Origin of the sequence: Streptomyces sp. NRRL B-24484 (assembly GCF_000717715.1) — a bacterium.
Classification (GTDB): domain Bacteria; phylum Actinomycetota; class Actinomycetes; order Streptomycetales; family Streptomycetaceae; genus Kitasatospora.
This window is the reverse complement of sequence record NZ_JOAI01000010.1, coordinates 53,602-166,495: the sequence shown is the minus strand read 5'-3', so window position 1 is coordinate 166,495 and position 112,894 is coordinate 53,602. Positions and strand designations below refer to the sequence as shown.

Here is a 112,894-nt window from a genome sequence, read left to right as displayed (position 1 = left end):
GAGGAGCAGCTCGCCCGGGTCGAGCGGGAGCACGTCGCGGCGGGCGTGGTGCAGGTGGCCGACCGGACGGCGGTGGCCCGGGCCGACCTGCTGCAGACGATGCCGGGCTGGTTCGAGTACGGGCTCGGCGCGCACCGCACGGTCGACGGGCGGGAGCGCCGGATGCGCGACCCGCGCGCGTACACGGAACTGCTGTGCGACCTGCACGCCGTGGGGACGCCGCGGCAGTGCGCGGACCGGCTGCTGGCGACCGCCGAGCGCACCGGGATCCGCCGTTTCGCGCTGCTCGCCGAGGGCTCCGGCGACCGTGCGGCGACCCTGCACAACATCGAGCGGCTGGGCTCGGAGGTCCTCCCCGAGCTCGGCTGACGGCCGCGGGTGCCGGGACGGCCGACGGGGCCGGCCGGAGTGGTCCCGGCCGGCCCCGTCGGCCGGTGTCAGCAGTCGCGCAGCTCGGGCGACTGGTTGAGCAGCTGGGCCCGGACGGACGTGAAGCGCGCGTAGCGCTCCTCGTTCGACTCGGACGGGGCGAAGACCGCCACCCGGTGGCAGTTCTGGAACGCCAACCGCACGCCGAAGTGCCGCTGGAGGGCGCCCCGGATCGCGTCGCTGGCCATCGCGCGCAGCAGCTGGCCGCGGGCCTGCTCGCTGGGCGGCGGGACGTGGTTGTCGGCGAAGTCGGTGCCGTCGACCTTCGTCTGGGCGACCAGCGAGCTGATCAGCTCCCAGGCGTACGGGAGGGATGTACGGACGCAGTCGACGAACTCCCTCTCGTCGACCTCGCCTCTCTCGGCCTTCTCGAGCAGGGCCGGTGAGACGTCGAGCGACATTGGGTTCTCCTCTCGCGGTCCACCCGGGCGCGGCCCGCCGGGGTGGTCTTGCGGTTGGTGCGGTCGTACACAGTGGTGCGGTCCGGCCGGGCCCGTACGCGCGAACCGGCCCGATTCCCCGCCGACCTGACGGCCGGTCGGGGTGACGGGGGTCGGTCCGCGCCCGGGGAGCCCGGCGCGGGCGCCGCGGGAGCGGTGGTGACGGTGGGCGGGTGGCATCCGGGCGCACCCCTGTCGCGCGGGCGTGCGCCGGCGCGACAGCGTGCGGTCGCGCAGGACGACGGACGCTCACACCAGGGTGACAGGCGATTGCTCAGTGCGACGAGCTAATGCGTCGAATACCACCGGAATCGGTGCCGCAGCGGCCAGATTGGCCGGATCGTGTCGCAGCGTTCATCGCGAGTCTCCATCCCCGTGGGTCGGCCCCGGCCGGGCGGCGCCGGACGGAGGCCGCGTGCACGGCGTGTGACCGTGCGGACACCATGGTTCGCCGGACGCGCGAATTCTTCACCCCGTCGTCGCGGAATCGCATCAACTGGCCCCGGTGGGCTAGCGTGGTCGACCGTGCGTCTCGTAATTGCCCGCTGCTCCGTCGACTATGCCGGACGGCTCTCCGCCCACCTCCCGTCCGCCACCCGCCTCATCCTGGTGAAGGCCGACGGGAGCGTCAGCATCCACGCCGACGACCGCGCCTACAAGCCGCTCAACTGGATGTCGCCGCCCTGCACGCTCAAGGAGGCGGACGGCACCTGGACGGTGGTCAACAAGGCCGGCGAAAAGCTGATCATCACGTTGGAGGAGGTGCTCCACGACTCCTCGCACGACCTGGGCGTCGACCCGGGTCTGGTGAAGGACGGCGTCGAGGCGCACCTGCAGGAACTGCTCGCGGACCGCATGGAGGTCCTCGGCTCCGGCTGGTCGCTGATCCGCCGCGAGTACCCGACCGCGATCGGCCCGGTGGACATCCTCTGTCGCGACGCCGACGGCGCCACGGTCGCCGTGGAGATCAAGCGCCGCGGTGAGATCGACGGCGTCGAGCAGCTCACCCGCTACCTCGAACTCCTCAACCGGGACCCGCTGCTGGCCCCGGTGAAGGGCGTCTTCGCCGCCCAGGAGATCAAGCCGCAGGCCCGCGTCCTCGCCACCGACCGCGGCATCGGCTGCGTGGTGCTGGACTACGACGAGCTGCGCGGCATCGACGACGACAAGCTGAAGCTGTTCTAGGCCGCCCGGCCCCGCCGACGGCCCGGCGCTAGCCCGCCGATGCCGAACCGGTGTCGGTGGGCGTCGGGCTCGTCGTGGGGGTCACGGTCGGCGACGCGCTGCTCGCCGACGGCGAGGCCGAGGTGCTGGTGCCGGTGCTGGGCGTCCTGCTGGTCTGTCCCGGGGCGGGTGCGGTGGTCTTCGTCGCGGTCGGCTTCCGGGTGCCGGTGGCGCTCGCGGAGGCGGAGGCCGACTCGGAGGCCGAGGTCGAGGCCGATGCCGAGGGGCTCTCGGACGGGCTGTCGCTCGGCGAGGGCGTCGGGGAGCCGGAGACGGCGGCGGGCAGGTCGTCCCCGGTGGAGCTGTCGTCCACCGAAGTGCCCGGCGAGGTGCGGTTGGTGCCGGCGGATTCGTCGCCGCCGGTGTTGAGCCCGATCGCGGCGCCCAGCACGCCCAGCGCCATCACGGCCGCTGCGGCGGCGATCGCGGCCCGCTTGGCGTCCGACCCCTTCTTGGCCGTGGCGAGCCGCCAAGGGGCCTTGGCGATGGCCCTGATGACGGGTCGTCGGCCGACGCCGGGCAGTTCCTCACCGGAAGGCAGCTGCCGGGTCTCCGACTTCAGCAGGTCCAGCATCCGCCGCCCGGCGGCCCCGGAGTTCGGGTCGCCGAACGCGGCCCGCAGCGCGACCGCGGACTCCAGTTCGGCGAGCGCCCGCTGGTCCGAGTGCAGGCACAGCGCGAGCACCCCGAGCTCGTGGTGGAACCAGGCCTCCTCGGCGGTGGCCCGCAGCACCCGGGCGGCCTCCAGCCCGAGCTTGAGGACGCGCTCCCAGGCACCCCAGCGCAGGGACAGCGCCAGGGCCGGGGCGGCCGCACGGGCGAGCCGCAGCACGGCCTCCGGGCGGTCGGCGGCCCGGTCGGCGAGCAGCGCGCCGACGAGGACCTCCGCCTCGGCGGAGATCTGCTCGGTGGTGACCGAGGCGTGGCCCACCCACCAGGAGAAGTGCTCGGCGGCGCCGTAGGCGACCGTGCCGGGTTCGAAGCGTCCGGCGAGGAGTTCCTGGACGCCGGTGGTGAGCCGGTGGTGGCCGCCGACGGACACCGCGAGGCCGGCGTCGACGAGTTCGCGCAGGGCGCTCTCGCCGAGCCCGACGTCGATCAGCGCCGGCAGGTGCGGGGCGGTCGGGCACTCGCCGCCGAAGGCCAGCGCCAGGCGCAGGACGTCCTGCGCGGACTCGCTGAGCCCCTCGGCCAGCCGGACGGCCGGCGCGGCGCTCTCCGCGACCGTCGGCAGCGGGACGGTGCGCCGCAACTCGCCTTCCAGGACTGCCGGGTCGTCCGGTTCGGCGATCTCCTTGACCATGCCGAAGACGTTGTTGCGGTCCTCCTGCGCGGCGACCAGGGTGTCCACCGAGAGGTCGCGCTGGCGGAGCAGGGCGGCGGCCTGGACGAAGCGCAGCGGCAGGCCCTCGGACTCGAACCACAGGTCGACCGCCCAGGCCCGCTCGGTCTCGTCGAGCTGACGGCCCGCCAGGCGGCCGGCCAGCGTCAGGCAGGCGGACTTGGAGAGGCCCGCGACGGGGTGGTCCTCCATCCGCAGGCCGGGCGCCAGCAGGGGGCTGCCGGGCGGCGCGGCGACGAGGAAGGCGCAGTCCGGGGCGGCGTCGAGGAGTTCGGCGAGCTCCTCGTCGTCGACGTCCAGGTCGTCGATCACGACGACGGCGCCGACCTGGGAGAGCAGGGACGCCAGGTCGCGGCGGTCGGGCCGGTAGCCGGGGGCGTGGTGGGTCGCGGCGAACAGGTCCTGCAGCAGGTCGGCGCCGGTGCGGCGGTGGCCGCTGAGCCGGACGACACCGTCCGGGGCGATGCCGGCCGCGCCGTCGGCGACGGCGGCGAGCAGGGTGCTGCGGCCCGAGCCGGCCTGGCCGACGAGGCGGACGGAGCGGCCCTCGGAGACGGCCGCGACGAGCCGGGCGATGTCGCCCTCGCGGTCGAGCAGCGGCAGGTCCGCGGCGGCGCTGCCCATCGCCAGCGGGCCGACGGCGGGGCTGGGGCCGAGTTCGGGCCGGTCCTGGCGGCGGTCGCGGACGCGGCGCGGCTCGGGACGCCAGCCGTCGGGGCAGGGGCGTGCCTCGGAGCCGTCCGGGCCGCCGATCGCCAGCAGCAGGTCCCCGGAGACGACCTCTCCGGTGCGGGGGCGAACGCCTTCCTGCCCGAAGTCACCGGTCGGCTGTCCCACGTTCGTGCTCCGCCCCATGGTCGGCCGCCGGGCTGGTGCCGGCGGCGTCGAACCGGCCGCGCACCTGCTCCAGGCCCGCGCGACCGTGCTTGTGAGCGCAGACTTTTCCACACTCGCCGCGCGCAGCACAGACCGGTACCCCGAAGTAACGTTTCGGGTGGTGGTGCAGGGGGCGCCGGGGCGGTCGGGGCCGGGCCGCGGGATCAGGCGGTCGGCAGGATCAGCGGTGCGCCGGGGAGGCTGCCGAGGGCGGGCAGCGAGGTGCCGTAGGCGTCGGGGACGGTGCCCTCCACGGCGAGGATGCGGTGCAGCCGGGTGGCGACGAGCAGGCGCTGCAGCTGGGCGGGGACGTGCCGCAGGACGAGGCGGCGGCCGATCCGGCCGGCCCGCCGGTGGGTGCCCATGATGACGCCGAGGCCGGTGGCGTCCCAGAACTCCAGCCGGCCGAGGTCCAGCACGAGGTCGCCCTGGCCGCCGTCGACGGCGGCGTGCAGGACGGCCCGGGCGTCGGCGGCGCTGCGCACGTCGAGCCGGCCCTCGATGGCCAGGCCGCTGTGGTCGCCGGTGATGCGCACGCTCTCCTCCTCCGCTCGCCGTTCGGGTGTTCCGGGGCCCGGGCCGGTCGGGCGTCGTGACGCCGCGCACCGGGGGCCGCGCCGGTCTCCCCCTCGTCTGAGTCTGACGGTCAACCAACTCCGCAGGTTTCTCCCCTTCGGCGGAGTCCGAGGCAACTTCACCCGTCCGAGGGAATATACGCAGGAACTCCCCAGACCTACGCTCGATTACCGCCCAAATCACCCGTCTGCGGCAGCATCGTGAGCAAACTCACCCGCGCGGGTGCGCCGTTGTGAGGGCCGGGTCACACGGGCGGCGCCGACGGCCCCGCCGCGCGGCCCGGCCGGCGTCCTCAGTCCTCGTAGGGGTAGAAGCCGCGGCCGCTCTTCCGGCCGAGATCGCCCGCGGTGACCATGCGGGCCATCACCTCCGGGGCCGCGAACTTCTCGTCCTGGGTCTCGGCGTAGATGTTCCGCGCCGCGTTCACCAGGATGTCGACGCCGGTCAGGTCGGCCGTCTGCAGTGGGCCCATCGGGTGGCCGAAGCCGAGCCGGCAGGCCGTGTCGATGTCCTCCGCGCTGGCCACTCCGGACTCGTACAGCCGGGCGGCCTCGACGACCAGGGCGGTGATCAGGCGGGTGGTGATGAACCCGGCGACGTCGCGGTTGACCACCACGACCTCCTTGCCGACGCCCTCGGCGTAGGCGCGCGCGGCGGCCAGCGTCGCGTCACCGGTCTTGTAGCCGCGGACGAGCTCGACCAGCCGCATCAGCGGCACCGGCGAGAAGAAGTGGACGCCGACGACGCTCTCCGGGCGGGCGGTGGCGGCGGCGATCCGGGTGATCGGGATGGCCGAGGTGTTGGTGGCGAGGACGGCACCGTCCTTGGCGATCTTGTCGAGTTCGCGGAACACGCCCTCCTTGACGTCCAGCCGCTCGAAGACCGCCTCGACGACGATGTCCGCATCGCCCGCCGCATCGAGGTCCGTGGTGGTGGTGATCCGGCCGAGCGCCGCCTCCGCCTCCTCGGCCGTCATCCGGCCTTTGCCCACGAACTTCTCGTACGAGGCCCGAATGCCGTCGAGGCCCCGCTGCAGCGCGGCCTCGGTGACGTCCCGCAGCACCACCGGGTGCCCGGCCTGCGCCGAGACCTGGGCGATGCCTGCGCCCATCAGGCCGGCGCCGATGACGGCGATCCGCTGGGCGGGTGCGTTGCTCATGGCAGGGTCTCCCGGATGCTGGTGGGCGCCCGTCGCCGGCAGTGGCCGGTGGACGCCGGGCGTGGCGCGGTCAGGGCGGGGTCCCTCCCCCGGAGCCGCGCCGCTCACGGGCCGTGACTCTAATGCCCTCGGGCGCCGAACGGTGAGAATGTGGAGTGTGATCTGTACCCGACGGCTGAAGGGTTTGGCGCGATGACCGCGGTGCCCCCGCTGCTGGCCCTCCTGATCGGCCTGGGGTTGACCGGCGTGCTGGTGCTGCTGCTCCGCTGGACGTACGGACACGGGCGCTCCCTGGTGGCCCGCCGGCCGCACGCCGGCAACCCGGACGAGTACGGGCTGCTGGTCAGCGTCGCCGCGCCGGCCGATCCGGACGAGGCCCTGCGGATGTCGGCGCTGCTCACCGCCGAGGGGGTGCGGCACACCCTGGTGGAGACGAGCGCGGGCCCGCGGCTCATGGTGTGGCCGGACGACTCCGCAAAAGCCCGGCAGGCGCTCGACCGGCGCTGACGGACCGTCACGGAGCCTCGGCGCCGCCCCCGGGGCCGGGGCCCGGCCGGGGCCGCTCCGGCGGCATGATGCCCAGCTCCTGGGCCAGCACGGCGGCCTGCACCCGGCTGCGCAGGGCGAGCTTGGCGAGGATCCGGCTGACGTGCGTCTTGGTGGTGCCCTCGGCCGTGCCGAGGAGTTCGGCGATCTGGGCGTTGGACAGCCCGGCGCCCAGGCAGGCCAGCACCTCGCGCTCGCGGCCGGTCAGCTCGGCGACGGCGGCCCGGGCCTGCGCGGTGTCCTGGCGGCCGGGCCGCGCGAAGGCCGAGAGCAGCCGCCGGGTCACCGAGGGCGCCAGCATGCCGTCGCCGCGGGCGACCGTCCGGATGCCCTCGACGAGGCCGTCGGCGTCGACGTCCTTGAGCAGGAAGCCGGCCGCGCCCGCCCGCAGCGCGCCGTAGACGTAGTCGTCGAGGTCGAAGGTGGTCAGCACCAGCACCTGGGCGGCGTCCGCGGCGACGACCCGACGGGTGGCCTCCACGCCGTCCAGCCGCGGCATCTGAATGTCCATCAGCACCACGTCGGGCCGCAGCTCCACCGCCAGCCGGACGGCCGCCTCGCCGTCCGCGGCCTCGCCGACCACCTCGATGTCCGGCTCCGCGCGCAGGATCATCACCAGTGCGGCCCGCACCGCCGCCTGGTCCTCCGCGACCAGCACCCTGACGGTCATCCGTCGGCCCCCTTCGTCTCGCGCGGCAGCACCGCCCGCACCCGCCAGCGGCCGCCCCGCGGCCCCGCCTCGAAGTCGCCGCCCAGCAGCTCGGCGCGCTCCCCCATCCCGACCAGCCCCGCCCCGGCGCCGAGCAGCGCCCGGCCGGCGGCGTCCTCACGGTACGGACTGTCGACGGCGATCACCACGTCCGCGGCCCGGTAGTCCACCCGCAGCCGGACGGTGCCCGGGGCAGCGTGCTTGACCGCGTTGGTCAGCGACTCCTGGACGATCCGGTACGCGGCGAGCTCCAGCGGCACCGGCAGCTCGCCCGGCTCCCCCGACGCCGCCGCCTCGAAGGCGAGGCCCGCGTCCTGCCCGGCCGCCCGGGCCCGGTCCAGCAGCGCGTCCAGGGCGGCGAGCCGCGGTGCGGCATACGACTCCGCGCCGCTCCCGCCGACCGCCGGCGGCCCCGCCGGGGCGTCCCGCCGCAGCAGGCCGATCATGCGGCGCATCTCGGCCAGCCCCTGGACGCCGTTCTCCCGGATCACGGCCAGCGCGGCGACCACCGGGTCGTCCGCCGGGCGGTCCTGCCGGCGGGCGGCGGACTGCGCGCCCGTGGCGTGGATGGCGATCGCCGACAGGTGGTTGGCCACGACGTCGTGCAGCTCGCGGGCCATCCGGGCGCGCTCGGCCGAGACCGCGGCCCGGCGGTCCAGCTCTGCGAGCAGCGCGGTCTGCTCGGCGCGCAGCCGCTCAGCCTCGGCGCGGTCCTGGTGCCGGCGGACCAGCTCGGCCGTCCAGACCGGGGCGATGAAGACCAGCCCGCAGAAGCCGGCCACCAGCAGGGCGTCCGGCACCTCGGCGTACAGCGCGGTGAGCCCGGACAGCACCAGCGTGGTGGCCCCGCCGGTCAGGTGCAGCACCTTCGCCATCCGCGGCGGGCCGTACAGCACCGCCGCGTACAGCAGGTCGGTGTACATCACCAGGGTGGCGAGCAACGAGCCGGTGGCGAGGCCCGCCGCGAGGACCAGGCCGCCGAGCGAGGCCGTCCAGATCGGCCGGGTGCGCCGGAACAGCTCCAGGACGGCCATCGCGAGCAGCGGCAGCGCCGCCGCCCAGCGCGGCACGGTGGCGCTGTGGTCGTAGGCGCCGAACGCGATCAGCACCAGGCCGCCGAGCAGGCCGGCCAGGGCGATGAGCGCGTCGTGCCGGCGCGGGGAGAGGGTCACGGCACCATCCCACCATCCGCCGCGGGCACCCGTGCCGACCTGCGGGAGGAACCTGCCGTACATCGAAGGTCTCACCGGGGATCACCCGCCGCGACGACGCGCGGGCGCCGCGTGCGCGACAGGCTGGACGGCATGGTTCCCCTGATCGTCGCCGGCGAGATCGGCTTCTGGGTGGTGCTGGCCGTGGCGCTCGCGGTCCGGTACGGGTTGCGGCTGCGCCGCACGGGCGCCGTCCTGCTGGCGCTGCTGCCGGTGGTGGACCTGCTGATCCTCGCGGCCACCGTCGCGGACCTGCGGGGCGGCGCGGTCGCCGACTGGACGCACGGGCTGGCCGCGAGCTACGTCGGCTTCTCGGTCGCCTACGGCCACTACCTGGTGCGGTGGGCCGACGGCCATGCCGCCCACCGGCTCTCCGGCGCACCGCGTCCGGCCGGGCCGCCGAAGTACGGCCCGGCGCGGGCCGCCCACGAGTGGCGGATGTTCCTCCGCACCCTGGTGGCCTCGGCCCTGACGGTCGTCCTGATCGCCGCCGTCCAGTGGTTGGTCGGCGACGCGGCCCGCACGGCGGGCCTGGACTCCTGGTACCCGCGGATGGCACTGGTGGTCGGCATCAACCTGGTGATCGCCGCCAGCTACACCGTCTTCCCCAAGCACGAGCCCGGAACGGCCGCGGACCGCCGGCCGTGAAGCGGGCGACGCCGCGCCCTACCGGTTCTCACCCGGCACCCAGAGCACGTCGCCGATCTCCTTGTTGGCCGTGCGGGCCAGGATGAAGAGCAGGTCCGACAGCCGGTTGAGGTACTTCGCGGTGAGCGGGTTGACGGTGTCGCCGTGCACCTCGATCGCCGTCCAGGTCGACCGCTCGGCCCGCCGCACCACGGTGCAGGCCAGGTGCAGGTGGGCCGCACCCGCGGTGCCGCCGGGCAGGATGAAGCTGCGGAGCTTCTCCAGTGCGCCCAGGTAGTGGTCGCAGTCGCCCTCCAGCCGGTCGATGTACCCCTGCTCGACCCGCAGCGGCGGGTACTCGGGGTTCTCCACGACCGGGGTGGCGAGGTCGGCGCCGACGTCGAAGAGGTCGTTCTGGATCCGCGTCAGCACCGCGGACACGTCGGCCGGCAACCCGCCGACCGCCAGGGCCACACCGATCGCGGCGTTGGCCTCGTTGGTGTCGGCGTACGCGATCAGCCGCGGGTCGGTCTTGGTCGTGCGGCTCATGTCGCCGAGGGCGGTCGTGCCGTCGTCGCCGGTGCGGGTGTAGATGCGCGTCAGGTTCACCATGGCCGCAGCCTAGCGCCGACGCGGAGCCTGTGTTAGGCGGTGTTAACCAGCCCACACGGGCCGGGCGAAGGACCGGACAACATTGGCCCACCCCTTGAGAGGGCCGTCGCTACGCGACGTTGACCCGCTGCCCGGGCGGGGCCGCCTCCAGCCAGGCCAGGAAGCCGGTGAGGGCGTCCTCGCTCATGGCGAGCTCCAGCGGGGCGCCGTCGTGCAGGCAGCGCAGCACCACCGAGCCGGAGAGCAGCGCCATCTCCTCCTGGCCCTCCGGATAGCGCCGGCCGAGGACCTCGATCTCGGTGCGCGGCAGGACGCGCCGCGGCCGCGGGGCGTACGAGAAGACCCGGAACCACTCGATCGAGTCGCCGCTGTACCGCCCGATACCGAAAACCCACCCCTTGCCGTCGGTCGTGTGGACCGGGGCCGAGGTGGGTTGGCCGTTCTCGTCGAGGTCGGGCTGCGTCGAGGCGTCGGCAGGCATTTTGAGCCGGAGACTGCAGTCGAACGTGCCGCCTACTCGCTGGATCACGCGGCGTCGTACCGCGAACACCATCAGTCCGATCACGGCGAAGGCGACGATCGCCGCGCACACCACAAGGGCGAGGACCATGCTCACCGACCTCCTCGCTCCTGCGTTCCCCGTGACGGCCGTGTCACCGGCCGCCCTGTCCTACCAACTGATACGACAGTCCCGGGGTCACGCTTCCGCGTCCCCGGGACCGTCGGTCGACCCCGCTGTCAGGGTCGGATGCTCAGGCGTGGGCCTTGAGACCGCGCGCCGCCACCAGGCGGACCTCGGCGCGACGCTCGGCGTGAGCGTCAAGCTCCGCCTGTGCGCCCTCCAGCGCGCGCTGGGCACGGGCGATGTCGATCTCGTCCGCCAGCTCGGCCACCTCGGCGAGGATGGAGAGCTTGTTGTCGGCGAAGGAGATGAAACCGCCGTGCACCGCGGCGAGGACGGTCCCGCCGTCGGTGGTGCGGATGGTGACCGGACCGCTCTCCAGCACGCTCAGCACCGGGGTGTGACCGGGCATGATGCCGGTGTCACCGGAGGCCGTACGGGCGACGACGATGGTGGCCGCACCGGACCACACCTTGCGGTCGGCTGCGACCAGCTCGACGTGCAGCTCAGCCAACGTGGGCTCCTAGGCTCTTGAAACCGTCGATTACTCGATGGTTTCGGTAAGAATAACGGGCCCGCACCCCTGTCATGAAACCAGGGACACGGAGATGACCGGGATCACAGCCGCTGTGTGCCGTGAGGGGTGGCCCCCGGGAGACGGGGACCACCCCTCACAGTCACTCGGCCATCACGTCGGCCTGATTACTTCTTCGCCAGCTCGGCAGCGTTCTTCTCGAGGTCCTCGATGCCACCGCACATGAAGAAGGCCTGCTCCGGGACGGAGTCGTACTTGCCGTCCGCGATCGCGTTGAAGGCCTCGATGGTCTCCGACAGCGGCACGGTCGAGCCGTCGACGCCGGTGAACTGCTTCGCCACGTAGGTGTTCTGCGAGAGGAAGCGCTCGATGCGGCGGGCGCGGTGGACGGTGATCTTGTCCTCCTCGCTCAGCTCGTCGATGCCGAGGATCGCGATGATGTCCTGGAGGTCCTTGTACTTCTGCAGGATGCCCTTGACGCGGATGGCCGTGTCGTAGTGGTCCTGCGCGATGTAGCGCGGGTCCAGGATGCGGGACGTCGAGTCCAGCGGGTCGACCGCCGGGTAGATGCCCTTCTCCGAGATCGGGCGCGACAGAACGGTGGTCGCGTCCAGGTGGGCGAAGGTGGTCGCCGGCGCCGGGTCGGTCAGGTCGTCCGCGGGGACGTAGATCGCCTGCATCGAGGTGATCGAGTGACCGCGGGTCGAGGTGATGCGCTCCTGCAGGAGGCCCATCTCGTCGGCCAGGTTCGGCTGGTAGCCCACCGCGGAGGGCATGCGGCCGAGCAGGGTCGACACCTCGGAACCGGCCTGGGTGAACCGGAAGATGTTGTCGATGAAGAGGAGCACGTCCTGCTTCTCGACGTCGCGGAAGTACTCCGCCATGGTCAGGGCGGACAGCGCGACGCGCAGGCGGGTGCCCGGCGGCTCGTCCATCTGGCCGAAGACCAGCGCGGTCTTGTCCAGAACGCCCGAGTCCACCATCTCGTGGATCAGGTCGTTGCCCTCACGGGTGCGCTCGCCGACACCGGCGAACACCGACACACCACCGAAGTTCTCGGCGACGCGGTAGATCATCTCCTGGATCAGAACGGTCTTGCCGACACCGGCACCACCGAACAGACCGATCTTGCCACCCGTGACGTACGGGGTGAGCAGGTCGATGACCTTGATGCCGGTCTCGAACATCTCGGTCTTCGACTCGAGGTCGGAGAAGTTCGGGGCCTTGCGGTGGATCGGCCACTTGACCTCGACCTGGGCCTCGAACTCCGCCTTGTCGACGTTCAGCACCTCACCGAGGGCGTTGAACACCTTGCCCTTGGTGATCTGGCCGACGGGGACGGAGATCGCCGCACCGGTGTCGGACACCTGGGCGCCGCGGACGAGACCGTCGGTCGGCTGCATCGAGATGCCGCGGACCAGGCCGTCGCCGAGGTGCTGGGCGACCTCGAGGGTCAGGGTCTTCTTGCCCGTGCCGTCGGGGTTGTCCACCTCGACGTGCAGGGCGTTGAACATGTCCGGAATCGCGTCGACGGGGAACTCCACGTCGACGACCGGGCCGATGACCCGGGCGACGCGGCCCGTGGCCAGTCCGGCGCCCGTCGGCTCAACAGTGGTGGTCATACTCATTCGCTCCCGCGGCTAGCGTCGGCGAGGGCGTTGGCGCCACCGACGATCTCGCTGATTTCCTGGGTGATCTCGGCCTGTCGGGCCGAGTTGGCAAGCCGCGTGAGCGACTTGATGAGCTCTCCCGCGTTGTCGGTCGCGCTCTTCATCGCGCGCCGACGGGCGGCGTGCTCGGAGGCGGCCGACTGCAGCAGCGCGTTGTAGATCCGGCTCTCGACGTACCGCGGCAGCAGCGCGTCGAGGACGCCCTCCGCCGACGGCTCGAAGTCGTACAGCGGGAAGATCTCGTTCTTGGCCTTGGACTCGTCGCTGAGCTCGACCTCGTCCAGCTTCAGCGGCAGCAGCCGGGCGTCGACCGCCGTCTGCGTCAGCATCGACTCGAACTTCGTCGAGACCAGGTGGATCTCGTCCACGCCGCCGGTCTCCGCGGTGAACGCCTCGATGAGGTCGCCCGCCACGGTCTTGGCGTCGCCGTAGGTCGGCTTGTCGGAGAAGCCCGTCCACGATCCCGCGACCTGGAGGTTGCGGAAGTTGTAGTACGAGACGCCCTTGCGACCGACGATGTAGGTCACCACGTCCTTGCCCTCGTCGCGGAGCCTCGCGCTGAGCGCGATCGCCTGCTTGATGGCGTTGGTCGAGTAGCCGCCGGCCAGGCCGCGGTCCGCCGTGATCAGCAGGACGGCAGCCTTGGTGGCCTGCGGGTTCTCGGTGGTGAGCGGGTGCTTGGCGTTGGACCGGGTGGCCACCGCCGTCACCGCCCGGGTGAGCTCATCGGCGTACGGAGTGGAGGCGGCCACCGCGCGCTGCGCCTTGACGATGCGCGACGCGGAGATCATCTCCATCGCCTTGGTGATCTTCTTCGTCGCGGTGACAGAGCGGATCCGGCGCTTGTAGACCCGAAGCTGTGCTCCCATTGGGTCGTTACGTCCTTTCCCTCGTTACCGGACTCAGGCCTGCTCGGACAGGAGCTTGCCGTCAGCCGTGGTGAAACCCTGCTTGAAGCCCTCGATCGCGCTGGTCAGCGCGTCGATGGTGCCGTCCTCGAGCTTCTGGGTCTCGACGATGCCGGCGAGGATGCCCTTGTGCTCCAGGCGCAGGTGGTCCAGGAACTCGCGCTCGAAGCGGCGGATCTCGGCGACCGGGACGTCGTCCAGCTTGCCGGTGGTGCCGGCCCAGATGGAGACGACCTGCTCCTCGACCGGGAACGGCTGGTACTGGCCCTGCTTCAGCAGCTCGACCATGCGCGCACCGCGCTCCAGCTGGGCCTTGGAGGCCGGGTCCAGGTCGGAACCGAAGGCGGCGAACGCCTCCAGCTCGCGGTACTGGGCCAGGTCCAGGCGCAGACGGCCGGCGACCGACTTCATGGCCTTGATCTGGGCGGAGCCACCGACGCGGGAGACCGAGATGCCGACGTTCACGGCCGGGCGGATGCCGGCGTTGAACAGGTCGGACTCCAGGAAGCACTGGCCGTCGGTGATGGAGATGACGTTGGTCGGAATGTACGCCGAGACGTCGTTGGCCTTGGTCTCGATGATCGGCAGACCGGTCATCGAGCCGGCACCCAGCTCGTCGGAGAGCTTCGCGCAGCGCTCCAGCAGGCGGGAGTGCAGGTAGAAGACGTCACCCGGGTAGGCCTCGCGGCCCGGCGGGCGGCGCAGCAGCAGGGAAACGGAGCGGTAGGCCTCGGCCTGCTTCGACAGGTCGTCGAAGATGATCAGGACGTGCTTGCCGTCGTACATCCACTCCTGGCCGATGGCGGAGCCGGTGTACGGGGCGAGGTACTTGAAGCCGGCCGGGTCGGAGGCGGGAGCGGCCACGATCGTGGTGTACTCCAGCGCGCCGGCCTCCTCCAGGGCGCCGCGGACGGACGCGATGGTGGAGCCCTTCTGGCCGACGGCGACGTAGATGCAGCGGACCTGCTTCTTCGGGTCGCCGGAGCGCCAGTTGTCGCGCTGGTTGATGATCGTGTCGATCGCGACCGCGGTCTTGCCGGTCTGGCGGTCGCCGATGATCAGCTGGCGCTGGCCGCGGCCGATCGGGGTCATCGCGTCGATGGCCTTGATGCCGGTCTGCATCGGCTCGTGGACCGACTTGCGGACCATGACGCCGGGGGCCTGCAGCTCCAGGGCGCGGCGGCCGGTGGAGGCGATCTCGCCCAGGCCGTCGATCGGGTTGCCCAGCGGGTCCACGACGCGGCCGAGGTAGCCCTCGCCGACCGGGACGGAGAGGACCTCGCCGGTGCGCTGCACCGTCTGGCCCTCCTCGATGCCCGAGAACTCACCGAGGACGACGACACCGATCTCGCGGGTGTCGAGGTTCAGCGCGAGGCCGAGGGTGCCGTCCTCGAACTTCAGCAGCTCGTTGGCCATGACCGAGGGGAGACCCTCGACCTTGGCGATACCGTCCATCGCCTCGGTGACCGTGCCGACCTCTTCACGCGAGGCGGCGTCCGGCTGGTACGACTGGACAAAGTCGGCCAGCGCGTCCCGGATCTCCTCCGGACGGATCGTAAGCTCCGCCATCAGGCTTCCCTGCTCTCCTAGTTTGCGATCCTCGGCCCGCCATTGAGGGCCGCAAGTGCTCGACTCTCGGCCGGGTCGGGGTGAACCGGCCGTACGTTTTGCCGGTCCACTCGGTGTGAACCGACGCCCGACCGAGGGTCGGATGATGCTCTGTGTTCCGTCAGCCTTCGAGGCCCTGGCGAGCGCCTTCGAGGCGGCTCGCCACCGTGCCGTCGATGACCTCGTCGCCGATCTGCACCTTCACGCCGCCGGCGACCGCGGGGTCGACGTCGATGTTCAGGTGGACCTGCTTGCCGTACAGGCCGGCGAGGGCCGCGGCGAGCCGCTCCTTCTGCCGATCCGACAGCGGCACGGCGCTGGTGACCAGGGCCACCACGCGGCCACGACGGGCGGCAGCGAGCTTGGAGTAGGACTCGAGGCCCTGTTCCAGGCTACGACCACGCGGTGCGGTGACCAGGGAGACGACCAGGCGGACGGTGCCCGCGTTGGCGCGGCCGCCGAGCAGCTTCTTGACCAGGGCCGCCTTGGCGGCGGCACCGGCCTTCGGCTCGGTGAGCGCGGCGCGCAGATCGTGCGAGCCGGCGACGACCCGGCCGAACCGGAACAGCTCGTCCTCGACGTCGTCCAGGGCGCCGGCCTTGTCGGCGGCGACGACCTCGGCGTACGCCGAGAGCTCCTCCACCGCGTCGACCAGGTCACGCGCACCGGACCAGCGGGACCGGACGAGACCGGAGACCAGGTCGACGGTCTCGCCGGAGACCTGGCCCGACAGCAGCGTGCCGACGAACTGGGCCTTGTCCTGGCCCGACCGCGAGGGGTCGGTCAGCACGCGGCGCAGCGAGACCTCGCGGTCCAGCAGGGCCGTGACGGCGGTGAGCTCCTCGGCGAGCCTGGCCGCGTCCACCGAGGTGTTGTCGGTCAGGCTCTCGAGGTTCTCCCGGCCGGCGGCCAGGGCCTCGCGGCTGGCGCCGATCACTTGGCACCCGCCGAGGCGGCGGCCTTGGCCTCGAGCTCGTCGAGGAACCGGTCGATCACACCGCTCTGCCGGGCGTGGTCCTCGAGGGACTCACCCACGATGCGGGAGGCCAGCTGGGAGGCCAGCGAGCCCACGTCCTGGCGCAGGGCGGCAGTCGCCTGCTTCTTGTCGGCCTCGATCTGGGCGTGGCCGGCGGCGACGATGGACTCGCGCTGGCGCTGGCCCTCCTCGCGCATCTCGGCGACCAGGGCAGCGCCCTGCTCACGGGCGTGCTCGGTGATCCGGGCGGCCTCGTGACGCGCCTCGGCGAGCTCGGCACGGTACTGCTCCAGCAGGGCCTGGGCCTCGGCCTGCGCAACCTGCGCGCGCTCCATGCCGCCCTCGATGGCATCCCGGCGCTCCGACAGCACCTTCTCGATGCTGGGGAGGAGCTTCTTGCCGAGGAAGCCGAAGACGATGAAGAAGCAGAGCAGGCCGATGATGATCTCGGGCCACGCGGGGAGGAGAGGGTTCATCTTCTCCTCGGCCGCGATGTGAGCCGCGATGCTCATATCTGGACCTTCCTCGAATGGGTCTGCGGCAGGGGAATTACTTACCGGTGCCGTAGACGAACGGCATGACGATGCCGATGAGCGCCAGCGCCTCGGTCAGCGCGAAGCCGATGAACATGTTGGAACGGATGAGGCCGGCGGCCTCGGGCTGGCGGGCCATGGCCTGGACGCCGTTACCGAAGATCAGACCGACACCGATGCCGGGGCCGATCGCAGCGAGACCGTAACCGACGGAAGCGATGGAACCGACGACCTCAGCGAGCTGTGCCATTTCAGCTTGTCCTTTGCGGGGATGTGAACCGGTGGTGGTTGGCCACCGGACGTTTCTGGGTGAGCAGCCCGGGGGCTGCGTGGCTCAGTGCGCCTCTTCGAGGGCACCGGCGATGTAGCTGCTGGCGAGCATCACGAAGATGTAGGCCTGCAGGAACTGCACCAGCAGCTCGAACGCGGTCAGACCGACGGCCACGATGAACGAGGTGGTGCCGTAGAGCGCGCCGATGCTCGGGCTGAGCAGGTACCAGGAGGCGACCGAGAACACGACGATCAGCAGGTGGCCGGCGAACATGTTCGCGAAGGCTCGAACCGCGAGCGTGAAGGGCCGCACGAAGATGTTCGAGATGAACTCGATCGGGACCAGGATGAACATGACCCAGCCGGGGATGCCCGAGGGCCAGCAGAGGTTCTTCAGACCGCCGACGAAGCCGTGCTTCTTGAAGGTCAGGGTCATGTAGGTGACCCACACGATCGCCGCGAGGCCCACCGGGTAGGCGATCCTCGACATCACCGGGAACTGGGCGAACGGGATGATGGACATGATGTTCATCACCCACACGAAGAAGAACATCGAGACCAGCATCGGGACGTACTTCTCGCCCTTTTTGCCGATCGTCTCCAGCACGATGCTTCGCTTGACGAAGTCGTACCCGATCTCGCCGACCAGCTGGAGCTTCCCGGGGACCAGCTTCGGCTTGGCGAACGAGGCCCAGAAGAACGCCACCACCAGCAGGGCGCAGATGATGGACAGAAGCATGGGCTTGGTGAAGTCCACGCTGCCGATGGAGAAGATCGGCTTGAAGTCGAACTCGTTCAGGCCCGGAGCCGGGAAGCCGCAACCGGAGAACAGGTGGCACCCGGCCTCAGAGGCGAGCTGGACGTCAGCACCCACCACAGACTCCTTCGTCATGACGCATGGTTACGGCAACCTCGGTGTGTCGGCGCGGCCCTCGGCCACGGAGCGGCACTGGAACTTGTTGGATTTCTCGCGGACCCTGCGCGGCGCGTATCCCTGCCGCGGGATCTTCGAAGACTTCATGGAGTCGGGGGGCGATCCGTCCGATCATCGGAGCGATCTGGCCGCATCCCGTACTCCGCCGTCGGGACGGACGATAGCAGCCCGTCAGGAGGGCATAAACACCGCCCCCCGCGCGAGGGGGACAGCCCGCCCCCGTCACGGTTGACGCCCGGATTTCGGCTTGTCGTCGCGGGGTTCGGGCTCCACGTAGTAGATCTTGGCCTTCATCGCGCCGCGCACCTGGAAGCCCGTCCAGATCAGGGCACAGCCGAGCAGCGTGAAGCCGAACACCTTGGTGTCGAAGAGGGTGGTGTTCTTGAACACCGCCAGGACGACCGCGACCAGCAGGATCTGCGTCGTGTAGACGAGCAGCGCAGCTGCCATGAGGATCTGCGGGTTGTTCCTGGTGAGCCGGTCGAGCGCGACCTGGCCGAAGCTGAAGAACGCCATCACAAGGAGGACGGCGGCAAGAGCGCCGATCAACCCCTTGGTCCCCACGACTGCGGTGGCGATCACAGCGGCAATCAGGCCGGCGACCGCAGTGGGGATTGCGGCGCCGCGGATGATCCGGGCGTCGTGGGACGGCATGTCGGCAGCTCCGGCGGCATGTCGGCAACGGGGGACTGGCATATGGGTGTGCGCGCGGCGGGGGACGCCGCACCGGGAACCACAGCCGCAGGCCGGCCGCTCGACGGCGAGCCGCTCCAGAAGACCGACCGGGGTGGGAAGTGCTCCACCTGTCAGGTCTTTCGGCGTGTTCTCGGTACTCGTGAACGGTATCACAAACTATTTGATGAGAGCTTTACCATGAACGTGTGGTACCTGTCACACCGATGGCCCAAGGGTGCCGCCGTACGGGTGAGGGCTGTTGACGGCCGGTCAGACGCGGCGGCGGGCGTGTCGCGGACGCCCCGGGAGGGCGCCCCGGACCGCTCCGGGGCGCGCGTTCAGCCCTTCGCGCGGCTGCGCTGTCCGACCGCGGTGGCGCCGCTGCCGATCCGGCTCAGCAGCGCCTTGTCCTTGGCGGAGAGCTCGGCCATCGCGGGCGTCCCGGCGGGTGCCGCGGCGTCGTCCGCCTCGGCGGTGAGGGCCTCCACGGCGGTCGCGGCGTCGGCCGCGGTCTCCTCGGTCCGCGCCTTGCGGTAGCGGGGCGGCACGACGGCCTGCACGGCCCGCGGCGCGTGTGGGCGGAAGCGCGGCATCAGCAGGACGACCAGGCCGACCAGGCAGAGCCCGGCGAAGGCCAGCACCACCGTGCGGCCGGTGTTGGCGACCGAGAAGGCGACCGTGCCGAAGGCGATCAGCGCGGCCCAGAAGTACATGATCAGCACCGCACGGCTGTGCGAGTGGCCGACCTGCAGCAGACGGTGGTGCAGGTGCTGCTTGTCGGCGGCGAACGGCGACTTGCCGGCCCAGGTGCGGCGGACCACGGCGAGCAGCAGGTCGGCCAGCGGCAGCGCGATGACGGTCAGCGGCAGCAGCAGCGGGATGTAGATCGGCACCAGGGTGTGCACGGTGGCGGTCTGCGAACCGGTCTGCGCGGTGATCAGGTCGGGGTCGACGCGGCCGGTGATGGAGATCGCGGCCACGGCCAGCATCAGGCCGAGCATCATCGAGCCGGAGTCGCCCATGAAGATCCGGGCCGGGTGCAGGTTGTGCGGCAGGAAGCCCAGGCACATGCCGATCAGCACGGCGGTGAACAGCACGGCGGGGGCGGCGTCGTTGACCCCGTAGCCGATCCAGAGCCGGTACGAGTACAGGAAGAACGCCATCGCGGCGATGCAGACCATGCCGGCCGCCAGGCCGTCCAGGCCGTCGATGAAGTTCACCGCGTTGACCATGACGACGACCAGCACCACCGAGATGATCATGCCCTGGGTCGGGGTGACGGCGACCGGGCCGACGCCGGGCACCGGGATCGAGATGACCGTCACGCCCTGCCAGACCATGACACCGGCGGCGATCATCTGACCGCCCAGCTTCACCAGCGCGTCCACGCCCCACTTGTCGTCCAGGACACCGAGGACGAACATGATCCCGGCGCCGGAGAGCAGCGCCCGGACGTCCGCGCTCTGGATGAACAGCCGCCCGATGTTGGTCAGTTGGGAGGCCACCAGCAGGCCGGCGCAGAGCCCGCCGAACATCGCGATGCCGCCGAGCCGCGGGGTGGGCTCGCGGTGCACGTCGCGCGCCCGGACGGCCGGCATCGCCCCGGCCGCGATCGCGAACTTCCGCACCGGGCTGACCAGCAGGTACGTCACCGCTGCGGTGACGAAGAGCACCAGGAGATACTCACGCACCACTGGCCTCCTGCATCACGGTCCGACGGATGAGTACGGAGCGTACTCCCGGGATGGTTCGGGGTTCGAGGTGCGTCGCCACGGTCACACCTTATTGAGTCGGACGAGCGGGACGTGCACCGCGGTTCTCCCCGGCCTCCCCCGGGGTGCGCCGGACACCCCGGAACGGCCGCCGGGCGGCCCGGGAACCGCCTGGTCAGGGCCCCGCGGCCGGCTCAGCGGCACCCGGAGAAGGTCCGTGCGATGTCGCGCACCCGCCCGGAGATCCGGGCCTGCGGGCCGCCGCGCAGCAGCTCGCCGATCAGGCCGCCGACCTCGGCGAGCTCGACCGGCCCCATGCCCTGGGCGGCCGCGGCGCCGGTGCCCAGCCGGATCCCGGAGGCCTCCGCGGCCGGCGCCGGGTCGAACGGCAGCGCGCACTTGCCGAGCATCAGCCCGGCCGCGGCGCAGCGGCGCTCCGCCTCGATGCCGGTGAGGCCGAGCGGGCTGACGTCGGCGGTGACCAGGTGGGTGTCGGTGCCCCCGGTCATCGGCCGGACGCCGTGCTCGGCGAGGGCCCCCGCGAGGGCCTGGGCCCCGTCGACGGCCCGGCGGGCGTACCGGGCGAAGTCCTCGCCGGCGGCCTCGGCGAGCGCCACGGCCTTGCCGGCGACCTCGTTCATCGCGGCGCCGCCCTGGGTGAACGGGAAGACCGCCCGGTCGATCCGGTCGGCGAGTTCCACGGTGGACAGCAGCAGGCCGCCGCGCGGGCCGCGGAGCAGCTTGTGGGTGGCGGCGACGGTGACGTCCGCGTACGGCACCGGGGAGGGCGCCAGGCCCGCCGCGACGAGCCCGGTGGTCTGGGCGGCGGAGGCGATCAGGTAGGCGTCGACCTCGTCCGCGACGGCCCGGAAGGCGGCCCAGTCGACGTGCCGGGGGTAGGAGATGCCGCCGGCGACGATCGCCTTGGGGCGGTGCCGGTGCGCGAGTTCGCGGACCTGTTCCAGGTCGATCCGGCCGTCCTCCTCGCGGACGCCGTAGCCGACGAAGTCGAACCACCGGCCGGAGAAGTTGGCGCGCGAGCCGCAGCTGAGGTGGCCGCCGTGCTCCAGGGACATCGCGAGCACCGTGTCGCCCGGCCGCAGCATCGCCGCGTACGCCGCGAGCATCGCCGAAGTCGCCGACCGCGGCTGGACGTTGGCGTGCGGGGCGGCGAACAGCTGGCGGGCCCGGTCGACCGCCAGCAGTTCGGCGGTGTCGGCCAGCGCGCAGCCGGTGTGGTGGCGCCGGCCGGGGTAGCCCTCGGCGTACTTGTCGATCAGCGGGCCGCCGAGCGCGGCCAGCACGGCGGGGCTGGTGATGTTCTCGCCCGCCAGCAGCTGCAGGCTCTCCGCCCGCCGTTCGGCCTCCGCGGTGAGCAGGTCGGCCAGCAGCGGGTCGGCCCGGCGGAGCGCCTCCGCGGGCTCCCAGCGCGCCCCGGTGGCGGGAGCGTCGGTCTCGGTCGGGCCGTGCACGGTGGGGGTGACGGACATGGCGCAGCTCCCGGAAGCGGCGGGTGGGTCCCTCCAGCGTAGGTCGGGGCCGACCCGGTGGCCCGCCCGTACACGGCCGCGTTGCGCCGTCGGGGACGCCCGCGGGCGGCTCGCGGCCGAGGGCCCGCCGGCCGCCGTCGACGGCCCGACACGTCCTGGGCACTCCGCCTGCACGGTTTCTCCACCCGATCCCCCGCAATCCCCCTTGCCGGCGGGTCCGAACGGCGGATCGGGGGGCGCCGGGCGGGGCGCGCCGGGCGGGGCGCGATCCGGCGCGGGCGGCCGGCCCGGGCGGTCAGTCGCGCCCGTGGACCCCCGTCAGGGCGGTGACGACCGGGTCGAGGGCGTCGAATATCTCCTCGCCGCAGTTGCGGAACATGCCGATCGGCGCGCCGTACGGGTCGTCCACCTCGTCCGACTCCGGGGAGGCGGCGAGCAGCCAGCCGCGCAGCGCGGCGGCGGCCCGCACCAGTGCGCGCGCCCGCTCCGGCAGCTGGGCGCCGCCGCGGGGCTCGGGCAGGGTGACCGGGTCGATCCGCCGCACCAGCCGGGTGAACTCCTTCAGGGTGAAGGTGCGCAGCCCGGCCGCGTGGCCCATGGATATCACCTGGGCGCGGTGGTCGAGCGTGGCGGTGAGCACCAGGTCGGCGTCGATGACGTGTTCGTCCAGCAGCTCCCGGCCGGCGAAGCCGGCGCTGTCAACGCCGTACTCGCCGAGCACGGTGGCGGCGTGCGCCTCCATCGGGGCGCCCTCGTGGCCCCACGTCCCGGCGCTCTCGACCACGAAGCGGTGCGAGGCGGCGCCGAGCCGGGCGGCCAGCTCGTGGCGGGTGAGCCGCTCGGCGATCGGCGAGCGGCACACGTTCCCGGTGCAGACGAAGAGGATGCGGAAGGTGTCGACCGGTCGTGGCGCGGCCGTCCGGTACGGGACGGCCGCGAACCGGGCCGGGCCGGGGCCCGCGGCGTACAGGGACGCAGCGGTCAACTGCCGGCCTCCAGGTCCGGGACGACCTCCCTCAGCTGCTCGACGCTGATCGCGCCCGCCCGCAGCACGACGGGGGTCTTGCCGGTGACGTCGACGATGGTGGAGGCCGTCGCGTGGTCCGCGCGGCCGCCGTCCAGGTAGACGGAGATGGCGTCGCCGAGCTGGCCCTGGGCCTCGTCGCAGGTCGCGGGCGAGGGGCCGCCGGTCTTGTTGGCGCTGGAGACGGCGAGCGGGCCGGTGGTGTTGAGCAGCTCCAGGGCGACGGGGTGCAGCGGCATCCGGACGGCGACCGTGCCGCGGGTCTCGCCGAGGTCCCAGCGCAGCGAGGGCTGGTGGCGGGCGACGAGGGTCAGGCCGCCGGGCCAGAACGCGTCGACGAGCTCCCAGGCCTGCTCGGAGAAGTCGGTGACCAGGCCGTGCAGGGTGGTCGGCGAGCCGACGAGCACCGGGGAGGGCATGTTGCGGCCGCGGCCCTTGGCGTCGAGCAGGGCGCCCACCGCCTCCGGGGAGAACGCGTCGGCGCCCACGCCGTACAGGGTGTCCGTCGGCAGGACGACGAGCTCGCCGCGGCGGATCGCCGAAGCTGCCTCGCGCAGCCCGGTGGCGCGGTCCCCGGTATCGGCACAGTCGTAGCGGCGGCTCATCGGTGCGGTCCCCTTCCGAAGTTCACGGCGAAGTCACGAAGTCACAGGGCGGCGCGGCGGGCGGTGGTGAAGCGCGGCCGGCCGTTGAGGTCGCGGTGGTCGGCGGCGTCCGTCCACCCGCCCTCCTCGTTGAAGATCCAGGGCACGTGGCCGCCCTGGGTGTCGGCGTGCTCGACGACCACCGCACCGCCGGGGCGCAGCAGCCGGGCGGCGACCCGCTGGATGCCGCGGATGGTGTCGAGGCCGTCCTCGCCGGAGAACAGCGACATCTGCGGGTCGTGGTCGCGGGCCTCGGGCGCGACGTACTCCCACTCGGTGAGCGGGATGTACGGCGGGTTGCTGATGACCAGGTCGAACCGGCCGTCCCAGGAACGGTCGTCCTCGAAGGCGCGGGTGGCGTCGCCCTCGTGCAGGTGGACCCGGGCCCGGTCGGGGCTGGTCGCGATGTTGCGCCGGGTGTAGGCGAGGGCGCCCTCGTCCAGCTCGAAGGCGTGCACGGTGGAGCGCGGCAGCTCCTGGGCGAGGGCGAGCGCGATGGCGCCCGAGCCGGTGCACAGGTCGACCACGAGGGGCTCGGCGACGTCCATGTCGCGGACGGCGTCTATGGCCCACTCGACGACGGTCTCGGTCTCCGGCCGCGGCACGAAGACGCCCGGGCCGACCTCCAGCTCCAGGTAGCGGAAGAAGGCGCGCCCGGTGATGTGCTGCAGCGGTTCGCGGGCCTCGCGGCGGGAGATCGCCTCCCAGTAGCGGGCGTCGAAGTCGGCGTCGGGCACGGTGTGCAGCTGGCTCCGCTTGACGCCGTGGACGTGCGCGGCGAGCTCCTCGGCGTCGAAGCGCGGCGACGGCACGCCGGCCGCGGCCAACCGCTGGGTGGCCTGCGCCACCTCGGCGAGCAGCAGGTTCATCCGACCACACCTCTGACTTCTCGGGCCCCGGGCCCGGTTCTCAGTTCTCCTGGGCGGCGGCCAGCTTGGCCGCAGCGTCGGCGTCCACGCAGGACTGGATGACCGCGTTCAGGTCGCCGTCCAGCACCTGGTCCAGGTTGTAGGACTTGAAGCCGGTGCGGTGGTCGGAGATGCGGTTCTCCGGGAAGTTGTAGGTCCGGATGCGCTCGGAGCGGTCGACGGTGCGGACCTGGCTGCGGCGGGCGTCGGAGGCCTCCCGCTCCGCCTCCTCCTGGGCCGCCGCCAGCAGGCGCGAGCGCAGGATGCGCATCGCCTGCTCCTTGTTCTGCAGCTGGCTCTTCTCGTTCTGGCAGGAGGCCACGATACCGGTCGGCAGGTGGGTGATCCGGACGGCCGAGTCGGTGGTGTTGACGGACTGGCCGCCGGGGCCGGACGAGCGGTAGACGTCGATCCGCAGGTCGTTGGCGTGGACCTCGACCTCGACCTCCTCGGCCTCCGGGGTGACGAGCACGCCGGCGGCGGAGGTGTGGATGCGGCCCTGCGACTCGGTGGCCGGGACGCGCTGCACGCGGTGCACGCCGCCCTCGTACTTCAGCCGGGCCCAGACGCCCTGGCCGGGCTCGGTGCTGCCACGGGTCTTCACGGCGACGGAGACGTCCTTGTAACCGCCGAGGTCGGACTCGTTGGAGTCGATGATCTCGGTCTTCCAGCCGACCCGCTCCGCGAAGCGCAGGTACATCCGCAGCAGGTCGCCGGCGAAGAGCGCGGACTCCTCGCCGCCCTCGCCCGCCTTGACCTCCAGGATGACGTCCTTGTCGTCATTGGGGTCGCGCGGGACGAGCAGCAGCCGCAGCTCCTCGGTCAGCTCGTCGCGGCGGGCCTCCGCAACCTTCGCCTCGGCGAGGAAGTCGGGGTCCTCGGCGGCGAGCTCGCGGGCGGCCTCGATGTCCTCGCCGGTCTGCCGCCAGGCGCGGTAGGTGCGGGTGATCGGGGTCAGCTCCGCGTAGCGCTTGGCGAGCTTGCGGGCGTTCGCCTGGTCGGCGTGCACCGAGGGATCGGCCAGCCTCTTCTCGAGGTCGGCGTGCTCGACGAGGAGCTCTTCGACTGCCTCGAACATGGCGTGGGCCTACTTCCCGTGGGTGCCGGTGGGACGAGATGGGTGCTCCGGGCGCCGGACGGCGGCGCGGAGCGGGGAGATGCGAACGGCGCCGGCCCGGCGCCCCCGCGGATCCGCGGGGGCGCCGAGACCGGCGCCGTGGAAGCGCTAGGCCTTGCCGCCGCTGAGCTTCTTGCCGAAGCGGGCCTCGAAGCGGGCCACGCGGCCACCGGTGTCCATGATCTTCTGCTTGCCGGTGTAGAACGGGTGGCACGCCGAGCAGACCTCGGCGCGGATCTCGCCGCTGGTCTCGGTCGAGCGGGTGGTGAACTCGTTACCGCAGGTGCAGGTCACCTTGGTCACGACGTACTCGGGGTGAACGTTGGCCTTCAAGGGTCTCTCCTAGGTTTCGGGAGGGCACCGGGTCGGCGGCAGGCAGCCGCGCGTGAACCGGGACCGACGGACCAGTGTGCCAGCACCGGCCGCCTCTTCCCAAACCGAGGCGCGGCCCGGGCTATTCCCGGCCCGCCGCGCCGACCGGGCTGCGGGTCGCGGCGCCCGGGGTGCGGGGAGAGGCGCCCGGGGTGCGGGGAGAGGCGCCCGTGGAGGGGCTGGGCGTGCTGTCGGCGGGGTTGGACGGCTGGATGCTCACCACCGACTGCGGGACGGCGCCGTCGGCCTGCAGGGCGGCCCACAGCTGGGCGGCCTGGGGGCTGCGCGGGACGACCCGGTTCGGGTCGCTCGGGGCGCTCACCACCGGCAGCGTCACCATGGTCATCTCGTCCGGCCCGATGCCCTTGAGGGTGTTGGCGAGGCCGACCAGTGCGCTGACCGAGGCGAGCTCCGAGTCGGTGGTCATCGACTTGGTGAGCTTGTCGGCGATCGACCACAGGTGCGCCGGGTTGGACGTGAGTCCGAGCGCACCGATCTGCTTCATGATCGACTTCACCATCTGCTGCTGGAGTTCGATCCGGCCGAGGTCGCTGCCGTTGCCGACGCCGTGCCGGGTGCGGACGAAGGCCAGCGCCTGGGTGCCGCTGAGGTGGTGGTCGCCGGCCGCCAGGTGCAGCCCACTGTCCTGGTCGGAGATGTCGACGGTGGTGGTGACGTCGACCCCGCCGATGGCGTCGATCAGGCCCGCGAAGCCGGCGAAGTCCACCTCGACGAAGTGGTCCATCCGCATCCCGGTCAGCTGCTCGGTGGTCTTCACCGCGCAGGCCGGTCCGCCGACCTCGTACGCGGAGTTGAACATCGCGCTGCGCAGGGCCGGGGTGGCGGTGCCGTCCGGAGCCGTGCAGGCCGGGCGGGCGACCAGGGTGTCGCGCGGAATGCTGATCACCGAGGCGACGGAGTGCTCGCGGTTGACGTGGACGACCATCGCGGTGTCCGAACGGGCGGTGTCACCGACCGCGCCACCGGCCAGCGAGTGGTTGGCGCCGGCCCGGGAGTCCGAGCCGAGCAGCAGGATGTTGAAGGCACCACCCACCGATGCGGGGGGTCGGCCCGGGCCGAGCTGGGTGTCGATGTCGACGCTGCGGATGTTGCCGTTCAGCTTCCAGTACGCGTAGCCGGCCGCACCCGCACCCACCAGCAGCAGCCCGATCACGGTGAACACCGCGATGCGCAGCACCTTGCGGCGTCTGCTCCGGGGCTCTCGCCGATCGGACATCCCTTCCCCTTTCTGCTCGAACGGGGCTTTTCGAGCATAAGGGAATCCGGCCTCCGCCGATCGGCGGAGGCCGGAGGGCCGTACGGGGCCCGCGGCGCCGGCCGCGGGGAGCGGTGCCCAAAGGGCGAGGCCCCCACCGCGGATGCGGTGCGGGGCCTCGCCCTGCGGAACGGGCCGCGTCAGTCGCCGGAACCGGGGGTGGTCTTGGCGATCTGCATCAGGAACTCGGCGTTGCTCTTGGTCTGCTTCATCTTGTCCAGGAGCAGCTCGATGGCCTGCTGCGAGTCGAGCGCGTGCAGCACCCGGCGGAGCTTCCAGGTGACCGCCAGCTCCTCCTTGCCCAGCAGGATCTCCTCCTTGCGGGTGGAGGACGCGTCGACGTCCACCGCCGGGAAGATCCGCTTGTCGGAGAGCTTGCGGTCGAGCTTGAGCTCCATGTTGCCGGTGCCCTTGAACTCCTCGAAGACCACCTCGTCGGCGCGGGAGCCGGTCTCCACCAGGGCGGTGGCGAGGATGGTCAGCGAGCCGCCGTTCTCGATGTTGCGCGCGGCGCCGAAGAACTTCTTCGGCGGGTAGAGCGCGGTCGAGTCGACACCACCGGACAGGATGCGGCCGGAGGCCGGCGCGGCCAGGTTGTAGGCGCGGCCGAGGCGGGTGATCGAGTCGAGCAGGATCACCACGTCGTGGCCCAGCTCCACCAGGCGCTTGGCACGCTCGATGGCGAGCTCGGCGACGGTGGTGTGGTCCTCGGCCGGGCGGTCGAAGGTCGAGGAGATGACCTCGCCCTTCACCGACCGCTGCATGTCGGTGACCTCTTCCGGACGCTCGTCGACGAGGACGACCATCAGGTGGCACTCGGGGTTGTTGTGGGTGATCGCGTTGGCGATCGCCTGCATGATCATCGTCTTGCCGGTCTTCGGCGGGGCGACGATCAGACCGCGCTGGCCCTTGCCGATCGGCGACACGAGGTCGATGATCCGGGTCGTCAGCACGCCCGGGTCGGTCTCCAGGCGCAGCCGCTCCTGCGGGTACAGCGGGGTCAGCTTGCCGAACTCGGGGCGGCTGCGGGCGCCGTCCGGGTCCGTGCCGTTGACCGAGTCGAGGCGGACCATCGCGTTGAACTTCTCGCGGCGCTCGCCGTCGCGGGGCTGGCGCACCGCACCGGTGATGGCGTCGCCCTTGCGCAGGCCGTGCTTGCGCACCTGGGCGAGCGAGACGTAGACGTCGTTCTGGCCCGGCAGGTAGCCGGAGGTCCGGACGAACGCGTAGTTGTCGAGGATGTCGAGGATGCCCGCGACCGGGATGAGGACGTCGTCCTCGCCGATCTGCGGCTCGGGGGTGCTGCCCTCGAAGCCCTCGCGGCGGCCGCGGCCCCGGCGGTCGCGGTAGCGTCCGCGGCGGCCGCGGCGGCCGTCGCCGAACTCGTCGTCGTCGTAGCCGCCGGCCTGCTGCCCGGCGGGCTGGCCCTGGCGGCCGGCCTGGGTGTCCTGCTGCTGGGTGCCGGTCTGCTGCTGGCCCTGGGCGGGCTGGCGCTCCGCCCGGTCGCGGTCGCGGCGGTTGCGGCGGTCGCGGCGGGACTCGCGGGACTCGCTGTCCTGGCCCTCGGCCGCCTCGGGACGCTCGCCGCCCTCGCGGCGGTCGCGCCGGTCACGGCGGTCGCGGCGCTCGGTACGGGTCTCGCCCTCGGCGGGACGCTGCTCGGCGGTGCGGGTCTCCGCCTTGGCCTCGGCGACCACGGTGCCGGCCGACTCGGCGGCGGCCTCGGCGGTCGGGGCGCCGGCCGCGGAGGTGGCACGGCGGCGGGTGCGCTCGGTGCGGGCCGGCGCGGTCTCGGCGGCGGCCTGGACCGGGATCTCGATCTGGGCCTGCGGCTGCTCCGCGGGGGCGGCGGCAGCGGCGGCGGCAGCACGGGTGCGGCGGGCCGGCTTCTCCTCGGCGGCCGGGGCGGCGGCGGGCGCCTCCTCGGCGGGAGCGGCGGCCTTGGTGGCGGTGCGCTTGGCGGCCGGAGCGGGCGCGGCGGCGCCGGCGAGCAGCGGGTCGCCGCCGCTCTTCTCCTTGATGGCCTCGATGAGCTGGCTCTTGCGCATCCGTCCGGTACCGCTGATACCGAGGCCCGTGGCGAGCTTCTGGAGCTCGGCGAGGACCAGGCCGTCGAGGCCTGCGGCGGCGCTGCGACGGCGCCTGGCCGGGGCCGCGGGGGCGGCGGCTGCGTCCGACGCGTCGGCGTCCGGGCGCGCGCCCATCAGATCGGTGGTGTCGCTCACTAAGGGTCCTTCCCTGGAGCGGACGTCGGCCTGTCTGGCTCGGCGACCGGTTGTGCTGTCCTGACCAACGCCGAATCACGCTGGTCCGAGGCGGTCGTCCCCCCGAAAGGACCAGCCGATCGGGTGGACGCTGCGAAAAGTGCGGTGCACTGTGGTGCGAAGTGGCGCGGTGGGCCGGTCTCGTGCCGGCCTCGCTGCCTGTTTTTGGTTCCCGGGCCCCCGTCGCGCGGCAGCACCTCGGGCTCCGCCCGCCCGTACCTCAGTGCGGAGGCCGCGGGTGGGAGTCAGGTGCCGTCACGGCTTCGGGATGCGCCTCAGTCGCGCAGGCAGGCTGCGTACGCGCTGTGGTGGGCTCCCGGAAAATCGTGGTCCCGTCCTTCCGGACCCTGCAGGTGCGGACGGTGCCAGCCTGAAGGGGCGGGATCGGGACGTGGCGCACCGAACCCCGGAGGGTGTCTGGTGCAGCAATGAGGTTAACACTACCGACCCCCTGACACATTCCCCAGCCCTGTAGTTGTCAATCGTTTCCGTTCCCGCGGGTGTGGCCGCGTTCGGTGTCGGCTCAGACGTCGAGCGGCAGGACGCACGCACCGGCACGGTCCAACTCCAGCCGGTGGGCGGCGAACTCGGGCCCGGCGAGGCCGAGCACCTTCTCCGCGGAGGCTTCGTCGGTGAGCGCCAGCACGGTGGGGCCCGCACCGGAGATCACGGCCGGCACGCCGTGCGCGCGCAGGGCGGCCACCAGGGCGGCGCTGTCGGGCATCGCGGAGGCGCGGTAGTCCTGGTGGAGGCGGTCCTCGGTGGCGGTGAGCAACAGCTCGGGACGGCGGGTGAGCGCCTCGACGAGCAGGGCGGCGCGGCCGGCGTTGACGGCGGCGTCGGCCAGCGGGACGGTCTTGGGCAGCAGGCCGCGGGCGGTCTCGGTGAGCACCTCGGTGGCGGGCACGAAGACCACGGGGACGACCTGGTCGGACGGGTCGAGCACGATGGTGCGGGCGCCGTCCTCGGCCGTCCACGCGACGGTGAAGTTGCCGCGCAGGCAGGCGGCCACGTTGTCCGGGTGGCCCTCCAGCTCGGAGGCGAGGGCGAGCAGGGCGTCGTCGTCGAGCGCGTGCGCCCCGCCGATGGTGACGGCACGGGCGGCGACGATGCCGGCGCAGATGGCGGCGGAGGACGAGCCGAGGCCGCGGCCGTGCGGTATGCGGTTGGCGCAGACCACCTCCAGGCCGCGGGGCTGGCCGCCGAGGCGGTCGAAGGCGGCCCGCATGGAGCGGACGACCAGGTGGCGCTCGTCGCGGGGCAGGCTGTCGCTGCCCTCGCCGGCGATGTCGACCGAGAGGCCGGAGTCGGCGACGCGGACGACGATGTCGTCGTAGAGACCCAGGGCGAGTCCGAAGGCGTCGAAACCGGGGCCGAGGTTGGCGCTGGTCGCGGGGACCCGGACCCGGACGGCGGCGGCACGGAACGCAGGACCGGCCATGCGGTGGACTCTCCTGGGGAGTGAGGGCTGCCCGATGGGGGTGGGGCCAGCGGTGGTACGGCGGCGGGGCCCTGGACACCAGGGACCCGGCAGTGCGGGAATGTGCGCGCCGTGCGCGCCCCGACGGAACCAGCCTATCGAAGACAGGTTCCACAGCGGTACACCCTGCTCGGCACCGATCTTCCGTGTTGCCGTTCGTGGCCGGAAACGATGCGGAATTGAGCGGGGAAATCCGTGCGGAATCAACACGTACGTGTCATTGCCGGACGGCCGCGGGCCGACCCCCGAAAGGGTCGGCCCGGGGCGCGTGCCGGCTGAGCCGCCGTCAGTCGAGCAGTCCGAGGCGGTGCGCGGCGGCCTCGGCGTCGACCGGGACGATCTCCGGGCGCTGCGGGGCGCCGGCCACCGCCCAGTCCGGGTCCTTGAGGCCGTTGCCGGTGACGGTGCAGACGATCCGCTGACCCGGATCGACCAGGCCCGCCTCGGCCTTGGCCAGCAGGCCGGCCACGCCGGAGGCCGAGGAGGGCTCCACGAAGACGCCCTCCTGGGAGGCCAACAGCCGGTAGGCGGAAAGGATCTGACGGTCCGTCACCTTGTCGATGAGGCCGCCGGACTCGTCGCGCGCGGCGATCGCGTGCTCCCACGAGGCCGGGTTGCCGATCCGGATCGCGGTGGCGATGGTCTGCGGCGAGCGGACGGGGGCGCCGTCGACGATCGGGGCCGAACCGGCCGCCTGGAAGCCCCACATGCGCGGGGTGCGGGTGGCCAGGCCGTCCGCGGCGTACTCCCGGTAGCCCTTCCAGTAGGCGGTGATGTTGCCCGCGTTGCCGACCGGCAGGACGTGGACGTCGGGGGCGTCGCCGAGCATGTCGACGATCTCGAAGGCGGCGGTCTTCTGGCCCTCGATGCGCACCGGGTTCACCGAATTCACCAGCGCGACCGGGTACTTCTCGGACAACTCGCGGGCGAGCGTGAGGCAGTCGTCGAAGTTGCCGTCCACCTGCAGGATCTGCGCGCCGTGGATGATGGCCTGGCCCATCTTGCCGAGGGCGATCTTGCCCTGCGGGACGAGCACCGCCGGCACCATGCCGGCCCGCACCGCGTAGGCGGCGGCGGAGGCCGAGGTGTTGCCGGTGGAGGCGCAGATGACGGCCTGGGCGCCGTCCTCCTTGGCCTTGGAGATGGCCATCGTCATGCCGCGGTCCTTGAAGGACCCGGTGGGGTTGGCGCCCTCGACCTTGAGGTACACGTCGCAGCCGGTGCGCTCGGAGAGCACCCGGGCGGGGACGAGCGGCGTGCCGCCCTCCAGCAGGGTCACCACGGGCGTCGCCGCGGTGACCGGAAGCCGGTCGCGGTACTCCTCGATCAGGCCGCGCCACTGGTGGGTGCGGGCGCCGCTCACTCTGCTCTCGGCGATGGCGTTCATGTCGATTACTCCCCTTCGACCCGCATGATGCTGGCCACGTCGCGCACGCTGTCCAGCGCGCGGAGCTTGTCGACCGTCGCCGACAGCGCGGCGTCGGTGGCGCGGTGGGTGACCACGACGAGCGAGGCGTCGCCGTCGCGGCCCTGCTGGCGCACGGTGTCGATGGAGACGCCGTGCTCGGCGAAGACGGACGCCACCTGGGCGAGCACGCCCGCGCGGTCGTCGACGTCCAGGCTCACGTGGTAGCGGGTGACGACCTCGTCCATCGGCTTGGCCGGCAGCCTGGTGTACACCGAGTCGCCCGGGCCTGTGGCGCCGGCCAGCTTGTTGCGGCAGACCGCGACCAGGTCGCCGAGGACGGCGGAGGCGGTGGGCGAACCGCCGGCGCCCGGGCCGTAGAACATCAGCCGGCCGGCCGCCTCGGACTCCACGAACACCGCGTTGTAGGCCTCGCGGACGGAGGCCAGCGGGTGCGACAGCGGGATCATCGCCGGGTGGACGCGGGCGGTCACCGACTCGCCGTCGGCGGAGCGCTCGCAGATCGCCAGCAGCTTGACCACGCAGCCCATCTGCTTCGCCGAGGCGATGTCCGCGGCGGTCACCTCGGTGATGCCCTCGCGGTAGACCTCGGCGGCGGTGACCCGGGTGTGGAAGGCGATGCCGGCCAGGATCGCGGCCTTGGCGGCGGCGTCGAAGCCCTCGACGTCGGCGGTCGGGTCGGCCTCGGCGTAGCCCAGGGCGGTGGCCTCCTCCAGCGCCTCGGAGTACCCGGCGCCGGTGGTGTCCATCTTGTCGAGGATGAAGTTGGTGGTGCCGTTGACGATGCCCAGCACCCGGTTGACCTTGTCGCCGGCCAGCGACTCGCGCAGCGGGCGGATCAGCGGGATCGCACCGGCCACCGCGGCCTCGTAGTACAGGTCGACACCGGCCGCGGCGGCCTTCTCGTGCAGCTCCGCGCCGTCCTGGGCGAGCAGCGCCTTGTTGGCGGAGACCACCGAGGCGCCGTTGGCGAAGGCCGACAGGATGTGCTGTTTGGACGGCTCGATGCCGCCGACCACCTCGACCACCACGTCGATGTCGCCGCGGTTGACCAGGGCCTCCGCGTCGGTGGTGATCAGGTGCTCGGGCACCCCGGGGCGCGGGCGGCCGGCCCGGCGCACGGCGATCCCGGCGAGTTCGACCGGTGCGCCGATCCGCGCGGCGAGGTCGTCGGCCGTCGTCGTCATGATGCGCGCCACCTCGGAGCCCACCACACCACAGCCCAGCAACGCCACCTTCAGCGGGCGCGTACGCATCATCCGACTCCGCTCTGCATTCTCGGTCTCCGCCGGGCAATTCACGGTGCCCGACGATATTCGGTCTCTACCAGTCTCCGGGACTTTCCGCACGGATCTACGGCCGGTCCATGATCTGAGACAAGGATTTCGTCAGCCGATATCCAGACGCAGGAGATCCTCCTCCGTCTCGCGCCTGACGATCACCCGGGCCGCTCCGTCCCGGACGGCGACCACGGGGGGCTTGAGGGCGTGGTTGTAGTTGCTGGCCATCGACCGGCAGTACGCACCGGTGGCCGGCACCGCGATCAGGTCCCCGGCGGCCAGGTCGGCCGGCAGGAAGGCGTCGCGGACCACGATGTCGCCGGACTCGCAGTGCTTGCCCACCACGCGGACCAGCATCGGCTCGGCGTCGCTGGTGCGGGAGACCAGCGCGACGGAGTACTCGGCGTCGTACAGCGCGGTGCGGATGTTGTCCGACATGCCGCCGTCCACGCTGACGTAGGTGCGCAGGCCGTCCAGCGGCTTCACCGTGCCGACCTCGTACAGGGTGAAGGCGGTCGGGCCGACGATCGCGCGGCCCGGCTCCACCGAGAGCCGCGGTGCGGCCAGGTTCGCGGCGGAGCACTCGCGGCGGACGATCTCCGCCAGCGAGGCGGCGATCTCGGCGGGCTCCCGCGGGTCGTCGTCGCTGGTGTAGGCGATGCCGAGGCCGCCGCCGAGGTCGATCTCGGGCAGTTCGAGGCCGTGCTCGTCGCGGATCTCGGCCAGCAGGCCGACCACCCGGCGGGCCGCCACCTCGAAGCCCGCCGTGTCGAAGATCTGCGAGCCGATGTGCGAGTGGATGCCGCGCAGCTCCAGGGCCTGCGGGTGGGCGAGCACCCGGCGGACGGCCTCGGCCGCGGCGCCGCCGTTCAGCGACAGGCCGAACTTCTGGTCCTCGTGCGCGGTGGCGATGAACTCGTGGGTGTGCGCCTCGACGCCGACCGTGATCCGGATCAGCACCTTCTGGCGGACGCCCTGCCGCTCGGCGACCGCCGCCAGCCGCTCGATCTCGTCGTACGAGTCGACGACGACGTGGCCGACCCCGGCCTTCACCGCCTGCTCCAGCTCGTGCACCGACTTGTTGTTGCCGTGCAGCGCGAGGCGCTCCCCCGGCATTCCGGCGGCCAGCGCCACCGCCAGCTCGCCGCCGCTGCAGACGTCGAGGTTCAGGCCCTCCTCGTGCAGCCAGCGGACGACCGCCTTCGAGAGGAAGGCCTTGCCGGCGTAGTAGACGTCCGCGTCCGCGCCGAAGGCGTCCCGCCAGGCGCGGGCCCGGGCCCGGAAGTCCGCCTCGTCCATCAGGTAGGCGGGGGTGCCGAACTCGGCCGCCAGCGCCTTCACGTCGAGGCCGCCGACGGTCACCACGCCGTCGTCGTTGCGGGCGACGGTCCTCGACCACACCTTCGGGTCGAGCGCGTTCGGGTCGCTCGGCGGGGCGAGGTAGTGGCCCTCGGGCAGCACGTCGCCGTGGCGGGGGCCTGCGGGGTGGGCGGAGCGGCTCATCTGTGGCTACTTCCTTGGCTTATGGCGAGGGGCGGCGCACGGTCTCCTTCGACCGTCCGCCGCCCCCGTCGTGCGCATGGGGGTCGTGCTTACATCCGCTCGGGGGCGGAGACGCCGAGCAGCGTCAGGCCGTTGGCGAGCACCGTTCGCGTCGCCTCGACCAGCCAGAGGCGCGCACGGTGCGTGTCCGTGAGCTCCTCGTCGCCCTTCGGCAGGAACATGCAGTTCTCGTACAGGCGGTGGTATTTGCCCGCAAGGTCCTCCAGGTAGCGCGCGACCCGGTGGGGCTCGCGCAGCTCGCCGGCCGTGGCGATGACGCGCGGGAACTCGCCCAGCGCGCCGAGCATGTCGCTCTCCCACTGGGTGGCGAGCAGCTCCGGCTTGAAGTCCTCGGCCGCACCCTTGTCGACGCCGAGCTCGGCGGCCTTGCGCGCGACGCCGCACATCCGGGTGTGCGCGTACTGCACGTAGAAGACCGGGTTCTCGTTCGACTGGCTGGTGACCAGGTCGATGTCGATGGTGATGGTGGAGTCGGTGGAGGAACGCGCCAGCATGTACCGCGCCGCGTCCACGCCGATCCAGTCGACGACGTCGTCGATGGTGATGATGTTGCCGGCGCGCTTGGAGAGGCGGACCTCCTGGCCGTCGCGCAGCATCTTCACGAACTGGCCGATGCGGACCTCGATGTTGCGGTCCATGTCGTCGCCGGCGCAGGCCGCGATGGCCTTGAGCCGGTTGACGTAGCCGTGGTGGTCGGCGCCGAGCATGTAGACCGAGACCTCGGAGCCGCGGTCCCGCTTGCTCAGGTAGTAGGCGGCGTCGGCGGCGAAGTAGGTGGTCTCGCCGTCGGCCTTGATCAGGACGCGGTCCTTGTCGTCGCCGAAGTCCGTGGTGCGCAGCCAGATGGCGCCGTCCCGGTCGAAGACGTGGCCCTGCTCGCGCAGCCGGTCGATGGCCTGCTCGACGGCGCCCGAGTCGTGCAGCGACTTCTCCGAGAACCAGGTGTCGAAGTGCACCCCGAACTCTTCCATCGACCGCGTGATCTCGGCGACCATGAGCTTCAGGCCCTCGGTCCGGAAGACCTGGAGCTGCTCGTCCTCGGACAGGTCGAGCACGCCGGGCACGCCGTCGGTGATCGCCTTGGCGATGTCCGCGATGTACTCGCCGACGTAGCCGTCCTCCGGGACGGGCTTGCCGTTGGCGACCGCCTGCAGCGACCGCGCGAACTTGGTGATCTGCACGCCGGCGTCGTTGAGGTAGTACTCGGTGGTGACGTCGGCACCGGTGGCGCGCAGGACGCGGGCCAGCGAGTCGCCGACGGCCGCCCAGCGGACGCCGCCGATGTGGATCGGGCCGGTCGGGTTGGCCGACACGAACTCCAGGTTGATGGTCAGGCCCTTGAGGGCCTCGTTCCGGCCGTACGCCTGGCCGGCCTCGACCACCGTGCGGGCCAGCAGGCCCTGGGCGGCGGCGTCGAGGGTGATGTTCAGGAAGCCCGGACCGGCGATGTCGACCTTCGCGACGCCGGTGGTCTCTCGCAGGCGGGCGGCCAGCAGTTCCGCAACGGCTCGCGGCGGCATGCCTGCCGGCTTCGCGAGCTGGAGGGCCACGTTGGTGGCGTAGTCACCGTGGTCCCTGTTCTTGGGCCGCTCGACCGTCACGTGCTCGGGCACGGCGACGGCCAGCTCGCCCGCCTCGACGGCGGCGCTCACTGCGGCCTGGACTGCCTGGGAAAGCTCTGCGGGTGTCACGACGCCAAGCGTAGGCGAGACGGGGTGCCCGTCCGCCACTCGGTTTGCCGGTTGAGACGCGTTGCACCAGGGAGCGGGACCGTCAAGGGCGATCTGTTCGCCGAGAGCGGAATGCCGCGGAGTGTTCGGGGCGCTCGCCGCCGAAAGCGTAACCGGACGGGCCGTCGCCGCCGACCGCGCCGCCGGGGCCCTGCTGCAGCAGCCGGCGCACCAGGGCGACCAGGTCCGCCGGGTCGAAGGGCTTGGCCAGATAGCCGTCCACGCCGACGGACTCGCCGCGGTCGAGGTCGGCGGGGGTGCAGGCGCTGACGATCGCGATGGGCAGCGCCCGGGTCTCGGCGGAGGCGCGCAGTCGGGCGGCGGTCTTCAGGCCGTCGAGCCGCGGCATCACCACGTCCAGCGTCACCACGTCGGGGCGCACCCGGCGGACGACCTCCAGGCACTCGGCGCCGTCGGCGGCGGTGACCACCTCGAAGCCCTCCAGCTCGAGGTTCACTCTGATCAGCTGGCGGATCACCTCGCTGTCGTCCACCACGAGGACCCGCCCGGACGTTCCCGGCACATCACCGAGGGTAGCCGCGCGCCCACCCCCGCGTCCGGCCTTTCCCCACTTCCACCCCCTCAGGTACGGCCGCGCCGCCCCGCGAAACCCGTGCACGGATCACCCGTCGGGCCTGGTAGTGTTCTCCACGTCGCAGCAAGCGACGGCCGAGAGGCCCCCGTAGCTCAGGGGATAGAGCACCGCCCTCCGGAGGCGGGTGCGTAGGTTCGAATCCTACCGGGGGCACTTCCCAGCAAGTGCACGTGCAAGGCCCGGGTCCACAGGACCTGGGCCTTCGTCGTGTTCCGGGCCGGACGGGAACCCCGGACTGAGTGCCCGTCAGGCCCTCGGGCAGACTCGGCCGTACACCGTGGTTCGGACGGCGGAGGGGGCGGCATGCGGTACGCGGACGGGCCCGTGGCACGGGGCGAGGTCGAGGTGGGGGCGGCTCCGGCACGGGTCTGGGAGCTGGTGACCGACATCGGGCTGCCGGCCCGGCTCAGCCCCGAGCTGCACCGGGTGGGGTGGCTCGGCGGGGCAGGGGAACCCGCACTGGGGGCGCGCTTCGAGGGCTTCAACCGGCATCCGGTGGCGGGCGACTGGCGGACGGTCTCGCAGATCGTCGAGTTCGACGCCGAGCGGGTCTTCGGCTGGGCCGTCCTGGACGCGGACGGCCGGTACGGCGAGGCCGCGGACGACCCCGCGGACCGGATGGCCACCTGGCGGTTCGAGCTGGCGCCGGAGGGTGACGGCACCCGGCTGCGGCACTCCGTTCGGATCGGGCCCGGCCGCTCCGGGATCAGCCCCTGGATCGACCGGATGCCGGAGCGGGAGGAGCAGTTGGTGGCCGGGCGGCTCGACGAACTGCGCACCGGCATCGAGGCCACCCTGGCCGGGGTCAAGGCCCTCGCCGAGGGCGCCGCCGACCGTCCGTAGCCCGGGCGGGCACCGGCCGGCCGCTGCGACCGGGTCGCACCGCACCCGCGGTCAGGCCGGCCGGGCGCGGTGGACGCGGTGCTTGACCAGCAGGGTGAGGGCGAGGACCTCGGCGGCGCCGCAGAGGACGGCGGCCCAGGCCGGCAGCAGCAGGGCGCCGGGCACCAGCAGGACGGCCGTCAGCACCAGGCAGGGGCCGTACCAGCCGAGGACCGCGCGGGTCGGCTCGCCGTAGCGCAGGGCGATCGCCGCGTTGGTCGTGTAGAAGCCCAGCACGCCTGCGCAGAGCGCCCAGTCGGCGCCGGACGGCAGGGGGTGCGAGGGTTCGGCGACGGCGGTGCCGAGGGCGGCGGCGAGCAGGGTGACCGCGGCGACCAGGAAGTACGGCAGGTACATCACGGTGTCGCGGATGATCCGGTGGGCCTTTCCGGCCTGGGCGCGGCCGAGGCCGCGTGCGGCGACGGTCGTGCCCCAGACGAAGAAGACCGCTGCGAGTTCGGCGACCAGCAGGAAGGCGGCGAGGGCGGCCGCGCCGGAGGCCGCGGTGAGGTGGTCGGCGAAGGTCGCGACGACGGTGAAGACGCTCTCGCCGAGGACGATCACCACGAACAGGGTGATCCGCTCGACCAGGTGCTCGATCGACAGCCGGGCGTAGAGGACGGTGCCGTACTCGCTGCGGATCGCCAGCAGGGCGATCTCCAGGGCGATGGCGATCCCCCAGAGGGCGAACCGCCAGCCGTCCGGGAGGACGGCGGAGACCGCCCACAGCGCGGCCGGGACGAGGCAGTAGGCCACCGGGCGCCAGAGCGGCAGCGCGGTCTCCCGGCGCAGGGCGGGCCGCAGCCACACCAGGAAGCAGACCACCCGCACCCAGGCGGCGCCGAGGGCGTAGAGCCAGGCGTGGCCGCCGAGCCCCTCGGGTGCGGCGGCGGCCATCACGCCGAGACCGGGCATGGCGGCGATCAGCATGGGCTGGCTGAGCGCGCGGTCGATGTCCCGGCCGGAGACGTTGACGGTGGCCATCAGGTTGACCCAGGCCCACCAGGCCGGGAAGAAGAGCACCAGGAACCTGCCGAACTCGGCGCCGCCCGGGTCGCCGTGCAGTCCGCGGGCGAGGATGGCCACGGTCACCACGAAGACCAGGTCGAAGAAGAGCTCGAACCAGTCCGCCCGGCGTTCCTCGGGCGCGGCTTCGGCGGGCGCGCTGTCGGCGGCGGTCACGGTGTGCGGCACCTCCCGTTGTCCCGGTGCCGGGAGTGTACGGGGCAACCGGCGCACGCAAGCGAGAACGCGCCCCCGGCGCGCGCGGGGTGGGGGCGAATGCCCCGGATCAGCGGAGGACGTCACTCTCCGGGGTGATTCCGGCGGGCACGCCGATCTCGTAGACCAGCCGGCTGCGCTCGGCGGCGAGGACGATGTCGGCGGTCTCCACGGGGAGGCCGCCGGCCCAGTGGGTGCGCTCGATGGAGAGCACGGTGGAGCCCAGCGCCACGCCCAGCGGGCCGGACTCGGCCTCCAGCACCGGGCGGGCGGTGACGTCCTCGGTGACCCGGGTGACGGTCAGGCCGATCCCGGCCATCCGTTCGACCACGCCGAGCCCGGCCAGCGGGCCGTACTCGGGCCGGGCGGCGACGGTGCCGCCGGTCAGGGCGAGCGGCTCCCAGCTGGTGGACAGCTGGGCGGGCCGGTCGGCGGCGAGGAAGACGTACTGGGTCTGCATGATCGGGTCGCCCTCGGCGATCCGCAGCCGGAGCGCGAGCGCGCCGGTCGCCCAGGTCTTCTGGGAGTCGTGCGTCCAGTGCGGGACGCCGCCGGGGCCGGGGTCGCGGCCCGCGCCGGCGAAGGGGCTGCCGGCCGCGTCGTAGCGTCCGCGGGGGATCCGGGCGGGCGCCGGGCGGCGGCGGACGTAGGTGCCGGAGCCGGGCCGGCCCTCGGTCAGGCCCTCGGAGTTGAGCACCCGCAGCGCCTGCCGGACGGGCTGCTCGGAGAGTCCGTGCTGGCGGCAGAGGTCGGCGATGCTCGGCATCCGCGCGCCGGGCTGGTGCTCGCCGGAGAGGATCCGCGAGCGCAGCACGTCGGCCAGTCGCAGATAGGCCGGTCGCCCCAACTCGCCCACGTCAACCCCCGTCTCACGGAATGTCGGATCAGCTTGACAACGCCGTACCCGAGCTTTCAAGCTCGCATTCGAGGTTGACGATGCGTGGTCGGCCGACTGCGGAGTGTCCGTCGGAGGGGTGCAGCAGCATGATGTGGATCGCCCGGTTCCCCGGTGTGCCCGAGTCCGTGCGAGCGGCGCGGCGGATGGTCCGCGACGCGCTCGAACCCTCGGCGCGGGCCGAGGACGCGGTGCTGGTCGTCTCCGAGCTGGTGACCAACGCGGTGATGCACAGCCGCTCCGGGGCGGGCGGCGCCCTGTGGGTGGAGGTCCGCCGCCGGCGCGGGGCCGTCCGCGTCTCGGTCACCGACGAGGGAACGGCGGACGACCGCCCGGCGCACCGGCCGCCGGTCGACGCGGGCGACTTCGGGCGGGGCCTGCGGATCGTCGACGCGCTGGCGGAGCACTGGGGGGCGGTCGGCGAGGCCGACGGGCGGCGCACCGTCTGGGCCGAACTGGCACCGGCCCGCCGGGATCCCTCCGGGCCGCAGGGCGCCGGGGCCGCCGACGGGGTCGTGGAGGCCGCCGCGGCACCGGCAGCCGTTCCGGTCGCTGCCGTTCCGGTCGCTGCCGTTCCGGTCGCTGCCGTTCCGGTCGCCGCCGTACCGGTCGCCGCGCTCCCGCCCGGTCCGCCGCCGCGCTGCCGGCTGTGCGGCACGGCGCTGCCGCCGCCTCAGGGCGCCGCGGTCACCGCCTGGCGGTAGAGGGTGGTCATGGTGTGGTCGAAGTACGAGCTGTAGGAGGTGTCGTCGGTGTCGCCGCCCTCCTGGTAGCCGCCGATGACGCCGATGACCTCACCGGTGCGGGTGCTGATCCAGGGCCCGCCGCTGGTGCCGCCGGGGTAGCCGGGGCAGTCGATGCGGCGCTGGGTGGCGGACTGCCGGGTGGTGGTGTCGGTGCACATCAGCGGCGCCTCGGCGCGGGCCGGGTAGCCGTAGAGGCGGACCTGCGAGGTGAAGGCGTCGTCCAGTCCGAGGGCGTTGCCGCCGACGACGTCCTCGATCCGGTGGCCGTCGGAGGCCGGGGCGACCCGGAGGATCGCGTAGTCGGTGTCCTCGTCGCGGTCCTGCGTCCAGCTGTCGGGGGCGTAGATCGCGGTGACCTTCCAGCTGCCGTACGGGGCGCTGCCGTCGCGGTAGGCGGGGACGAAGCTCAGGCCGTCGGTGCTGCCGACGCAGTGGGCGGCGGTGAGGACGAGGTCGCGGGTCGGGCTCTGCAGCACGCTGGCGGAGCAGAAGTGGTGGCCGGGCCCGACGTCTCCGCTGAACAGCGCGCCGACCCGGGCGGCCGAGGGGTCGGCGGGGGCGGTGCCGGTGGTGCCGAGGACGGGGGCGGCGTCGAGGACGGCCGTGACGGCGGGCGAGGCGGTGGCGGGCGAGCTGCCGAGGACGTGGGCGGCTGCGAGCAGTCCCGCCGTGGCGAGGGCCGCCGCCGGGGTGGCGAGCAGCGGCCGGAGCCGGGGGCGGGACGTGCGGGGGCTGCTCATCGGCGAACTCCTCCTGGCCGGGGGTGTCGGCTCCACTCTGGGCCGCCGGGCTGTGAACCGGGTGATCCGAAGGTGGGAAAGCGGTGAGAGATCCGTACACGATCGCGCCCCGGCCCCGGAGGAGTCCAGGGCCGGGGCGGCGTGTCGCCCGGGCCGGGGTGCGCCGTCAGTGCGGTTCGGCGGCGGGGCGGGCCGTGCTCGGGGCCGGTTCGGCCGCGGCGCGGGCCTCGTCGGGCGAGGGCCTGTGGTCGATCATCAGGAAGGCGATGACCGCGGCGACCAGCAGGATGCCCATGGCGACGGTGGTGGCGATCGCGTAGCCGTGCACCTGGCCCTGTTTGAGGATGTTCGGATCGGCCGCGTTGCGGGTGGCCAGCCAGGTCGCGGTGGCGCTGGCGGCGATGGTGTTGAGCAGCGCGACGCCGATCGAGCCGCCGACCTGCTGGGCGCTGTTGATGATGGCCGAGGCCGCGCCGGTCTCGTTCGGCGCGACGCCGAGGGTCGCCAGGCTCAGCGAGGGCATGAAGACCAGGCCCATGCCGAAGCCGAGCAGGATTTCGGCGGGCAGCACCATGGTCGCGTAGGGGCTGTCGACCTTCATCTGGGTCAGCCAGGCCATGCCGCCCGCGCCGAGCAGCAGGCCGGGGACGACGAGCGCCCGCGAGGGCACCCGGGTCATCAGGTTGGCCGCGATGCCGGTCGCGCTGATGATGATGGCCGCGGTCATCGGCAGGAAGGAGACGCCCGCCATGACCGGCGAGAAGCCCTTGACCACCTGCATGTAGTAGGTGAGGAAGAGGAACAGGCCGAACATGCCGATCACGGCCAGGCCGACGGCGATGGCGCCGCCGCCGCGGTTGCGGTCGGAGACGATGTGCAGCGGCAGCAGCGGGTGGTCGGTGCGGCGTTCGAAGAGGACGAAGACGAAGAGCAGCGCGACGCCGATGCACAGCGAGGACAGCACCAGCCAGTCGCCCCAGCCGCGGGAGACGGCCTCGGAGGTGCCGAACACGATCAGCAGCAGGCCGCCGCAGCCCAGGACGGCGCCGGGCAGGTCGAGCTTGACGCGGTGTCCCTTGGCGACGTGGTCGCGCTTGAGCAGCGCGGATGCGGCGAGGGCGGCGCCGATGGCGATCGGGATGTTGACGAACAGGCACCAGCGCCAGTTCAGGTACTCGGTGAGCAGGCCGCCCATGATCAGGCCGATCGCGGCGCCGCCGCCGGCGAGGGCACCGAAGATGCCGAAGGCGGTGGCGCGTTCCTTCGCGTCGGTGAAGGTGGTGGAGAGCAGCGACAGCGCGGAGGGTGCGAGGAGTGCGCCGAAGGCGCCCTGCAGGGCGCGTGCGCCGAAGAGCATCCAGGGTTCGGTGGCGAATCCGCCGATGGCGGAGGCCAGGGCGAAGCCCAGCAGGCCGATCAGGAAGGTGCGTTTGCGGCCGAAGAGGTCGCCGATCCGGCCGCCGAGGAGCAGCAGGCCGCCGAAGGCCAGGGTGTAGGCCGTGATGACCCACTGTCTGTTGCCGTCGGATATGCCCAGGTCCTTCTGGGCGGAGGGCAGGGCGATGTTCACGATCGTCGCGTCGAGGACGATCATCAGCTGGGCGATGGCGATGACTGCCAGGGCCCACCAGCGGCGGGGGTCGACCGCCTGCTCGTCCTGTGCGTGCTGGAGGGACACCGTGGGCCGCCTTCCGGAGGGGATGGTGGGAAGGGCGCACGCAGCGCTCCTCCCAGGGAATCTCTCGGGATGGCGAGGGGCAAGGTTTTTTGTCAGTAAATGTCTGAATTAGGACTAAAGTCCTAAACATCTCACCGCCCTCCGGCCGGTCCCCCGGCCGATCTGCGGTCGGTCTGCGGTCGGTCTGCGGTCGGTCTGCGGTCGGTCTGCGGTCGGTCTGCGGTCGGTCTGCGGCACGGTGACGGGTCGCACCGGCCCGCCGCGGCGGCGGACCGGGCCGGTGCGACCCCGGGCGCGGGGATCCGGCCGGCGGCGGTCAGAGCGCGGACAGCTCCGCGACCAGGTCGTCGAGGCCGAGCGAGCCCTGCGACAGCGCGGCCATGTGCCAGGCCTTGAGGTCGAACTCCTCGCCGCGGGCCTCGGCGGCGGCCCGGGCGGCGGCGCGGCCGGTCAGCCAGGCGCGCTCGCCCAGCTTGTAGCCGATCGCCTGGCCGGGCATGCCGAGGTAGCGGACGAGCTCGCTGTCCAGGAAATCGGCGGACAGGCCGCAGTACCGGCCGAAGAACTCCCGGGCGTCGTCGGGCAGCATCGCCTCGCCCGCCTTGAACGGGGAGTCCGCGGGGAAGTCCAGGCCGGCGTGCATGCCGATGTCGACGATGACCCGCAGCACGCGCATCATCTGCGCGTTGAGGTAGCCGAGCCGGTGGCCGGGGTCGGTGAGGTAGCCGAGCTCGTCCATCAGGCGCTCCGCGTACAGCGCCCAGCCCTCCAGGTTGGCGCTGACGCTGCCGAGGGTGACCTGGTAGGTCGAGAGCCGGTCGGCGAGGTGGGTCCACTGGGCGAGCTGCAGGTGGTGGCCGGGGACGCCCTCGTGGTACCAGGTCGAGACGAGGTCCCAGACCGGGAAGGACTCGCGGCCGAGGGTGGGCAGCCAGGTGCGGCCGGGGCGGGAGAAGTCGAGCGAGGGCTGGGTGTAGTAGGGCGCGGCGGCACTGCCGACCGGGGCGATCCGTGACTCGACCTTGAGCAGCGGCTCCGCGAGGTCGAAGTGGGTGCCCTGGAGGTCGGCGATGGCGCCGTCCATCAGGCCCTGGAGGTAGTCGCGGGCGTTCTCCTCGCCCTTGATCGCCGGGCCGTCGGTCTCCAGCCAGTGCATCGCCTCCATGGGGGTGGCGCCGGGCAGCACCTTCTCGGCCTCGGCGCGCATCTGGGCGTCCAGGTCGTGGAACTGCTCCCAGGCCCAGGCGTAGGCCTCGTCGAGGTCGAGGGCGGCGCCCGTCCAGTAGCGGACCCACCGGGTGTAGCGCTCGCGGCCGACGGTGTCCGGGGTGTCGGCGGCGGCCGGGCCGTAGACGTCGCGCAGCCAGTCGCGCAGCGCGGCGAGCGCGTCGGAGGCGGCGACGGCGGTGGCGGTCAGGCCCTCGCGCAGCGACTCGGGGGCGTCCTGCACGAACGCGCCGAACCAGCCGCCGGGGGCGTCGCCCTCCAGCCACTCGCCGATCTGGCCGACCACGGTGGTGACCTGGTGGGGGCCGGACAGCAGGCCGCGGTCGATCCCCTCGGCGAGGGTGGCGCGGTACTGGTCGAGCGCGGCCGGGACGCGGGCGAGGCGGCGGCCGATCAGCTCCCACTCCTGGTCGGTGCCGGTCGGCATGAGGGTGAAGACCTCGCGCACGTCGTGCACCGGCGAGCCGAGGTTGCGCACCGCGCGGTACTCCTCACCCGCTTCGTGCAGGTCGAGTTCGGCGGTGAGTCGCTCGCGGAGCAGGCGGGCACAGCGCCGCTCCGCCTCGTCGCCGGCCGCACCGGCGGCCTCGGCGGCGTCGAGTTCGGCGAGGGTGGTGCGGGCGAGATCGGCGAGCGCCGCGCGGCCGGCCGGTGAGAGGTCGGTGATGCGGTCGTCGTCCGGGTTGAGGCCGAGGTACACCGCGGTCAGCGGGTCGAGGTCGGCGAGGGCGTGGACGTAGGCGTCGGCGATACGGCGCGGGGTGGGGCCGTCGACAGCGGGGGTGATCGGTTCTTGGACCATTCGGCCATCCTGTCGCAGCATCCGGCGATTTCAAGACCCTTTCGGTGCGGGCTCGCACGATTGACGGAGGGTCTGCCGGGCCCGGTGCGGAGGGGTGTCACCGGGTGTGCGCGGGTCTGCGCCGAGGGTGTCCGGTGCGGGGCCGCGGGCCGGTCCGGCCCCGCACCGCACCGCATCGGCCCGGCCCGGCCCCGGTACGGCATCGGCCGGGCATCGATGCGGCACCGGGGCGGCGAGGTGCGGAAACGGGCGGTGCGGGCGCTCCCCCACGGCGGGTCGAAGCCCTAGGCTGGCGGCCATGGCAGCCAGATCAGCGACTCCGCCCGACGCTCCCGCCGACGAGCCGGCGGAGGAGCGGCCGCGCCGGGCCTCGTACCGCCGGCTGTCGGTCGAGCAGCGCCGGGAGCAGCTGATCGCGGTGGCGCTGGAGCTGTTCAGCTCGCGGCCGCCGGAGGAGGTCGGCCTGGACGACGTGGCGCAGGCGGCGGGCGCCTCGCGCCCGCTGGTCTACCGCTACTTCGCGGGCGGCAAGCAGCAGTTGTACGAGGCGGCGCTGCGCAGCGCCGCCGAGGAGCTGAGCCGCCGGTTCACGGTGAGCGGCCCCGGTTCGCCGACCGAGCAGCTGTCGGGCGTGCTGGACGCCTACTTCGACTTCGTGGCGGAGCACGCGGCGGGCTACGGCGCGCTGCTGCGCGGCGGTTCGGTGGTGGAGACGGCGCGGACCTCGGCGATCGTCGACGAGGTCCGGCGGGTGGCGCTGCGGCGGACGCTGCGGTACCTGGGGGTGCGGACGGCCGGGCCGCGGCTGACCCTGCTGGTGCGGTCCTGGATCTCCGTGGTGGAGGCGTCCGCGCTGAGCTGGCTGGACGAGGGCCGGCAGATCCCGAAGGAGTCGCTGCGGGACTGGCTGGTGGACGAGTTCGTCGCGATGAGCGCCGCCACGGCGGCGCACGACCGGCAGGCGGCCCGGATGCTGGCCGGGGTGCTGGCGCTGGAGCCCCCGGACGGGCCCGCGGCCGCGCTGGTGGCGCGGCTGCGGGCGCTCCTGCCGGAGCAGTCGGACGACCCGGACCGGGGCAGGACCTGAGGCGTACGGATGCCTCCCGGGGGCACCCGGGGGGTGCCTCCGGCGGTGGCCCGCCGAAGGTGGTTCCTAGGCGTTCGCCAGGAGTTGGCGCTGGCGGCCGAGGCTGCCGACTTCGAGTTCGACGACGTCGCCGGGCCGCAGGAACGACGCGCCGGGGTGGCCGAGGGTGACGCCGGCCGGGGTGCCGGTGACGACGACGTCGCCGGGCTCCAGCACCATGAAGCGGCTGAGGTAGCGGAGGGTCTCCAGCACCGGGAAGATCATGTCGGCGGTGCTGCCGTCCTGCCGGAGGGCGCCGTTGACCCAGAGTCTGAGCGGGAGCCGCTGCGGGTCGCCGACCTCGTCGGCGGTGACCAGCCAGGGCCCGAGCGGGGTGAAGGTCTCGGCGGACTTGCCCTTGTCCCACTGGCCGCCGCGTTCGTGCTGGAAGGCGCGTTCGGTGACGTCGTTGGCGGTGGTGTAGCCCGCGACGACGGCCGCCGCCTCGGCGTCGCTCTCCAGGTAGCGGGCGGTGCGGCCGATCACCACGGCGAGTTCGGCCTCGTAGTCGGTCTTCTCGGAGCCGCGCGGGATGAGCACGGTGTCGTTGGGGCCCACGACGGTGTTGCTGGGCTTGAGGAAGACGACCGGTTCGGCGGGGATCGCGGCGCCGGCCTCGGCCGCGTGGTCGCGGTAGTTGAGGCCGATGCCGACCACCTTGCCGGGGCGGGCCACCGGGGCGCCGATCCGCAGGCCGTCGAGGTCGATCCGGGGCAGCGCCCCGGCGGCGGCCTCGGCGGCCAGGGCGGCGGCGGCCGCCCGGTCGAGGCCGGCGAGGAAGGCGCCGTCGATGTCGCGGGTGCGTCCGGAGAGGTCGTACGCGCTGCCGTCGGGGCCGAGGACCGCGGGGCGCTCGGCGCCCGCGGGGCCGACTCGGAGGAGCTTCACTGGCCGTCACCACCTGGTTCGTCGCATGTCGACGGGAGTCCACACACCTCGCCGCCCTATGCATCCGAGGTATATCAACGGCTCTGACCTGCGAACCAGTGGGTGCCCTTCGGCGAATTCCTATCAATTCACACAATCGCGGGAGGGTCGGAATCGGCCGCCCGTACGGTTGACAACCGCCGCCCGACCGGGGACCGCCGGGTCGACGGCCGACCCCGGGCAGCGCCGGTCAGGTCTCCCGTGCCGGCCGGTACTCCTCCTCCGGCACGCCGAAGGTCCAGGCGACCCCGGCGCGGGCGGTGCGGGTCGACGGCGGGACGCGCAGCCAGTAGGTGCGGAAGGTGCCGTCCGGCTCGGCCGTGGAGTTGACCACCTCGACCATCACCACCGGCTCGTCGTCCGGCAGGACGATCCGCCAGAGCACGCCGGTCTCGTCGCGGTGCAGCGGCTCGGCGCCGGACTCGGCGAGGTAGCGGTCGTAGCCGTAGTGCTCCAGCATCACCCGGCGCAGCTCGGCGTTCTCCTCCGCGCGGATCGACTCCGGGGTGAGGCCGCCGAGGCCGTCCAGGAAGTCCGCGGGCACCGGCATGCCGCGCCAGGCGTGCAGGGCGGTGCCGTCCGCCCAGGCGAGGGCCGGGCCGTCGGCCCGGTCGAGCCGGCCGGCCTCGTCCCGGTGCAGTTCGGTGGGCCGCTCGGCGATCAGCACGACCTGCTCGTACGGCCACCACCAGCCGGTCCGCCGGGCGGCGTCGGCGAGCGGGGCGAGCGCGGGCCCGTCGAGTTCGCCGGCGGCGTCGAAGGCGGCCAGCCAGGGTGCGTCGTGCTGGCCGAGGACGGCGTCGAGCAGTGCGACCCGGACGGCCGCGCGGGCGGCGCGGGCCCGGCTGCGGACCTCGGTGTCGTCGTCCGGACCGGCCTCCGGGGCGAGGCCGTCCAGGACGGCGCCGCGGATCCGGCCGGCCAGTGCCTGGTTCTGCGTCCACAGCTCGCCGCCGGTGAGCGCCCACAGCTCGGCCCAGCCGGGAGCGCCGAGCCGGGCGTGCACCCGGGCGCGGGCCTGCTCCCAGGGACGGGTGCGGACCTCCTCGCGGACACCGGCCGCGCCCTCGGCGCGCAGTGCGAGCGCGGCCCGGACGGCGGCGAGCGGGGAGTCGAACCAGCGCACCTCGGCGGGCTCGGGCAGGCCTGCGGCACGGTACGCGGCGCGCACCGCCCGCTCGGTGGCGGCGCGGTCCGCCGCTCCGGTGGCCGCCGCGGCGGCGCGCCAGCGGGCGGTCGCCCCGGCGGGGGCGCTCTGCTCCAGGGTGTCGGTCATCGTGCTCGTCCTTCCTCGTCCCGTCCGTGCTCGCTCCGTGCCGGGGCCGGTGCCCGGCACGCGCTCAGTCCGCCACGACGCGTACCGCGCCGGGCACGTACTCGCGCTGCCGCACCACCCGGTACCAGCCCTTGGGCAGCGGGATCGCGGCGTGCTCCTCGTGCACCACCCGGCCGCCCTCGGGCAGGTGCAGCCAGGCGGTGCCGAACGGGCCGGCCTCCCGCCGCAGCGTGCCCGGTCCGACCACCGCGTGGGCGTGCCCGGTGACCTCGCCGAGCGCCAGCACCAGCCGGCCGCGGGCGTCCCGCGGCAGCGCCGGCAGGTCGGCCACCACGCGCGGCACCGCGTCCTCCTCCACCGGCACGATCAGCACGTCACCCTGGCGGTACATGTGGCACTCCCCGGCTCCGGGCCGACGGGGTGCCGGCCGCAACGGGGGGAAAGCTAGGGCCCGGCTCTGACAGCGCGTCGGCGGGCGGCCCCTCGCGCCGGGGTGTCGGCCGCGCCTGGTAGACAGAACCCGGCCGACCGGACGTTCCCAGGAGCAGCGCATGGCGATCAGCAAGCACATCGAGGAGTTCGGCGGGCTGCCCGTCGTGGACGTCCTGGCCGCCCTGGAGGACGGCCGCGAGCTGCCCGCCGCCGACGCCGCCGCCTGGCGGATCGCCCTGGAGTACGACGACGCGAGGACCTTCGCCGAGGCCTGGCAGCGCTTCCTCGGCGCCGTCGACACCGGGCGGGTCACCACCGTCGTGATCGGCAACTGGTCGCAGGAGGAGCCGGAGCAGCTCGCCGGTCCGCTCGCCGAGATCACCGGTGCCGCCGGCCGGCTGCCCGCGCTGCGCGCCCTGTTCGTCGGTGACATCACCTTCGAGGAGTGCGAGATCTCCTGGCTGCAGATGTGCGACATCACCCCGCTGTTCGAGGCCTTCCCCCGGTTGGAGGAGCTGGTCGTGCGCGGCGCCGGCGAGGACTGGGAGGGCAACGGCGGGCTGGAGCTCACCCCGCTGCGGCACGAGCACCTGCGCCGGCTGCGGTTCGAGGCCGGCGGCCTGCCCGGCAGCGTCGTGCGGTCCGTCGCGGCCTGTGACTTCCCCGTGCTGGAGAGCCTGGAGCTGTGGCTCGGCGTCGACAACTACGGCGGCGACTGGACGCTGGACGACCTCGCGCCCTTCCTCGCCGGCACCCGGCTGCCCGCGCTGCGCCGGCTCGGCCTGCAGAACACCACGCAGCAGGACGAGGTCTGCGCCCGCGTCGCGCAGGCCCCCGTGGTGGCCCGTCTGGAGCACCTCGCGCTCTCCATGGGCGCGCTCACCGACGAGGGGGCCGCCGCCCTGCTGGAGGGCCAGCCGCTCACCCACCTCGCCTCGCTCGACCTGCACCACCACTACCTCACCGAGGAGATGCAGCAGCGGCTGCGCCAGGCGCTGCCGGGCGTGGCGGTCGACCTCTCCGACGCCCAGAAGTGGGACGACAACTGGCGCTACGTCGCCGTCTCCGAGTGACCGGGACAGTCTGGAGCCACCGATGACCGACACCTTCCACGGCCTGCCCGTGCACCAGCTGCTCACCTCCCTCGACCGCGGCGAGGAGCTGCCCGCCGCCGACGCGGCCGCCTGGCGGATCAGCCTCGGCTACCGGTACGGCGGCAAGACGGAGTTCGCGGAGGCCTGGCAGCGCTTCCTGGACGCCGTCGACACCACGCAGGTGCGCGCCCTCGTCGTCGGCGCCTGGTGGGCCGGCGACTACGACGGCCTGGACGGGCCGCTCGCCGAGATCACCGCCGCCGCCGACCGGCTGCCCGCCCTGGAGGCGCTCTTCCTCGGCGACGTCGGCTACGAGGAGTGTGAGATCTCCTGGCTGGAGATGTGCGACATCACGCCGGTGTTCGAGGCCCTCCCCCGACTGGAGGAACTGGTCGTGCGCGGCGGCAACGGCCTGCGGCTGCGCCCCGTCCGCCACGAGCGGCTCAGCTCGGTCCGCTTCGAGTCCGGCGGCCTGCCGGCCCGGGTGGTCCGCGCCCTCGGCGAGTGCGAGTTCCCCGCGCTGGCGGAGCTCGACCTGTGGCTCGGCGTCGACGAGTACGGCGGCGACCACACCCTGGAGGACATGGCGGCGCTGCTCACCGCCACCCGGCTGCCCGCGCTGCGCCGGCTCGGCCTGCAGAACAGCGAGTACCAGGACGACATCGCCGCAGCCGTCGCGCAGGCCCCGGTCGTGGCGCGGCTGGAGCACCTCGCCCTCGGCATGGGCGTGCTGACGGACGAGGGCGCCGCCGCCCTGCTGGAGGGCCAGCCGCTCACCCACCTCGCCTCGCTCGACCTGCACCACCACTACCTCTCCGAGGAGATGCAGCAGCGGGTCGCCGAGGCGCTGGCCGGCGTCGACGTCGACCTGTCCGAGGCGGAGGACGAGGAGGACGAGGAGGACCGCTACGTGGCGGTCTCCGAGTAGCCGATGACCGACCGGCTCACCGTCCTCGGCAACCCGGGCCACCGCCGCGTCCTGCTGTTCGCGGCGGCGGCGCGGGCCGCCGGGCTGCCCGAGCCCGCCGTGCTGCCGTGGCTGGACGTGCTGCGCGGCGGGTACACGTTGCCGCCCGGCACCGTGCTGCGGATCGACTCCCCCGGCGAGGACGCGGCGGTCGACGCGCTGCTGCGCGGGCCGGTGCTCGGCGCCGGGTACGCGCCGACCCGGGTCGAGGGCGGCGCCGCCTGGTACGCCGGGGTGTGCGCGGCGCTGCACGGCCTCGCCGCGCGGCCCGGCGTGCGGCTGCTCGGCGACCCGGCGGAGATCGCGGTGATGTTCGACAAGCGGTCCGCGCACCGGCGGCTCGCGGCGGCCGGCGTGCCGGTGCCGCCCGCGCTCGACGGGCCGCCGCCGCAGGGCTGGGCGGAGCTGACGGAACGGCTGTCGGCGGCCCGGATGCGCCGGGTGTTCCTGAAACCGGTGCACGGCTCCTCGGCCTCCGGCGTGGTGGCCCTGGAGTTCGGGCCGCGCGGCCAGGTGCAGGCCACCACCTCCGCCGAGCTCGCCCCGGACGGCCTGCACAACTCGCTGCGGGTGCGCCGCTACCGCACCCCGGCGGAGGTCGCCGCCCTGGTCGACGCGCTCGCCCCGGACGGCCTGCACGTCGAGCAGTGGGTGCCGAAGGCCTCCCAGGGCGGCCGCTCGGCCGACCTGCGGGTGGTCGTGGTCGCCGGCCGGGCCACCCACGCGGTGGTGCGCACCAGCACCCGCCCGATGACCAACCTGCACCTGGGCGGTGCCCGCGGCGACCTGGCGCTCGCCCGGGAGACCGCCGGCCCGGCCTGGCCCCGGCTGCTGGAGACGGCGGAGCGGGCCGCGGCCTGCTTCCCGAACTCCCCCATGGTCGGCGTGGACGTGCTGCCGACCGCCGGCTGGCGGGGCGCCGTGGTCGGCGAGGTGAACGCCTTCGGCGACCTGCTGCCCGGCCTCACCGGCCTGCCCGGCGGTCCCGCCGAGGGCCTGGACACCTACGGCACCCAGATCGCCGCCCTGCTGCACACCGGCCCCCACCGGGGGCCCGCTCGCACCACCCGGACGGAACCACCCCGATGAACCATCAGATGCCCGACATGAACGAGGTGATCGGCAGCCACGACCTGCTGCTGGTCACCCTGGACACGCTGCGCCTGGACGTCGCGCAGGAGCTGGCCGCGGCCGGCCGCATCCCGCACCTGGCGGCGCGCCTGCCCGGCGGGCGCTGGGAGGAGCGGCACACCCCGGGCAGCTTCACCTACGCGGCGCACCAGGCGATGCTGGCCGGATTCCTGCCGACCCCGGCGAGTCCGGACGGCCCGCACCCCCGGCTGTTCGCGGCCCGCTTCGCCGGCTCGGAGACGACCGAACCGCGCACCTGGGTCTTCGACACCCCCGACCTGCCCTCGGCGCTGGCCGGCGCCGGGTACCGGACGGTCTGCATCGGCGGGGTCGGCTTCTTCAACAAGCAGGGCCCGCTGGGCTCGGTGCTGCCGGGGCTGTTCCAGGAGTCGTACTGGGCACCGGAGATGGGCGTGCCCTCGCCCACCTCCTTCGAGGCGCAGGTCGCCCGCGCCGAGCAGGTCTGCGCCGAACAGCCGGACGGGCAGCCGCTGTTCCTCTTCGTCAACGTCTCCGCGCTGCACCAGCCGAACTGGTTCCACCTGCCCGGCGCGACCCGCGGGCACGGCGACACCCGGGAGAGCCACGCCGCCGCGCTGGAGTACGTGGACGCGCACATCGGCCGGCTGTTCGCGGCGATGGGCCGGCGCCGGCCCTGCTTCGCGATCGTCTGCTCCGACCACGGCACCTGCTACGGCGAGGACGGCTACACCGGCCACCGGCTGGGCCACCCGGTGGTCTGGACGGTCCCGTACGCGCACTTCGTGCTGAACGCCACCGAGGAGACCGTCCGATGAGCACCGCACCGGCCGCGGCCGACTCCCCGTACCGGGCGTACGTCTACGCCTACCCGCACAAGACCGCGTACCGGCCGCTGCCGGGGCGTCCGGCGCTGCGCGACCTCTGGGCGGGCGAGCCGCAGCACGCGCTCTCGCTCTACGTGCACGTGCCGTTCTGCGAGGTGCGCTGCGGCTTCTGCAACCTGTTCACCCGGATCGGCAGCCCCGAGGGGCTGACCACCGCCTACCTGGACGCGCTGGAGCGGCAGGCGTCGGCGGTGCGGGAGGCGCTGGACGCGGACGCCCGGTTCGCGCTCGCGGCCTTCGGCGGCGGCACGCCGACCTACCTGACCGCGGCCGAGCTGGAGCGGCTCTGCGACATCGCCGAGCAGCGGATGGGCGCCGACCTGCGGGCCGTCCCGCTCTCGGTGGAGGCCTCCCCCGACACCGCGACGGCCGACCGGCTCGCCGTCCTCGCCGAGCGCGGCACCACCCGGCTCAGCCTCGGCGTGCAGTCCTTCCTCGACGAGGAGGCCCGCTCGGCCGTCCGCCCGCAGAAGCGCGCGGCGGTGGAGGCGGCGCTCGGCCGCGTCCGGGCGGCGGGCATCCCGGTGCTCAACATCGACCTGATCTACGGCATCGACGGCCAGACCGAGAAGAGCTGGCTCGCCTCCCTGGACGCCGCGCTCGCCTGGCAGCCGGAGGAGCTGTACCTCTACCCGCTGTACGTGCGGCCGCTCACCGGCCTCGGCCGGCGCACCGCCGACGGCCCCGCACCCGAGTGGGACGCCCAGCGGCTCGCGCTCTACCGGGCCGGCCGGGACCACCTGCTGGCGTCCGGCTACGAGCAGGTGTCGATGCGGATGTTCCGCCGGACGGGCGCCGCCACCGCGAGTGCCGGCGAGTACGCCTGCCAGACCGACGGCATGGTCGGCCTCGGCTGCGGCGCCCGGTCGTACACCTCGTCCCTGCACTACTCCTTCGACTACGCGGTGGACGCCCGCGAGGTGCGCGGCATCATCGACGACTACGTCGCCGCCGGGGACTTCGGCCGGGCCGAGGTCGGCCGGGCGATGGACGCCGACGAGTCGCGCCGCCGCCACCTGCTGCAGTCGCTGCTGCAGGCCGACGGGCTCGAACTCGCCTCCTACCGGCGTCGGTTCGGATCCCTCCCGGCCGAGGACTTCGCCGCCGAACTGACCGCCTTCGAGGTCCGCGGCTGGCTCGCCGAGGCCCCCGGGCGGCTGGTGCTCTCCCCCGAGGGCCTGGCGCACTCGGACGCCGTCGGGCCGATGCTGTTCTCGCCCGCGGTGCAGGCCGCGATGGACGCGTACGAGGCGAAGTGACCGTCGACCTGGGGATGCCGGGCCCGTACCCGGCGCAGACCCCGATGGACCTCACCCTGCTCTACCGCGGCCCGCTGGCCTCCTGCGACTACGACTGCCCGTACTGCCCGTTCGCCAAGCGGCGGGACAGCCCGGGGCAGCTGCGGGCGGACCGCGCCGCGCTGGAGCGGTTCACCGACTGGGCCACCGCGCAGACCGGCGACACCCTCTCCCTGCTGTTCACCCCGTGGGGCGAGGGCCTGGTCCGCTCCTGGTACCGGCGGGCGCTCGTCGACCTCTCGCACCTGCCGCACGTGCGGCGGGTGGCGGTCCAGACCAACCTCAGCTGCCGCACCGACTGGCTCGCCGGGGCCGACCTCGACACCCTGGCCCTGTGGATCACCTACCACCCGGGGCAGGTCGACCGCGGACGCTTCCTGGCGAAGCTCCGGGAGCTGGCCGCGCTGGGCGTGCGGCACAGCGTCGGCATCGTCGGCGAGCCGGAACACCTCGATGCCGCACGGGAGTTGCGGGCAGATCTGCCCGCCTCGACCTACCTGTGGGTGAACGCCGCGGACGGCCGGAGCTACACCGACGAGCAGGCCGCCGCCTGGGCGGCCGTCGACCCGCTGTTCGGCTGGAGCCGGGACCCGCACCCGAGCGGCGGCCGCCCCTGCCGCACCGGCGAGTCGGTGGTCTCGGTGGACGGCGACGGCACGGTGCGGCGCTGCCACTTCGTCCGCCCGCCGCTCGGCAACCTCTACGACGGCTCCTACCGGGCCGGGTTGCTGCCCCGGCCGTGCCCGCTGCCGGTCTGCGACTGCCACATCGGCTACGTCCACATGACCGACCTGCCGCTGTACGACGTCTTCGCCGGCGGTGTCCTGGAGCGCGTCCCGCACGGCTGGTGACCCGCGCTGCGCGGCGCGGGTCACCCCCGGTCAGGCCGGGCCGAGCATCAGCTGGGTGGCCTGCTCCGCCGTCATCTCCTCCGGCACGGCGGCCAGCCGGGCCGCCAGGCTGCGGTGGCCGGTGGCCCGCTCCAGCTCGGTGAGGAAGGCGTCCGCCTCCTGGTCGGACGCGAAGTCCCAGACCAGCAGCCGGTGCACCATCGCGACCGCCGCGACCGGCGGCAGCCCGCCGCCGCCCGCCGCCCGCCGCCACTGCGGCACCAGCCGGCCGAGCGAGCAACGGGCCTCGCCGACCAGCGGGTGGGCCGGGCCGAGGTGGTGCTGCACCACCGGGATCAGCTCCAGCAGCATGCCGAAGGCCGACACCAGGTCACCGGTGAGCGCCACGGCGTGCGCCAGCCGGGCCTGCGAGGCCAGCGCCCGGGCGTCGTACGGGCCGAGCGTCTGCACCAGCGCCGGCTGCACCTCGCGCAGCAGGTGCACGGCGCCGAACGGATCCCCGGCCTCGCCCAGCGCCCGGGCCTGCTCCAACCGGACCTCCAGGGTGTCCGGGTCGCCCGGCCCGAGCGCCTGCGCGGCGTCGGCCGCGACCTGGCCGAGCAGGTGGACGGCGCCCCCGGCGTCGCCCGCGGCGCACCGCAGGCCGCCGAGCCGCCGCCAGGCGGCGAGGGAGTCACGGTCGTAGCGGCCGAGCAGCGAGGTCATCTCGCGGGCCACCGACTCCAGCAGGTGGACGGCCGCGTCCGGGGTGGGCGCCTCGTCGGCCCGGTCCCGCAGCCGCACCAGCAACTCCCGCACGGCGGGCGGGGCTTCGGGGCCGGCGGGCGCAGCTCCGTGCGGAGCGGCCGGGGTCGAGGTCGGAGCCGGGATCGGGGTCGCCGCCGGGGCCGGTGCCGGGATCGGGGCCGGGGCCGGGATCGGGGCCGCGGCGACCGGGCCGGCCGGCACCGGAGAGGGCCCGAAGCCCGGCAGACCCGCAGGCTGGGCCGGAACGCCGAGCGGGCCCGCGGGCACGGGCGGCGCGGGCGGCGCGGGCTGTGCAGGAGGTGCCGGCTGCGCGGGCGGGAATCCGGCGGACGGCTGGACCGGCGGGGCACCCGCCGCCGACGGCCCGAAGCCCTGCGGCACGGCCGCCGGAGCCGGGGCGGGCGTCGGCGGAGGTGCGGGGGCCGGCGAGGGAGTCGGGGCGGGGGTCGGCGCTCCCGCGGCACCGGTCTTGGCCAGTCGGATCCCCGTCGGCGCCGCCGGGGCGGGCAGCACGTAGTCCTGCGCGGCCTCCTCGGCGGCCGGGGCGACATCGGCAGCAGCGGCGGCAGGCGCAGCCAGCGCCCAGCCGTCCGCCGGCAGGGCGTCCCCTGGCACGGCGCCCGCAGGAACGGCGCCCGCGGGTGCGGCGCCCGCGGGCTCGGCGTCGGCGGTCCCGGCGGCCTGCGGCGGGACGGCGGGGGCGGTCGGCTCGGGCACCGGGCCGAAGCGGTCGGCGGGCTCCTCGATGGGCGGCATCCTCGGTCCTCGTTCGCTGCGGGTCGTCGACGGTGGACGGGCGCCATCCTCCCATCGACCGGGACCGTCCGGGTCCGCCGGAAGGTCCCGGTGCGAGGATGGAGGCGGGCCGCGGCGACGATGCCGCTGCCCGGGTGGAGGAGGACCCGTCATGGCCAAGCAGGCCCCGCAGAGCGATCCGGTGCAGGACGCGCCGCAGATTTCCGCGCCGAAGCACGCGGCGGCCGGCGTCCCGGCCGTGCTGCACAGCCTGAGGATGGCCGGCGAGCAGATGAGCGCCCGCCGCACGCTGGCCGTGCTGAGCAAGGTGAACCAGCCCGACGGCTTCGACTGCCCGGGCTGCGCCTGGCCCGAGCCGGGCAGGACGCACACCGCGGAGTTCTGCGAGAACGGCGCCAAGGCCGTCGCCGAGGAGGCCACCGAGCGCCGGATCACCGCCGAGTTCTTCGCCGCGCACCCGGTGTCGGAGCTCGCGGGGCGATCCGGGTACTGGCTGGGCCAGCAGGGCCGGCTGACCGGGCCGATGCTGCTCGACGAGGGCTCCGACCGGTACGTGCCGGTCTCCTGGGAGCGGGCCTTCGACATCGTGGCGGAGGAGCTGCGCGCCCTGGACACCCCGGACGGCGCCGCCTTCTACACCTCCGGCCGCACCAGCAACGAGGCGGCGTTCGCGTACCAGCTGTTCGCCCGCCGGCTCGGCACCAACAACCTGCCGGACTGCTCCAACATGTGCCACGAGTCGTCCGGTTCGGCACTGACCGAGACGCTCGGCGTGGGCAAGGGCAGCGTCTCGCTGAAGGACCTGTACCAGGCCGACCTGATCATCGTGGCCGGCCAGAACCCGGGCACCAACCACCCGCGGATGCTGTCCGCGCTGGAGCGGGCGAAGCGGGCCGGGGCGACGGTCGTCTCGGTCAACCCGCTGCCGGAGGCCGGCCTGGAGCGGTTCAAGAACCCGCAGAACGCCCGCGGTCTGGCCGCGAACGGCACCAAGCTGACCGACCTCTTCCTGCAGATCCGGCTCGGCGGCGACCTGGCGCTGTTCCGGGCGCTCAACCAGCTGGTGCTGGCCGCCGAGGGCGGCACGGACGAGGCGTTCATCGCCGAACACTGCCACGGCTTCGAGGAGTTCGCCGCCGAGGCGAAGTCCACCGACCGCGCCGAGGTGCTGGCCGCGACCGGTCTGCCGTGGGAGCAGATCGAGGAGCTGGCCCGTCTGGTGCTGGCCTCGAAGAAGATCATCGTGTGCTGGGCGATGGGCCTGACCCAGCACCGGCACGCCGTGGCGACGATCCGCGAGGTCGTCAACTTCCTGCTGCTGCGCGGCAACGTGGGCCGGCCGGGGGCGGGCGTGTGCCCGGTGCGCGGGCACAGCAACGTGCAGGGCGACCGGACGATGGGCATCTTCGAGCGGCCGAGCGCGGCCTTCCTGGACGCGCTCGGCCGGGAGTTCGACTTCGAGCCGCCGCGCGAGCACGGCCTGGACTCGGTGGACACCATCCGGGCGATGCGCGACGGCCGGGTGAAGGTGTTCTTCGCCATGGGCGGCAACTTCGTCGCCGCGACCCCGGACACCGAGGTCACCGAGGCCGCGATGCGCCGCTGCCGGCTCACCGTGCACGTCTCCACCAAGCTCAACCGCTCGCACGTGGTGACGGGCGCCCGGGCCCTGATCCTGCCGACGCTCGGCCGCACCGACCGCGACTGGACGGAGGCCGGGGCGCAGTTCGTCTCGGTCGAGGACTCGATGGGCATGGTGCACTCCTCGCGCGGCGGGCTGCGGCCGCCGTCCGACGGCCTGCTCTCCGAGGTGGCGATCGTCTGCCGGCTCGCCCGGGCCGCGCTCGGCCCCGGGGACCCGACCCCGTGGGAGGAGTTCGCGGTCTCGTACGACGCCGTGCGCGACCGGATCTCCCGGGTGGTGCCCGGCTTCGAGGACTTCAACGAGAAGGTGCGCCGCCCCGGCGGCTTCGCGCTGCCGCACGGGCCGCGCGACAGCCGGACCTTCCCGACCGCGACGGGGAGGGCCAACTTCACGGTCAACCCGCTCACCGCGCCCGAGGTGCCCGAGGGCCGGCTGCTGCTGCAGACGCTGCGCTCGCACGACCAGTACAACACCACGATCTACGGCCTGGACGACCGCTACCGCGGCATCACCGGCGGCCGCCGCGTGGTGCTGGTGAACCCGGCGGACGCCGAGCAGCTCGGCCTGGCCGACGGCCTGTACGTCGACCTGGTCGGCGAGTGGAAGGACGGCGTGGAGCGGCGGGCCCCGCACTTCCGGGTGGTGCACTACCCGGTGGCCCGGGGCGGCGCGGCCGCGTACTACCCGGAGACCAACGTGCTGGTGCCGCTGGACTCCACGGCGGAGATCAGCAACACCCCGACCTCCAAGGCCGTGGTGATCCGCTTCGAACCGGACACCGGCGCACCCGTCGGCTAGCCCGCGATGCACAGCGGCGCGCGGGGGCTCCCCCGCGCGCCGCTGTGCGTGGTGTCCGTGAACGGTGGGCCGCCGGCCCTGCCTACTGGGCGCTCGGGGTGCCCGAGGCCGGGGCCGAGGCCGTGCGGGAGGCGGACCCGGTGGTGCCGGCCGAGGCCGACGGGGTGCCGCTGCCGGTGGGCGTGCCCGAGCCCGACGGGGTGCCCGAGCCGGACGGGGTGCCACCGCCGCTCGGCGTCCCGCTGCCGCTCGGCGTGCCGGTGCCGGACGGGGTGCCCGTACCGGTGGCGGGCGGCGGGGTGGGCTTGGCCGGGGTCGGCTGGGTGGGCCGCGGCGGCAGGGTCGTCGGCTTCGCCGGGGCGATCCGCGAGGCGCCGACGGTGACCTGCGGCACCTTCCAGTCGCCGCCCTGGTCGTCGGCGACCGAGTCCGGGTCGGGCCGGACGGCGCCGAGGATCGGCATGGCACCGATCTTGGAGACCTTGACCACGTCACCGGTGTGCGGGGCCTGCACGATCAGGCCGCCGCCGATGTACATGCCGATGTGGGTGGCGCCGCCGAAGTAGACCACGAGGTCGCCGGGGCGGATCTGGTTCAGCGGGACGTGCTTGAGCTGCGCCCACTGCTCCTGGCTGGTGCGCGGGATCGGCTTGCCGGCGGCCAGCCAGGCCTGCGAGGTGAGGCCGGAGCAGTCGAAGACGTCCGGGCCGTCGCCGCCCCAGACGTAGTCCTTGCCGAGCTGCTTGAGCGCCCAGGCGACCGCCTTGCGGCCGGCCGTGGAGGGGGTGCGCTCGCCCTTGCCGAGGGCGCCGGAGGCGAGGAAGGCGAGCTGGGCCTCGTCGGCCTGCTGCCGCTCCAGGGCCTCCAGCTCGCTGCGCTGGGCACCCGTCAGCGAGCCGACCATGTCCTCGACGGCGGCGAGCCGCTGGGCCACGGCGGTCTTGGCGGCCTCCTGCTGGGTGGCGAGCGCGGTGGTCCTGATGAGCGCCTGCTCGGCCTGGGCCTGCAGCTCGACGAGGGTGGCCCGGTCCGACTTGAGGCGGTCCAGGAAGGCCTTCTGGGAGCGGCCCGCGGCGTCGAGCAGCTGGGCGATGACGACGGCCTGGTAGGGGTTCTCGGCGAGCATGAAGTCGGCGAGGTCGGAGGCCCGGCCGCTGCGGTACTGGGCGGCGGCGAGCTGGGCGGCGATGTCCACACCGGCGTTCACCGCGGCCTGCTGGGACGCGACCCGGGCGCGGAGGTCGGTGACCTGGGCCTGCTGGGCGGCCTGCTGGGCGACGGCGGCGTTGTACTGCTCGGTGGCGGCCTCGGCCTCCTGGTACAGCTGGTGCAGCCGGTCGAGCATCGGGCCGAGGGTGGTCTTGGCGTCGGCCAGCGGGTCGGCGCCGGCGGCCACGGTGACGGTCGGCGCCGGGGTCGGCGCGGCGTACGCGGCGGTGGCCAGCGGCAGCGACAGCGCGGCCGCGGCGAGCACCGTGCCGCACCGCAGGGCGGCCCGTACCCAGGGTCGGACGCCGTTCTCCGTACGCTGCCCAGCCGACATCGGCCGCCCTCCCCAGTCCAGCCCGGCCCGGGCCCGAGCCCGGTGATCTCTGTGGAGAATCCTGCCATGTGACCGGCAGGTAACGGCAGGGGGCCTGCGGTCCGTCCGGTGAATTCTCAGCGAGTCCTCACCCGGGACCTCACCGGCGCCACCAAGGGGGTGTGAGGCAAGTCTCACCAAACCCCCACGAAGGAGGACCCAAGCGGACACAACGGCCGTACAGAGCCGCGCTTTCCACACTTTCGCAATGTTCGTGCAACCCCCGATCCACCATCAGAACCACGATTCCCAACCCTGTTCACCTTCCGTTCACCCTGGCTCCCTACGGTCACGCCTGACAGCAGCGTCAGTCCGACAACTACGACGATTGTTTGGTTATGGAACACATCACGTTCCTGGTGGCCGTTGTGATCATCACGGCGCTCGCCTTCGACTTCACCAACGGGTTCCACGACACCGCCAACGCGATGGCCACCTCCATCGCGACGGGAGCCCTCAAGCCCAAGGTCGCGGTCACCATCGCCGCAGTCCTCAACTTCGCCGGAGCCTTCCTCTCCGTGAAGGTGGCCACCACCATCTCCGGCGGCATCGTCAACGAGAAGGCCGGCCTCCAGCCGTCGATCATCTTCGCCGCCCTGGTCGGAGCGATCCTCTGGAACCTGCTGACCTGGCTGAAGGGCCTGCCCTCCAGTTCCTCGCACGCGCTCTACGGCGGCCTGATCGGTGCCACCGTCGTCGGCGTCGGCATGAACGGCGTGAACTTCGACGTCGTCGTCACCAAGATCCTGATCCCTGCGGTCGCCTCCCCGCTGGTGGCCGGTCTGGCCGCCTGGGGCGCCACCCGCCTCGCCTACCTGATCACCCGCGGCGGCCGCGAGGAGACCACCGAGAAGGGCTTCCGGCGCGGCCAGATGTTCACCTCCTCGCTGATCTCGCTGGCGCACGGCACCAACGACGCGCAGAAGACCATGGGCATCATCACCCTGACCCTGGTCTCCGTCGGTGCCCTCAAGCCCGGCGCGCTGCCCCCCACCTGGGTCATCGTCAGCGCCGGTGCGGCGATCGCGCTCGGCACCTACATGGGCGGCTGGCGCATCATCCGCTCGATGGGCAACGGCCTGACCGAGATCCGCCCCCGCCAGGGCCTCGCCACCGAGACGGCCGCCGCCACGGTCATCCTCACCTCGACCCACATGGGCTACGGCCTGTCCACCACCCAGGTCTGCTCCGGCGGCATCATGGGCGCCGGCCTCGGCGGCCCGAAGCGCGAGCTGCGCTGGAGCCTGGTGCGCCGCATGGTCTACACCTGGGGCCTGACCCTGCCCGCCGCCGCCGCGGTGTCCGGTCTCGCGGCCTTCGTCGCGGACCAGGGCGCCTGGGGCGTGGCCCTGGTCGGCGCGACGCTGGTCGCCGGCTCGGGCGCGATGTGGATCGCCTCCCGCCGCCAGCCGGTGCACGCCGGCAACGTGAACGACGTCCAGGAGGTCGAGGTGCCCGCGCAGGCCACCCCGACCCCCGCCACCACCACCGTCGCGGCCTGAGCCGCCCGACCAGTCAGAGAGGACGGCAAGCCATGCACATCAAGTGGGACGCCCTCGCGCAGACCGCGGGCCTCAGTTTCGCCATCACCGTCGCGGTGGTCGCGGCCTTCTCCCTCGGCATCCTGGCGCTGTCGCGCCGCGAGGCCGCGCAGGAGGCCGTCCGGTCCGGGATCCCGGGGGCCGGCAGCGGCAACCTGGCCCTGGCCGGGGCCGCGCTCAGCTTCAGCATCTGCGCCTCGGTGGTCTTCTACGGGATCACCCTGATCGCCGGCCGCTGAGCCGCACGCACGACGAAGGGCCCGCGGGGTACGCACCCCGCGGGCCCTTCCGCGTGCCCGGAACGGCCGGCCGGGACTCAGTCCTCGACGAGCTCCAAGGCGCGCTCGGCCGGGGCGTCCATGGTGGTGCGCAGCGGGGTCTCCCGGATGAACAGCACGACCAGGAAGGCCAGCAGCGCGAACGGCGCGGCCAGCAGGAAGACGACGCCGACGCCGTGGCCGAAGGCGTCCGTCACCAGCGGGACGATCGGGGCGGGCAGCCGGTGCAGGTCGGGGATCTCGCCGCCGCCGAGGGCGCTGCCGGTCGGGCGGACGCCCGCCCGGGCGAGGTTCTCGGCGAGGTAGCGCGCCACCCGGTCGGCCATCAGGGCGCCCAGTGCGGAGACGCCGATCGCGCCGCCCATGGTGCGGAAGAAGGTGACGACGGAGCTGGCCGAGCCGAGCTCCTCGCGCGGCACCGTGTTCTGCACGGCGAGGACGAGGTTCTGCATGGTCAGGCCGAGGCCGACGCCGGCCACCGCCATGTAGAGGGCGAGCAGCCCGTACGCGGTGTCGGCGCGGGCGGTGCCGAGCAGGCCGAAGCCGACGGCGAGCAGCAGGGTGCCGGCGACCAGGTAGCCCTTCCAGCGGCCGTAGCGGGTGATCAGCTTGCCGGCGACGGTGGAGGAGACGGCGAGGCCGAGGATCATCGGCAGGGTGAGCAGGCCGGCCATGGTGGGCGACTTCTCCTTGGCCAGCTGGAAGTACTGGCTGAGGAAGGTGGTGGCGCCGTACATGCCGACGCCGACCAGGACGCTGGCGACCGCGGAGAGCGTCACCGTGCGGTGGCGGAAGAGGTGGAGCGGGATGACCGGTTCGGCGGCGCGGCGCTCGGCGGCGACGAAGAGCACGGCGAGCACGGCGGCGCCGGCGAGCATCGCGGCGGACTGCCAGGACACCCAGTCGTAGTTCTTGCCGGCCAGGCTGACCCAGATCATCAGCAGGCTGGCCGCGGCGGTGACGAGCAGGGCGCCGAGGTAGTCGATCCGGGCCTTGCGCCGCGGGGCGACGGGCAGCCGCAGGGTGCGCTGCAGGACGACGATGGCCAGCAGCGAGAACGGGATGCCGACGTAGAAGCACCAGCGCCAGCCCAGCCAGTCGGTGTCCACGATGACGCCGCCGATCAGCGGGCCGCCGATGGTCGCCAGGGCGAAGACCGCGCCGAAGTAGCCGCTGTAGCGGCCGCGCTCGCGGGGCGTGACCATCGCGGCGAGGCAGATCTGGGCGAGTGCCGTGACACCGCCGGCGCCGATGCCCTGCAGCACGCGGCAGGCGATCAGCTCGCCGGTGTTCTGCGAGAGGCCGGCCAGGGCGGAGGACAGGATGTAGATCACCAGGGCGATCTGCACCAGCAGCTTCTTGCTGACCAGGTCGGAGAGCTTGCCCCAGATGGGGGTGGACGCGGTCAGCGACAGCAGGGTGGCGGTGATCACCCAGGTGTAGGCGGACTCGCCGCCGTGCAGGTCGGTGAGGATCGTGGGCAGGGCGTTGGAGACGACGGTCGAGGAGAGCACGGCCACGAAGAGGCCCAGCAGGAGGCCTGACAGCGCTTCCAGGACTTGCCGGTGCGTCATGGGGGTCGTCGGAGTCATGGAGGTCCTTCAGCGTGAATTTTCGTTGCCTAAAGCAACCGTAAGGGCGATGGTTGAGTTAGGCAACTTTCTTCAAGCGCAAGCAAAGCCCGGCCCGGCCGTGGCGACGGCGGGCCGGGCGGCACCCGGAAGGGGGCCGCAAGGGACCGGAAGGAGGCTGGACGGGACCGGGCGAGAGGGGTCAGGCCGGCGCGGACTCCTCGGCCCGCATGGACTCGGCGGCCAGCTCGTTGAAACGGCGCAGCAGATCGGCGAAGCGCTCCACGTCCTCCTCGGCCCAGGCCGACATCAGCTCGCGGAAGCGCTCCATCCGGGCGTCCCGGGCGCGCAGGTAGCGGGCGGCGCCGTCCTCGGTGAGCGAGAGCAGCGAGGAGCGGCGGTCCAGCGGGTCGACCTCGCGGCGCAGCAGCCCGAGCGCCTCCAGGTGCTTGACCTGCCGGCTGATCGAGGCCTTGCCGATCCCGAAGTGCAGGCCGATGTCGGTCAGCCGCACCCGGCCCGACTCCTCCACGTACGCGAGCATCACGTACGCCGCGGCCTCCAGCTCCGGATGCACCCGCCGGGCCATCTCCGCGGCACGCGTCCGCCCGCGACGGAAGAGCAGTGCCACCTCCCGCTCGACCGCGCGGAACGCCTGGTCGGCCGACTCCTGGTCATTCATGGCGTCAGTATCCCGTAGGCCGCGCCTCCACCCCCGAACAACTGCTTCATGTTATGAAGCATCCGTTTCACGCCTTTTGCTCCCTCGCCCCCAAGGAGGCGGTCGATGGCCGGCCCGCGCCCCGGATTCCTCGCCGAGGTCAAGGACGCGGTCACCCCGCGGGCCTTCCTGCTGGTGCTCGGGGTGCTGCTGCTCCAACTCGGCTTCACCGCCAGCTACGTCGGTGCGCTCCACGACCCGACCCCCCATCAGCTCTCCATCGCCGTGGTCGGGCCCGCGCAGGCCGTCCTCCAGGGCACCTCGGCCCTGCACGACGTCCCGGACGAGGCCGTCCGGCCCAGCACGGCGGAGGACCGGGCGAGCGCCGTCCAGCTGATCAAGGACCAGAAGGTGTACGCCGCCTGGCTGATCGACCCCACCACCAGCCGGGACACCCTGCTGGTGGCCACCGCCCGCGGGCCCGCCGCGGCGACCGCCGCCGAACGGATCGTCGGCTCGCTGGAGTCCGCCCAGCAGCGGACCCTCGGCACCGAGGACGTCGTGCCGCTCGCGCCGGGCGACGCCGAGGGCCTCTCCTCCTTCTACCTGGTGGTCGGCTGGTGCGTCGGCGGCTACCTGGTGGCCTCGATCCTCGGCATCAGCGCGGGCTCCCGGCCCGCCAACACCGACCGGGCCCTGCTTCGGCTCGGCACGCTCCTCCTCTACTCCGTCGCGGCCGGCCTCGGCGGCGCACTGACCACCGGGCCTGTCCTGGACGCCCTGCCCGGCCCGATCCTGCCGCTCTGGGGACTCGGCACGCTGGTGGTCTTCGCCGTGGGGGCCTTCACCATGGCGATGCAGTGCCTGTTCGGGGTGGTCGGGATCGGCATCGCCGTGCTGATCTTCGTGGTGCTCGGCAACCCGAGCGCGGGCGGGGTCTATCCGCCGCCGCTGCTGCCGCCCTTCTGGCGGGCGATCGGCTCCTGGATCCCGAACGGCGTGGGCACCGACGCCGCCCGCTCCATCGTCTACCTCGGCGGCTCCGTCCTCACCCCGCCCTTCCTCGTCCTCGCCGCCTGGGCCGTCGCCGGCGTCGCCATCACCCTCCTCACCGCCGACCGCACCACCGAGACCCGGACGCCGGCGGCCCTCTAGCGGTGCGGCGAACCCGAATCAGGGGCGTTGCCGTCAGCCCTCTGCGGCGGCGAAGCGGCCCGGGTCGGCGACGACCGCGCGGACGACCCCGATCCCCGCTCCGAGCAGCGGCCCCCGCCGCCCCAGCCGCGAGGCCGTCAGCCAGTCGTCGGCCCAGGCCCGGACGGTCACCCGGCCGGCGAGCTCGGTCCGCATCGCGGGGAGCAGCCACTCGGCCAGCTCCGCGTAGCCGCCGCCGAGCACGAGCGCTGCAGGGTCGAGCAGGTTGACCGCCCCGGCCGCGGCCACGCCGAGCGCCGAACCGGCGGCCTCCAGTGCGGCACGGACGGCCGGGTCCCCGTCCGCGGCCCTGCGGGCGAGCAGGGCGACCCAGTCGCCCCCGGTGTCGGCGAGCCCTGCGGCGCGGAGCACGGCGGCCTCGCCGGCGTACTGCTCCAGGCAGCCACGGGCGCCGCACGGGCAGGCGGGCCCGTCGGGGTGGACGGGGACGTGGCCGAGTTCGCCGGCGTAGCCGCGGGCACCGCGCAGCAGCCGGCCGTCCACCACGAGGGCGGCGCCGATGCCGGCCTCGGCGGAGAGGTGGAGGAAGTCGTCGGGGCCTTCGCCGAGCCAGAGTTCGGCGAGGCCGCCGAGGTTGGCCTCGTTGTCGACGTCGATGGGCAGGTCGGCGAGGGGGTGGGCGTCGGCCTCGCGCAGGGCGCGGCGCAGTTCGGCGGCGAGCGGCAGGTCGGACCAGCCGAGGTTGGGGGCGCGTTCCACGATGCCTTCGGCGGCGCCGACCAGGCCGGGGACGGCGACGGCGAGGCCGGCCGGGGCGAGGCCGCAGGAGCCGGCGACCTCGCGGAGCAGCACGGCGAGGTCGCGCAGGACGGCGTCGGCGGGGCGGTCGCGGTTGGTGACGTCCTGGCGCAGCCAGCCGCGGACCTCGCCGCGGAGGTCGACGACGCAGGCGGCGAGGTGTTCGACGCCGATCTCGCCGCCGAGGCCGGCGGGGCCCTGCGGGTCGAGGGCGAGGGCGGTGCCGGGCCGGCCGACCTTGCCGCTGGGGACGGCGGGGCCGCATTCGGCGAGGAGGCCGGCGGTGGTGAGTTCGTCGACCAGGGAGGAGACGGCCGCCCGGGTGAGGCCGGTGGTGGCGGCGACCTCGGCGCGGGAGCGTGGTCCGGCCGCGAATTCGCCGAGGACGAGGGCCAGGTTGGCCCGGCGCATGCCCTGCTGACTCGCGGGCCGGGCCCGTCTGGCGTCCGTGTCCCTCATCTCCCCGTCACCTCTCGTTCGACGGCCGAACACCCGGTCGACCGGTTGCAGGGTATCCGCGTGCGCCCGTCCCGTTCGCGCGGCACTCGGGCCGCGCGAACGGTACCGGCCGCCGTCCGCACCGACCTGCACCGGGGCCCGCTCCGGCGGATGGCCGCGGGCCCCGGTGCGGTGTCGCCGTGCGGTGTCGCCGTGCGGTGTCAGACGGCGGGGCCGGCGCCGAGCAGCGGGGCGCCGGCGGCGAGCACGGCGGCGATCCGGGCGGCCGCGGCCTCGTCCTTCTCGACCGGGTCGAGGACGGGTCCGGCGGCGGTGCCCCAGCGGCGGGCGACCTCGGCGGGGTGTTCGCCGGTGAGCAGGCCGGCGGCCTGGGCGGCGGCGCCGAGGGCGACGAGTTCGCCGGCGGCGGGCAGCTGGACGGCCCGGCCGGAGAGCCGGCGGACGGTGTCCTGCCAGGCGCGGCCGCGGGCCCCGCCGCCGATGAGCAGCAGCGGTGCGTCGCCCGCGGCCTCGTCGCCGGCGGCGAGCACCAGGTCGAGGGCGGCGAGCAGGGCGTACGCGGCGCCGTCGTAGGCGGCCTGGAGCAGCTGGCCGGGGGTGGTGTCGTGGCGCAGGCCGTGGACGAGGCCGGCGGCGTGCGGCAGGGCGGGGGTGCGTTCGCCGTCGAGGAAGGGCAGGACGACGGCCTCGCCGCCGGCTTCGACGGCCTGCCGGTCGCGGCCGAGCAGGGTGGCGAAGCGGTCGACGGCGAGGGTGCAGTTGAGGGTGCAGGCGAGCGGCAGCCAGTCGCCGTGGGCGGCGGCGAAGCCGGCCACCGTGCCGGTGGGGTCGGCGGGCCGGCCGCGGGTGACCGCGTAGACGGTGCCGGAGGTACCGAGCGAGAGGGCGGGCTGCCCGTACGCGGCGCCGGTGCCGCCGCCGAGGCCGAGTCCGAGGGCGGCGGCCGCGTTGTCGCCGGCGCCGAGGGCGACGGGGATGCCGGGGCGCAGTCCGCCGAAGGGGCCGACGGTCTCGCCGGCCGCGGTGCCGGGTCCGGCGAGCGGCGGCAGCAGCTCCGGGTCGAGGCCGACGAGGTCGAGGATGCCGGTGTCCCAGCCGTGCTCGCCCCACCAGCCGGTGCCGGAGGCGTCGCTGCGTTCGGCGGCGGGCCGGCCGGTGAGCCGTTCGGTGAGGTACTCGTGCGGCAGCCGGACGGCGGCGACCCGGCCGGTGAGGCCGCGCTCGCGCAGCCAGGCCCACTTGGTGACGGTGAACGAGGCGTTGGGGACGCTGCCGGTGCGCCGGGCCCAGGCGTCCCGGCCGAGTTCCTCGACCAGCGCGGCGGCCCGGTCGGCCGAGCGGGTGTCGTTCCAGAGCAGCGCGGGGTGCACGGGGACGCCGTCGGCGTCGAGGGCGACCAGCCCGTGCTGCTGCCCGCCGATCGCGACGGCCTCGGCGCGGCCGGCGCAGCCGGTGCCGGCGATCGCGTCCTGCAGCGCCTGCCACCACTGCCGCGGGTCGCTCTCCCGGGCGCCGCCGCTGCCGCTGACGGTGTGCGCCGCCCGGCCCTCGCCGAGCACCTCGCCGGTCGCGGTGTCCACCGCGAGCGCCTTGGTGGACTGGGTGGAGCTGTCCACCCCGATGACGATCCCTGCCATGACTTCCTCTCCGTCGGCCGCGCCGGGACTTCCCTTCCGTGCCTGGGGATATTAGTTTGTTTTCTGCCCTGACGAATAGACCCCCTGGAGTTCCGTCATGCCCACCCCCACCCCCGCGGACAAGTTCACCTTCGGCCTGTGGACCGTCGGCTGGCAGGGCCGCGACCCCTTCGGCGACGCCACCCGCCCGGCCCTCGACCCTGTGGAGACGGTGCACCGGCTGGCCGAGCTGGGCGCGCACGGCGTGACCTTCCACGACGACGACCTGATCCCGTTCGGCTCCTCGGACGCGGAGCGCGACGCGATCGTCAAGCGCTTCCGGACGGCCCTGGACGCCACCGGCCTGAAGGTCCCGATGGCCACCACCAACCTGTTCACCCACCCGGTCTTCAAGGACGGCGCCTTCACCGCCAACGACCGGGACGTCCGCCGCTACGCGCTGCGCAAGACGATCCGCAACATCGACCTCGCGGCGGAGCTCGGCGCCACCACCTACGTCGCCTGGGGCGGCCGCGAGGGCGCCGAGCACGGCGCCGCGAAGGACGTCCGGGTCGCGCTGGACCGCCTGAAGGAGGCCTTCGACCTGCTCGGCGAGTACGTCGAGGAGCAGGGCTACGACCTGCGCTTCGCGATCGAGCCCAAGCCGAACGAGCCCCGCGGCGACATCCTGCTGCCGACCGTCGGCCACGCCCTCGCCTTCATCGGGAGCCTGGAGCGCCCCGAGCGGGTCGGCCTCAACCCGGAGGTCGGCCACGAGCAGATGGCCGGGCTGAACTTCGCGCACGGCATCGCCCAGGCGCTGTGGCACGGCAAGCTCTTCCACATCGACCTGAACGGCCAGTCCGGCATCAAGTACGACCAGGACCTGCGCTTCGGCGCCGGCGACCTGCGCAGCGCGTTCTGGCTGGTGGACCTGCTGGAGTCGGCGGGCTACGACGGCCCGCGGCACTTCGACTTCAAGCCGCCGCGCACCGAGGACTTCGAGGGCGTGTGGGCCTCGGCCGCCGCCTGCATGAGCAACTACCTGATGCTCAGGGAGAAGGCGCTGGCGTTCCGGGCCGACCCGGCGGTGCAGGAGGCCCTGCGGGCGTCCCGTCTGGACGAGCTCGCCCGGCCGACCGCCGGGGACGGCCTCGCGGCGCTGCTCGCGGACCGCGGTGCGTTCGAGGAGTTCGACGTGGACGCGGCGGCCGCCCGGGGCATGGCCTTCGAGCAGCTCGACCAGCTCGCGATGGAGCACCTGCTCGGCGTCCGCTGAGCTGCCCGCCCGGCTCCCGGTCCCCGGGTGGGCGGTGTCCGCCACCGCCCGCCCGGGGCCTCAGACCCGTTCGGGTTCGAGGTCCTCCGGGGAGGGGTGCGGCCGGGTGCGGGTGAAGACCCAGCGGTTCATCGCCCAGAAGCGGAAGATCATGGCCAGGAAGGTGCCGACGATCATGCCGCTGAGGAAGTCGGCGACCTCCTGGGTGACCGCGGTGACGTCCGGCTCGCGGAGGTCCAGGACGTACCGGGAGAAGATCAGCGGCAGGTCGTTGACGGCCACCGCGAGTGCACTGACCACGAAGAAGAGGATCGCCTCGCGCTGCCGGCCGTTCGCCCGGAACGACCACTGGCGGTTGAGCACGTAGGACACCAGGGTCGCGATCACCGTCGCGACCGTCAGCGCGACCACCGGCTTGTGCTGCAGCACGGTGAACTTCAGCCCGAGGTCGACGACGGTGGTCAGCACGAAGCAGGTACCGCCCACCAGCAGGAACTTCACCAGCTTGCGGTGCTGCACCAGGAACGGCCGGTACCGCTCCGGGACTCGGGCCAACGCGCGTTGCGTAGGGGACGGCATTCCGGCAGTCTCGCACGCCGCGGTTTCCGCGGTGCACTCGTGGCGTCCGCACGAGGTAACGGCGGGGGCGCGGGGTGCCGGACGGCACCCCGCGCCCCGTTCCCGCCGCGTCTCAGGCCGCGACCAGCACCTCGGCCGGCTCCAGGGCCAGCGCCAGCACCTCGCGGACGTCGGCGACGGCGTGCACGGTGAGCCGCTCCAGCACCTCGGCGGGCACGTCGTCCAGGTCGGCCTCGTTGCGCCGCGGGATGATCACCGTGCCGACCCCGGCCCGGTCGGCGGCCAGCAGCTTCTGCTTGACGCCGCCGATCGGCAGCACCCGGCCGGTGAGCGACACCTCGCCGGTCATCGCCACGTCGGTGCGGACCTTGCGCCCGGAGAGCAGCGAGGCGAGGGCGGTGGTCATGGTGATGCCGGCGCTCGGACCGTCCTTGGGGACGGCGCCGGCCGGGACGTGCAGGTGGATGCCGCGGTCCCGCAGCCCGGTGACGGGCAGTTCGAGCTCGGCGCCGCGCGAGCGGAGGTAGGAGAGCGCGATGTGCGCGGACTCCTTCATCACGTCGCCGAGCTGCCCGGTCAGGGTGAGCCCGGTGGAGCCGGTCTCGGCGTCGGCGAGCGAAGCCTCGATGTAGAGGACGTCGCCGCCCGCACCGGTGACGGCCAGCCCGGTGGCGACTCCGGGGACGGCGGTGCGCCGCTCGGCGGGCTCCTGGGCGGACTCGGGGGTGTGGTGCGGCCGGCCGATCAGCCCGCGCAGGTCCTCGGCGCCGATCGCGGCGGGCAGCTCGCGCTCGCCGAGTTCGCTCTGCGCGGCGACCTTGCGCAGGATGCGCGCGATCGACCGCTCCAGGTTCCGCACGCCCGCCTCGCGGGTGTACTCGCCGGCGAGCCTGCGCAGCGCGCCCTCGTCGACGGCCACCTCCTCGTCCTTCAGCCCGGCCTTCGCGAGCTGGCGGGGCAGCAGGTGGTCGCGGGCGATGACGACCTTCTCGTCCTCGGTGTAGCCGTCGAGCCGGACGAGCTCCATCCGGTCGAGCAGCGGCTCGGGGACGGCCTCCAGCACGTTGGCGGTGGCGAGGAAGACCACGTCGGAGAGGTCGAGCTCGACCTCCAGGTAGTGGTCGCGGAAGGTGTGGTTCTGCGCCGGGTCGAGGACTTCGAGCAGGGCGGCGGCCGGGTCGCCGCGGTAGTCGGAGCCGACCTTGTCGATCTCGTCGAGCAGGACGACCGGGTTCATCGAGCCGGCCTCCTTGATCGCGCGGACGATGCGGCCGGGCAGCGCGCCGACGTAGGTGCGCCGGTGGCCGCGGATCTCGGCCTCGTCGCGGACGCCGCCGAGCGCGACCCGGACGAAGGAGCGGCCCATGGCCCGGGCGACGGACTCGCCCAGCGAGGTCTTGCCGACGCCGGGCGGGCCGACGAGGGCGAGCACCGCGCCGCCGCGGCGGCCGCCGATCTGCCCCAGTCCCTGGTCGGCGCGGCGCTTGCGGACGGCCAGGTACTCGACGATCCGGTCCTTCACGTCGGCGAGGCCGGCGTGGTCGGCGTCGAGCACCGCGCGGGCGCCCGCGATGTCGTAGGAGTCGGTGGACCGCTCGTTCCAGGGCAGTTCGAGGACGGTGTCCAGCCAGGTGCGGATCCAGGAGCCCTCGGGCGACTGGTCGGAGGAGCGCTCCAGCTTGTCGACCTCCTTGAGGGCGGCCTCGCGGACCGTCTCCGGCAGGTCGGCCGCTTCGACGCGGGCCCGGTAGTCGTCCTCCTCGGAGGCGGACTCGCCGTTCAGCTCGGCGAGCTCCTTGCGGACGGCCTCCAGCTGGCGGCGGAGCAGGAACTCCTTCTGCTGCTTGGCGACGCCCTCCTCCACGTCCTTGCGGATGGTGTCGTTGACCTCCTCCTCGGCGAGGTGGTCGCGCAGCAGGGTCAGCGCGTACTCCAGGCGGGCGAGCCGGTCGGCCTCCAGCAGCACCTTGAGCTTCTGCTCGGCGGTGGCGAAGGGCGCGTAGCCGATGTTGTCGGCGAGCTCGCCGACATCGTCGATCGCGGCGACCCGGTCGACGATCTGCCAGGCGCCGCGCTTGCGCAGCCACTGGGTGGAGAGCGCCTTGTACTCCTTGACGAGCTCGGCGGCGCGGCCGGCGACGGCGTTGCCCTCGGAGGACTCCCGGAAGGGCGTGGTCTCGACCCAGAGGGCGGCGCCGGGGCCGGTGGTGCCGGCGCCGATGCGCACCCGGCGCACGGCGCGCACCAGCGCGGCCGGGTCGCCGTCGGCGAGGCGGCCGACCTGCTCGACGGTGGCCAGGGTGCCGACGGCGGCGTACGAGCCGTCGAGCCGTGGCACCAGCAGCACCTGGGGCTTGCCCGGGCCGTCCGCCGCGGCCCGGGCGGCCTCGACGGCGGCGCGGACCTCGGCGTCGGACAGGTCGAGCGGGACGACCATGCCCGGGAGCACCACCTCGTCGTCGAGCGGCAGCACGGGCAGGGTGAGCGGAGCGGACGTCGATGCCATGATCTCTCCCCAGTCAGCGAAGTTGAGCTGACCTGACTAAGGATTGGCGGGGCGCGGTTGTTCCCCCGGCGTCGTTCGCCCTGAGCGATCGCGGACGGGGGCGGGGGCGGGGGCGGGGGCGGGAAGGAACGGGTCAGGCGCGGACGGGCAGCGGGGCCGGGACGGTCCGGCGGCGGAGCGGACGCCGGGGGCCGCGCCGCAGCGGGCGCCAGAGGGCGATGCCGATCAACAGGGCGGCCGGGTGGCCGATGCCGGTGACCAGGTCGGCGCCGTCGAGGAACTGCTCGCCGACGAGGACGGCGGCGATGCCGAGGGCGAGGTTGCGGGCGGCCGGGGGCAGCACGCCGGCGAGGGCGCCGAGGCTGGCGAGGACGCCGTAGCTGACGCCGATGTCGAGGTCGCCGAGGGCGTCGACGGGCAGCGCCCGGACGGCGACGGCGGCCAGCACCACGGCCTGGGAGAGCAGGGTGGCGCCGACGTGCCCGGCGGCGAAGACCCCGGCCGCCCGGCGGCCGCCGACCCGGCGCTCCAGCGGGGCGACGGTCAGCAGGAAGGCCCACAGATAAGGGGTCCACACCGGGCCGGCCACCCAGAGGCCGCTGGCCGCGAGGGCGAGCACGGGGTGGTGCGCGAGGTTGTGAACGTCGGTGGAGGAGAGCGCCTGCAGCCGGTGCACCAGCTGCGGGTCGCCGAACCGGGCGAAGAGGGTGGTGCCGAGCAGCAGGGCGAGGTAGCCGAGCGCGAAGGGGTTGCGGCGCGGAGTGGGCAGCGCACCGCGCAGCGCCCGGAGCGGACCGCGCATCCGGTCGGCGATCCGGTCGCGGCGTGCCGCCGCGCGGCCCGAACCGTTCGCCGTCATGGGCCCTCCGTCCGCCGGACTGCCGTCACCCGCCCCCTGTGCAACGCGTCGAGGGCGCGCGGAGATCCGCACGGACGGTGCCCGCGGAGACACCGGTGGCCCTTGTCGTGACCACGATACGTTCCCAGGCTGGGAGCCCGCTGGGGAAGAGCTGTGAAGAATGCTTGAGCTTCGACGCCAGGGCTGCACGCCTTGGTCCGTACCTGCCCTCCGTTCACGGAGGAGCGGCCCAAAAGTAAGGGTCGCCCTGCAGGTTCGGGGCTATACGGATCGTTACAACTGCGAATTTCGCCCGGTAAGGTATCGCCCCGTGCCCGGTCCCGACGGGGATCGGCATCGATCCGTGGCCCGGATGTGTCCGGGCCACCTGCCGGAACGCCCCCGGTGTCCGTACTCTGCGTGGAGTGCGGGTCGGGTGTGCGGACCACACACGGCGCATCCACGCCGCGCAGGGTGCCGACGGCGGAACGGCACCCAGCCGACGCGGCAGGCCGGGCACAGCCCACATACGGACCGAGACGACTACGACGCGGCGCCGCCACCCCCACAGGTGTCGGCCCGCAGCCCTGGGGGCGGTGGCGTGACCGTGACAGAGATTCAGCAAGAAACCGGCAGCAGCCCGGTCGGTACGCAGCGGCGAGTACTGGTGGTGGAGGACGAACCCACCATCGCCGAGTCCATCGCGGCCCGCCTGGGCGCGGAGGGCTTCAAGGTCGCCGTGGCCCACGACGGCCCCGGCGCGGTGGACGGCTTCCACACCTGGCAGCCCGACCTGGTGGTCCTCGACATCATGCTGCCGGGCTTCGACGGCCTGGAGGTGTGCCGCCGGATCCAGGCGCAGCGCCCGGTGCCGGTGCTCATGCTGACCGCGCGGGACGACGAGACGGACCTGCTGGTCGGCCTCGGCGTCGGCGCGGACGACTACATGACCAAGCCGTTCTCCATGCGCGAGCTGGCGGCCCGCGTCAACGTGCTGCTGCGCCGCGTCGAGCGCGCCCAGCAGGCCGCGCGGACGCCTGCGCTGGGCTCGCTGCGCTTCGGCGAGCTGGAGATCGACCACGTGCAGCGCCGGGTGCGGCTCGGCTCGGGCGACGTCCACCTGACGCCGACCGAGTTCGACCTGCTGGCCTGCCTCGCCGCGCAGCCGCGCGCGGTGCTCACCCGCGAGCAGCTGCTCGCGGAGGTCTGGGACTGGACGGACGCCTCGGGCACCCGCACGGTCGACAGCCACGTCAAGGCGCTGCGCCGGAAGATCGGTGCCAGCTGGATCCGCACGGTGCACGGCGTCGGGTACGCCCTGGAGGCACCCCTTTCCTGAGCCGGTGCACCGAGGGCTGGGCCGCCGGGGGGCCCATGCCTTCAGCCGATGCACCGCTCCGACCGCAGGGGCACGATGACCTTTCCACAGCAACGCAGAGGGGACGCCGCCGAGCGTCCCGGCCCCGGCCTGGCCGGCCGGGCCGCCCGCCGGGTGTGGGACGACATGCGACCGTTCGACCCGGTGCGGTCCATCAAGGGCAAGCTCGCCCTGCTGGTGATCGTCTCCGTCTGCCTGGCCACCGGGATGGTGGTCGTGGCGATCCGGTCCGAGACGCAGATCCGGATCATCATGATCTTCTCGATGATCGCGTCGCTGCTGTTCATGCAGTTCCTCGCGCACGGGCTGACCGCGCCGCTGCGCGTGATGACCGCCGCGGCCCGGGCGATGGCCCGCGGCGACTACAGCACCCGGGTGGACACGTCCTCCCGGGACGAGATCGGCGAGCTCGCCGACTCCTTCAACCGCATGGCGGCCGATCTGGAGGCCGCCGACCGGCACCGCCGCGAGCTGATCGCCAACGTCTCGCACGAGCTGCGCACGCCCATCGCGGCGCTGCGCGCCGTCCTGGAGAACGTGGTGGACGGCGTCGTCCAGCCCGAGCCCAAGACGCTGGGCGCCGCCCTGGAGCAGACCGAGCGGCTCGGCCGGCTGATCACCCACCTGCTGGACCTCTCCAAGCTCGACGACGGCGTGGTGCCGCTGGACACCCGTCCCTTCGAGGTCCGGCCGTTCCTGGACGGCGTGCTGCGCGGGGTGACGGTGGACGGTGCGACCGCGGGCGGCGCCTACGGCCGCCGCGGCGACGTGCGGCTGAGCCTGGACGTCCGGCCGGACGGCCTGACCGCGGTCGCCGACGAGGAGCGGCTGCACCAGGTGGTCGCCAACCTCGTCGACAACGCCTGCAAGCACTCCCCCGCCGGTGGCACGGTGACCGTGCGGGCCCGGCCGGGCGAGCACAGCGGTGCGCTGCTGCTGCAGGTCGAGGACCAGGGGCCGGGCATCCCGATGCAGGACCGTGCGCGGGTGTTCGAGCGCTTCGGCCGCAGCGGCACCGCGACGGCCCAGGGGCCGGGCAGCGACGGCGGCACCGGGCTCGGCCTCGCCATCGCCCGCTGGGCGGTGGACCTGCACGGCGGTGAGATCCGGGTCGCCGAGACGGACCGGGGCTGTCGGATCGAGGTTACGCTGCCCGGCGAGGCCCCCCTCCCCGCGGCCTGACGCGCCGTACCCGAACGTTGTCACACAACTGGGACACAACGGGGCCGGTCCGACATCGGACCGGCCCCTCGCCACCATTAAGTGTCCATATTGTCTGATTTTGTGGGGATAATGGAGCTGACCGAACGTGTCCAGGTACCCGCGCCCGCGGGTTTCTAACGCGCACAACAGGCCAGATTCCGGCCGTTCACTGTGATCTGGGCGACGCCTGGCCAGGGGGGACTGCGCGATCACTGGTCGGAGGCGTAGCCTTAATCCCCGCTGTCCACCATCCCAAAAGGAAGCGGAAGAGGGCGGTTGCCCCGATGTCGCCACACCCTGAAACCCCCAGCTCGGCAAGCTCCACTGGCTTCGGCCCCAATGAGTGGCTCGTCGACGAGATCTACCAGCAGTACCTCCAGGACCCGAACTCGGTCGACCGAGCCTGGTGGGACTTTTTCGCCGACTACAAGCCCGGTACCGAGGTGACTCCAGTGACCCAGGCCGCAACCCAGGTCGGCTCCGCGCCGACCCCCGTTGCTGCTCCTGCCGCTCCTGCTGCTCCCGCCGCCGCGCCCGCTGCACCGGCCGCGCCGGTCCAGCCGGCCGCCGCGCCGCTCGCAGCAGCCCCTGCCGCGCCGCCCGCGCCGAAGGCCGCCGCTCCGGCTGCGCCCGCGCCGGCCGCGCAGGGAACCGAGCTCGTCCAGCTGCGCGGCCCCGCGAAGGCCGTCGCCTCGAACATGGACGCCTCGCTGGAGGTGCCGACCGCGACGTCGGTGCGTGCCGTCCCGGCCAAGCTGCTGATCGACAACCGCATCGTCATCAACAACCACCTGCAGCGCGCCCGCGGTGGCAAGGTCTCCTTCACGCACCTGATCGGTTACGCCCTCGTCCAGGCCGTCAAGGCCTCGCCGGGCATGAACCACAGCTACAAGGTCGAGGACGGCAAGGCCTACCTGGTCAAGCCGGAGCACGTGAACCTCGGCCTGGCGATCGACCTGGTCAAGCCGAACGGCGACCGCCAGCTCGTGGTGGCGGCGATCAAGAAGGCCGAGACCCTCGACTTCTTCGGCTTCTGGCAGGCCTACGAGGACATCGTCCGCCGCGCCCGCGCCAACAAGCTGACCATGGACGACTTCACCGGGGTCACCGTCTCGCTGACCAACCCCGGCGGCATCGGCACCGTGCACTCCGTGCCCCGCCTGATGCAGAACCAGGGCACCATCGTCGGCGTCGGCGCCATGGAGTACCCGGCCGAGTTCCAGGGCTCCTCCCCCGACACCCTCGCGCGCCTCGGCGTCTCCAAGATCATGACGCTGACCTCGACCTACGACCACCGCGTCATCCAGGGCGCCGCGTCGGGCGAGTTCCTGCGCACGATCCACCAGCTCCTGCTGGGCGAGCACGGCTTCTACGACGAGGTCTTCGAGTCGCTGCGCATCCCGTACGAGCCGGTGCGCTGGGCGACCGACGTCGCCGCCACCCACGACGACGAGGTCAACAAGACCGCCCGCGTCATGGAGCTCATCCACGCGTACCGCGTGCGCGGCCACCTCATGGCCGACACCGACCCGCTGGAGTACAAGCAGCGCAAGCACCCCGACCTGGACGTCGTCCAGCACGGCCTCACCCTGTGGGACCTGGAGCGCGAGTTCGCGGTCGGCGGCTTCGGCGGCCAGAAGATGATGAAGCTCCGCGACATCCTCGGCCTGCTGCGCAACACCTACTGCCGCACCGTCGGCATCGAGTACATGCACATCCAGGACCCGAAGCAGCGCAAGTGGCTGCAGGAGCGCCTGGAGAAGCCGTACACCAAGCCCGAGCGCGAGGAGCAGCTGCGCATCCTGCGCCGCCTCAACTCCGCCGAGGCCTTCGAAACGTTCCTGCAGACCAAGTACGTCGGGCAGAAGCGCTTCTCGCTGGAGGGCGGCGAGTCCCTGATCCCGCTGCTCGACGCGACGATCGACGCCGCCGCCGAGCACCGCCTGGACGAGGCCGTCATCGGCATGGCCCACCGCGGCCGCCTGAACGTGCTGGCGAACATCGTCGGCAAGCCGTACGCCCGGATCTTCGGCGAGTTCGAGGGCAACCTCGACCCCAAGTCGATGCACGGCTCCGGCGACGTGAAGTACCACCTGGGCGCCGAGGGCACCTTCACCGGCCTGGACGGCGAGACCATCAAGGTCTCGCTCGCGGCGAACCCCTCGCACCTGGAGACGGTCGACCCGGTCGTCGAGGGCATCGTCCGCGCCAAGCAGGACGTCCTGGACCAGGGCGGCACCACCTTCCCGGTGCTCCCCATCCAGGTCCACGGCGACGCGGCCTTCGCCGGCCAGGGCGTCGTCGCGGAGACCCTGAACATGTCGCAGCTGCGGGGCTACCGCACCGGCGGCACGATCCACCTCGTGGTCAACAACCAGGTCGGCTTCACCGCCGCCCCGGCGTCCTCGCGCTCGTCGATGTACTGCACCGACGTGGCCCGCATGATCGAGGCGCCGATCTTCCACGTGAACGGCGACGACCCCGAGGCCGTCGTCCGCGTCGCGCGGCTCGCCTTCGAATTCCGCCAGGAGTTCCACAAGGACGTCGTCATCGACCTCATCTGCTACCGCCGCCGCGGTCACAACGAAGCCGACAACCCGTCCTTCACCCAGCCGCTGATGTACGACCTGATCGACAAGAAGCGCTCGGTCCGCAAGCTGTACACCGAGGGCCTGATCGGCCGCGGCGACATCACCATGGAAGAGGCGGAGCAGGCGCTCCAGGACTTCCAGGGCCAGCTGGAGAAGGTCTTCGCCGAAGTGCGCGAGGCGGCCACCGCGCCGGCCCCGGCCACCAACGGCAAGCCGGTCGCCGACTTCCCGGTCTCCATCCGGACCGGCATCTCCGAGGAGATGGTGAAGCGGATCGCCGCCTCGCAGGTCAACCTGCCGGAGTGGCTGACCGTCCACCCGCGCCTGCTGCCGCAGCTGCAGCGCCGCGCCGCCTCGGTCGAGGACAACACCATCGACTGGGCGATGGGCGAGACCCTGGCCATCGGCTCGCTGCTGATGGAGGGCCACCCCGTCCGCCTCGCCGGCCAGGACAGCCGCCGCGGCACCTTCGGCCAGCGCCACGCCGTCCTCATCGACCGCAACAGCGGCGAGGACTACACCCCGCTGCTGTACCTGACCGAGGACCAGGCCCGCTTCACCGTCTACGACAGCCTGCTGTCGGAGTACGCGGCGATGGGCTTCGAGTACGGCTACTCGCTGACCCGCCCCAACGCGCTGGTCATGTGGGAGGCGCAGTTCGGCGACTTCGTCAACGGCGCCCAGACCATGGTCGACGAGTACATCGCCTCCGCCGAGCAGAAGTGGGGCCAGCACTCCGGCGTCGTCCTGCTGCTGCCGCACGGCTACGAGGGCCAGGGCCCGGACCACTCGTCCGCCCGCCCGGAGCGCTTCCTCCAGCTCTGCGCGCAGAACAACATGACGGTCGCCATGCCGACCTCGCCGTCGAACTACTTCCACCTGCTCCGGTGGCAGGCCCACAACCCGCACCACAAGCCGCTCGTCGTCTTCACCCCGAAGTCGATGCTGCGTCTGAAGGCCGCGGCCTCGGCCCAGACCGAGTTCCTGTCCGGCTCGTTCCGGCCGGTCATCGGGGACAGCACGGTGGACCCGTCGCAGGTGCGCAAGGTCGTCATCACCTCCGGCAAGTTCTACTACGACCTGGAGGCGGCCCGCACCGAGCGCGGCGTCACCGACACCGCCCTCGTCCGGGTCGAGCGGCTCTACCCGCTGCCGGTGGCCGAGCTCCAGGAGGAGCTGGCCCGCTACGGCGACGACGTCCAGTTCGTCTGGGCGCAGGAGGAGCCGGCCAACCAGGGTGCCTGGCCGTTCATCGCGATGAACCTGGTCGACCACCTGCAGGTGGTCGTCGGCCGCAACGCCAACGGCGCCCGTCTGCGCCGCGTCGCCCGGACGGCCTCCTCGGCCCCCGCGGTCGGCTCGGCCAAGCGCCACGCGGCCGAGCAGCAGGCCCTCGTCGACGAGGTGTTCGCTCTCTGACGCGCTGTCGCTGACACCGTCACCGGGCCCGGTCCCGCCGTCCAGGCGGGGCCGGGCCCCGGCGTTTCCCCGGACGGGCCCGCGCCCCGGCTCACGTGCCGGGCCGTCAGGTCGCTACGGTAGGGCGCGTCGTACCGCACCGTCGGGGGAGCCGCATGTCCAACGATCTGCCGTCCGTGTTCCAGCCGCTGCAGCCCGAGGACCCGAGGGAGGTCGGCGGCTACCGGGTCTTCGCCCGGCTCGGCGCCGGCGGCATGGGCCGGGTGTACCTCTCGTACACCCCGGGAGGCCGGCCGGTCGCGCTGAAGGTGGTGCGCGCGGAGTTCGCCGAGGACGGGGAGTTCCGGCGGCGCTTCGCCCAGGAGGTCGCCAACGCCCAGCGCATCCACGGCCTCTACACCGCCCAGGTGATCGACGCCGGCCCGGACGCCGGTGCGCCCTGGCTGGTCACCGCCTACGTGCCCGGCCCCTCGCTGCAGCAGGTGATCCGCGAGCACGGCGCACTGCCGCCGCGCACCGTGCTGCTGCTGGTCGGCGGCATCGCCGAGGCGCTGCAGGCGATCCACAGCGTCCAGGTGGTGCACCGGGACCTCAAGCCGGCCAACGTGCTGGTCGCCTCGGACGGCCCGCGGGTGATCGACTTCGGCATCGCCCGGGCCGCGGACGCCACCGCGCTCACCGGGACGGGGTACCGGATCGGCTCCCCCGCGTTCATGTCGCCCGAGCAGGCGCAGGGCGGACCGGTCACCGCCGCCACCGACGTCTTCGCGCTCGGCGCGCTGGCGGCGTACGCGGCGGGCGGCGCGCCGCCGTTCGGCGAGGGCCCGGACACCGCGGTGCTCTACCGGGTGGTGCACGAGGAGCCCGACCTGTCGGCCGTCCCGGCCGGCCTGCGCGAGCTGCTGGCGCGATGCCTGGCGAAGGACCCGGCGCAGCGGCCCACGCCGGCCGAGGTCATCGAGGCGGCCCGCAGCCACCCGGCGGTCGGCGGCCAGCTGCGGTTCGCCGACGACTGGCTGCCCGACCGGGTGAACACCGAGATCACCCGCCGTTCCGACCTGCCGCGCACCCCGCCGACGCCGCTGCCGGTGCCGCCCGCCGCGCCGCCGATGCCGACCGTTCCGGCCACCGCGCCGTCGATCGGCGCCCCGCCGGCCGCCGCCCCGCAGCCCCCGGCGGCGCAGTACCCGGTGCCGCAGGCGCACCGGCCGATGCCGCAGTACCCGACCGCGCCGGACGGTGCGGTGCCGCCGCCCTCGGGGGCGTTCGGTCCACCGCAGCCGGCCGGCGCCCCGGCCGTGCCGGTGGCGCCCGGCCCGCAGCCGGGCCGGCCCGGTCCGGACGGGCCCGTCCGCCGGGGGGTCTCCTGGAAGACCCTGCTGGTCGTGGCCGCGGCCACGGCGGTGGTGGGCACGGCCGTCGGCGTGGCCCTGACCTCCGGCAGCGGCGGCGACGGCGGTCGGGGCGGCGGCACGCCGACGGGGCAGGCGGGCGGTGCCCGCACGGCCGGGCAGGCGACGGCCGGCGGTTCGCAGGACCAGGCCTCGCCGGGCTCCGGGCAGAGCACCGCGCAGGGCGGCAAGGGCGGGTCCACCGGGAAGCCGGCCGGCGGGTACACCGCGGTCTACACCGACCAGGTGCTCTCCAGCCCGGACCTCACCTACGTCTTCGACCTGACGACCGGCAAGGTGGTGTCCGGCTCGACCAGCCCGGCCTGGGCGCTGGAGCCGGGTTACGGCCACTACAACTGGTCGAGCGGCTCGGACGCCTTCCTGACCACCGAGAACCACCTCACCCCGGCCGAGTGCGCGGCGGGCGTCGAGCAGCAGCCGGTCGCCGACGTGAAGTACGACGCGCTGCCGGTCGGCGGGCTGTTCTGCCTGCGCAACCGGGAGAACGGCGGCATCGTCGTGGTGAAGACCGTCGAGCAGGGCAGCACCAGCAACGCCCGGGCGAAGGTCTCGATCAGCTACTTCCGTCGCAACGGCTGATCGGCGGCGCACTATCCTGACCGGGTCACACCCCACCGGACCGGAGCACAGCGTGTACTTCACCGACCGAGGCATCGAGGAGCTGGAGAGCCGTCGCGGCGACGAGGAGGTCACCTTCGAGTGGCTGGCCGAGCGGCTGCGGGAGTTCGTCGACCTCAACCCGGACTTCGAGATCCCGGTCGAGCGGCTGGCCACCTGGCTGGCCCGGCTCGACGACGAGGACGAGGACTGATCCGCAGCACCGCGAACCGCTGCGATCGCCCGCACGACGAGGGCCCGGAAGGCATCCGCCTTCCGGGCCCTCAGGCGTCTCGGGGTCCCGGTGTCCGGGTCGGGTCAGGGTTGACTTCGACACCTCGCGATATATCGTGTCTATCAGTCGACGCGATATACATCGCGAAACGGGAGGACGGGGAACCATGAGCGAGTGGACGGTCGAACAGCCCGACAGGATCACCATCGACGAGCCCGTCGAGGCCCTGCACGTACGGATCATGAGCGGTGCGGTCAACGTGGTGGCCGCCGAGGGCCCGGCCCGCCTGGAGGTCACCGAGCTGGAGGGCGAGCCCCTCAACGTCGACCTCACCGACGGCGTGCTCACCGTGGCCTACAAGGACTTCGACTGGAACGAGCTGAGCGAGACGGTGAAGTCCGTCCAGTCGGTGAAGGCCTTCCTCTCCTCGCTGCGCCGCAAGCGCCGCGCCGTCGTCTCGCTGGCCGTGCCGGCCGGCACCGAGGTCCGGATCGGCTCCGCCTCCGCGGACACCACGGTCTCCGGCATCACCGGGCCGGTCGCGGTGCACGGCGCGAGCGGCGCCGCCACCCTGGTCGGGCTCTCCGGCCGGATCCAGGCCAACACCGTCTCCGGTGACGTGGACGCCCAGTCGGTCTCCGGCGAGCTGCGGGTCAAGACGGTGTCCGGCCAGCTGACCGTGGTCGCCGGCACCGCCGACAAGGTGCAGGCCAAGACCGTCAGCGGCGCGGTCACCCTCGACCTGGACGTCCAGACGCCCACCGACATCACCGTCACCACGGTGAGCGGCCCGGTCGGCGTCCGGCTGCCCTCGGTGGCCGACGCCAAGGTCGAGGCGGGCACCACCACCGGCGACGTCACCTCCACCTTCGCCGAGCTCACCGTGGCCGGCAGCTGGGGCGCCAAGCGGCTCTCCGGCCAGCTCGGCAGCGGCACCGGCCGCCTCCAGGTGACCACGGTCTCCGGCGCGATCACCGTGCTGCACCGGCCGGAGGACGAGGACGCACCGCCCGCCAAGGAGCTCACCGCCGGCCCGGGCGGCCCCGACCTGACCAAGGAGGTCTGAGCGATGTCCCCCGTCTTCGGCCACGGCCGGCTCCGGCTCTACCTGCTCAAGCTGCTGGACGAGTCCCCGCGGCACGGCTACGAGGTGATCCGCCTGCTGGAGGAGCGCTTCCAGGGCCTGTACGCGCCCTCCGCGGGCACCGTCTACCCCCGGCTCGCCAAGCTGGAGAAGGAGGGCCTGGTCACCCACAGCACCGAGGGTGGCCGCAAGGTCTACCGGCTCACCGACGCGGGCCGCGCCGAGCTGGCGGCCCGTCAGGACGAGCTCGCCGAGCTGGAGGTGGAGATCCGGGACTCGGTGGCGCACCTCGCCGGCGCGATCCGCGAGGACGTCCGGGACACCGCCAAGGACCTCCGCGAGGAGCTCTGGGGCGCCGCCCGCAAGGCCCCCCGGCCGGAGAGCGCCGGCGGCGGCGACCCGTGGTCCGGGCCCTGGGGCGACAAGGAGGCCTGGCAGCGCGCCAAGGAGGAGTACGAGCGGTTCAAGTCCCAGGCCAAGGAGCAGGCCAAGCGCGCCAAGGAGCAGGAGCGCGCCGCCAAGGCCAAGGCGAAGGCCGCCGAGGAGGAGGCCCGCCGGCTGCGCGAGCAGTCCCGGGCCGCCCGCACCGCCGCCCAGCAGGAGGCGCTGCGGATCAAGAAGCGGGTGGAGGAGCAGGTCCGCGAGCACACCGCCCGCGGCGAGTGGTCCACCGGCCTCGCCGAAGGCCTGGCCGAGCTCACCCGCAGCCTCGGCGGTCTGGCCGACGCCGCCCGCTGGGGCCACCCGTCCCCGGCCGAGGAGGTCCGGGTCACCCGGATCGACCTCGACGAGGACGCGGCGGAGAGCGACGCCACCGAGGAGCTGCCCGGCTGGGCGCGGACGGACCCGGACGCCGATCCGGCCCGCGAACTGGAGCGGCTGCTCGACCGCTTCCGCGACCACGTCCGGGACGCCGCCCGCGACGGCGGGGTGACCGGCGATCAGCTGACCCGCGCACAGGCGACGCTCACGGCGGCGGCCCGGCGGATGTTCGGCTGACCGGTCGGCCCGGCACGTGCCGGAGGCCCCGGCGGACCGCGGTCCGCCGGGGCCTCCGCCGTGTCGGGGCAAACGAGTCGGGGCGTCAGGGCGTCAGGGCGTCAGGGCGTCAGGGCGTCAGGGCGTCAGCACGATCTTGCCGAAGACGTCGCCCTTGGCGAGCCGGGCGAAGCCCTCGCGGGCCTCGGCGAGCGGCAGCACCGAGTCGATGACCGGCCGCACCCCGGCGTTGGCGCAGAGCGCGAGCAGGCCGGCCAGCTCCTCCTTGGTGCCCATGGTGGAGCCGACCACCTTGAGCTCCAGGAAGAAGATCCGGTTCAGCTCGGCGGCCTTCGGGTTCGGGCCCGAGGTGGCACCCGAGATCACGATCGTGCCGCCCGGGCGCAGCGACTTCACCGAGTGCGACCAGGTGGCGGCGCCGACCGTCTCCATCACGGCGTCCACCCGCTCGGGCAGCCGGGCGCCGCTCTCGAAGGCGGCGTCGGCGCCGAGCTCCACGGCGCGGGCGCGCTTGGCCTCGTCCCGTCCGGTGACCCAGACCCGCAGGCCGGCGGCCTTGGCGAGGACGACCAGCGCGGTGGAGACCCCGCCGCCGGCCCCCTGCACGAGGACGGTGTCACCGGGCTTGACGCCGGCGTTGGTGAAGAGCATCCGGTAGGCCGTCAGCCAGGCGGTGGGCAGGCAGGCGGCCTGCTCGAAGGTGAGCTCGGCGGGCTTGGGCAGCAGGTTCCAGGTGGGTACGGCGACCTTGGTCGCGAAGGTGCCCTGGTAGCGCTCGGTGAGGATGGAGCGCGGCTCGGCCGGGCCGACCCCGTGGCCGCTCTGGCCGACGACGGAGTGGATGACGACCTCGTTGCCGTGCTCGTCGACGCCCGCGGCGTCGCAGCCGAGGATCATCGGCAGGCGCTCGGCGGGCAGGCCGACCCCGCGCAGCGACCAGAGGTCGTGGTGGTTGAGGGTGGCGGCCCTGACGGTGACGACGCTCCAGCCCTCGCGGGGCTCGGGCTCCGGGAGTTCGCCCAACTCCAGTGCGCTCAGCGGGTCGTCCGGATCGATGCGGGCGGCGTAGGCAGCGAACATGGTCCGGACGATATCGGCGCGGGGTGGGCGGCGGTACCGTGCAACCGTGTGACCTGCGCTACCGGAGGAACGCACCGGGGGCGCGTGGAGGCACTGCCTCCGCGCGCCCCCTGGGTGGTACGCCCGGGCGACGGGCCGTCAGGCGCGGGCGACGCCCTCGGCGCGGGCGGCCTCGGCGACGGCCTTGGACACCGCCGGCGCGACCCGCTCGTCGAACGGCGACGGGATGACCTTCTGCGGGGTCAGCTCGTCGGCGACCACGGCGGCGAGCGCCTGGGCGGCGGCGAGCTTCATGCCCTCGGTGATCCGGGTGGCGCGGACCTGCAGGGCGCCGGCGAAGATGCCGGGGAAGGCCAGCACGTTGTTGATCTGGTTCGGGAAGTCGCTGCGACCGGTGGCGACGACCGCCGCGTACTTGTGCGCGACCTCGGGGTGGATCTCCGGGTTCGGGTTGGCCATCGCGAAGACGAAGCAGCCCTCGGCCATGGTGGCGACGACGTCCTCCGGGACGGTGCCGCCGGAGACGCCGATGAAGACGTCGGCGCCGGCGAGCGCGTCGGCCAGCGTGCCCTTGAGGCCGGTCCGGTTGGTCAGGGCGGCGATCTCGGCCTTGACGTCGGTGAGGTCCTCGCGGCCCTGGTGGACCACGCCGCGGCGGTCGCAGACGGCGACGTCGCCGATGCCGGCGGCGAGCAGCATCTTGGCGATGGCGATGCCGGCGGCGCCGGCGCCGGAGATGACGGCGCGCAGGCCGCCGACCTCGCGGCCGGTCACCTTGGCGGCGTTCCAGAGCGCGGCGGTGGTGACGATCGCGGTGCCGTGCTGGTCGTCGTGGAAGACCGGGACGTCCAGGGCGTCCTGCAGCCGGCGCTCGATCTCGAAGCAGCGCGGGGCGGAGATGTCCTCCAGGTTGACGCCGCCGAAGGACGGGGCCAGCCGGACGACCGTCTCGACGATCTCGTCCACGCCGGTGCAGGCCAGCGCGATCGGGACGGCGTCGACGCCGCCGAACTGCTTGAAGAGGATCGCCTTGCCCTCCATCACGGGCAGCGACGCCTCGGGGCCGATGTCGCCGAGGCCCAGCACGGCGGTGCCGTCGGTGACCACGGCGACGGTGTTGGACTTCCAGGTGTAGTCGTTGACCAGTTCGGGCTGCTCGGCGATGGCGGTGCAGACCCGGGCGACACCGGGGGTGTAGGCGAGGGACAGGTCGTCCGCGTCGCGCACCGGAACCGTGGCCCGGACCTCCATCTTGCCGCCGCGGTGGAGCGCGAAGACGGCGTCGACCGGATCGTCGGTGTCCTGGGTGTTGGGGTGGATGATCTCCGCTGCCACGTTGACCTCTTCGTCAATGATCAGCGAGGACGCTCGGACCGACGGTCGATCGACACCGCGGACGCCGTCCCGGGGGACGGCGACGCCGGGTACGCGGGGCGTACCCGGAATCCGGGGTCGGGGCGCGGCCGTCGGGCGGCGCCCTCGAATGAGGGTTTTGGGTTCTGCGTGCTGTCCGGTCGTGCCCAGGCACATCCGCATCGGGACGGACGGTGACACACCGGCGAGCCTAGGTGGGACAAAGGCACCGCACCTGTGCCTTTTCGTCCTCGCCGTGTTCCGTTCACCGCACGGCGGCCCTTGACAGCGCCCGGATCCCGATGGAATCCGATCACCCGGACCTGCCGGCGGAAGGACGGTACACGCACCCGCAGGAGTGAACGCAGACACGGAGGGGGGCTGGTGCCTCGGCTACGGAGTCGGCGTCGTCGACTTCCGGTCCTGCGCACCCCGGATCCGCGTCGCTCGATTGGGAGCAGCGGGTCCGGCGGTCTGCCTTCGTTCGTCGGGGGTTACCCGATACCAGATTCTGACATACCCGCGACCTCGGACAGCAGGGCGGGATGGCAGGATCACATTTCCCACACCGACATCCGGACGCTTCCGTTCCGCTCGCGGACGGTACCTTCCGAGCCAGCAGCGCCACCCTCGCCTGCTCCACCGCTCCACCGCTCCCCCAGGAGGACCACCGCATGCACGCCTTCGCGCCCCGCCCCGCCCGCACCATCGCCGCGGGGGCTGCGCTCGTCGCGGGAACCCTGCTGCTGACCGCGTGCGGCAGCTCCGGCTCGGGCAAGCCCAGTGAGGACGACCTGCACGCCCGGCTGCCGGAGAGCATCCGCACCAAGGGCGTCCTGAAGATCGCCTCCGACCTGAACTACGCGCCGGTGGAGTTCAAGGCCTCGGACGGCTCCGCGGTCGGCATCGACCCGGACATCGCGGCCGAGCTCGGCAAGCAGCTGGGCGTGAAGGTGGAGATCGCCGACACCGCGTTCGACAAGCTGATACCGGGCCTGCAGGCCGGCGACTTCGACCTGGCGATGTCCGCGATGACCGACAACCGGCAGCGCCGCGAGGGCACCGACGACAACGGCAAGGTGGTGAACCCGGGCGTCGACTTCGTCGACTACTTCATCGCCGGCACCCAGATGCTCGTCCCCAAGGGCAACCCGGAGAAGATCGCCAAGCTGGACGACCTGTGCGGCCACACCGTGGCGCTGCAGCGCGGCACCACCCAGGACGCGATCGTCGAGCGGCAGGTCGGCGCCTGCGCCCGGGCACACAAGCCGCTGACCGTGAAGCTGTTCGACAACGACACCGAGGCGCTCGCCGAACTCGCCGCGGGCCGCGCCGACGCCGACCTGAACGACTACCCGGTGGCCGCGTACGTCGCCGCGAAGGGCGGCCCGAACGGCGCCAAGTTCGACATCGCCGGCGCGCAGCTCCAGCCGTCACCCTACGGAATCGCCGTGAACAAGAAGAACACCGAACTGCGCGACGTCCTGGTGAAGGCGCTGAACCAGATGATCCGGGACGGCTCCTACGAGAACATCCTGCAGAAGTGGGGCGTGGCCGCCGGTGCGGCACAGAACGCCGTGGTCAACGGCGGGTTCTAGGCCGGGACGCTCCGGCCGGGTTCCCCGGCCGGACGCCACCAAGTCTGCATACTTATACGCAGGGTGACAGGAGGTCGGAATTCGTCCGGATAGCGGACAAGAAGGCCCCTCGTTATCCGATTTTGATCTGAATCGGGGCCCGTTCACCGTCCGTGAGTGGCAGGATTCCACCCAACTCGGATCGAACACTGCCTCCCCCCGGAGGCGCCCCTCTCTGCGAGGCGGTCCGACGTGCGCTCACCTCGGCGGAGGGTGGCGACATGCACGACTTGAATTTTCGAACAAGTGAACGGCCGGCCGGGTGCCGCACGACGGAGTGCGACCGACGGCCGGGCGACCGCCACCCCCCGGCGTAGCGCTCCGCTCGTCTCTCCCCCAGGAGGAGATCCCCCTCATGACCGCTCGCACCCTGCGCCCCCGCCTCGTCGCGGCCGGCGCCGCCCTCGCGGCCGGCACCCTGTTCCTCACCGCCTGCAGCTCGTCGTCGAGCGGCTCCGGCTCGGGTGCCGCGACCCCGACGAGCTCCGTCAAGGCCGCGTCGGCCGACCCGTCGCTCGCCGCCCTCGTCCCGGCGGACGTGAAGTCCGGCGGCAAGCTGGTCGTCGCCACCGACGCCTCCTACGCCCCCAACGAGTTCAAGGACGACAAGGGCGCCATCGTCGGCATGGACGTCGACCTGGCGAAGGCGATCGCCGCGAAGCTGGGGCTGCAGGCGGACGTCCAGAACGCCGACTTCACCTCGATCATCCCGGGCATCGCCGCGAAGAAGTACCAGCTCGGCATGAGCTCCTTCACGGACACCAAGGAGCGCGAGCAGACGGTCGACATGATCACCTACTTCACGGCCGGCTCCGCCATCGCCGTGAAGAAGGGCAACCCGGACAAGATCGACCCCAAGGACCTCTGCGGCAAGAAGGTCGCCGTCCAGACCGGCACCACCCAGGCCGACGAGATCAAGGACGTCCGCAACCCCGACTGCGCCAAGGCCGGCAAGCAGCCGATCCCGGGCGACGGCGACAAGTTCTCGCTGCAGACGGACGTCACCCAGGCCCTGGTGGCCGGCCGCGACCAGGTCATGATGGCCGACTCCCCGGTCATCGACTACGCGCTGAAGCAGACCAACGGCCAGCTGGAGAAGATCGGCGACACCTACGACAGCGCCCCCTACGGCATCGTCGTCGCCAAGAACTCCGAGCTGACCAAGGCCGTCCAGGGCGCCGTCCAGTCCCTGATCGCCGACGGCACGTACAAGCAGATCCTCGACAAGTGGGGTGTCTCGGCGGGCGCGATCGCCACGTCCGAGGTCAACGCCGCCAAGAGCTGACGTTCTCCAACCAACCCCCCGAGGCTATTCATCGTGAACCCTATCGATCAGGGGTCGGTGAAGACGGGACGGCCTGAGACCATCAAGGCCGTCCCGGTCCGCCACCCCGGACGCTGGGCCGGAGCTGTCGTCGTCGCCATCCTCGCGGCGATGCTGATCCACGCCCTGGTGACCAACCCGGCCTTCCAGTGGTCGGTCGTCGGCGACACCCTCTTCAACGACCAGATCCTGCACGGCCTGCTCGTCACCCTCGAACTGACCGCCCTGGCGATGGTCATGGGCGTGGTCGGCGGCATCATCCTCGCGGTGATGCGGCTGTCGCCCAACCCGCTGCTCTCCGGAGTGGCCTGGGTGTACATCTGGATCTTCCGCGGCACCCCCGTGCTGGTCCAGCTGGTCTTCTGGAACTTCCTCGCCGCGATCTGGCCGAAGCTCTCGATCGGCATCCCGTTCGGCCCCGAGTTCGTCTCGGGCTCGACCAACGCGCTGATCCCGGTCTTCGTCGCCGCGCTGCTGGGCCTCGGCCTGAACGAGGCGGCCTACATGGCCGAGATCGTCCGCGGCGGCCTGCAGTCCGTCAGCGAGGGCCAGACCGAGGCGGCGCACGCCCTCGGCATGAGCCAGTTCCAGACCATGAAGCGGATCGTCCTCCCGCAGGCGATGCGGGTGATCATCCCGCCGACCGGCAACGAGACCATCTCGATGCTGAAGACCTCCTCGCTGGCGAGCGTCATCGCCCTTGAGGAGCTCTACCAGGCCGGCCACAACATCTTCTCCCGCACCTTCCAGACCATCCCGGTCCTGATCGCGGTCAGCATCTGGTACCTGGTCCTGACCTCGATCCTCACGGTCGGCCAGTACTACATCGAGCGGCACTACGCCCGCGGCGCCAACCGCACCCTGCCGCCGACCCCGCTGCAGCGCATCCGCAACATGTTCACCGGCCGCCGCAAGCCGGCGACCACGCACGACGTCGTCCCGGGTCTGGAAGGAGGCGGTCACCTGTGAGCGACCTTGAGAAGACCCCCGCCGACGCCACCCGCGCGATGGTCCGGGCGGAGCGCGTCCACAAGTCCTACGGCCTCGTCGAGGTGCTCAAGGGCATCGACCTGGAGGTCAAGCAGGGCGAGGTGTTCGTGCTGGTCGGCCCGTCCGGGTCCGGCAAGTCCACCTTCCTCCGCTGCATCAACCACCTGGAGAAGATCAACGCCGGCCGGCTCTACGTCGACGGCGACCTGGTGGGCTACCGGCAGAAGGGCGAGAAGCTCTACGAGCTGAAGGACAGCGAGGTCGCGCTCCAGCGCCGCGACATCGGCATGGTCTTCCAGCACTTCAACCTCTTCCCGCACATGACGGCGCTCGAGAACGTCATCGAGGCCCCGGTGCAGGTCAAGGGCGAGACCAAGGCCGCCGCCAAGGAGCGCGGCATGGCCCTGCTGGAGCGGGTCGGCCTGGCCGTCAAGGCCGGCAGCTACCCGTCCCAGCTCTCCGGCGGCCAGCAGCAGCGCGTCGCGATCGCCCGTGCGCTCGCCATGCAGCCCAAGCTGATGCTGTTCGACGAGCCCACCTCGGCGCTCGACCCCGAGCTGGTCGGCGAGGTCCTCGACGTCATGCGCGGCCTCGCCGAGGAGGGCATGACCATGGTCGTGGTCACCCACGAGATGGGCTTCGCCCGCGAGGTCGGCGACGCGCTGGTCTTCATGGACGGCGGCGTGGTCGTCGAGTCCGGCGACCCGCGCGAGGTGCTCTCCAACCCGCAGCACGAGCGGACCAAGCTGTTCCTGTCCAAGGTGCTCTGACACCCGCTCCGCAGGACGCCCGCCGCCCCGAGGGTGGCGGGCGTCTTCGCGCCCCGGCCCGCAGGTAATACCCTTGAGGCAGCTTGCCCGTTACCGGCCCTGGAAGGACCATCCGTGGAGCTCGCCTCGTACGCCGACTACGCAGTCCGGCTGGTGAACACCGAGGAGCCCGAGCGCGGCCGGGACGCGCTCACCTCGGTGGACGCCGTCCGCGGCCTCTTCGGCACGTCCGGCCGGGCCGCCGCCCTCGCCGACGAGGCCGACCTGCCCCGGCTGCGGGCCGTCCGCACCCGGCTGCGCGGCGTCTTCGAGGCCGCCGCCGAGGGCGACGAGATCCGCGCCGTCGACCTGCTCAACAGCCTGATGGTCGAGTACCCCGTCAGCCCGCTGGTCTCCGGCCACGACTACCTGGACGAGGCCGGCCGGCCGCGCTGGCACCTGCACCTGGCCGACAACGCGGCCACAGCCACCGCCAACTACACCGCCGTGGCCTGCATGGGCCTGGCCATCCACCTCACCGAGCTCGGCGCCGACCGGCTCGGCATCTGCCAGGCCGCGCCCTGCCGCAACGCCTACCTCGACACCTCGACCAACCGCTCGCGGCGCTACTGCTCCGACCGCTGCGCGACCCGCGCCAACGTCGCCGCCTACCGCGCCCGCAAGCGCGAGGAGGCCGCCCGCGCGGCCCTCGCCGCCCGCGACTGAGGCCCCGCGGTCCGGGGCCGCTCCGCTACGGCTCGACGTCCACCGGCCGGTGCACGCCGAACCGGGCGGCCACGGCCGGGAGGCGGCCCAGGACGGCGCCGTTCAGCACCCGCTCCACGCTCCGCGGCGGCGCCAGCCAGGCCGGGCGGGGCCGCAGCCGCAGCAGCACCCGGCCGAGCACCAGCTCGGCCGGCACCGCCCCGTACTCCCGGCTGTCCGAGGTCACCAGCGGGTTGTCCGACAGCAGCCACCAGCCGCCGGGGCGCCGGCCGACCGCCCGCTTCACCACCAGCAGGTCCTGCCGCAGCGGATGGCGGACCACCACCACCGCCCCCGGCCTGATCCGGGCGCCGTACCGGACGAGCACCCGGTCCCCGTCCTGCAGGACGGGCCGCATCGAGGGGCCCGCCACGTCGATCACCCCGAGCGGCAGCAGCCCGCCGCCGTCCGGCTCCTGCTCCTCGGCCATCGCCTCTCCCCTGCCCGTGTCGCCGTCCAGTCTCCAGCATGGCGGCACGCCCGGCGCCCGCCCGATATCGACCGGTTGCGGCTCCTTCTTTTGCCCTAGGCCACCGGGCCAACCGCGAAACGGCCGCGGCGGCGGGGTAATCTCGCTCGCGGGAAGACGATCTAAGGAAGGACTCCCATGTTCTCTCGTCTGTTTGCTCCGCGAGCCACCGCGCACGCCCACTGCGACCTGCCCTGCGGCGTGTACGACCCGGCCCAGGCCCGCATCGAGGCCGAGTCCGTGAAGGCCACTCAGGAGAAGTACCAGGCCAACGAGGACCCGCACTTCCGTGCGCGCGCCATCGTCATCAAGGAGGAGCGCGCCGAGCTGGTCAAGCACCACCTCTCCGTGCTGCACACCGACTACTTCAAGGCCCCGCACTTCGAGGCCTACCCGCAGCTGCACGACCTGTTCAACAAGGCCGGCAAGGCCGCCTCGGCCGCCAAGGCCTCGACGGACCCGGCCACCGGCCAGGCCCTGCTCGACCTGATCGCCGAGATCGACCGCATCTTCTGGGAGACCAAGAAGGCCGCCTAAGCACCTCGGCAATTGGGGGTTTCCCCTGGTGAGAGGCCAGGGGAGACGTTCCAAGCGATGCAGGGCGATGCAATGCGATGCAGGGCGATGAACAAGATCATCGCCCACTCATCGCCCAGAGGATCATGAAACGCAGCATCCCCCGCCCGGACCCCGGGCGGGGGATGCTGCCGTTCCTGCCGAGGGGTGCGGGGAGGGTGGCACCAGGTCGTACCCCTCGGTGGGCTGGGGGATGGCGGCTGGTCAGTTCCAGCCGGTGTCCATCAGGGTGAAGTCGCCGTCGCCGATCTCATCGGCCACGGGCGCGTTCCAGCCGGTGTCCGCCAGTGCGGGCTCGGCAGCCGGGACGGACAGGACCAGGCCGGCCACGGCCATGAAGGCAGCCAGGACGAGCGCGCGCAGGCGCATAGGTTCCTCCAGGTGTGGGCGCCACCGGAACCGGGTATTCCGGGGTGGCACGAACAGTCTGGCCCTCGCGTGTGCGAGGATCAAGGGAAAACGACTGCGGATTCCCGCAGCGGGAACCCGCAATGAGGCGACCTTGACCAGCCAGACTCGATCATGGGAACTCAGCCCTACGGCCAGGACGCTCTACCTGTCTATCCTGTACGGCGCCAAGGCTCAGCCCGGAGACCAGGCCCTCCAGGAACTCCTCGACTTCGGGCTGATCGTGCCCCACCCGCACGGCCCGGAGGGCGCCTACATCCCGCTCCCTCCGAGCGAGGCGGCTGGCCGCCGCAGGGACGCCCTGCTCCATCAGATCGCCGAGGCGATGACGGGGACCGCCCGCCTGCCCGAGCACGTGCAGGACCTCGCAATCGCCTACCAGGCGCACCGGGCGCAGGCCGAGCCGGAGCATGGCGGCATCGAACACCTCGCCGGCGTAGAGCTGATCAATGCCAGGATCAGTGAGCTGGTCGCCCAGACCACCCGGGAGATCATCGCGGCGCAGCCCGGCGGCGCACGTCCGGCGGCCACGCTGAAGATCGCGCTGTCGCGCGACCTGGACGCCCTCCGGCGCGGCGTCACCTTGCACACGCTGTACGAGGACTCGGCCCGCACCGACCAGGCGACTGCCGCCTGGTGCACCGAAGTGACCGAGGCCGGCGCGCATGTTCGGACGACCAGCGTGCCGTTCATGAGGGCCGTTATCCTCGACCGCCGGGTGGCGGTCCTCCCAGACACGACCCCCTGGGTCGGCGTTGGTGAGGAGCCGATCCGCGCGCTGATAGTCCACGACCCCGGCCTGGTGGCCTACGTCGCTGCGATGCACGACAGGGATTGGGACCGCGCCAGCGTCTGGCGCGGTCGCGTTGGTGCGGTCCAGCGCCTGGAGCCGGAGCCAGCCGCCCTGACCCAGCGTCAGCGAGAGATCGCGCGCCACTTGGTAGCAGGGGCCTCGCAATCGGCCGTCGCTACCGCGGTCGGCCTCAGCGAGCGAGCAGTCCAGGGCGAGATCGCCGCCATGCGACGGGCTCTCGGAGCGGACTCCGCGGTGGCCCTCGGGTACGCCCTGGCTCGGGAAGCCAAGGTTCGAACCGGGCGGCCGTAGGGGCGTCACGCCTCGGGGTGACGTGCGAGGCGTGCCGAGAGGCGCCCCACGATCAGGTGGACCTCGCGGCGTCGGCGGGCGTTCTCCTCTGATCCGTCGTCGCTGCGGTGGAGATCAGCGAGGACCTGGGCGGCCGCGCCGAGGTCGTCGAGTGCCGCCACGCGGTCAAAGGCGCTGGCGAGGGACCAGCCTGGTTCGTTGCGGTCTTCCATGATTGCTCCGGTTCATCGGCCCCCCGATGTCACGCCCAAGGTGTCGAACGCGCGTTCACCTTAGTGGCGTCGATTGTATGCAGACTGTCGGCATCGCCTGCGGTTGGGTCTTCTGGGTGTCTACCCGCCAGCCGACTACTCGCCAACTCGAACAGCGAACATTGGTTGGAGAGCGGATCAGGTTCCTGCGGCACCAACGCGGCTACAGCCAGGAGCGCCTGGCCGAACTCGCGGGGATGGACCGGCAGAGCGTAGGCCACTACGAACGGGCCCAGCGCGCCGCCACGGTCGACGATCTCACAGCGATCGCCGATGCCCTCGGCGTGGCACCCTGGCGGTTCTTCTACGGCTGAACGGCGGCCGATTGCGGCTTCCGCTCCGGCCCGTTCGCCTCGTACCAGGCTCGACAGGAACAACCCTCGTGCGAGCAGGTGCAGCGGATGCGCTGCCCCGGTCCGTTGTCGGGCCGTATCGAGATGCCCCCGGGGCACCCCCAGCACGCCAGGTTCTGGCACTCCGCGGACACGTAGCGGCCGGCCCTCAGGTCCAGCCGGATCTCGATCGCGCGCGGAAGGTCCACCCGCTCGCGGACTTCTCCGCTCACCGTGCAGCCCCCGAGCTGCTGGCGATCACGATCACCTGGCCGACCGGCTCGCACGGCCGGCAGCGCATCACCGGCAGGATTTGCACCGGTTCTCCGCCGCCGCCCCGCCGAATCGTGCCCGCGTCGAACAACGGCACATCAGCCGCGGCGCAGTCGACGCAAGCGATGCCTGCCAGCTGCTCCTCGGTGAGGTCAGGGGGTGACGACATGGAGCCTCCTCGGGACGGATCATCCGTACGGGTAGAGGATCGACCCCGAAGTGCCCGGATGCGATACGCAGCCATATACGCCTGACGTATCGTCAACTCATGCGCACTGATGCACCATGGCTTGACCCGCGTCTGCGGGCAGCCTGGGCGAGCGAGGACTGGGCCGGGGTCTTCCGGCACTACCGGCGCGCCGCCGGAGGGATCCCGCAGACCGAGCTCGGCCTGCTCATCGGAATGCCGCAGTCACACGTCTCCCTGATCGAGTGCGGGCGGCGGCGAATCACGGAGCAGGCGGTCATCCGACGCATCACAGAGGGACTCCGCGTGCCGCCCGAACTCCTCGGCCTTCCCACCACCTCCACAGAGATTGCCTGGTCACCCGACCCAGAACTGACCGAGCGGGTAGCTCGCGCGCACGCCCGAGGCCGGCCCGACACCCGCGATGCTGAGTGGATCGCCCGAGTGCTGGCCGAACACCGACGGGCGGAGGACTCCGGGTCTGGGGTCGGCATGTGGCCCGTCGTCCGGCAGCAGCTGGACGTCGTCACACGCCTGCTTCCGGGCTGCTCGGGCGAGACGGCCGACCGGCTCCTACTGCTGGCAGCCGAGCACGCGCACTGGCTCTCCTGGGTCGCCCACGGAGAGGGCCGCCTCGGCCCCGCACTCGCCTGGCTCAACTGCGCACAAGGCTGGGCCATGGACGCACACTCGCGCGACATGGCCTCCTGGTGTACCCGGGTCCGCAGCTACTACCAGCTGCAGACCGGGGACCCAGTACGGGCGCTGAGGACGGCGGCCGACGCCTCGTGGTACGCGCACGAGCTCTCGCCCGCCGCGGCCTCGATCGCCCGCCACACAGAGGCCATGGCGGCCGCCTGCGTCGGCGAGCGCGACCGGGCCCGCATACTGGCAGAGCAGGCCTACACGGACGCACTACGCGCGCCGGAGGAGGGCGAGCGACCCGGCTGGCTCTACTGGCTCAGCCCGACCCGGGCACGTGCGCTGATGGGCGAGGCCGCGCACGCCGCGCGGGACTGGGCGACCGCAGCCGACGCCCTCGCCCAGGTCGTGGACGAGCTCGCCGAGGAGTACCCCCGGGACGCAGCCTTCTACCGGGTCCGCCTGGAGGACGCGCGCCGGCGGCTCTAGGCCTCGACCACCTGCCGCACGGACAGGATCGCGAGCTGGGCTGGGTCGGTCATGTCACCGAACTCGACTGGGTCGGACCTGCGGAGCGCCTGGTGAAGATGGCCCAGTGCCGGACCGTAGCCCGGCTGAGGGTCGGGGTCCGCGAGGGTCAGCCGGCGGGTCCGGACCTCGGCGCTCGGGTCGAGCCGGTACCGGATGTCGTAGGTGAACTCGGTCTCCACGGTGCTCCCTCCGTCGAGTGGTGAGCCGAGTCTACGACCGTCGAGTGACGAGACGTCAGGGTGCAAAACGCCAAAGCCGCCCCCCGCCGCCGGCCGGAGCCGGGGCGGGGGGCGTGGTCTCAGGGGTCGCGGGGGGTGGCGCCGACGGTCCGGCCGATGCTATCGACCGCGTCCCGAAGGCTCGACCCGCTGTTGGGGTGCAGCTCGTGCTCGATGCGGTCGAGGTGTTCGCCCTGTTGGCGCTGCAGTCCTTCGATGCGGCCGACGCGCTCGACCATGCCGGGCCGGGCCGGGACGCCCGGCCTGCCGGGTGTTCCGTTCCAGTCGTCGAGGAACTGTTCCAGCTTGGCCAGTGACCTCCGCACGGCCCGCCAGATGACTAGGAGCAGGCCGAGGATCGCGGCGAGGGCCGCGGCCCAGGCTGCGGCTTGGTCGACCGCGACGACCCCGGTGGTGGGCTCAGCTATCACTGGCGGCTCGCCGGGTCTGCGGCCGCGGGCAGTGCGGCTGCCGTGTCCTTCCGGCCGATGAACGAGGCCAGGCCCGCCTTACCGGCGGCCAGGGCTGGCAGCAGCAGGGCGATCCACCAGTACGGCAGGTCGCCGAGTTCCACGATGGCGGCGCCCAGGCCGGCCTCGGCCGCGGTGGCGCCGATGCGCTCGGCCGCGTCAACAACGAACTTACTGGGCATGGTGAGCTCCGATCAGGTGACGTTGTCGGTTCGGAAGGTGGTGGCCCAGGTCGCGGGACCAACCACGCCGTCGGCGCCGAGGTGCTTTTCCTGCTGGAAGGTGCGGCAGATCGCGGCCGAGCGCGGGCCGTAGACGCCGTCGACGGTGATGGGCCAGCCGCGTTCCCGCATGCGCTGCTGCCACATCCGGGCGTCGGAGCCGCGGGTGGGGTCGCGCAGGTAGCGGCCAGGCCAGGCCGGGCCGGTCGACCGGGCCGGCGGCGCCGGGGCCGGGACGGGCGCCGCGGTGCCGAAGAGGCTGGGCATCGGACCCGGGTCGTTGTGGTCGTTCTCCGGGACCTGGGAGTGGCCGTAGTGGCCGCTGGCCCGGTCCCAGACCGCGGCGTCCCGGCGGGGCGTCCAGGTCGGCTCGCCCATCGGCCAGACGTCCGGCACGCCCCAGGACCGCAGCCAGGCCATGATCCGGTCCAGACCGATGCAGGGAGTGTCGGCGAGCGTCGGGTAGACCTTGCCGTTGACCTGGCAGTACGGGAAGAAGAGGCTCTCGATCTGGATGCAGACGTTGCCCTTGCGGTTCGTCTCAACGCCGCCCGGAGCGTTGATCACGGACTTGCTGCGGGACGTCGCCGAGAAGAACTGCATCACCCGGCCGGTGAACGGGTCCCAGAGCAGGTGCGGCGCGGAGCCGGAGCCGGAGCCGTAGAAGTAGCTGGCGAGGGACTCGAAGGAGACGAGGTCCGCGGGCCGCTCCGCAGTGGCGTTCTTGTCCCAGGTGATGTGCCAGATGGTGCGGGTGCCGCCGTCGCCGGTCATCGGCGCGTCGTCGAGCTGGCGCCGCTCGGCGCCGGGAAGGAACTGGTCGGGCACGGGCTTCCTCCGGGCATGCAGGAGCCCCGGGCCGGGCGGCCGCGGGGCTGGGGTGTGGGGGTGGGTCAGGTGCCGGTCGGGACGACCCAGCCGGTCGGGAGGGCGGTGGTCGGCTCGGCGCCGGGGACCGGGGTCGGCGGCGGGGCCGGCTCCGGGCTGCACCCGCACTCGGGCAGTACGGCCGGGTCGGGGGCCGGGCAGTCGGCCTGGTGGACGAGGGCTGCGGCGTCCAGGGTGATGGCGTGCGGGCCGCAGGCGTACACGGCGTCAGTGGCGTTCGGGTCCTCGACGTTGCGACGCCGCCACTGGACGGCGGCGGGCTCGCCGCAGGCCGCGCACCGGGGCGTGGACAGCGGCAGGGGGGCGATGGGCGTTCTCACGAGAGCGCTCCTGTCAGGCGTGGTAGAAGAGGACGACCATCCCGCTGTCACCCGGGACGGTGTTGAGCGCGCCGCCGCTGGTCTGGAAGCCGCATGTCTCGACGTAGTCGCCGACGGCGAGCTGGACCAGGGCGATGGCCATGCCGGCGAGGGTGACCGCGGCGCCGGGCGTGGGCAGGTCGGACTGCGACAGGGGAAGGGTCGCGCCGTTCTTGTTGATCCGGGTGAGCCGGACGCCGGTGCCGTTGGCCGCGCACCCGAAGTAGCCGATCACGAGGTACCAGCCGGCGCCGCCGGCCGGGCAGGTCCAGCGGCTATTGTTGGTGACCGTCGAGTGGCCGGTGTATGAGTCGACGGCCTCGGTGTCCAGGGCGAGCGGCACGAAGCTGGAGTTGCCGATCGACTGCACGGCCGTCTGGTAGCCCTGGAACACCGGCGGGTTCGTCAGGAAAGTGACCGGGTCGGTGATGTCGGCCTGCCAGATGCCGCTCGTCACCCTGCTGCCGGCCGCCCGGGTGACCGGCGCGGGAACTGCGATAACCACGTGGGCCTCCTACAGGGCGAGGATCATGGGGGTGGCGAGGCGGACGTCGGCTCCGGCGGACTGGGCCTTGATGATGCCGTTGGCGGCCCGGGCGACGGTGAACGCCTGAGGGTTGGGCACCCGGAAGTCGTCGTAGTCGATGGTCACCGGCAGCGTGTTCGTGTTGCCGGTGGTGAGGATCGAGCGGCAGCCGACCTGACCGGCCGCGGTGAACGAGGCGTCCGTCGCGGTGACGTGCCAGTCGGTCGGCTCGACACCGGAGGCGAGCCAGGCGCGGGCGCGCAGGGTGGTGCCGTAGACCTGCCAGCGGATCGCGTACCGGGTGCCCGCCGCGTGGACGAGGCCGGGCACGGTGAGACTGGTCAGCAGGGTGTCCACGCCCGCCACCAGCTTGCGCAGGGCGAGAATCACGGTCTGCGTGGTCGTCATCTCGAACCGGCAGTAGTAGTAGTTCGAGGCGTCGACCAGGCGGGCCATCAGGGAAGCGTTCTGGCTGGCGCCGGTGGCGAGCGCGCTGCTGGAGACCGTGGCGTACAGCTCCAGGTCGGCGGTCGGCGCGGCGGCGGTGGTGCGCCGGGTGGCGTTGACGGTGCTGCAGGCGTGCCGGCCGGTGCCGCCGGACACGGAGTAGTCGGACGCGGAGCCGCCGCCGGTCGTCCAGGCCTGCCCGGAGTCTGCCGAGCCCCAGCTGCTGCTCGCGGTCCGGCCGAAGCTGTCCCGCACGCTGTGGTTGATCGCGGTGGCGGTGACGACCTCGCCGGCGATCAGCAGGTCGAGCGGCACCTCCGCCGGGTCGGTGGTCCACCGCTGTGAGTCCATGCTGGTGGTCTGGACGGTGAGCGCGGTGGCACCGCTGGTGGCAGCGACCGCGAGGGTGGAGCCGTCGGAGTCGAGCCGGCCGAGGGTGCCGTCGTCGAGCACGGCGACCTTCCACGGGCTGTAGGGCACGCAGTTGAACTCGATGTCCCAGTCCCACAGGCCGATGGTCTCGCTGGAGCCGAGGGCCATCTGGTCGATGGTGCCGGGCGGCAGCCAGGCCGGCGGGTGGGCGATGGTGACCCGGTCGCCGAGGCGGGCGGCCAGGATCGCGGGGATCAGGTGCGGGGCGGCCGCGAGGTCCACCCGGATCTTCGGGTACCGGTCCTCGTCGACGGTGCCCAGGTGCAGCCTCCACCCGGCGATGTGCACACACTGGGAGTCCTGGTACAGGCCGAGGGTGGTGCTGTCCTCGTACCGGCCGACGCCCGCGGGCGGGTCGAGGGTGGACAGCGTCCCGATGTCGAGGTCGACGCGCGCCGAGGATCCGCCGTCGCGCTTGATCTCGACGTCGTTGGAGACGTGCTGGTCGTCGTCGACGGGCTCCAGGTTCGGCGCGACCTCGCCGTTCGACGCGTAGTCCAGGGCCAGGGCTACGGGCTCGTTGTAGAGGCTGGTGCGGGTGGCGTAGGTCAGGCCGAGGTCGCCGAGCTGCTCGCCGAGGATCCCGCCGTCGGCGGCGGCCGCGGCGTCCAGGACGGACAGCAGGGTCGCCCTGGGCTGGATGCCGAGCCGCATCGTGTCGGAGGCCTGGCCGGTGTAGGTGAACCCGATCTGGTTCTCGGCGCAGAGCCGCACCAGCCGGTCGAGGGAGGTCTCCCCCGCCCAGCCGCCCATGGCCTGGGCGGTGTTGGTGTAGGCGGTGAGGTCGTCGGCGACGGCGATGTGGCCGACGACGGTGTCCCCCAGGGCCTGATCCTCGGCGACGGCCAGCGCGGTGATCTGGCCGACGGTCGCGGCCGCGAGCGTGCCGGTGGTCTGGCCCTCATCGATGCCGCCGTACAGGGTGAACGTCTGCCGCTGGACGCGCCAGTTGACGCTGCCAGCGGACTCGGTGAGCTCCAGCACGATGCTGGAGTCGACGCCGTTGACGGCGAAGCCGACCACGCCGGTGTCGAGCAGCGCCACACCGAGAGTGTTGAACGCCCGCAGCCGCAGGCCGGTGGGGGCGAGGGACAGCGTCCAGCGGGCGGCGGTGCCGGTGCCGGCCAGGGTGATGAGCCGCTGCTCGGTCGCGACTCCGGCCGCGGGCGGGCGGAGCCAGAAGCGCAGGGCGGTCTGGCCGGTGGCGGTGTAGGTGGGGAGCGTGCCGGAGGCGGTGGCGGTGCCCAGGGTCGGCATCGGCGCCGAGGGCAGCCAGTCCGCATAGGAGGCGGGCTTGGCGGTGCCGCTGATCGCCAGCGGGGCCGCACCCGCGATGGCCGAGGCGAACGCGGTGGAGAACTCGCCGTCCTCCATGGGCCAGTAGGCGACGATGTGGGTGCGGGCCGGACTCGAGAATTCCCGGAACATGGGGCTGCGGAGCGGGGTCTTGCCCTGGCCGAGGCGGCGCAGGATGCCGGCGGCCTCGATCGGCGTCCAGACGTCCTTGCCCGAGACGTCCCAGCGGGTCGGCCAGGTGGAGACCTCGCCGCAGAACCGGTGCCACAGGTCGGTGATGGTGGCGGGGACGTTGACGGTCCAGGTCCGGCCCGCCGAGTCGACCCAGGTGGTGGCGCCGACTGCCTGGGCGGTGAAGTCCGGTGCGGCCACCACGGTCCCGCCGATGCCGCTGCGGACCTCGGCGGCATGCACGCGCATGGTGGGCCGGCCGACACCGCCGTTTCCGGTCGCCCCGACCTGCAGTGGCGCGCTGGAGTTGAAGATGCTGGTGGTGCCGGCCGAGACGACCTGGGCGCCGACTTGGGTCCACGGGCCCGCGATGGACGGCGCGGTGTAGAACGTCACGGTCTTGCCGGTCGCGCCGTTGTCGACGTCGAGGGTGACCCGGGCGGCGAGGCGGCCGGAGCGCGGCGCGGCCACGGGCGCGGTGGCGATGACGTTGGTGAAGCCGGCGCCGGTGCCGTCGGTGGACCAGCCGAGCTGCAGGTAGCCGCTGGCGACGGTCAGGCGCCAGGCCCTCTGGTTGCCCACGACGTTCTCGTACTTGCCGAGGATCTCCGTCGGGGTGGGCTGCCACCACAGGGTGTCCGAGGTGGCCTCGACCCGGGCGTCCAGGTCGCCGGTGATGTCGAGCGCGGCGGTGTCCGGGGTCGAGGCGTTGCCGGCCCCCGGGACGTCGAGGTAGTGCGCCGCCCGGACCGACACCCGCAGCGGCGTGTTGCGGCCGATCAGGCCGTACAGCGGGCTGAGCGGGTTGCGCCGGGTGTACGTGCCGTCGGTGTTGTCCAGGCTCAGGCGGCACTTACCCGGGTCCGCGCGTGAGCCCTCGTCCGCGCGGCCGCGGTCGATGCTGATGCCGTCCCGGGCGAGGACGTCGCCGCTGATATCCGACCAGGTGGTGCCGGTCTTCAGGGCGACGACCACGCTCATCGGGTCCTGGGGGAACGCCACAGTGTCCTCCTGTCAGCCGGTGTTGAACGCAGTGCCGGCGTCGCCGCGGCCGTCGGAGCGGACGACAAGTCGGATCAGCCGGCGCATCTCCTCGGGCCCGGCGATCTCCACCCGCAGGACACCGCCCCCGCCGCCCGTGGCGCGGGATAGCGGGGTGACGGTCGCGCCGCTCGGCAGGGAGAGCCGCTCGGGGCCGTTCTCGCCGACGATGACGTCGCCGGAGCCGGTGATGTGGCCGCCCTTGGCGAGCATCGGCACGTGCGGGATGTGGAAGCTGCGGCCGCCAACGCCGGGCACCCAGTCCGGGACGGTGAACCCGAGCCCGCCGACGCTGTGGTTCCAGCCCCAGGCGACCATGTTGAATGCCCACTTGAACGGGGCCCAGATCATCTGGCCGACGAACGAGAAGGCATTTCCGATTCCCCGCGCCGCGGTCTTGATCCAGTCCCAGACCGACGATGCCCCAGCCTTGATCTGGTCCCAGTAGTGAGTGATCGCGAAAACAGCGAGACCGATGGGCCCGGTCAGGATGCCGAGCAGTAGCTTCCAGTTGTTGCTGATCCAGTCCCAGACGAATTTGATCAGGGCCCATACCCCGCTGAATGCCGCGGTGCAGATCGCCCGGAACGTCTCGCTGTTCTGGTAGAGCAGGACGAACCCGGCGATCAGCGCGGCCACACCGATGATGATCAGCCCGATCGGGTTGGCGGACATGGCCGCGTTCCACAGCCACTGGGCTGCGGTGGAGGCCATCTGAATGCCCTTCCACACCTGCTGGGCTGCGGACCAGGCCATCGTGGCGCCCTGCACCAGGAGGATCGCGCCGGCGATCGCGCCGAGCGTGATCGCCATCGGCTGCATGAACGACTGGTGGTCCATCGCGAACTGGACGAACTTCCCGCCGATGTCGGCCAGCTTGACCTGCACGTCTCGCTTGAACTGCTCCAGCGCGGCGGCGGGTGTGTCGTGGACGGTCTTGGCCATCTGGTCGGCCGCGCCGCCGACCTGCCCGAGTGCGGACACCGCCGAGCTCGGGTCGAGGGCGAAGAGCGCCTTGCCCAGGTCCTCGGACTGGGTTCCGAACAGCGCGGTCGCGGCGGCGGCCTGTGCCACCGGGTCCTTCATGGCCCGCAGCCGGTCGAGGGTGAGGTCGAGCGCGGCCGCGGCCGACGGCCCGCCCTTCCCGATCTCGGAGGCCATGGTCTTCGCGTTCAAGCCCACGGCCTTGAATCCGTCGGCGGTGCTCTGGCTGCCGTCGATCGCCCTGATCGAGAATTCCTTGACGGCGTCCGCGACCAGGTCCGCGTCGCGCGCGCCCGCCTTCAGGCCCTGGCTGATAAGGCCCGTTGCGGTCGCCCCGTCGAGGCCGACCTTCCTGAATTGCGTTCCATATTCATTCATCGTGTCCAACAGGTCACCGGCCTTGTCGGCGCCGGTCTGGAATCCACGAGTCAGAATGTCGAATGCCTCGTCCGCATTCTTGGCGAGTCCGGTCTTCAGCATCTGGCCGACGGCGGTGGTTACCCCGCCGACGTCCTGGTCCATGGTCTCCGCTAGGGCCATGGCCTTCGTGGTGACGCCCTGCAGGCCTCCCTGGGCGGTGGAGGTGTCGCCGATCTGCTGGTACACGCCGCGGATCGCTTCGTTGACGTCGGCGGTGCTCTCGCCCCAGGCGTCGCGGTAGACCGCCGCGGAGACCTTCGACGCCTCGGCGGCCTGGGCCGGGCCGAGGCCGAGCTGGGCGGTGAGCTTGGCCGCGCTCGACGACATGTCGAGGTTATCCGCGATGCCCTTGCCGAGGGCGCCCGCGACGGCCGCGGAGATGCCGGCCGCGGCGGTGGCCAGCTTGTCCTTCATCTTGCCGAGCGCGGCCGTGGCCCTGTCCCTGGCCACGAGGTTGAACACGAGGCTGGTGTCGGACACGGTCTCACCTCCTCGTTCTGGCGGCGGCCTTGGTGGTCTGCTCCTCGTACGAGTCGAGCCAGGCGAGGAGGTACTCCTCCTCCTCGACCGTCAGGCGCTGCCACTCCCACGGGCGGACGCCGAGGAGGTGCGACGCGTCGCCGAGGCGCCGGAAGCGGCGCTCGGCTGCGGGGCTTTTCCCTCGTCCTCCTCGAACGCCTCGGCGATCTCCTTGTCGAGCTGGGCGAGGATCGCGTCCCGCTGGCCGCTCGGGGCCTGCTCGGAGGCGTCGCGGCGGAACTCCTGCAGCTCGGCCTTCGAGTACTCGAAATCCAGCTCGTCCCACGCGAAGTCCACGTCGTCGAAGCGGAGCGCGGGGTGCTCGCGCTTGAGCATCACCCAGAGCAGCGCGCGGCGGCAGATGCTGGAGCCCTGCTGGACGTCGCCGACGAACTGGGCGTAGTTCCGGTCGGTGCGCTTCTCGATCGCTTCGCGCTCCGCGCTCATGAGCTTCTTCGGCTCGTACTTCCAGCGGCGGGGCTCCTCGGAGCCCTCCGGCTTGTACGTCAGGTACACGCACGTCTCCTTAACCGGCCCGCGAGCGGATGCGGCGGGCCATCGATTCCATGGCGTCCAGGACGGCCCGGCGGGCCTGCGGGGCAACGGGCTGCATCGCGCGGTCGAACCAGTCGACCTTGCCGTGCTGCACCCGCCAGCCGCGTCCCCAGGACTGGGTCCGCCAGCCCGCGGCTTGCTGGAGCCTCTTGGCCGCGTTCGCGAAGCCGCGGATGTTGGGGGTCTTCTTCGCCTTGACCCGGGCGCCGGACCACTTCCCGCCCAGCTTCACCTCGGGCCTGATCTTGCGGGCGACGCCGGCCCGCAGCGCGGGGGACGCGGTGGAGTTCGCCGTGACGGCCATGACGGCCGCCTTGGCGTCAGCCACCGCGGGCTTCAGCGCGTCCCTCATGTTGCGGGCGAGTTCCTTGCGGAGCTCCTTGCCGTCCTCCTCGGCGCGAAGGGCGCGCACCAGGGCGTCCAGGCCCTCGGTGTCGACGCTGACTTCCACCGGCGGGTCGGTCGCCATCAGCTGGTCGCGCGGGTGACGGCGCCGGAGGTGGGGAAGGTGACGCCCTGGGTGGCCTCGTCGCCGATGCTGCCGCTGATCGGGGCGAGCTCCTTCACCAGGCAGCTCCCCGTCCACTTCGGGTTCGAGGTGCCGACGACCGCCTGGGTCGGCCTCACCTCGAACGGCACGACGGTGCCGAACAGGGGCCACATGATCGCGTCGAGCTGGCCGGCGGCGAAGTCGGTGATCCACTCGATCGCGAGCGACCCGCTCTTCAGGCCGCCGATCACGACCTTCCAGCCAAGGCTGCTGTAGGTGGTGACGTCCTTCTCTTCCACCTCCACCGCCACCTCGCACTTGCGTGTGAAGGCGGAGAGGTCGTTGCCGCTGATCGACAGGTATTCGCTGGTGAGAACCATGGTGGGCACGGTGATGCCTCCTCAGATGATGCCGAGCGCGGCGGCGAACGTGAACGATGGGCCGGTGCCGGTGATGCTCCAGGCGATCCGCCACCAGTCGTCCGTGATGGCAGAGCCGTCGGTGCGCAGAGCCTGGCCGCCCTGGGCGGTCGCGGCGTTGAAGGTGAGCCGGGTCGTGGCGCTGGTGAAGCCGGCGTTGTCGTCGCTCTCCACGCGGGCGGTGATGGTGGGGGCGGCGGTGCCGGCCACCGAGAGCACGTGGAGGTTGGCGTACAGGCGGCGGCCGGCGGTGAGGGCGCCGAGCTGCTGCGCGGTGCCGGTGCCGGACGAGGACCGGGCGGTTCCCGGGGGGTGGGCGATCTGGCCGCGGGCGAGCGGCCAGGCGCCGGATCCCTTGGACGACCACGGGGCGAGCTCGCCGACCTCGCCGAGGAGGCTGTAGTCGCAGCGGAGCATCTGTGTGAAGTAGGCGAGGGAGCCGAGGGCCGCGGTGTCCGGGCAGACGGTCCACGGGCCGACGCCGCCGAGCGTCGCCCACGCGACGTCATCGATGAGGCCGGGGTCGCCGGCCTCCCACAGGCCCTCTCCCTGGATCGAGCTGGACGCCAGCCCGCCCTTCGGGGCCTTCCAGCCGCCGGAGCCGAACGTGGTGCCGTCCTTCTCTTCGACCTCGGACTGCAGCTCGACCTTGTTGGAGGAGCCGGTGAGGTCGGCGCCGGCGGTGAACAGCCTCACGTTGGTGAGGATGATGGCGGTCATCAGGAGTCCCCCCGTCCGATCACGCGGATGACGATCTCGGCGCCGACGTACTCGGTGCCCTGGTGCTCGTACCAGCGGTAGGCCTGGACGCGCTCGATGTGGAGGTCGTGCGCGAGACCGCCCAGCGCGGCCTCGCCGGGGGCGCCGCGGGCGGCCTCGATCGCGGCCTTCAGCGAGGCGGGCCCGGCGCCGGAGAGCATGGCGTCGAGGACGGCCTGGGCACGCTGGTCGTCCTGACGTCCGACCAGGACGCGACAGGTCAGCTGCAGGGCGTCCAGGCCGCGCCCCATCGTCTTGTCGTACTCGACCTCGACGTCCGCGATGAAGAACGCGGGCTCGGTGACCGAGTCGGGGACGTAGCCCGTGGCCACGAGCCGGCCTGCCTTCGGGGGCAGGGCGACGGTGGCGGCGGCCGCCGCGATGGCGGCGCGGACGTCGGCGATCTGCAACGGTGCCTCCTTATCCGAAGCCGGGCAGGATGAAGTGTTCGAGCAGCGCCCACACGTCCGGGTCGCGCCGGCTGAGCCGGACGACGCCCCACTCCGCGCTGCCGGTGACCCCCTCCGGGCTGTCCTTGCGGCGGTAGAGCCGCATGGCCTGGGTGAGGGCGGCCTGGGCGATGTCGTCCGGGACGGCGGGCCAGCCCCACCGGGCGGTGACCCGCACGCGGGCGGTGCCGCACCCCCACGACCCGGCGGGCAGGAGCAGGGCCTCGACGGGCCGGCCGCGGACGAGGGCGTTGTCCGGGGCGGTCTCCCAGCCGGTGACGGTGGACCAGGAGCCGCCGGAGCCGGTCTCCACGAGCAGGCCGGCGGTGTCGCCGATGTCGTCGATGATCAGCTTCTCGCCGGAGTCGGTCATGACGGTGCGGCCGTCGGGGCGGTAGGTGCGCGCGGTGGCCGTGTCGTCGAGGTAGAACCGGCGGCCGGTCGCGCGGTCGATGCTGCGGCAGGCCGACCGGAGCGCCTTGCCCAGCAGGTTGTCCCGCTCGGTGTCGTCGTCCGGGACCTTCAGGGCGTCCCGGAGGTCGGCGAGGGTGACGTACTCCGTGTCGGCCACCGGTCAGCCCTCGCGGACGATGTTGCCCTCGCCGTCGCGGGGCAGGCGCGGGCGGCCGCGGCCGCGCTTCGGCTCCTCCTCGGCGGCTTCCGCCGGGGGCCCCTCGGCGGTGTCGGCCTCGGGGGCGCCATCACCGTCGCCCTGGTCCTCGTCGTTCTTTTCGGTGCCGCCGTCCGGGCCGGAGCCGACGGAGCCCTCGGGCTCCTGGTCCTGGCCGTCCTCGTCGTCGGCCGGTTCGGCGGTGCGCTGGGCGATGTGCTGGGCGGCCTCGTCGTCGGGCAGGTCGATGGTGTGGCCGCGGGGCGGCCAGGGCTGGCCGTCGCGGGTGCCGGAGATGCTGGCGAGCATGCGGACGCGCACGGGTCCTCCTGGTGTGCGTGGTGGCGGGGGAAGGGGGCGGCGCCCCGGGACGGCCCGGGGCGCCGCAGGGCGGGTCAGGTCGCCGCGCCGGCGAAGTACTTGATGGAGCCGGTGGTGTCGACCTGGTCGCCGTCGCCGCGCAGGATCGCGCGGTAGGTGATCAGGTCGGTGTTGAACGCGTAGTCGTCCGAGCGCTCGAACCGGATGGACTCGACCTGCCGGACGAAGTACGTGGAGAAGTCGCCGAAGAGAATGCTCTTGGCGGTGGTCGCCACGGCGGGCATGTTCGGGTCGGTCCGCAGCGGCTTGTCGAGGATGGTGTCGGGCGAGCCGGCCAGGCCGGGGACCCACAGGTACTGGCCGGTGGTGTCCTTCAGCTTGCGCACCGCGGCCACGGTGGCGTCCCGCATCAGCCAGCTGCAGGACGAGCTGTTCCGGTACGGGCCGATGACCGAGTAGAAGAGGTCGATCAGGTCGTCGCCGCCGGGGGCGCCGACCACGCCGGTGGATCCGGTCTTGCCGAGGCTCGCGGCGGTCAGCACGCCGTTCGGCTTGCTGGAGCCGTCGCCGGTGACCAGGTGGACACCGAACCCGTTGCCGAGTGCGCGGCCGGCCTGCCGGGCGAGGTAGCCGAGCAGGTCCACCGCGGTGTCGTTCGCCAGCTCGTGGCTGACCTGCAGCAGGAACCCGTACTTGTAGGAGTCGAGGGCGACCTGGCCGAACGTCGGCTCGTTGGCGTTGAGAGTGCCGGCCTCCGCGACGATGCTCGCCGAGGCGGAGTGCGCGGTGGTCTTGGGGACCTGGATCTGCTCGCCGGTGCTGGTGGTGAGCACGGTCGGGCCCGCGGCGAGGACGCCGGAGACCTCGATCATGTGCTCCACGAGCTGGCGGTAGAAGGAGATCGGGACGGTGTTGGCGCCGGCGCCCGCGGAGAGCTTGGACAGGGTGCGCTGGTCGAGCGGCATCGGGCCGTCGGGGCGGATCTCGAAGGACCGGCCGGACTGGCCGGTGAGCCACTTGCGGACGGCCTCCGCCTCGCCGCCCGGGGCGTCGCCGCCGGCCGGGTTGCGGCGCTCGGCGGGCTTGGCGAGGAGCTCGGCGAAGGCGGCCTCGGCGTCCGCGGCGCGCTGCTCGGCGGCGCGCATGTCCTGCACGCGGCCGTCGATGGCGTCGAGGTCCGCGTTCATCCGCTGGTAGGACTGCTCCTCCTCGGCGGTGAGGTCGCGGCTCTCGGCCTCGGCCGCGTCGAGCAGGGCCTTGGCCTGCTCCCAGATGTTGGCTCGGCGCTCCTGCAGCCGGGCGATGAAGTCGGGCACGGTGCCTCCTGGGCATGACGGTGGCGCCCTCGGCGTCGGGCCGGGGCACGCTGTGGGCTGGGTGTGTCGAGGTGGGGGTCGCCCTGCCTCAGGGGGTGCGGCGCTTGAGGAGCTCGGCGCGCCGCTGCCGGATGGCCACGAGCGGGTGGGTTTCGCCCTGCCCGCTGCGGCCGGTGTCGATGACGGTCGGTGGCTTGGGGCCGAGGAACCGGCGGAGCTCGCCGGCCTCGGCGGCCGCCCGGACCTCGGCAAGTTCGGCGCCGGCCCGCTCCGCGAGGGAGCGCAGGCCGGTGTCGGTGTCGAGGTACGCGGGGGAGTTGACGGGGGCGACGTCGACCAGCTGGCCGGACAGCAGGGTCCGCAGCGGGAAGTCCTGGTCGGTCATCGACCAGTCGTCCTCGAAGGTGAAGAACGCGAACGAGGAGCGGGTGACGTCGCCGCGCTGGACGAGCTCGTACACGTCGGCGCGGGACGATGGCAGGGCGGCCTCGTAGTCCAGGCCGGTGCCGTCCACGGTGAGCCGCAGCGTTCCGCCGGCGACCGTGCCGAGGAGGAAGTCGTCGTCGTGGTTGTAGCGGGCCATCGCCTCGGGCCAGCCGTCGCCCTCCGACTTGGCGAAGAACCCCGGGTCGACCCGCTCAACGAACCCTCCCAGGTTGCGGGACAGGCGGTTGAACTTGGCGGCGTACCCGCCGATGGTCATCGTCTGGCCGCCGTCCGCGCGGACCTCGACCAGGCCGCGCGCCGTGCGGCGCTCTGCCGTACTCATCAGGCCCTCCTAGGCCGCGTTGGAGACGGCCGCGGGCAGCGGGCCGTAGTGGTTGCCGAGCGCACTGTCCGGCAGCGGAGAGAGGTTCTCGATCGCGCGGACCTCGTCGCGGTTCCGCCAGCCCTGGTCCAGGGCCATGCCGTGCGCGTTGTACCGGTCGAGGATCGAGGTGCGGATCATCGCGTCGACGTTGAACCGGACGGACTCGGCGCCGGGCATCAGCGCGGACAGGGCGCCCTCCAGCCGGACCAGCCACGGGCGGAGCGTGAGCGTGATCAGGTTGTTGGCCTCCTGCTCGATGTTGGCGTACGTCATCGAGCCGCCCGAGTCGCCGCCGGCCATGGTCGGCGGGACACCCCAGATCGCGGCGATCTGGCTGGCGTTGAGCCGCATCGTCTCGATGAACTGGCTCTCTTCCGGGCTGACGGACAGCGCGGTGAAGTCCCAGTCGGAGCCGATCACGAGCGGCTTGCGGGAGCGGATCCGCGCCGAGACGCGATCGCTGATCGCCTCGCTCTCCTCCGGAGTGATGGTCTTCGAGGCGTTCTTCAGGACGGACGGCGGCGTGCCGCCGTTGGTGAACCAGGACAGGCCGTAGTCGGTGGTCTGCAGGCCGACGCCGATGGTGCGGGCGAACACCTGCACCGGGGACAGGCCGACGACCCGGCCGGGCAGCACCACCCACGGAATGTGGACGATGTCGCGCGTGCGCACCTCGCGGCCGCGCCAGTAGTAGACGGGCCGGGTCGGCACGGTCTCGTCGACGTACACCTCGTCGGGGCTGAGCCACTCGATCGCGGTAGGGAAGCCGAACGTGTCCCGCTGGGTGATCAGCCCGTAGGCGTTGCCGCGCAGGGCCATCGACAGGATGCACTTCTGCAGCCAGACGTAGAGGCTGTCGACGGCGGCCGGCGCCCACAGCAGCTGCGGGACGTAGGAGACGGGCTCACGGCTGTCGCCGTTGCGGCGGTACAGCTGCAGCGGCAGCGAGGCGATCTGCTCGGAGATCAGCCGCACGCACGCGAACACGGGGATCAGGGAGATCGCGCGCTCGGTGGACACCTGGCCGGCGGCCGGCCCGCCGGACGCCCAGGGCAGCGAGGTGATCGCCCGGGTGGCGAGCTGGCCGACCCAGCGGAACGGGGCACCGAGCGCCCGGCCCCAGCGGGCCATGCGGGTGTCCTTCACGGTCTCCTCCTCACAGGACGGAGCTCAGTACGTCGTAGTCGTCGGCGACCAGGTGCGCGCGCACCTCGTACGCCCAGCGGGCATGGGTCAGGGCGACCAGCGGGG

Annotated in this window: 108 protein-coding genes, 1 tRNA gene and 1 pseudogene (2 of these 110 running past the window's edge); 36 read left to right on the top strand and 74 right to left on the bottom strand. The window is 72.9% G+C overall.

The annotated features are described in order from the left end of the window. Positions 1-369 carry the final stretch of an LLM class flavin-dependent oxidoreductase gene (locus IE98_RS0111955; RefSeq protein WP_030268042.1) on the top strand. The gene continues 765 nt to the left of window position 1, outside the view, so only the last 369 of its 1,134 coding nucleotides appear in the window; its start codon lies off the left edge, out of view; its stop codon occupies positions 367-369. Between the two features lie 68 nt (positions 370-437). Here IE98_RS0111955 and IE98_RS0111950 read toward each other — a convergent pair whose 3' ends face one another. Beyond that, positions 438-830, bottom strand: coding sequence for an SCO5389 family protein (locus tag IE98_RS0111950; protein WP_030268041.1), 393 nt, complete (start codon positions 828-830; stop codon positions 438-440). 564 nt (positions 831-1,394) lie between these two features. Between IE98_RS0111950 and nucS the strand changes: the two genes are divergently transcribed. Then, positions 1,395-2,054: an endonuclease NucS gene (nucS, locus tag IE98_RS0111945; protein WP_030268040.1), complete on the top strand. Its 660-nt coding sequence runs from the start codon at positions 1,395-1,397 to the stop codon at positions 2,052-2,054. A 28-nt stretch (positions 2,055-2,082) separates the two neighbouring features. On the opposite strand, the gene IE98_RS0111940 is transcribed toward nucS, so the two are convergent. From IE98_RS0111940 to IE98_RS0111930, 3 genes are all read right to left on the bottom strand, one after another. Next, complete coding sequence (locus IE98_RS0111940; RefSeq protein WP_052390423.1) at positions 2,083-4,272, bottom strand: hypothetical protein; 2,190 nt, start codon at positions 4,270-4,272, stop codon at positions 2,083-2,085. Between the two features lie 203 nt (positions 4,273-4,475). Then, positions 4,476-4,847, bottom strand: a complete 372-nt coding sequence (locus tag IE98_RS0111935; protein ID WP_030268038.1) for an STAS domain-containing protein — start codon at positions 4,845-4,847, stop codon at positions 4,476-4,478. A gap of 332 nt (positions 4,848-5,179) precedes the next feature. Beyond that, positions 5,180-6,046, bottom strand: coding sequence for a 3-hydroxyacyl-CoA dehydrogenase family protein (locus tag IE98_RS0111930; RefSeq protein ID WP_030268037.1), 867 nt, complete (start codon positions 6,044-6,046; stop codon positions 5,180-5,182). Between the two features lie 192 nt (positions 6,047-6,238). On the opposite strand from IE98_RS0111930, the gene IE98_RS0111925 reads away from it, so the two are divergent. Beyond that, positions 6,239-6,553 (top strand): hypothetical protein, encoded by a 315-nt coding sequence (locus IE98_RS0111925; RefSeq protein ID WP_030268036.1) that lies wholly within the window; start codon positions 6,239-6,241, stop codon positions 6,551-6,553. Positions 6,554-6,560: 7 nt separating this feature from the next. On the opposite strand, the gene IE98_RS0111920 is transcribed toward IE98_RS0111925, so the two are convergent. Then, complete coding sequence (locus IE98_RS0111920) at positions 6,561-7,262, bottom strand: response regulator (protein WP_043173970.1); 702 nt, start codon at positions 7,260-7,262, stop codon at positions 6,561-6,563. Continuing rightward, positions 7,259-8,473, bottom strand: coding sequence for a sensor histidine kinase (locus IE98_RS0111915; RefSeq protein ID WP_043173999.1), 1,215 nt, complete (start codon positions 8,471-8,473; stop codon positions 7,259-7,261). The genes IE98_RS0111920 and IE98_RS0111915 overlap by 4 nt, the downstream gene beginning before the upstream one ends. Before the next feature lie 132 nt (positions 8,474-8,605). Here IE98_RS0111915 and IE98_RS0111910 point away from each other — a divergent pair, with 132 nt between their 5' ends. Further along, positions 8,606-9,160, top strand: coding sequence for a hypothetical protein (locus IE98_RS0111910; protein ID WP_030268033.1), 555 nt, complete (start codon positions 8,606-8,608; stop codon positions 9,158-9,160). A gap of 18 nt (positions 9,161-9,178) precedes the next feature. On the opposite strand, the gene IE98_RS0111905 is transcribed toward IE98_RS0111910, so the two are convergent. From IE98_RS0111905 to IE98_RS0111780, 26 genes are all read right to left on the bottom strand, one after another. Beyond that, positions 9,179-9,751: a cob(I)yrinic acid a,c-diamide adenosyltransferase gene (locus IE98_RS0111905; RefSeq protein ID WP_030268032.1), complete on the bottom strand. Its 573-nt coding sequence runs from the start codon at positions 9,749-9,751 to the stop codon at positions 9,179-9,181. Positions 9,752-9,860: 109 nt separating this feature from the next. Continuing rightward, on the bottom strand, positions 9,861-10,361 hold the full coding sequence (locus IE98_RS0111900) for a DUF2550 domain-containing protein (RefSeq protein ID WP_030268031.1): 501 nt from the start codon (positions 10,359-10,361) through the stop codon (positions 9,861-9,863). A 142-nt stretch (positions 10,362-10,503) separates the two neighbouring features. Beyond that, positions 10,504-10,887: a F0F1 ATP synthase subunit epsilon gene (locus tag IE98_RS0111895; protein ID WP_030268030.1), complete on the bottom strand. Its 384-nt coding sequence runs from the start codon at positions 10,885-10,887 to the stop codon at positions 10,504-10,506. 188 nt (positions 10,888-11,075) lie between these two features. Further along, positions 11,076-12,530: a F0F1 ATP synthase subunit beta gene (gene atpD, locus IE98_RS0111890; RefSeq protein ID WP_030268029.1), complete on the bottom strand. Its 1,455-nt coding sequence runs from the start codon at positions 12,528-12,530 to the stop codon at positions 11,076-11,078. Between the two features lie 2 nt (positions 12,531-12,532). Beyond that, positions 12,533-13,447 (bottom strand): F0F1 ATP synthase subunit gamma, encoded by a 915-nt coding sequence (locus IE98_RS0111885; RefSeq protein ID WP_030268028.1) that lies wholly within the window; start codon positions 13,445-13,447, stop codon positions 12,533-12,535. A 33-nt stretch (positions 13,448-13,480) separates the two neighbouring features. Further along, complete coding sequence (atpA, locus tag IE98_RS0111880; RefSeq protein ID WP_030268027.1) at positions 13,481-15,055, bottom strand: F0F1 ATP synthase subunit alpha; 1,575 nt, start codon at positions 15,053-15,055, stop codon at positions 13,481-13,483. A gap of 160 nt (positions 15,056-15,215) precedes the next feature. Beyond that, positions 15,216-16,031 carry a F0F1 ATP synthase subunit delta gene (locus tag IE98_RS0111875; RefSeq protein ID WP_030268026.1) on the bottom strand — a complete coding sequence of 272 codons (816 nt, stop codon included), beginning with the start codon at positions 16,029-16,031 and terminating at the stop codon, positions 15,216-15,218. Next, positions 16,028-16,582 carry a F0F1 ATP synthase subunit B gene (locus IE98_RS0111870; RefSeq protein ID WP_030268025.1) on the bottom strand — a complete coding sequence of 185 codons (555 nt, stop codon included), beginning with the start codon at positions 16,580-16,582 and terminating at the stop codon, positions 16,028-16,030. Before IE98_RS0111870 ends, IE98_RS0111875 begins: the two co-directional genes overlap by 4 nt. A 37-nt stretch (positions 16,583-16,619) precedes the next feature. Beyond that, positions 16,620-16,853 (bottom strand): ATP synthase F0 subunit C, encoded by a 234-nt coding sequence (gene atpE, locus IE98_RS0111865; RefSeq protein WP_030268024.1) that lies wholly within the window; start codon positions 16,851-16,853, stop codon positions 16,620-16,622. An 84-nt stretch (positions 16,854-16,937) separates the two neighbouring features. Beyond that, complete coding sequence (gene atpB, locus IE98_RS0111860; RefSeq protein WP_030268023.1) at positions 16,938-17,765, bottom strand: F0F1 ATP synthase subunit A; 828 nt, start codon at positions 17,763-17,765, stop codon at positions 16,938-16,940. Between the two features lie 264 nt (positions 17,766-18,029). After that, positions 18,030-18,461 (bottom strand): hypothetical protein, encoded by a 432-nt coding sequence (locus IE98_RS0111855; RefSeq protein ID WP_030268022.1) that lies wholly within the window; start codon positions 18,459-18,461, stop codon positions 18,030-18,032. Between the two features lie 359 nt (positions 18,462-18,820). Continuing rightward, positions 18,821-20,173, bottom strand: coding sequence for an MraY family glycosyltransferase (locus IE98_RS0111850; RefSeq protein ID WP_030268021.1), 1,353 nt, complete (start codon positions 20,171-20,173; stop codon positions 18,821-18,823). A 215-nt stretch (positions 20,174-20,388) separates the two neighbouring features. After that, positions 20,389-21,684, bottom strand: a complete 1,296-nt coding sequence (gene glyA, locus IE98_RS0111845) for a serine hydroxymethyltransferase (protein ID WP_078660944.1) — start codon at positions 21,682-21,684, stop codon at positions 20,389-20,391. Between the two features lie 295 nt (positions 21,685-21,979). After that, positions 21,980-22,669: a low molecular weight phosphatase family protein gene (locus IE98_RS0111840; protein ID WP_030268019.1), complete on the bottom strand. Its 690-nt coding sequence runs from the start codon at positions 22,667-22,669 to the stop codon at positions 21,980-21,982. After that, positions 22,666-23,313, bottom strand: a complete 648-nt coding sequence (locus tag IE98_RS0111835) for an L-threonylcarbamoyladenylate synthase (protein WP_030268018.1) — start codon at positions 23,311-23,313, stop codon at positions 22,666-22,668. Before IE98_RS0111835 ends, IE98_RS0111840 begins: the two co-directional genes overlap by 4 nt. A gap of 41 nt (positions 23,314-23,354) precedes the next feature. Further along, a complete protein-coding gene (prmC, locus tag IE98_RS0111830; protein ID WP_030268017.1) occupies positions 23,355-24,221 on the bottom strand; it encodes a peptide chain release factor N(5)-glutamine methyltransferase in 867 nt (288 codons plus the stop codon). 40 nt (positions 24,222-24,261) lie between these two features. After that, positions 24,262-25,338: a peptide chain release factor 1 gene (gene prfA / locus IE98_RS0111825; RefSeq protein WP_030268016.1), complete on the bottom strand. Its 1,077-nt coding sequence runs from the start codon at positions 25,336-25,338 to the stop codon at positions 24,262-24,264. 147 nt (positions 25,339-25,485) lie between these two features. Then, positions 25,486-25,710: a 50S ribosomal protein L31 gene (gene rpmE / locus IE98_RS0111820; protein WP_030268015.1), complete on the bottom strand. Its 225-nt coding sequence runs from the start codon at positions 25,708-25,710 to the stop codon at positions 25,486-25,488. A gap of 121 nt (positions 25,711-25,831) precedes the next feature. Continuing rightward, positions 25,832-26,986 (bottom strand): LCP family protein, encoded by a 1,155-nt coding sequence (locus tag IE98_RS0111815; protein WP_078660943.1) that lies wholly within the window; start codon positions 26,984-26,986, stop codon positions 25,832-25,834. Between the two features lie 179 nt (positions 26,987-27,165). Further along, positions 27,166-29,250: a transcription termination factor Rho gene (gene rho, locus IE98_RS0111810; protein WP_030268013.1), complete on the bottom strand. Its 2,085-nt coding sequence runs from the start codon at positions 29,248-29,250 to the stop codon at positions 27,166-27,168. Between the two features lie 562 nt (positions 29,251-29,812). Then, a complete protein-coding gene (gene thrB / locus IE98_RS0111805; RefSeq protein ID WP_030268012.1) occupies positions 29,813-30,730 on the bottom strand; it encodes a homoserine kinase in 918 nt (305 codons plus the stop codon). Between the two features lie 325 nt (positions 30,731-31,055). Beyond that, positions 31,056-32,156: a threonine synthase gene (gene thrC, locus IE98_RS0111800; protein ID WP_052390422.1), complete on the bottom strand. Its 1,101-nt coding sequence runs from the start codon at positions 32,154-32,156 to the stop codon at positions 31,056-31,058. A 5-nt stretch (positions 32,157-32,161) separates the two neighbouring features. Further along, complete coding sequence (locus IE98_RS0111795; RefSeq protein WP_030268010.1) at positions 32,162-33,454, bottom strand: homoserine dehydrogenase; 1,293 nt, start codon at positions 33,452-33,454, stop codon at positions 32,162-32,164. Positions 33,455-33,583: 129 nt separating this feature from the next. Beyond that, complete coding sequence (gene lysA, locus IE98_RS0111790; protein ID WP_030268009.1) at positions 33,584-34,978, bottom strand: diaminopimelate decarboxylase; 1,395 nt, start codon at positions 34,976-34,978, stop codon at positions 33,584-33,586. 89 nt (positions 34,979-35,067) lie between these two features. Further along, entirely contained in the window at positions 35,068-36,729 is a 1,662-nt protein-coding gene (argS, locus tag IE98_RS0111785) for an arginine--tRNA ligase (RefSeq protein ID WP_030268008.1), read from the bottom strand. Between the two features lie 82 nt (positions 36,730-36,811). Beyond that, positions 36,812-37,291 carry a response regulator gene (locus IE98_RS0111780; RefSeq protein WP_043173968.1) on the bottom strand — a complete coding sequence of 160 codons (480 nt, stop codon included), beginning with the start codon at positions 37,289-37,291 and terminating at the stop codon, positions 36,812-36,814. Positions 37,292-37,444: 153 nt separating this feature from the next. On the opposite strand from IE98_RS0111780, the gene IE98_RS0111775 reads away from it, so the two are divergent. Continuing rightward, positions 37,445-37,516: transfer RNA gene (locus IE98_RS0111775), tRNA-Arg, on the top strand. Between the two features lie 150 nt (positions 37,517-37,666). Continuing rightward, on the top strand, positions 37,667-38,206 hold the full coding sequence (locus IE98_RS0111770) for an SRPBCC family protein (protein WP_030268006.1): 540 nt from the start codon (positions 37,667-37,669) through the stop codon (positions 38,204-38,206). 51 nt (positions 38,207-38,257) lie between these two features. Here IE98_RS0111770 and IE98_RS0111765 read toward each other — a convergent pair whose 3' ends face one another. Continuing rightward, a complete protein-coding gene (locus IE98_RS0111765; protein ID WP_159400890.1) occupies positions 38,258-39,427 on the bottom strand; it encodes a low temperature requirement protein A in 1,170 nt (389 codons plus the stop codon). A gap of 109 nt (positions 39,428-39,536) precedes the next feature. Next, positions 39,537-40,322 (bottom strand): GntR family transcriptional regulator, encoded by a 786-nt coding sequence (locus tag IE98_RS0111760; protein ID WP_052390421.1) that lies wholly within the window; start codon positions 40,320-40,322, stop codon positions 39,537-39,539. A 128-nt stretch (positions 40,323-40,450) separates the two neighbouring features. Between IE98_RS0111760 and IE98_RS44485 the strand changes: the two genes are divergently transcribed. Next, the gene (locus IE98_RS44485) at positions 40,451-41,065 is read left to right on the top strand and encodes an ATP-binding protein (RefSeq protein ID WP_159400889.1); all 615 of its coding nucleotides are present in this window, start codon (positions 40,451-40,453) and stop codon (positions 41,063-41,065) included. On the opposite strand, the gene IE98_RS0111750 is transcribed toward IE98_RS44485, so the two are convergent. The 3 genes from IE98_RS0111750 to IE98_RS0111740 all read right to left on the bottom strand — a co-directional run bounded on the left by IE98_RS0111750 (position 41,035) and on the right by IE98_RS0111740 (position 45,554). Further along, positions 41,035-41,847 carry a trypsin-like serine peptidase gene (locus IE98_RS0111750; RefSeq protein ID WP_052390419.1) on the bottom strand — a complete coding sequence of 271 codons (813 nt, stop codon included), beginning with the start codon at positions 41,845-41,847 and terminating at the stop codon, positions 41,035-41,037. The two genes, IE98_RS44485 and IE98_RS0111750, sit on opposite strands and share 31 nt — an antisense overlap. Before the next feature lie 166 nt (positions 41,848-42,013). Continuing rightward, positions 42,014-43,525 carry an MFS transporter gene (locus IE98_RS0111745; RefSeq protein ID WP_063748907.1) on the bottom strand — a complete coding sequence of 504 codons (1,512 nt, stop codon included), beginning with the start codon at positions 43,523-43,525 and terminating at the stop codon, positions 42,014-42,016. A 316-nt stretch (positions 43,526-43,841) separates the two neighbouring features. Beyond that, positions 43,842-45,554 carry a DUF885 domain-containing protein gene (locus IE98_RS0111740; RefSeq protein WP_030268000.1) on the bottom strand — a complete coding sequence of 571 codons (1,713 nt, stop codon included), beginning with the start codon at positions 45,552-45,554 and terminating at the stop codon, positions 43,842-43,844. A 298-nt stretch (positions 45,555-45,852) separates the two neighbouring features. Between IE98_RS0111740 and IE98_RS0111735 the strand changes: the two genes are divergently transcribed. Beyond that, complete coding sequence (locus IE98_RS0111735) at positions 45,853-46,641, top strand: TetR/AcrR family transcriptional regulator (protein WP_078660939.1); 789 nt, start codon at positions 45,853-45,855, stop codon at positions 46,639-46,641. A 66-nt stretch (positions 46,642-46,707) separates the two neighbouring features. On the opposite strand, the gene IE98_RS0111730 is transcribed toward IE98_RS0111735, so the two are convergent. The 3 genes from IE98_RS0111730 to IE98_RS0111720 form a co-directional block, all read right to left on the bottom strand. After that, entirely contained in the window at positions 46,708-47,568 is an 861-nt protein-coding gene (locus IE98_RS0111730) for a fumarylacetoacetate hydrolase family protein (RefSeq protein ID WP_030267998.1), read from the bottom strand. Positions 47,569-47,797: 229 nt separating this feature from the next. Then, positions 47,798-48,883 carry a DUF6745 domain-containing protein gene (locus IE98_RS0111725; RefSeq protein WP_052390417.1) on the bottom strand — a complete coding sequence of 362 codons (1,086 nt, stop codon included), beginning with the start codon at positions 48,881-48,883 and terminating at the stop codon, positions 47,798-47,800. A 64-nt stretch (positions 48,884-48,947) separates the two neighbouring features. Then, complete coding sequence (locus IE98_RS0111720) at positions 48,948-49,274, bottom strand: hypothetical protein (protein ID WP_030267996.1); 327 nt, start codon at positions 49,272-49,274, stop codon at positions 48,948-48,950. A gap of 160 nt (positions 49,275-49,434) precedes the next feature. On the opposite strand from IE98_RS0111720, the gene IE98_RS0111715 reads away from it, so the two are divergent. The 6 genes from IE98_RS0111715 to IE98_RS0111690 are packed head-to-tail and all read left to right on the top strand — an operon-like array spanning position 49,435 to position 55,522. Then, positions 49,435-50,388: an STM4015 family protein gene (locus tag IE98_RS0111715; RefSeq protein ID WP_030267995.1), complete on the top strand. Its 954-nt coding sequence runs from the start codon at positions 49,435-49,437 to the stop codon at positions 50,386-50,388. A gap of 22 nt (positions 50,389-50,410) precedes the next feature. Next, complete coding sequence (locus IE98_RS0111710; protein WP_030267994.1) at positions 50,411-51,337, top strand: STM4015 family protein; 927 nt, start codon at positions 50,411-50,413, stop codon at positions 51,335-51,337. Between the two features lie 3 nt (positions 51,338-51,340). Beyond that, complete coding sequence (locus IE98_RS47855) at positions 51,341-52,465, top strand: STM4014 family protein (RefSeq protein WP_030267993.1); 1,125 nt, start codon at positions 51,341-51,343, stop codon at positions 52,463-52,465. Between the two features lie 17 nt (positions 52,466-52,482). Beyond that, positions 52,483-53,304: an STM4013/SEN3800 family hydrolase gene (locus IE98_RS0111700; protein WP_043173992.1), complete on the top strand. Its 822-nt coding sequence runs from the start codon at positions 52,483-52,485 to the stop codon at positions 53,302-53,304. Further along, complete coding sequence (locus IE98_RS0111695; RefSeq protein WP_030267991.1) at positions 53,301-54,632, top strand: STM4012 family radical SAM protein; 1,332 nt, start codon at positions 53,301-53,303, stop codon at positions 54,630-54,632. The genes IE98_RS0111700 and IE98_RS0111695 overlap by 4 nt, the downstream gene beginning before the upstream one ends. A 44-nt stretch (positions 54,633-54,676) precedes the next feature. Then, complete coding sequence (locus IE98_RS0111690; RefSeq protein WP_030267990.1) at positions 54,677-55,522, top strand: STM4011 family radical SAM protein; 846 nt, start codon at positions 54,677-54,679, stop codon at positions 55,520-55,522. Positions 55,523-55,552: 30 nt separating this feature from the next. On the opposite strand, the gene IE98_RS0111685 is transcribed toward IE98_RS0111690, so the two are convergent. Continuing rightward, positions 55,553-57,025: a tetratricopeptide repeat protein gene (locus IE98_RS0111685; protein WP_030267989.1), complete on the bottom strand. Its 1,473-nt coding sequence runs from the start codon at positions 57,023-57,025 to the stop codon at positions 55,553-55,555. A gap of 151 nt (positions 57,026-57,176) precedes the next feature. On the opposite strand from IE98_RS0111685, the gene IE98_RS0111680 reads away from it, so the two are divergent. Further along, on the top strand, positions 57,177-59,468 hold the full coding sequence (locus IE98_RS0111680) for an FdhF/YdeP family oxidoreductase (RefSeq protein WP_030267988.1): 2,292 nt from the start codon (positions 57,177-57,179) through the stop codon (positions 59,466-59,468). A gap of 82 nt (positions 59,469-59,550) precedes the next feature. Here the strand turns inward: IE98_RS0111680 and IE98_RS0111675 are convergent, their stop codons facing one another. After that, the gene (locus tag IE98_RS0111675) at positions 59,551-61,011 is read right to left on the bottom strand and encodes a C40 family peptidase (protein WP_159400888.1); all 1,461 of its coding nucleotides are present in this window, start codon (positions 61,009-61,011) and stop codon (positions 59,551-59,553) included. Between the two features lie 377 nt (positions 61,012-61,388). Between IE98_RS0111675 and IE98_RS0111670 the strand changes: the two genes are divergently transcribed. Both IE98_RS0111670 and IE98_RS0111665 read left to right on the top strand, forming a co-directional pair. Then, positions 61,389-62,552, top strand: a complete 1,164-nt coding sequence (locus IE98_RS0111670) for an inorganic phosphate transporter (RefSeq protein ID WP_030267986.1) — start codon at positions 61,389-61,391, stop codon at positions 62,550-62,552. A 32-nt stretch (positions 62,553-62,584) separates the two neighbouring features. Continuing rightward, the gene (locus IE98_RS0111665; RefSeq protein ID WP_030267985.1) at positions 62,585-62,830 is read left to right on the top strand and encodes a hypothetical protein; all 246 of its coding nucleotides are present in this window, start codon (positions 62,585-62,587) and stop codon (positions 62,828-62,830) included. 77 nt (positions 62,831-62,907) lie between these two features. Here the strand turns inward: IE98_RS0111665 and IE98_RS0111660 are convergent, their stop codons facing one another. Together IE98_RS0111660 and IE98_RS0111655 are read right to left on the bottom strand one after the other, a co-directional pair. Continuing rightward, positions 62,908-64,443: an MDR family MFS transporter gene (locus IE98_RS0111660; RefSeq protein WP_078660938.1), complete on the bottom strand. Its 1,536-nt coding sequence runs from the start codon at positions 64,441-64,443 to the stop codon at positions 62,908-62,910. A 199-nt stretch (positions 64,444-64,642) separates the two neighbouring features. Next, positions 64,643-65,122 (bottom strand): MarR family winged helix-turn-helix transcriptional regulator, encoded by a 480-nt coding sequence (locus tag IE98_RS0111655; RefSeq protein WP_043173964.1) that lies wholly within the window; start codon positions 65,120-65,122, stop codon positions 64,643-64,645. A 105-nt stretch (positions 65,123-65,227) separates the two neighbouring features. Here IE98_RS0111655 and IE98_RS0111650 point away from each other — a divergent pair, with 105 nt between their 5' ends. Next, entirely contained in the window at positions 65,228-66,256 is a 1,029-nt protein-coding gene (locus tag IE98_RS0111650; RefSeq protein ID WP_030267982.1) for a membrane protein, read from the top strand. A 33-nt stretch (positions 66,257-66,289) separates the two neighbouring features. Here IE98_RS0111650 and IE98_RS0111645 read toward each other — a convergent pair whose 3' ends face one another. Both IE98_RS0111645 and xylB read right to left on the bottom strand, forming a co-directional pair. Next, complete coding sequence (locus IE98_RS0111645; protein ID WP_030267981.1) at positions 66,290-67,513, bottom strand: ROK family protein; 1,224 nt, start codon at positions 67,511-67,513, stop codon at positions 66,290-66,292. 200 nt (positions 67,514-67,713) lie between these two features. Continuing rightward, entirely contained in the window at positions 67,714-69,150 is a 1,437-nt protein-coding gene (gene xylB, locus IE98_RS0111640; protein ID WP_030267980.1) for a xylulokinase, read from the bottom strand. 97 nt (positions 69,151-69,247) lie between these two features. Here xylB and xylA point away from each other — a divergent pair, with 97 nt between their 5' ends. After that, entirely contained in the window at positions 69,248-70,408 is a 1,161-nt protein-coding gene (gene xylA / locus IE98_RS0111635) for a xylose isomerase (RefSeq protein WP_030267979.1), read from the top strand. A 60-nt stretch (positions 70,409-70,468) separates the two neighbouring features. Here the strand turns inward: xylA and IE98_RS0111630 are convergent, their stop codons facing one another. From IE98_RS0111630 to IE98_RS42350, 3 genes are all read right to left on the bottom strand, one after another. Next, positions 70,469-70,963 carry a GtrA family protein gene (locus IE98_RS0111630; RefSeq protein ID WP_234443510.1) on the bottom strand — a complete coding sequence of 165 codons (495 nt, stop codon included), beginning with the start codon at positions 70,961-70,963 and terminating at the stop codon, positions 70,469-70,471. Between the two features lie 136 nt (positions 70,964-71,099). Beyond that, complete coding sequence (gene lon, locus IE98_RS0111625) at positions 71,100-73,493, bottom strand: endopeptidase La (protein ID WP_030267977.1); 2,394 nt, start codon at positions 73,491-73,493, stop codon at positions 71,100-71,102. A gap of 133 nt (positions 73,494-73,626) precedes the next feature. Next, positions 73,627-74,352: a rhomboid-like protein gene (locus IE98_RS42350; RefSeq protein WP_052390413.1), complete on the bottom strand. Its 726-nt coding sequence runs from the start codon at positions 74,350-74,352 to the stop codon at positions 73,627-73,629. A 586-nt stretch (positions 74,353-74,938) separates the two neighbouring features. On the opposite strand from IE98_RS42350, the gene IE98_RS0111615 reads away from it, so the two are divergent. The 7 genes from IE98_RS0111615 to IE98_RS0111585 all read left to right on the top strand — a co-directional run bounded on the left by IE98_RS0111615 (position 74,939) and on the right by IE98_RS0111585 (position 85,249). Continuing rightward, the gene (locus tag IE98_RS0111615) at positions 74,939-75,670 is read left to right on the top strand and encodes a response regulator transcription factor (protein ID WP_030267975.1); all 732 of its coding nucleotides are present in this window, start codon (positions 74,939-74,941) and stop codon (positions 75,668-75,670) included. Between the two features lie 75 nt (positions 75,671-75,745). Then, positions 75,746-76,891: a HAMP domain-containing sensor histidine kinase gene (locus IE98_RS0111610; RefSeq protein ID WP_052390432.1), complete on the top strand. Its 1,146-nt coding sequence runs from the start codon at positions 75,746-75,748 to the stop codon at positions 76,889-76,891. Positions 76,892-77,196: 305 nt separating this feature from the next. After that, the gene (locus IE98_RS0111605) at positions 77,197-80,922 is read left to right on the top strand and encodes a multifunctional oxoglutarate decarboxylase/oxoglutarate dehydrogenase thiamine pyrophosphate-binding subunit/dihydrolipoyllysine-residue succinyltransferase subunit (protein ID WP_030267973.1); all 3,726 of its coding nucleotides are present in this window, start codon (positions 77,197-77,199) and stop codon (positions 80,920-80,922) included. A gap of 155 nt (positions 80,923-81,077) precedes the next feature. Continuing rightward, positions 81,078-82,913: a serine/threonine-protein kinase gene (locus tag IE98_RS44480; protein WP_052390412.1), complete on the top strand. Its 1,836-nt coding sequence runs from the start codon at positions 81,078-81,080 to the stop codon at positions 82,911-82,913. A 52-nt stretch (positions 82,914-82,965) separates the two neighbouring features. Next, positions 82,966-83,145, top strand: coding sequence for a DUF6104 family protein (locus IE98_RS0111595; RefSeq protein WP_030267971.1), 180 nt, complete (start codon positions 82,966-82,968; stop codon positions 83,143-83,145). 187 nt (positions 83,146-83,332) lie between these two features. Next, on the top strand, positions 83,333-84,232 hold the full coding sequence (locus tag IE98_RS0111590) for a DUF4097 family beta strand repeat-containing protein (RefSeq protein WP_030267970.1): 900 nt from the start codon (positions 83,333-83,335) through the stop codon (positions 84,230-84,232). A 3-nt stretch (positions 84,233-84,235) separates the two neighbouring features. Beyond that, positions 84,236-85,249 (top strand): PadR family transcriptional regulator, encoded by a 1,014-nt coding sequence (locus IE98_RS0111585; protein ID WP_030267969.1) that lies wholly within the window; start codon positions 84,236-84,238, stop codon positions 85,247-85,249. A gap of 117 nt (positions 85,250-85,366) precedes the next feature. On the opposite strand, the gene IE98_RS0111580 is transcribed toward IE98_RS0111585, so the two are convergent. Continuing rightward, on the bottom strand, positions 85,367-86,329 hold the full coding sequence (locus IE98_RS0111580; RefSeq protein WP_030267968.1) for a zinc-binding dehydrogenase: 963 nt from the start codon (positions 86,327-86,329) through the stop codon (positions 85,367-85,369). 138 nt (positions 86,330-86,467) lie between these two features. Further along, on the bottom strand, positions 86,468-87,664 hold the full coding sequence (locus tag IE98_RS0111575; RefSeq protein ID WP_030267967.1) for an NAD(P)-dependent malic enzyme: 1,197 nt from the start codon (positions 87,662-87,664) through the stop codon (positions 86,468-86,470). Positions 87,665-88,356: 692 nt separating this feature from the next. Here IE98_RS0111575 and IE98_RS0111570 point away from each other — a divergent pair. The 5 genes from IE98_RS0111570 to IE98_RS0111550 all read left to right on the top strand — a co-directional run bounded on the left by IE98_RS0111570 (position 88,357) and on the right by IE98_RS0111550 (position 93,108). Beyond that, on the top strand, positions 88,357-89,280 hold the full coding sequence (locus tag IE98_RS0111570) for an ABC transporter substrate-binding protein (RefSeq protein ID WP_030267966.1): 924 nt from the start codon (positions 88,357-88,359) through the stop codon (positions 89,278-89,280). Between the two features lie 394 nt (positions 89,281-89,674). Further along, positions 89,675-90,604, top strand: coding sequence for an ABC transporter substrate-binding protein (locus tag IE98_RS0111565; protein WP_030267965.1), 930 nt, complete (start codon positions 89,675-89,677; stop codon positions 90,602-90,604). Positions 90,605-90,637: 33 nt separating this feature from the next. After that, positions 90,638-91,612, top strand: a complete 975-nt coding sequence (locus tag IE98_RS0111560) for an amino acid ABC transporter permease (RefSeq protein ID WP_106976564.1) — start codon at positions 90,638-90,640, stop codon at positions 91,610-91,612. 38 nt (positions 91,613-91,650) lie between these two features. Further along, the gene (locus IE98_RS0111555; RefSeq protein ID WP_030267963.1) at positions 91,651-92,403 is read left to right on the top strand and encodes an amino acid ABC transporter ATP-binding protein; all 753 of its coding nucleotides are present in this window, start codon (positions 91,651-91,653) and stop codon (positions 92,401-92,403) included. A 114-nt stretch (positions 92,404-92,517) separates the two neighbouring features. Further along, positions 92,518-93,108, top strand: a complete 591-nt coding sequence (locus IE98_RS0111550) for a CGNR zinc finger domain-containing protein (protein ID WP_030267962.1) — start codon at positions 92,518-92,520, stop codon at positions 93,106-93,108. A gap of 25 nt (positions 93,109-93,133) precedes the next feature. Here the strand turns inward: IE98_RS0111550 and sodX are convergent, their stop codons facing one another. After that, positions 93,134-93,577, bottom strand: coding sequence for a nickel-type superoxide dismutase maturation protease (gene sodX, locus IE98_RS0111545; RefSeq protein ID WP_052390411.1), 444 nt, complete (start codon positions 93,575-93,577; stop codon positions 93,134-93,136). A gap of 177 nt (positions 93,578-93,754) precedes the next feature. Here sodX and sodN point away from each other — a divergent pair, with 177 nt between their 5' ends. Continuing rightward, the gene (sodN, locus tag IE98_RS0111540) at positions 93,755-94,153 is read left to right on the top strand and encodes a superoxide dismutase, Ni (protein ID WP_030267960.1); all 399 of its coding nucleotides are present in this window, start codon (positions 93,755-93,757) and stop codon (positions 94,151-94,153) included. A 243-nt stretch (positions 94,154-94,396) separates the two neighbouring features. On the opposite strand, the gene IE98_RS49015 is transcribed toward sodN, so the two are convergent. After that, complete coding sequence (locus tag IE98_RS49015; protein WP_159400887.1) at positions 94,397-94,561, bottom strand: hypothetical protein; 165 nt, start codon at positions 94,559-94,561, stop codon at positions 94,397-94,399. Between the two features lie 133 nt (positions 94,562-94,694). Here IE98_RS49015 and IE98_RS0111530 point away from each other — a divergent pair, with 133 nt between their 5' ends. After that, complete coding sequence (locus IE98_RS0111530; protein WP_030267959.1) at positions 94,695-95,705, top strand: LuxR C-terminal-related transcriptional regulator; 1,011 nt, start codon at positions 94,695-94,697, stop codon at positions 95,703-95,705. A gap of 5 nt (positions 95,706-95,710) precedes the next feature. Here the strand turns inward: IE98_RS0111530 and IE98_RS0111525 are convergent, their stop codons facing one another. After that, positions 95,711-95,917 (bottom strand): hypothetical protein, encoded by a 207-nt coding sequence (locus IE98_RS0111525; RefSeq protein ID WP_030267958.1) that lies wholly within the window; start codon positions 95,915-95,917, stop codon positions 95,711-95,713. A gap of 116 nt (positions 95,918-96,033) precedes the next feature. Between IE98_RS0111525 and IE98_RS0111520 the strand changes: the two genes are divergently transcribed. Next, positions 96,034-96,270, top strand: a complete 237-nt coding sequence (locus IE98_RS0111520) for a helix-turn-helix domain-containing protein (RefSeq protein WP_234443509.1) — start codon at positions 96,034-96,036, stop codon at positions 96,268-96,270. A 247-nt stretch (positions 96,271-96,517) separates the two neighbouring features. Here the strand turns inward: IE98_RS0111520 and IE98_RS0111515 are convergent, their stop codons facing one another. Continuing rightward, positions 96,518-96,730 (bottom strand): hypothetical protein, encoded by a 213-nt coding sequence (locus IE98_RS0111515; protein ID WP_030267956.1) that lies wholly within the window; start codon positions 96,728-96,730, stop codon positions 96,518-96,520. A 99-nt stretch (positions 96,731-96,829) separates the two neighbouring features. On the opposite strand from IE98_RS0111515, the pseudogene IE98_RS51920 reads away from it, so the two are divergent. Both IE98_RS51920 and IE98_RS50730 read left to right on the top strand, forming a co-directional pair. Further along, a pseudogene (locus tag IE98_RS51920) lies at positions 96,830-97,060 on the top strand (helix-turn-helix domain-containing protein); the annotation flags it as partial. A gap of 180 nt (positions 97,061-97,240) precedes the next feature. After that, the gene (locus IE98_RS50730; protein ID WP_234443513.1) at positions 97,241-97,879 is read left to right on the top strand and encodes a hypothetical protein; all 639 of its coding nucleotides are present in this window, start codon (positions 97,241-97,243) and stop codon (positions 97,877-97,879) included. On the opposite strand, the gene IE98_RS0111505 is transcribed toward IE98_RS50730, so the two are convergent. The 19 genes from IE98_RS0111505 to IE98_RS0111415 all read right to left on the bottom strand — a co-directional run. Continuing rightward, complete coding sequence (locus IE98_RS0111505; protein ID WP_030267954.1) at positions 97,876-98,100, bottom strand: hypothetical protein; 225 nt, start codon at positions 98,098-98,100, stop codon at positions 97,876-97,878. The two genes, IE98_RS50730 and IE98_RS0111505, sit on opposite strands and share 4 nt — an antisense overlap. A gap of 119 nt (positions 98,101-98,219) precedes the next feature. Next, a complete protein-coding gene (locus IE98_RS0111500) occupies positions 98,220-98,570 on the bottom strand; it encodes a hypothetical protein (RefSeq protein ID WP_234443508.1) in 351 nt (116 codons plus the stop codon). Then, positions 98,567-98,791, bottom strand: coding sequence for a hypothetical protein (locus IE98_RS0111495; RefSeq protein ID WP_030267952.1), 225 nt, complete (start codon positions 98,789-98,791; stop codon positions 98,567-98,569). The genes IE98_RS0111500 and IE98_RS0111495 overlap by 4 nt, the downstream gene beginning before the upstream one ends. 12 nt (positions 98,792-98,803) lie before the next feature. Further along, a complete protein-coding gene (locus IE98_RS50075) occupies positions 98,804-99,658 on the bottom strand; it encodes a peptidoglycan-binding domain-containing protein (protein WP_052390410.1) in 855 nt (284 codons plus the stop codon). Positions 99,659-99,723: 65 nt separating this feature from the next. Then, positions 99,724-100,038: a hypothetical protein gene (locus IE98_RS0111485; protein ID WP_052390409.1), complete on the bottom strand. Its 315-nt coding sequence runs from the start codon at positions 100,036-100,038 to the stop codon at positions 99,724-99,726. Positions 100,039-100,051: 13 nt separating this feature from the next. Further along, complete coding sequence (locus tag IE98_RS0111480; RefSeq protein ID WP_052390408.1) at positions 100,052-100,582, bottom strand: hypothetical protein; 531 nt, start codon at positions 100,580-100,582, stop codon at positions 100,052-100,054. Between the two features lie 9 nt (positions 100,583-100,591). Continuing rightward, positions 100,592-103,951 (bottom strand): hypothetical protein, encoded by a 3,360-nt coding sequence (locus IE98_RS0111475; protein ID WP_052390407.1) that lies wholly within the window; start codon positions 103,949-103,951, stop codon positions 100,592-100,594. Between the two features lie 12 nt (positions 103,952-103,963). Then, positions 103,964-105,874, bottom strand: a complete 1,911-nt coding sequence (locus tag IE98_RS44475; protein ID WP_052390406.1) for a phage tail tape measure protein — start codon at positions 105,872-105,874, stop codon at positions 103,964-103,966. A gap of 90 nt (positions 105,875-105,964) precedes the next feature. After that, complete coding sequence (locus IE98_RS0111465) at positions 105,965-106,429, bottom strand: hypothetical protein (protein WP_063748906.1); 465 nt, start codon at positions 106,427-106,429, stop codon at positions 105,965-105,967. Positions 106,430-106,439: 10 nt separating this feature from the next. Further along, on the bottom strand, positions 106,440-106,919 hold the full coding sequence (locus tag IE98_RS0111460) for a hypothetical protein (protein WP_234443507.1): 480 nt from the start codon (positions 106,917-106,919) through the stop codon (positions 106,440-106,442). 17 nt (positions 106,920-106,936) lie between these two features. Then, positions 106,937-107,338, bottom strand: coding sequence for a hypothetical protein (locus IE98_RS0111455; protein ID WP_043173980.1), 402 nt, complete (start codon positions 107,336-107,338; stop codon positions 106,937-106,939). A 21-nt stretch (positions 107,339-107,359) separates the two neighbouring features. After that, entirely contained in the window at positions 107,360-108,097 is a 738-nt protein-coding gene (locus IE98_RS0111450) for a hypothetical protein (protein WP_030267943.1), read from the bottom strand. Further along, positions 108,097-108,546 carry a hypothetical protein gene (locus tag IE98_RS0111445; protein ID WP_030267942.1) on the bottom strand — a complete coding sequence of 150 codons (450 nt, stop codon included), beginning with the start codon at positions 108,544-108,546 and terminating at the stop codon, positions 108,097-108,099. The genes IE98_RS0111450 and IE98_RS0111445 overlap by 1 nt, the downstream gene beginning before the upstream one ends. 10 nt (positions 108,547-108,556) lie before the next feature. After that, the gene (locus IE98_RS0111440; RefSeq protein WP_030267941.1) at positions 108,557-109,156 is read right to left on the bottom strand and encodes a hypothetical protein; all 600 of its coding nucleotides are present in this window, start codon (positions 109,154-109,156) and stop codon (positions 108,557-108,559) included. Positions 109,157-109,159: 3 nt separating this feature from the next. After that, on the bottom strand, positions 109,160-109,516 hold the full coding sequence (locus tag IE98_RS0111435; protein ID WP_030267940.1) for a hypothetical protein: 357 nt from the start codon (positions 109,514-109,516) through the stop codon (positions 109,160-109,162). A gap of 74 nt (positions 109,517-109,590) precedes the next feature. Continuing rightward, positions 109,591-110,832 carry a phage major capsid protein gene (locus tag IE98_RS44470; protein WP_052390405.1) on the bottom strand — a complete coding sequence of 414 codons (1,242 nt, stop codon included), beginning with the start codon at positions 110,830-110,832 and terminating at the stop codon, positions 109,591-109,593. Positions 110,833-110,920: 88 nt separating this feature from the next. Further along, entirely contained in the window at positions 110,921-111,601 is a 681-nt protein-coding gene (locus IE98_RS44465) for an HK97 family phage prohead protease (RefSeq protein ID WP_052390404.1), read from the bottom strand. Positions 111,602-111,610: 9 nt separating this feature from the next. Continuing rightward, on the bottom strand, positions 111,611-112,789 hold the full coding sequence (locus IE98_RS0111420) for a phage portal protein (protein ID WP_030267937.1): 1,179 nt from the start codon (positions 112,787-112,789) through the stop codon (positions 111,611-111,613). A gap of 10 nt (positions 112,790-112,799) precedes the next feature. After that, on the bottom strand, positions 112,800-112,894 hold the 3' end of the coding sequence (locus tag IE98_RS0111415; protein ID WP_030267936.1) for a hypothetical protein. The gene runs 1,411 nt beyond the window's last position; the window shows 95 of its 1,506 coding nt (coding positions 1,412-1,506); its start codon lies off the right edge, out of view; its stop codon occupies positions 112,800-112,802.

Excerpts from the sequence above, each read along its gene's own strand:
- glyA (WP_078660944.1), bottom strand. The coding sequence starts at position 21,684 with ATGTCCGTCACCCCCACCGTGCACGGCCCGACCGAGACCGACGCTCCC.
- IE98_RS0111695 (WP_030267991.1), top strand. The coding sequence starts at position 53,301 with ATGAGCACCGCACCGGCCGCGGCCGACTCCCCGTACCGGGCGTACGTC.
- prfA (WP_030268016.1), bottom strand. The coding sequence starts at position 25,338 with ATGTTCGAGGCAGTCGAAGAGCTCCTCGTCGAGCACGCCGACCTCGAG.
- lysA (WP_030268009.1), bottom strand. The coding sequence starts at position 34,978 with ATGAGCCGCTCCGCCCACCCCGCAGGCCCCCGCCACGGCGACGTGCTG.
- IE98_RS0111870 (WP_030268025.1), bottom strand. The coding sequence starts at position 16,582 with ATGAGCATCGCGGCTCACATCGCGGCCGAGGAGAAGATGAACCCTCTC.
- IE98_RS0111660 (WP_078660938.1), bottom strand. The coding sequence starts at position 64,443 with ATGACGCACCGGCAAGTCCTGGAAGCGCTGTCAGGCCTCCTGCTGGGC.
- IE98_RS0111655 (WP_043173964.1), bottom strand. The coding sequence starts at position 65,122 with ATGAATGACCAGGAGTCGGCCGACCAGGCGTTCCGCGCGGTCGAGCGG.
- IE98_RS0111580 (WP_030267968.1), bottom strand. The coding sequence starts at position 86,329 with ATGTTCGCTGCCTACGCCGCCCGCATCGATCCGGACGACCCGCTGAGC.
- IE98_RS0111585 (WP_030267969.1), top strand. The coding sequence starts at position 84,236 with ATGTCCCCCGTCTTCGGCCACGGCCGGCTCCGGCTCTACCTGCTCAAG.
- IE98_RS0111795 (WP_030268010.1), bottom strand. The coding sequence starts at position 33,454 with ATGATGCGTACGCGCCCGCTGAAGGTGGCGTTGCTGGGCTGTGGTGTG.
- IE98_RS0111555 (WP_030267963.1), top strand. The coding sequence starts at position 91,651 with ATGGTCCGGGCGGAGCGCGTCCACAAGTCCTACGGCCTCGTCGAGGTG.
- IE98_RS0111710 (WP_030267994.1), top strand. The coding sequence starts at position 50,411 with ATGACCGACACCTTCCACGGCCTGCCCGTGCACCAGCTGCTCACCTCC.
- IE98_RS0111455 (WP_043173980.1), bottom strand. The coding sequence starts at position 107,338 with ATGGTTCTCACCAGCGAATACCTGTCGATCAGCGGCAACGACCTCTCC.
- IE98_RS0111720 (WP_030267996.1), bottom strand. The coding sequence starts at position 49,274 with ATGTACCGCCAGGGTGACGTGCTGATCGTGCCGGTGGAGGAGGACGCG.
- IE98_RS0111900 (WP_030268031.1), bottom strand. The coding sequence starts at position 10,361 with ATGGTCCTCGCCCTTGTGGTGTGCGCGGCGATCGTCGCCTTCGCCGTG.
- IE98_RS0111770 (WP_030268006.1), top strand. The coding sequence starts at position 37,667 with ATGCGGTACGCGGACGGGCCCGTGGCACGGGGCGAGGTCGAGGTGGGG.
- atpD (WP_030268029.1), bottom strand. The coding sequence starts at position 12,530 with ATGACCACCACTGTTGAGCCGACGGGCGCCGGACTGGCCACGGGCCGC.
- IE98_RS0111910 (WP_030268033.1), top strand. The coding sequence starts at position 8,606 with ATGGTTCCCCTGATCGTCGCCGGCGAGATCGGCTTCTGGGTGGTGCTG.
- IE98_RS0111690 (WP_030267990.1), top strand. The coding sequence starts at position 54,677 with ATGGACCTCACCCTGCTCTACCGCGGCCCGCTGGCCTCCTGCGACTAC.
- IE98_RS0111835 (WP_030268018.1), bottom strand. The coding sequence starts at position 23,313 with ATGAGCCGCCGCTACGACTGTGCCGATACCGGGGACCGCGCCACCGGG.
- IE98_RS0111950 (WP_030268041.1), bottom strand. The coding sequence starts at position 830 with ATGTCGCTCGACGTCTCACCGGCCCTGCTCGAGAAGGCCGAGAGAGGC.
- IE98_RS50730 (WP_234443513.1), top strand. The coding sequence starts at position 97,241 with ATGTGGCCCGTCGTCCGGCAGCAGCTGGACGTCGTCACACGCCTGCTT.
- IE98_RS47855 (WP_030267993.1), top strand. The coding sequence starts at position 51,341 with ATGACCGACCGGCTCACCGTCCTCGGCAACCCGGGCCACCGCCGCGTC.
- IE98_RS0111815 (WP_078660943.1), bottom strand. The coding sequence starts at position 26,986 with ATGTCCGATCGGCGAGAGCCCCGGAGCAGACGCCGCAAGGTGCTGCGC.
- IE98_RS0111700 (WP_043173992.1), top strand. The coding sequence starts at position 52,483 with ATGAACGAGGTGATCGGCAGCCACGACCTGCTGCTGGTCACCCTGGAC.
- IE98_RS0111605 (WP_030267973.1), top strand. The coding sequence starts at position 77,197 with ATGTCGCCACACCCTGAAACCCCCAGCTCGGCAAGCTCCACTGGCTTC.
- atpB (WP_030268023.1), bottom strand. The coding sequence starts at position 17,765 with ATGACGAAGGAGTCTGTGGTGGGTGCTGACGTCCAGCTCGCCTCTGAG.
- IE98_RS0111920 (WP_043173970.1), bottom strand. The coding sequence starts at position 7,262 with ATGACCGTCAGGGTGCTGGTCGCGGAGGACCAGGCGGCGGTGCGGGCC.
- IE98_RS0111885 (WP_030268028.1), bottom strand. The coding sequence starts at position 13,447 with ATGGGAGCACAGCTTCGGGTCTACAAGCGCCGGATCCGCTCTGTCACC.
- IE98_RS0111450 (WP_030267943.1), bottom strand. The coding sequence starts at position 108,097 with ATGACCGCCATCATCCTCACCAACGTGAGGCTGTTCACCGCCGGCGCC.
- IE98_RS0111590 (WP_030267970.1), top strand. The coding sequence starts at position 83,333 with ATGAGCGAGTGGACGGTCGAACAGCCCGACAGGATCACCATCGACGAG.
- IE98_RS0111930 (WP_030268037.1), bottom strand. The coding sequence starts at position 6,046 with ATGAGCAACGCACCCGCCCAGCGGATCGCCGTCATCGGCGCCGGCCTG.
- prmC (WP_030268017.1), bottom strand. The coding sequence starts at position 24,221 with ATGAACCTGCTGCTCGCCGAGGTGGCGCAGGCCACCCAGCGGTTGGCC.
- IE98_RS0111925 (WP_030268036.1), top strand. The coding sequence starts at position 6,239 with ATGACCGCGGTGCCCCCGCTGCTGGCCCTCCTGATCGGCCTGGGGTTG.
- IE98_RS44465 (WP_052390404.1), bottom strand. The coding sequence starts at position 111,601 with ATGAGTACGGCAGAGCGCCGCACGGCGCGCGGCCTGGTCGAGGTCCGC.
- IE98_RS0111650 (WP_030267982.1), top strand. The coding sequence starts at position 65,228 with ATGGCCGGCCCGCGCCCCGGATTCCTCGCCGAGGTCAAGGACGCGGTC.
- atpE (WP_030268024.1), bottom strand. The coding sequence starts at position 16,853 with ATGGCACAGCTCGCTGAGGTCGTCGGTTCCATCGCTTCCGTCGGTTAC.
- IE98_RS0111610 (WP_052390432.1), top strand. The coding sequence starts at position 75,746 with ATGACCTTTCCACAGCAACGCAGAGGGGACGCCGCCGAGCGTCCCGGC.
- IE98_RS0111750 (WP_052390419.1), bottom strand. The coding sequence starts at position 41,847 with ATGAGCAGCCCCCGCACGTCCCGCCCCCGGCTCCGGCCGCTGCTCGCC.
- IE98_RS44480 (WP_052390412.1), top strand. The coding sequence starts at position 81,078 with ATGTCCAACGATCTGCCGTCCGTGTTCCAGCCGCTGCAGCCCGAGGAC.
- IE98_RS0111715 (WP_030267995.1), top strand. The coding sequence starts at position 49,435 with ATGGCGATCAGCAAGCACATCGAGGAGTTCGGCGGGCTGCCCGTCGTG.
- xylB (WP_030267980.1), bottom strand. The coding sequence starts at position 69,150 with ATGGCAGGGATCGTCATCGGGGTGGACAGCTCCACCCAGTCCACCAAG.
- IE98_RS0111855 (WP_030268022.1), bottom strand. The coding sequence starts at position 18,461 with ATGCCGTCCCACGACGCCCGGATCATCCGCGGCGCCGCAATCCCCACT.
- thrB (WP_030268012.1), bottom strand. The coding sequence starts at position 30,730 with ATGGCCGGTCCTGCGTTCCGTGCCGCCGCCGTCCGGGTCCGGGTCCCC.
- xylA (WP_030267979.1), top strand. The coding sequence starts at position 69,248 with ATGCCCACCCCCACCCCCGCGGACAAGTTCACCTTCGGCCTGTGGACC.
- IE98_RS0111725 (WP_052390417.1), bottom strand. The coding sequence starts at position 48,883 with ATGACCGACACCCTGGAGCAGAGCGCCCCCGCCGGGGCGACCGCCCGC.
- IE98_RS42350 (WP_052390413.1), bottom strand. The coding sequence starts at position 74,352 with ATGACGGCGAACGGTTCGGGCCGCGCGGCGGCACGCCGCGACCGGATC.
- IE98_RS0111665 (WP_030267985.1), top strand. The coding sequence starts at position 62,585 with ATGCACATCAAGTGGGACGCCCTCGCGCAGACCGCGGGCCTCAGTTTC.
- IE98_RS0111515 (WP_030267956.1), bottom strand. The coding sequence starts at position 96,730 with ATGTCGTCACCCCCTGACCTCACCGAGGAGCAGCTGGCAGGCATCGCT.
- IE98_RS49015 (WP_159400887.1), bottom strand. The coding sequence starts at position 94,561 with ATGCGCCTGCGCGCGCTCGTCCTGGCTGCCTTCATGGCCGTGGCCGGC.
- IE98_RS0111905 (WP_030268032.1), bottom strand. The coding sequence starts at position 9,751 with ATGGTGAACCTGACGCGCATCTACACCCGCACCGGCGACGACGGCACG.
- IE98_RS0111495 (WP_030267952.1), bottom strand. The coding sequence starts at position 98,791 with ATGCCCAGTAAGTTCGTTGTTGACGCGGCCGAGCGCATCGGCGCCACC.
- IE98_RS0111525 (WP_030267958.1), bottom strand. The coding sequence starts at position 95,917 with ATGGAAGACCGCAACGAACCAGGCTGGTCCCTCGCCAGCGCCTTTGAC.
- IE98_RS0111645 (WP_030267981.1), bottom strand. The coding sequence starts at position 67,513 with ATGAGGGACACGGACGCCAGACGGGCCCGGCCCGCGAGTCAGCAGGGC.
- sodX (WP_052390411.1), bottom strand. The coding sequence starts at position 93,577 with ATGGCCGAGGAGCAGGAGCCGGACGGCGGCGGGCTGCTGCCGCTCGGG.
- IE98_RS0111740 (WP_030268000.1), bottom strand. The coding sequence starts at position 45,554 with ATGGTCCAAGAACCGATCACCCCCGCTGTCGACGGCCCCACCCCGCGC.
- IE98_RS0111735 (WP_078660939.1), top strand. The coding sequence starts at position 45,853 with ATGGCAGCCAGATCAGCGACTCCGCCCGACGCTCCCGCCGACGAGCCG.
- IE98_RS0111675 (WP_159400888.1), bottom strand. The coding sequence starts at position 61,011 with ATGTCGGCTGGGCAGCGTACGGAGAACGGCGTCCGACCCTGGGTACGG.
- sodN (WP_030267960.1), top strand. The coding sequence starts at position 93,755 with ATGTTCTCTCGTCTGTTTGCTCCGCGAGCCACCGCGCACGCCCACTGC.
- lon (WP_030267977.1), bottom strand. The coding sequence starts at position 73,493 with ATGGCATCGACGTCCGCTCCGCTCACCCTGCCCGTGCTGCCGCTCGAC.
- thrC (WP_052390422.1), bottom strand. The coding sequence starts at position 32,156 with ATGAACGCCATCGCCGAGAGCAGAGTGAGCGGCGCCCGCACCCACCAG.
- IE98_RS0111570 (WP_030267966.1), top strand. The coding sequence starts at position 88,357 with ATGCACGCCTTCGCGCCCCGCCCCGCCCGCACCATCGCCGCGGGGGCT.
- IE98_RS0111565 (WP_030267965.1), top strand. The coding sequence starts at position 89,675 with ATGACCGCTCGCACCCTGCGCCCCCGCCTCGTCGCGGCCGGCGCCGCC.
- IE98_RS0111685 (WP_030267989.1), bottom strand. The coding sequence starts at position 57,025 with ATGCCGCCCATCGAGGAGCCCGCCGACCGCTTCGGCCCGGTGCCCGAG.
- IE98_RS44485 (WP_159400889.1), top strand. The coding sequence starts at position 40,451 with ATGATGTGGATCGCCCGGTTCCCCGGTGTGCCCGAGTCCGTGCGAGCG.
- atpA (WP_030268027.1), bottom strand. The coding sequence starts at position 15,055 with ATGGCGGAGCTTACGATCCGTCCGGAGGAGATCCGGGACGCGCTGGCC.
- IE98_RS0111670 (WP_030267986.1), top strand. The coding sequence starts at position 61,389 with ATGGAACACATCACGTTCCTGGTGGCCGTTGTGATCATCACGGCGCTC.
- IE98_RS0111680 (WP_030267988.1), top strand. The coding sequence starts at position 57,177 with ATGGCCAAGCAGGCCCCGCAGAGCGATCCGGTGCAGGACGCGCCGCAG.